At 62.3% G+C, this 111063-nt stretch carries 115 protein-coding genes and 2 pseudogenes (2 of these 117 cut by a window edge); 53 read left to right on the top strand and 64 right to left on the bottom strand.

What is annotated here, in order from left to right; translation table 11 throughout:
* Positions 1–1110, top strand: partial view of a sensor histidine kinase gene (locus H559_RS0104665; RefSeq protein ID WP_028451733.1) — the 3' portion only. 228 nt of this gene lie to the left of the window's left edge; the window shows 1110 of its 1338 coding nt (coding positions 229–1338); its start codon lies beyond the left edge, outside the window; it ends in the stop codon at positions 1108–1110.
* Positions 1111–1207: 97 nt separating this feature from the next.
* Here H559_RS0104665 and pta read toward each other — a convergent pair whose 3' ends face one another.
* Positions 1208–3271: a phosphate acetyltransferase gene (gene pta / locus H559_RS0104660; RefSeq protein WP_028451732.1), complete on the bottom strand. Its 2064-nt coding sequence runs from the start codon at positions 3269–3271 to the stop codon at positions 1208–1210.
* Between the two features lie 300 nt (positions 3272–3571).
* On the opposite strand from pta, the gene H559_RS0104655 reads away from it, so the two are divergent.
* Positions 3572–4387, top strand: a complete 816-nt coding sequence (locus H559_RS0104655; protein ID WP_028451731.1) for a BPSS1780 family membrane protein — start codon at positions 3572–3574, stop codon at positions 4385–4387.
* A 59-nt stretch (positions 4388–4446) separates the two neighbouring features.
* Here H559_RS0104655 and H559_RS22550 read toward each other — a convergent pair whose 3' ends face one another.
* Positions 4447–4731, bottom strand: coding sequence for a hypothetical protein (locus H559_RS22550; protein ID WP_155845291.1), 285 nt, complete (start codon positions 4729–4731; stop codon positions 4447–4449).
* On the opposite strand from H559_RS22550, the gene H559_RS0104650 reads away from it, so the two are divergent.
* The 8 genes from H559_RS0104650 to H559_RS0104615 all read left to right on the top strand — a co-directional run bounded on the left by H559_RS0104650 (position 4712) and on the right by H559_RS0104615 (position 15245).
* Complete coding sequence (locus tag H559_RS0104650; protein ID WP_028451730.1) at positions 4712–5890, top strand: acetylornithine transaminase; 1179 nt, start codon at positions 4712–4714, stop codon at positions 5888–5890. The two genes, H559_RS22550 and H559_RS0104650, sit on opposite strands and share 20 nt — an antisense overlap.
* 16 nt (positions 5891–5906) lie before the next feature.
* Entirely contained in the window at positions 5907–6326 is a 420-nt protein-coding gene (locus tag H559_RS0104645) for a GNAT family acetyltransferase (RefSeq protein WP_028451729.1), read from the top strand.
* Positions 6327–6501: 175 nt separating this feature from the next.
* Positions 6502–9399 (top strand): tetratricopeptide repeat protein, encoded by a 2898-nt coding sequence (locus H559_RS0104640; RefSeq protein ID WP_028451728.1) that lies wholly within the window; start codon positions 6502–6504, stop codon positions 9397–9399.
* Positions 9392–12304, top strand: a complete 2913-nt coding sequence (locus tag H559_RS21445; RefSeq protein WP_051278936.1) for an ATP-binding protein — start codon at positions 9392–9394, stop codon at positions 12302–12304. The genes H559_RS0104640 and H559_RS21445 overlap by 8 nt, the downstream gene beginning before the upstream one ends.
* The gene (locus H559_RS0104630) at positions 12301–13239 is read left to right on the top strand and encodes a diguanylate cyclase domain-containing protein (protein ID WP_028451727.1); all 939 of its coding nucleotides are present in this window, start codon (positions 12301–12303) and stop codon (positions 13237–13239) included. The genes H559_RS21445 and H559_RS0104630 overlap by 4 nt, the downstream gene beginning before the upstream one ends.
* Before the next feature lie 230 nt (positions 13240–13469).
* The gene (locus H559_RS22900) at positions 13470–13802 is read left to right on the top strand and encodes an ArsR/SmtB family transcription factor (RefSeq protein WP_028451726.1); all 333 of its coding nucleotides are present in this window, start codon (positions 13470–13472) and stop codon (positions 13800–13802) included.
* 103 nt (positions 13803–13905) lie between these two features.
* Positions 13906–14991 carry a permease gene (locus H559_RS0104620; RefSeq protein ID WP_081412871.1) on the top strand — a complete coding sequence of 362 codons (1086 nt, stop codon included), beginning with the start codon at positions 13906–13908 and terminating at the stop codon, positions 14989–14991.
* A 14-nt stretch (positions 14992–15005) separates the two neighbouring features.
* The gene (locus H559_RS0104615; protein WP_211230890.1) at positions 15006–15245 is read left to right on the top strand and encodes a thioredoxin family protein; all 240 of its coding nucleotides are present in this window, start codon (positions 15006–15008) and stop codon (positions 15243–15245) included.
* Positions 15246–15317: 72 nt separating this feature from the next.
* Here H559_RS0104615 and H559_RS0104610 read toward each other — a convergent pair whose 3' ends face one another.
* Positions 15318–16634, bottom strand: coding sequence for an enoyl ACP reductase FabMG family protein (locus H559_RS0104610; RefSeq protein ID WP_028451723.1), 1317 nt, complete (start codon positions 16632–16634; stop codon positions 15318–15320).
* 4 nt (positions 16635–16638) lie between these two features.
* Positions 16639–16767, bottom strand: a complete 129-nt coding sequence (locus H559_RS23295; RefSeq protein ID WP_281171350.1) for a hypothetical protein — start codon at positions 16765–16767, stop codon at positions 16639–16641.
* Positions 16768–16932: 165 nt separating this feature from the next.
* On the opposite strand from H559_RS23295, the gene H559_RS0104600 reads away from it, so the two are divergent.
* The gene (locus tag H559_RS0104600) at positions 16933–17436 is read left to right on the top strand and encodes a GNAT family N-acetyltransferase (protein WP_028451722.1); all 504 of its coding nucleotides are present in this window, start codon (positions 16933–16935) and stop codon (positions 17434–17436) included.
* Here the strand turns inward: H559_RS0104600 and H559_RS0104595 are convergent, their stop codons facing one another.
* Complete coding sequence (locus H559_RS0104595; protein ID WP_034639661.1) at positions 17437–18234, bottom strand: AraC family transcriptional regulator; 798 nt, start codon at positions 18232–18234, stop codon at positions 17437–17439. It abuts the gene before it with no gap.
* A gap of 96 nt (positions 18235–18330) precedes the next feature.
* Here H559_RS0104595 and H559_RS0104590 point away from each other — a divergent pair, with 96 nt between their 5' ends.
* The gene (locus H559_RS0104590) at positions 18331–19545 is read left to right on the top strand and encodes an MFS transporter (RefSeq protein WP_034639659.1); all 1215 of its coding nucleotides are present in this window, start codon (positions 18331–18333) and stop codon (positions 19543–19545) included.
* 181 nt (positions 19546–19726) lie between these two features.
* Positions 19727–19816 (top strand): annotated as a pseudogene (locus tag H559_RS22545) (IS5/IS1182 family transposase); the annotation flags it as partial.
* An 8-nt stretch (positions 19817–19824) separates the two neighbouring features.
* Here the strand turns inward: H559_RS22545 and H559_RS0104585 are convergent.
* On the bottom strand, positions 19825–20016 hold the full coding sequence (locus H559_RS0104585) for a hypothetical protein (RefSeq protein ID WP_028451719.1): 192 nt from the start codon (positions 20014–20016) through the stop codon (positions 19825–19827).
* Between the two features lie 347 nt (positions 20017–20363).
* Here H559_RS0104585 and H559_RS21440 point away from each other — a divergent pair, with 347 nt between their 5' ends.
* Genes H559_RS21440 through H559_RS0104570 form a run of 3 tightly spaced genes read left to right on the top strand, consistent with a single transcriptional unit; the run spans position 20364 to position 22772 of the window.
* A complete protein-coding gene (locus H559_RS21440) occupies positions 20364–20975 on the top strand; it encodes a hypothetical protein (RefSeq protein WP_028451718.1) in 612 nt (203 codons plus the stop codon).
* A 14-nt stretch (positions 20976–20989) separates the two neighbouring features.
* Entirely contained in the window at positions 20990–22036 is a 1047-nt protein-coding gene (locus H559_RS21435) for a sensor histidine kinase (RefSeq protein ID WP_162143295.1), read from the top strand.
* Between the two features lies 1 nt (position 22037).
* Positions 22038–22772, top strand: coding sequence for a LytR/AlgR family response regulator transcription factor (locus H559_RS0104570; protein WP_028451717.1), 735 nt, complete (start codon positions 22038–22040; stop codon positions 22770–22772).
* A 274-nt stretch (positions 22773–23046) separates the two neighbouring features.
* Here the strand turns inward: H559_RS0104570 and H559_RS21430 are convergent, their stop codons facing one another.
* Positions 23047–23904 carry an AraC family transcriptional regulator gene (locus tag H559_RS21430; protein ID WP_028451716.1) on the bottom strand — a complete coding sequence of 286 codons (858 nt, stop codon included), beginning with the start codon at positions 23902–23904 and terminating at the stop codon, positions 23047–23049.
* 112 nt (positions 23905–24016) lie between these two features.
* Here H559_RS21430 and H559_RS18965 point away from each other — a divergent pair, with 112 nt between their 5' ends.
* From H559_RS18965 to H559_RS0104530, 7 genes are all read left to right on the top strand, one after another.
* Entirely contained in the window at positions 24017–25024 is a 1008-nt protein-coding gene (locus tag H559_RS18965) for an ABC transporter ATP-binding protein (RefSeq protein ID WP_051278934.1), read from the top strand.
* Positions 25021–25803: an ABC transporter permease gene (locus H559_RS0104555; RefSeq protein WP_028451715.1), complete on the top strand. Its 783-nt coding sequence runs from the start codon at positions 25021–25023 to the stop codon at positions 25801–25803. The genes H559_RS18965 and H559_RS0104555 overlap by 4 nt, the downstream gene beginning before the upstream one ends.
* Positions 25804–25805: 2 nt before the next feature.
* Entirely contained in the window at positions 25806–26240 is a 435-nt protein-coding gene (locus H559_RS0104550; RefSeq protein WP_051278933.1) for a GNAT family N-acetyltransferase, read from the top strand.
* A gap of 62 nt (positions 26241–26302) precedes the next feature.
* Positions 26303–26656 (top strand): hypothetical protein, encoded by a 354-nt coding sequence (locus H559_RS0104545; protein ID WP_028451713.1) that lies wholly within the window; start codon positions 26303–26305, stop codon positions 26654–26656.
* A 2-nt stretch (positions 26657–26658) separates the two neighbouring features.
* Positions 26659–27444, top strand: a complete 786-nt coding sequence (locus H559_RS0104540; RefSeq protein WP_028451712.1) for an ABC-2 family transporter protein — start codon at positions 26659–26661, stop codon at positions 27442–27444.
* Positions 27445–27525: 81 nt separating this feature from the next.
* Entirely contained in the window at positions 27526–28560 is a 1035-nt protein-coding gene (locus tag H559_RS0104535) for a S66 family peptidase (protein WP_028451711.1), read from the top strand.
* 16 nt (positions 28561–28576) lie between these two features.
* Positions 28577–29344 (top strand): class I SAM-dependent methyltransferase, encoded by a 768-nt coding sequence (locus H559_RS0104530; protein ID WP_028451710.1) that lies wholly within the window; start codon positions 28577–28579, stop codon positions 29342–29344.
* Positions 29345–29398: 54 nt separating this feature from the next.
* On the opposite strand, the gene aroG is transcribed toward H559_RS0104530, so the two are convergent.
* The 3 genes from aroG to dksA all read right to left on the bottom strand — a co-directional run bounded on the left by aroG (position 29399) and on the right by dksA (position 31471).
* Entirely contained in the window at positions 29399–30469 is a 1071-nt protein-coding gene (aroG, locus tag H559_RS0104525; RefSeq protein ID WP_028451709.1) for a 3-deoxy-7-phosphoheptulonate synthase AroG, read from the bottom strand.
* Between the two features lie 147 nt (positions 30470–30616).
* Positions 30617–31045, bottom strand: a complete 429-nt coding sequence (locus H559_RS0104520) for a Fur family transcriptional regulator (protein ID WP_028451708.1) — start codon at positions 31043–31045, stop codon at positions 30617–30619.
* Between the two features lie 9 nt (positions 31046–31054).
* Entirely contained in the window at positions 31055–31471 is a 417-nt protein-coding gene (gene dksA / locus H559_RS0104515) for an RNA polymerase-binding protein DksA (protein WP_028451707.1), read from the bottom strand.
* A gap of 241 nt (positions 31472–31712) precedes the next feature.
* On the opposite strand from dksA, the gene tolA reads away from it, so the two are divergent.
* From tolA to H559_RS0104495, 4 genes are all read left to right on the top strand, one after another.
* Positions 31713–32600: a cell envelope integrity protein TolA gene (tolA, locus tag H559_RS18960; protein ID WP_051278932.1), complete on the top strand. Its 888-nt coding sequence runs from the start codon at positions 31713–31715 to the stop codon at positions 32598–32600.
* A gap of 66 nt (positions 32601–32666) precedes the next feature.
* Positions 32667–33122 (top strand): hypothetical protein, encoded by a 456-nt coding sequence (locus H559_RS0104505; RefSeq protein ID WP_028451706.1) that lies wholly within the window; start codon positions 32667–32669, stop codon positions 33120–33122.
* Entirely contained in the window at positions 33119–33655 is a 537-nt protein-coding gene (gene ruvC, locus H559_RS0104500; RefSeq protein WP_028451705.1) for a crossover junction endodeoxyribonuclease RuvC, read from the top strand. The genes H559_RS0104505 and ruvC overlap by 4 nt, the downstream gene beginning before the upstream one ends.
* A 99-nt stretch (positions 33656–33754) precedes the next feature.
* Positions 33755–34528, top strand: coding sequence for a substrate-binding periplasmic protein (locus tag H559_RS0104495; protein WP_028451704.1), 774 nt, complete (start codon positions 33755–33757; stop codon positions 34526–34528).
* A 60-nt stretch (positions 34529–34588) separates the two neighbouring features.
* Here the strand turns inward: H559_RS0104495 and H559_RS0104490 are convergent, their stop codons facing one another.
* The 10 genes from H559_RS0104490 to H559_RS0104450 all read right to left on the bottom strand — a co-directional run bounded on the left by H559_RS0104490 (position 34589) and on the right by H559_RS0104450 (position 41455).
* On the bottom strand, positions 34589–35125 hold the full coding sequence (locus H559_RS0104490; protein ID WP_028451703.1) for an NADPH-dependent FMN reductase: 537 nt from the start codon (positions 35123–35125) through the stop codon (positions 34589–34591).
* Between the two features lie 154 nt (positions 35126–35279).
* Complete coding sequence (locus H559_RS0104485; protein ID WP_028451702.1) at positions 35280–35552, bottom strand: hypothetical protein; 273 nt, start codon at positions 35550–35552, stop codon at positions 35280–35282.
* Between the two features lie 64 nt (positions 35553–35616).
* Positions 35617–36528 (bottom strand): methylenetetrahydrofolate reductase, encoded by a 912-nt coding sequence (locus H559_RS0104480; RefSeq protein WP_028451701.1) that lies wholly within the window; start codon positions 36526–36528, stop codon positions 35617–35619.
* A 2-nt stretch (positions 36529–36530) separates the two neighbouring features.
* Complete coding sequence (locus tag H559_RS0104475) at positions 36531–37145, bottom strand: DMP19 family protein (RefSeq protein WP_028451700.1); 615 nt, start codon at positions 37143–37145, stop codon at positions 36531–36533.
* 4 nt (positions 37146–37149) lie between these two features.
* Complete coding sequence (gene hemL, locus H559_RS0104470) at positions 37150–38427, bottom strand: glutamate-1-semialdehyde 2,1-aminomutase (RefSeq protein WP_028451699.1); 1278 nt, start codon at positions 38425–38427, stop codon at positions 37150–37152.
* Between the two features lie 73 nt (positions 38428–38500).
* Complete coding sequence (locus H559_RS0104465; RefSeq protein ID WP_028451698.1) at positions 38501–38986, bottom strand: CYTH domain-containing protein; 486 nt, start codon at positions 38984–38986, stop codon at positions 38501–38503.
* A gap of 280 nt (positions 38987–39266) precedes the next feature.
* On the bottom strand, positions 39267–39722 hold the full coding sequence (locus tag H559_RS22130) for an SMI1/KNR4 family protein (RefSeq protein WP_081412867.1): 456 nt from the start codon (positions 39720–39722) through the stop codon (positions 39267–39269).
* A gap of 206 nt (positions 39723–39928) precedes the next feature.
* Entirely contained in the window at positions 39929–40351 is a 423-nt protein-coding gene (gene hemJ, locus H559_RS0104460) for a protoporphyrinogen oxidase HemJ (RefSeq protein ID WP_028451697.1), read from the bottom strand.
* 4 nt (positions 40352–40355) lie between these two features.
* Positions 40356–41234, bottom strand: coding sequence for a M48 family metallopeptidase (locus H559_RS18955; RefSeq protein ID WP_051278930.1), 879 nt, complete (start codon positions 41232–41234; stop codon positions 40356–40358).
* Positions 41235–41290: 56 nt separating this feature from the next.
* Positions 41291–41455 (bottom strand): rubredoxin, encoded by a 165-nt coding sequence (locus H559_RS0104450; protein WP_028451696.1) that lies wholly within the window; start codon positions 41453–41455, stop codon positions 41291–41293.
* 59 nt (positions 41456–41514) lie between these two features.
* Here H559_RS0104450 and thiD point away from each other — a divergent pair, with 59 nt between their 5' ends.
* Together thiD and H559_RS0104440 are read left to right on the top strand one after the other, a co-directional pair.
* Positions 41515–42369, top strand: a complete 855-nt coding sequence (gene thiD, locus H559_RS0104445; protein WP_028451695.1) for a bifunctional hydroxymethylpyrimidine kinase/phosphomethylpyrimidine kinase — start codon at positions 41515–41517, stop codon at positions 42367–42369.
* Entirely contained in the window at positions 42369–42830 is a 462-nt protein-coding gene (locus tag H559_RS0104440) for a hypothetical protein (protein ID WP_028451694.1), read from the top strand. The genes thiD and H559_RS0104440 overlap by 1 nt, the downstream gene beginning before the upstream one ends.
* Here the strand turns inward: H559_RS0104440 and H559_RS0104435 are convergent, their stop codons facing one another.
* From H559_RS0104435 to H559_RS0104420, 4 genes are all read right to left on the bottom strand, one after another.
* A complete protein-coding gene (locus tag H559_RS0104435) occupies positions 42831–43031 on the bottom strand; it encodes a hypothetical protein (protein ID WP_028451693.1) in 201 nt (66 codons plus the stop codon).
* A 167-nt stretch (positions 43032–43198) separates the two neighbouring features.
* The gene (locus H559_RS21425) at positions 43199–43879 is read right to left on the bottom strand and encodes a UCP032817 domain-containing protein (RefSeq protein ID WP_051278929.1); all 681 of its coding nucleotides are present in this window, start codon (positions 43877–43879) and stop codon (positions 43199–43201) included.
* Positions 43880–46150, bottom strand: coding sequence for a DNA topoisomerase IV subunit A (parC, locus tag H559_RS0104425; protein WP_034639847.1), 2271 nt, complete (start codon positions 46148–46150; stop codon positions 43880–43882).
* A 225-nt stretch (positions 46151–46375) separates the two neighbouring features.
* On the bottom strand, positions 46376–46912 hold the full coding sequence (locus tag H559_RS0104420) for a nucleoside 2-deoxyribosyltransferase (protein WP_028451691.1): 537 nt from the start codon (positions 46910–46912) through the stop codon (positions 46376–46378).
* A gap of 466 nt (positions 46913–47378) precedes the next feature.
* Between H559_RS0104420 and H559_RS23380 the strand changes: the two are divergent.
* Positions 47379–47798: pseudogene (locus tag H559_RS23380) on the top strand (methyl-accepting chemotaxis protein); the annotation flags it as partial.
* Positions 47799–47900: 102 nt separating this feature from the next.
* On the opposite strand, the gene parE reads toward H559_RS23380, so the two are convergent.
* From parE to H559_RS21420, 3 genes are all read right to left on the bottom strand, one after another.
* Positions 47901–49880 carry a DNA topoisomerase IV subunit B gene (gene parE, locus H559_RS0104410; protein WP_028451690.1) on the bottom strand — a complete coding sequence of 660 codons (1980 nt, stop codon included), beginning with the start codon at positions 49878–49880 and terminating at the stop codon, positions 47901–47903.
* 118 nt (positions 49881–49998) lie between these two features.
* A complete protein-coding gene (locus tag H559_RS0104405; protein ID WP_028451689.1) occupies positions 49999–50712 on the bottom strand; it encodes an SMI1/KNR4 family protein in 714 nt (237 codons plus the stop codon).
* Positions 50709–51680 (bottom strand): DUF6891 domain-containing protein, encoded by a 972-nt coding sequence (locus tag H559_RS21420; RefSeq protein WP_051278927.1) that lies wholly within the window; start codon positions 51678–51680, stop codon positions 50709–50711. The genes H559_RS0104405 and H559_RS21420 overlap by 4 nt, the downstream gene beginning before the upstream one ends.
* Before the next feature lie 250 nt (positions 51681–51930).
* Between H559_RS21420 and H559_RS0104395 the strand changes: the two genes are divergently transcribed.
* The gene (locus H559_RS0104395; protein WP_028451688.1) at positions 51931–52395 is read left to right on the top strand and encodes an HPP family protein; all 465 of its coding nucleotides are present in this window, start codon (positions 51931–51933) and stop codon (positions 52393–52395) included.
* Positions 52392–53588 carry an MFS transporter gene (locus tag H559_RS18935; RefSeq protein WP_034639650.1) on the top strand — a complete coding sequence of 399 codons (1197 nt, stop codon included), beginning with the start codon at positions 52392–52394 and terminating at the stop codon, positions 53586–53588. The genes H559_RS0104395 and H559_RS18935 overlap by 4 nt, the downstream gene beginning before the upstream one ends.
* Here H559_RS18935 and H559_RS0104385 read toward each other — a convergent pair.
* Positions 53585–54448 carry an HDOD domain-containing protein gene (locus H559_RS0104385; RefSeq protein ID WP_028451687.1) on the bottom strand — a complete coding sequence of 288 codons (864 nt, stop codon included), beginning with the start codon at positions 54446–54448 and terminating at the stop codon, positions 53585–53587. The genes H559_RS18935 and H559_RS0104385 overlap by 4 nt on opposite strands.
* 66 nt (positions 54449–54514) lie before the next feature.
* On the opposite strand from H559_RS0104385, the gene H559_RS0104380 reads away from it, so the two are divergent.
* Entirely contained in the window at positions 54515–55495 is a 981-nt protein-coding gene (locus tag H559_RS0104380; protein WP_051278925.1) for a GlxA family transcriptional regulator, read from the top strand.
* 74 nt (positions 55496–55569) lie between these two features.
* Here H559_RS0104380 and H559_RS0104375 read toward each other — a convergent pair whose 3' ends face one another.
* The 5 genes from H559_RS0104375 to tyrS form a co-directional block, all read right to left on the bottom strand.
* Complete coding sequence (locus H559_RS0104375; protein WP_028451685.1) at positions 55570–56067, bottom strand: GNAT family N-acetyltransferase; 498 nt, start codon at positions 56065–56067, stop codon at positions 55570–55572.
* Between the two features lie 84 nt (positions 56068–56151).
* Positions 56152–57081 carry a glycoside hydrolase family 16 protein gene (locus tag H559_RS0104370; protein ID WP_034639648.1) on the bottom strand — a complete coding sequence of 310 codons (930 nt, stop codon included), beginning with the start codon at positions 57079–57081 and terminating at the stop codon, positions 56152–56154.
* A gap of 246 nt (positions 57082–57327) precedes the next feature.
* The gene (locus H559_RS0104365; protein WP_162143292.1) at positions 57328–58080 is read right to left on the bottom strand and encodes a substrate-binding periplasmic protein; all 753 of its coding nucleotides are present in this window, start codon (positions 58078–58080) and stop codon (positions 57328–57330) included.
* 235 nt (positions 58081–58315) lie between these two features.
* Entirely contained in the window at positions 58316–58792 is a 477-nt protein-coding gene (locus H559_RS0104360; protein WP_155845287.1) for a hypothetical protein, read from the bottom strand.
* A 126-nt stretch (positions 58793–58918) separates the two neighbouring features.
* Positions 58919–60193, bottom strand: a complete 1275-nt coding sequence (gene tyrS, locus H559_RS0104355; RefSeq protein ID WP_028451681.1) for a tyrosine--tRNA ligase — start codon at positions 60191–60193, stop codon at positions 58919–58921.
* A gap of 156 nt (positions 60194–60349) precedes the next feature.
* On the opposite strand from tyrS, the gene H559_RS0104350 reads away from it, so the two are divergent.
* The gene (locus H559_RS0104350; RefSeq protein ID WP_028451680.1) at positions 60350–62527 is read left to right on the top strand and encodes an ATP-binding protein; all 2178 of its coding nucleotides are present in this window, start codon (positions 60350–60352) and stop codon (positions 62525–62527) included.
* A gap of 111 nt (positions 62528–62638) precedes the next feature.
* On the opposite strand, the gene H559_RS0104345 is transcribed toward H559_RS0104350, so the two are convergent.
* Positions 62639–64132, bottom strand: coding sequence for a YifB family Mg chelatase-like AAA ATPase (locus H559_RS0104345; protein WP_028451679.1), 1494 nt, complete (start codon positions 64130–64132; stop codon positions 62639–62641).
* 63 nt (positions 64133–64195) lie between these two features.
* On the opposite strand from H559_RS0104345, the gene H559_RS0104340 reads away from it, so the two are divergent.
* The 4 genes from H559_RS0104340 (at position 64196) to H559_RS21415 (ending at position 68317) form a co-directional block, all read left to right on the top strand.
* The gene (locus H559_RS0104340) at positions 64196–65230 is read left to right on the top strand and encodes a sensor histidine kinase (RefSeq protein WP_028451678.1); all 1035 of its coding nucleotides are present in this window, start codon (positions 64196–64198) and stop codon (positions 65228–65230) included.
* A complete protein-coding gene (locus H559_RS0104335) occupies positions 65196–65966 on the top strand; it encodes a LytR/AlgR family response regulator transcription factor (RefSeq protein WP_028451677.1) in 771 nt (256 codons plus the stop codon). The genes H559_RS0104340 and H559_RS0104335 overlap by 35 nt, the downstream gene beginning before the upstream one ends.
* Positions 65953–66366, top strand: a complete 414-nt coding sequence (locus H559_RS0104330) for a DUF2721 domain-containing protein (protein WP_245579330.1) — start codon at positions 65953–65955, stop codon at positions 66364–66366. The genes H559_RS0104335 and H559_RS0104330 overlap by 14 nt, the downstream gene beginning before the upstream one ends.
* 202 nt (positions 66367–66568) lie before the next feature.
* Complete coding sequence (locus H559_RS21415; RefSeq protein WP_051278924.1) at positions 66569–68317, top strand: isomerizing glutamine--fructose-6-phosphate transaminase; 1749 nt, start codon at positions 66569–66571, stop codon at positions 68315–68317.
* Positions 68318–68320: 3 nt separating this feature from the next.
* Here the strand turns inward: H559_RS21415 and H559_RS18925 are convergent, their stop codons facing one another.
* The 9 genes from H559_RS18925 to H559_RS22125 all read right to left on the bottom strand — a co-directional run bounded on the left by H559_RS18925 (position 68321) and on the right by H559_RS22125 (position 74347).
* Entirely contained in the window at positions 68321–68560 is a 240-nt protein-coding gene (locus tag H559_RS18925; RefSeq protein ID WP_034639646.1) for a cupin domain-containing protein, read from the bottom strand.
* Entirely contained in the window at positions 68544–69110 is a 567-nt protein-coding gene (locus H559_RS0104315) for a sigma-70 family RNA polymerase sigma factor (RefSeq protein WP_028451675.1), read from the bottom strand. Before H559_RS0104315 ends, H559_RS18925 begins: the two co-directional genes overlap by 17 nt.
* Complete coding sequence (locus H559_RS18920; RefSeq protein WP_051278923.1) at positions 69079–69573, bottom strand: DoxX family protein; 495 nt, start codon at positions 69571–69573, stop codon at positions 69079–69081. Before H559_RS18920 ends, H559_RS0104315 begins: the two co-directional genes overlap by 32 nt.
* On the bottom strand, positions 69570–70313 hold the full coding sequence (locus H559_RS18915) for an HvfC/BufC N-terminal domain-containing protein (RefSeq protein WP_051278922.1): 744 nt from the start codon (positions 70311–70313) through the stop codon (positions 69570–69572). Before H559_RS18915 ends, H559_RS18920 begins: the two co-directional genes overlap by 4 nt.
* Positions 70310–71152 carry an MNIO family bufferin maturase gene (gene bufB / locus H559_RS18910; RefSeq protein WP_034639643.1) on the bottom strand — a complete coding sequence of 281 codons (843 nt, stop codon included), beginning with the start codon at positions 71150–71152 and terminating at the stop codon, positions 70310–70312. The genes H559_RS18915 and bufB overlap by 4 nt, the downstream gene beginning before the upstream one ends.
* Before the next feature lie 65 nt (positions 71153–71217).
* Positions 71218–71460 carry a BufA1 family periplasmic bufferin-type metallophore gene (locus H559_RS0104295; RefSeq protein WP_028451674.1) on the bottom strand — a complete coding sequence of 81 codons (243 nt, stop codon included), beginning with the start codon at positions 71458–71460 and terminating at the stop codon, positions 71218–71220.
* A gap of 105 nt (positions 71461–71565) precedes the next feature.
* Positions 71566–72036 (bottom strand): nuclear transport factor 2 family protein, encoded by a 471-nt coding sequence (locus H559_RS0104290; protein WP_028451673.1) that lies wholly within the window; start codon positions 72034–72036, stop codon positions 71566–71568.
* Positions 72037–72073: 37 nt separating this feature from the next.
* Entirely contained in the window at positions 72074–72691 is a 618-nt protein-coding gene (locus H559_RS0104285) for a glutathione S-transferase family protein (RefSeq protein WP_028451672.1), read from the bottom strand.
* Positions 72692–72724: 33 nt separating this feature from the next.
* On the bottom strand, positions 72725–74347 hold the full coding sequence (locus H559_RS22125) for a 2Fe-2S iron-sulfur cluster-binding protein (RefSeq protein WP_028451671.1): 1623 nt from the start codon (positions 74345–74347) through the stop codon (positions 72725–72727).
* A 277-nt stretch (positions 74348–74624) separates the two neighbouring features.
* Between H559_RS22125 and H559_RS0104275 the strand changes: the two genes are divergently transcribed.
* Positions 74625–75131: an ArsI/CadI family heavy metal resistance metalloenzyme gene (locus H559_RS0104275; RefSeq protein WP_028451670.1), complete on the top strand. Its 507-nt coding sequence runs from the start codon at positions 74625–74627 to the stop codon at positions 75129–75131.
* A gap of 5 nt (positions 75132–75136) precedes the next feature.
* Positions 75137–75703 carry a sigma-70 family RNA polymerase sigma factor gene (locus H559_RS18905; RefSeq protein WP_051278921.1) on the top strand — a complete coding sequence of 189 codons (567 nt, stop codon included), beginning with the start codon at positions 75137–75139 and terminating at the stop codon, positions 75701–75703.
* Between the two features lie 96 nt (positions 75704–75799).
* On the opposite strand, the gene H559_RS0104265 is transcribed toward H559_RS18905, so the two are convergent.
* The 7 genes from H559_RS0104265 to H559_RS0104235 all read right to left on the bottom strand — a co-directional run bounded on the left by H559_RS0104265 (position 75800) and on the right by H559_RS0104235 (position 79820).
* Positions 75800–76858, bottom strand: coding sequence for a hypothetical protein (locus tag H559_RS0104265; protein WP_028451669.1), 1059 nt, complete (start codon positions 76856–76858; stop codon positions 75800–75802).
* A gap of 120 nt (positions 76859–76978) precedes the next feature.
* Positions 76979–77467, bottom strand: coding sequence for a TlpA family protein disulfide reductase (locus tag H559_RS0104260; protein ID WP_028451668.1), 489 nt, complete (start codon positions 77465–77467; stop codon positions 76979–76981).
* Positions 77464–77928 (bottom strand): DoxX family protein, encoded by a 465-nt coding sequence (locus tag H559_RS18900; RefSeq protein WP_034639639.1) that lies wholly within the window; start codon positions 77926–77928, stop codon positions 77464–77466. The genes H559_RS0104260 and H559_RS18900 overlap by 4 nt, the downstream gene beginning before the upstream one ends.
* Positions 77929–78055: 127 nt before the next feature.
* Positions 78056–78304 carry a BufA1 family periplasmic bufferin-type metallophore gene (locus tag H559_RS0104250; protein WP_028451667.1) on the bottom strand — a complete coding sequence of 83 codons (249 nt, stop codon included), beginning with the start codon at positions 78302–78304 and terminating at the stop codon, positions 78056–78058.
* A gap of 15 nt (positions 78305–78319) precedes the next feature.
* Positions 78320–78598 carry a glutaredoxin 3 gene (gene grxC / locus H559_RS0104245; RefSeq protein WP_028451666.1) on the bottom strand — a complete coding sequence of 93 codons (279 nt, stop codon included), beginning with the start codon at positions 78596–78598 and terminating at the stop codon, positions 78320–78322.
* 90 nt (positions 78599–78688) lie between these two features.
* Positions 78689–79183, bottom strand: a complete 495-nt coding sequence (locus H559_RS0104240; RefSeq protein ID WP_034639637.1) for a YHS domain-containing (seleno)protein — start codon at positions 79181–79183, stop codon at positions 78689–78691.
* Between the two features lie 100 nt (positions 79184–79283).
* Complete coding sequence (locus H559_RS0104235; RefSeq protein WP_028451664.1) at positions 79284–79820, bottom strand: carboxymuconolactone decarboxylase family protein; 537 nt, start codon at positions 79818–79820, stop codon at positions 79284–79286.
* A 127-nt stretch (positions 79821–79947) separates the two neighbouring features.
* On the opposite strand from H559_RS0104235, the gene H559_RS0104230 reads away from it, so the two are divergent.
* Together H559_RS0104230 and H559_RS0104225 are read left to right on the top strand one after the other, a co-directional pair.
* Complete coding sequence (locus H559_RS0104230; RefSeq protein ID WP_028451663.1) at positions 79948–80847, top strand: LysR family transcriptional regulator; 900 nt, start codon at positions 79948–79950, stop codon at positions 80845–80847.
* Positions 80848–81018: 171 nt separating this feature from the next.
* Positions 81019–81549 carry a hypothetical protein gene (locus H559_RS0104225; protein WP_155845286.1) on the top strand — a complete coding sequence of 177 codons (531 nt, stop codon included), beginning with the start codon at positions 81019–81021 and terminating at the stop codon, positions 81547–81549.
* 18 nt (positions 81550–81567) lie between these two features.
* Here H559_RS0104225 and H559_RS0104220 read toward each other — a convergent pair whose 3' ends face one another.
* The 5 genes from H559_RS0104220 to rlmF form a co-directional block, all read right to left on the bottom strand.
* Positions 81568–82437: an alpha/beta hydrolase gene (locus H559_RS0104220; protein ID WP_051278920.1), complete on the bottom strand. Its 870-nt coding sequence runs from the start codon at positions 82435–82437 to the stop codon at positions 81568–81570.
* 105 nt (positions 82438–82542) lie between these two features.
* Positions 82543–82944 carry a hypothetical protein gene (locus tag H559_RS0104215; protein WP_028451660.1) on the bottom strand — a complete coding sequence of 134 codons (402 nt, stop codon included), beginning with the start codon at positions 82942–82944 and terminating at the stop codon, positions 82543–82545.
* Positions 82925–84757: a radical SAM protein gene (locus H559_RS0104210; protein WP_034639631.1), complete on the bottom strand. Its 1833-nt coding sequence runs from the start codon at positions 84755–84757 to the stop codon at positions 82925–82927. Before H559_RS0104210 ends, H559_RS0104215 begins: the two co-directional genes overlap by 20 nt.
* Positions 84754–85209 carry a hypothetical protein gene (locus H559_RS0104205; RefSeq protein ID WP_034639628.1) on the bottom strand — a complete coding sequence of 152 codons (456 nt, stop codon included), beginning with the start codon at positions 85207–85209 and terminating at the stop codon, positions 84754–84756. The genes H559_RS0104210 and H559_RS0104205 overlap by 4 nt, the downstream gene beginning before the upstream one ends.
* 78 nt (positions 85210–85287) lie before the next feature.
* Positions 85288–86265, bottom strand: coding sequence for a 23S rRNA (adenine(1618)-N(6))-methyltransferase RlmF (gene rlmF, locus H559_RS0104200; RefSeq protein WP_028451657.1), 978 nt, complete (start codon positions 86263–86265; stop codon positions 85288–85290).
* Between the two features lie 153 nt (positions 86266–86418).
* On the opposite strand from rlmF, the gene H559_RS0104195 reads away from it, so the two are divergent.
* The 9 genes from H559_RS0104195 (at position 86419) to H559_RS0104155 (ending at position 97494) form a co-directional block, all read left to right on the top strand.
* On the top strand, positions 86419–86832 hold the full coding sequence (locus tag H559_RS0104195; protein WP_028451656.1) for a DUF2170 family protein: 414 nt from the start codon (positions 86419–86421) through the stop codon (positions 86830–86832).
* A gap of 16 nt (positions 86833–86848) precedes the next feature.
* Positions 86849–87604, top strand: a complete 756-nt coding sequence (locus H559_RS18895) for a PspA/IM30 family protein (RefSeq protein WP_051278919.1) — start codon at positions 86849–86851, stop codon at positions 87602–87604.
* Complete coding sequence (locus H559_RS0104185; protein ID WP_028451655.1) at positions 87601–87930, top strand: hypothetical protein; 330 nt, start codon at positions 87601–87603, stop codon at positions 87928–87930. The genes H559_RS18895 and H559_RS0104185 overlap by 4 nt, the downstream gene beginning before the upstream one ends.
* Positions 87927–88196 (top strand): hypothetical protein, encoded by a 270-nt coding sequence (locus H559_RS18890; RefSeq protein ID WP_155845285.1) that lies wholly within the window; start codon positions 87927–87929, stop codon positions 88194–88196. The genes H559_RS0104185 and H559_RS18890 overlap by 4 nt, the downstream gene beginning before the upstream one ends.
* 82 nt (positions 88197–88278) lie before the next feature.
* Positions 88279–88917: a hypothetical protein gene (locus H559_RS0104175; RefSeq protein WP_028451653.1), complete on the top strand. Its 639-nt coding sequence runs from the start codon at positions 88279–88281 to the stop codon at positions 88915–88917.
* A 68-nt stretch (positions 88918–88985) separates the two neighbouring features.
* Entirely contained in the window at positions 88986–91127 is a 2142-nt protein-coding gene (locus tag H559_RS0104170) for a flotillin family protein (RefSeq protein WP_028451652.1), read from the top strand.
* 128 nt (positions 91128–91255) lie between these two features.
* A complete protein-coding gene (locus H559_RS18885) occupies positions 91256–91798 on the top strand; it encodes a TFIIB-type zinc ribbon-containing protein (RefSeq protein WP_051278918.1) in 543 nt (180 codons plus the stop codon).
* A gap of 33 nt (positions 91799–91831) precedes the next feature.
* The gene (locus H559_RS0104160) at positions 91832–92179 is read left to right on the top strand and encodes a hypothetical protein (protein WP_028451651.1); all 348 of its coding nucleotides are present in this window, start codon (positions 91832–91834) and stop codon (positions 92177–92179) included.
* Positions 92180–92238: 59 nt separating this feature from the next.
* A complete protein-coding gene (locus tag H559_RS0104155; protein ID WP_028451650.1) occupies positions 92239–97494 on the top strand; it encodes a DNA repair ATPase in 5256 nt (1751 codons plus the stop codon).
* Positions 97495–97688: 194 nt separating this feature from the next.
* On the opposite strand, the gene H559_RS0104150 is transcribed toward H559_RS0104155, so the two are convergent.
* Together H559_RS0104150 and H559_RS0104145 are read right to left on the bottom strand one after the other, a co-directional pair.
* The gene (locus tag H559_RS0104150) at positions 97689–99716 is read right to left on the bottom strand and encodes a GNAT family N-acetyltransferase (protein ID WP_028451649.1); all 2028 of its coding nucleotides are present in this window, start codon (positions 99714–99716) and stop codon (positions 97689–97691) included.
* 283 nt (positions 99717–99999) lie between these two features.
* A complete protein-coding gene (locus H559_RS0104145; protein WP_028451648.1) occupies positions 100000–101466 on the bottom strand; it encodes an alanine/glycine:cation symporter family protein in 1467 nt (488 codons plus the stop codon).
* Between the two features lie 185 nt (positions 101467–101651).
* Here H559_RS0104145 and H559_RS18880 point away from each other — a divergent pair, with 185 nt between their 5' ends.
* Positions 101652–102404, top strand: a complete 753-nt coding sequence (locus H559_RS18880; RefSeq protein WP_051278917.1) for a 4-hydroxy-tetrahydrodipicolinate reductase — start codon at positions 101652–101654, stop codon at positions 102402–102404.
* Between the two features lie 94 nt (positions 102405–102498).
* On the opposite strand, the gene H559_RS0104135 is transcribed toward H559_RS18880, so the two are convergent.
* Together H559_RS0104135 and H559_RS18875 are read right to left on the bottom strand one after the other, a co-directional pair.
* Positions 102499–103758 (bottom strand): putative Na+/H+ antiporter, encoded by a 1260-nt coding sequence (locus H559_RS0104135; protein ID WP_028451647.1) that lies wholly within the window; start codon positions 103756–103758, stop codon positions 102499–102501.
* Between the two features lie 224 nt (positions 103759–103982).
* Positions 103983–106703: a cation-transporting P-type ATPase gene (locus H559_RS18875; RefSeq protein ID WP_051278916.1), complete on the bottom strand. Its 2721-nt coding sequence runs from the start codon at positions 106701–106703 to the stop codon at positions 103983–103985.
* A gap of 158 nt (positions 106704–106861) precedes the next feature.
* Between H559_RS18875 and H559_RS0104125 the strand changes: the two genes are divergently transcribed.
* The gene (locus H559_RS0104125) at positions 106862–107083 is read left to right on the top strand and encodes a hypothetical protein (RefSeq protein ID WP_028451646.1); all 222 of its coding nucleotides are present in this window, start codon (positions 106862–106864) and stop codon (positions 107081–107083) included.
* Here H559_RS0104125 and H559_RS0104120 read toward each other — a convergent pair whose 3' ends face one another.
* The 5 genes from H559_RS0104120 to H559_RS0104100 all read right to left on the bottom strand — a co-directional run.
* On the bottom strand, positions 107084–107839 hold the full coding sequence (locus H559_RS0104120; protein WP_211230888.1) for an alpha/beta hydrolase: 756 nt from the start codon (positions 107837–107839) through the stop codon (positions 107084–107086).
* Between the two features lie 318 nt (positions 107840–108157).
* The gene (locus H559_RS0104115) at positions 108158–108499 is read right to left on the bottom strand and encodes a 4a-hydroxytetrahydrobiopterin dehydratase (protein WP_028451644.1); all 342 of its coding nucleotides are present in this window, start codon (positions 108497–108499) and stop codon (positions 108158–108160) included.
* Positions 108500–108608: 109 nt separating this feature from the next.
* On the bottom strand, positions 108609–109295 hold the full coding sequence (queC, locus tag H559_RS0104110; RefSeq protein ID WP_028451643.1) for a 7-cyano-7-deazaguanine synthase QueC: 687 nt from the start codon (positions 109293–109295) through the stop codon (positions 108609–108611).
* The gene (locus H559_RS18870; protein WP_162143291.1) at positions 109292–110608 is read right to left on the bottom strand and encodes a chloride channel protein; all 1317 of its coding nucleotides are present in this window, start codon (positions 110606–110608) and stop codon (positions 109292–109294) included. Before H559_RS18870 ends, queC begins: the two co-directional genes overlap by 4 nt.
* Before the next feature lie 103 nt (positions 110609–110711).
* Positions 110712–111063 carry the 3' portion of a helix-turn-helix domain-containing protein gene (locus H559_RS0104100; RefSeq protein ID WP_028451642.1) on the bottom strand. The gene runs 26 nt beyond the window's last position, so 352 of the gene's 378 nt are visible here — the last part of the coding sequence; the start codon falls outside the window, past its right edge; it ends in the stop codon at positions 110712–110714.

Below are 111063 nucleotides of genomic sequence, written 5' to 3'. Positions count from 1 at the left end.
CGCCGCGCCCAGCTGGAGGACGGGCAGAGTGTCTACCTGCTGATGTCGCCGCTGGGCACCAGCCTGGCAGGCAATCTGCCAGCGTGGCCCGCCGGTGTGCCGGTGCGCGACGAAGCCTCGGTCACCTTTACCGACCCGGTACGGGGCGACCACGTCGTCGCCGAAGTCTTCCTGCTCTATGGCGACTACCGCCTGCTGGTCGGCCGCCATGCCATTTATGAAGAGGTCGGGCGCCAGTTGCTCACGCATTATCTGTGGCTGAGCGCATTGTTGTTTGTCACGGCCATCCTGTGCAGCCTGCTGTTCACCCGCCTGATCCGGCGCCGCCTGAATGTGATCGTACTGACAACACGGCGCATCCGGGCCGGCAAGCTGCAGGCGCGGATTCCACAGGACCGTGCCAGCGACGAACTCACCGCGCTGACCGCAGAAATCAACGCCATGCTCGACCAGCAGGAGAAGCTGCTGCAATACGCCCGCCATACATCAATGGCGATTGCCCATGATCTGCGCCACCCGCTGGGCGAATTGCGCAACCAGCTGCAGGAATTCAGCACCCAGGCCAGCGTCAGCGCCGAGGACTGGCTGGCGCTGCTTGGCAAGACCGACCAGCTGCTGGGCATCTTTGCCGCCCTGCTGCGGCTGGGCCGGCTGGAATCCGGCAGCCAGCCGCTGCAGCTCGAAACGCTGGACCTGCTGGAGCTCGCCGACGATGCCGTGTCGCTCTATCAACCGCTCGCTGACGACCGTGGCGGCTCGCTCGTGCTGCGCGGTACTCCGTCGCGGCTGTCCGGAGACCGTGAACTGCTGTTCGTCGCCATCAGCAATCTGCTCGGCAATGCGCTGAACTACGGCGCCAGCCCGATCGCAGTCGAAGTCGGCGACGGCCACCTCACCGTGCGCGACGCCGGTGCCGGCGTTCCCGAAGCACTACTTGCCCGCCTCGGCGAGCCCTTCTTCCGCGTGGACAGCAGCCGCTCCGCCGCCGGCAACGGGCTGGGCCTGGCGCTGGTCAGGGCGATTGCCGAAGCGCATCGCGGCGAGCTGCAGTTTGCCAACGCGGAAGACGGGTTTACCGCTACCCTCGTGCTGCCACTGCAGCAGAACTGAACTCATCAGACCGCCATGAAAAACGGCCGCAAGCGCGGCCGTTTCATAGGTATATGCCTGTAGCCATTTATATCTAAAGGCTACAGAGCAATACCTGCTATTTTGCTGCCGTCATCGCTGCGGCCTGGATGGCAGTCAGCGCAATCGTGAACACGATGTCGTCGACCAGTGCGCCGCGCGACAGGTCATTGACCGGCTTTCTGAGGCCCTGCAGCATCGGGCCGATGCTGATGACGTTGGCGCTGCGCTGTACCGCCTTGTAGGTGGTATTGCCGGTATTCAGATCCGGGAACACGAAAACCGAAGCCTGACCGGCAACGGTGCTGCCCGGCGCCTTCTGCGCGGCCACATCCTTCACCGAAGCGGCATCGTACTGCAGCGGGCCGTCGAGCAGCAGGTCGGGGCGCTTGGCGCGGGCCAGCTCGGTGGCTTCGCGTACCTTTTCCACTTCGGCACCAGCACCGGATTTGCCGGTGGAGTAGCTGATCATCGCCACCCGGGGCTCAACACCGAAGGCCTTCGCACTGTCGGCGCTCTGCAGTGCGATTTCGGCCAGCTCGGTGGCAGACGGGCTCGGGTTGATCGCGCAATCGCCATACACCAGCACCTGGTCGGGCATCAACATGAAGAACACCGACGAGACGATGGACTGGCCCGGTGCGGTCTTGATCAGCTGCAGAGCCGGACGCACGGTATTGGCTGTGGTGTGCACGGCGCCGGAAACGAGGCCGTCGACATCGTCAGTGGCCAGCATCATGGTGCCAAGCACCACATTGTCGGCCAGCTGCTCGCGCGCGGCGCCCGGAGTCAGGCCCTTGCTCTTGCGCAGCTCGACCATGGCATCGACATAGTTTTCACGCACGGCATCCGGGTCCTGGATTTCCAGCCCTTCCGGCAGCACGACGCCCTGGGCGGCGGCCACGGCTTCGATTTCCGCGCGCTTGCCGATCAGCACGCACTGCGCAATGCCCTTTTCCTGGCAAATCACGGCAGCCTTGACGGTACGCGGCTCGTCGCCTTCCGGCAGGACAATGCGCTTCTTCGCGGCACGAGCCTTCTGGATCAGCTGGTAGCGGAAGGCCGGCGGCGACAGGTGCGTGGTGCCCGGCAGGCGCACGCAGGCGGTCATGGCATCGACGCTGAGCTGCTCGGCAACGGTGTCGAGCACCGCATTCATCCGCTCGAAGTCATCGGCCGGTACAGCCGACGGCAGGCGGCTGACGTTCAATGTGGTGTAGAAGCTGTCGGTTTCGACGCGCATTACCGGCAGGCCGGTATCGAAGGCCTTGCGCGTGAGCGAAAACACACGCTTGTCGGCGGTACTGCCGTGGGTCAGCAGCAGACCGGCGAGCTGCACGCCATTGCTGGCGGCCAGCGCAGTGGCAAGCATGATGTCGTCACGGTCACCCGAGCTGATGATCAGCGCACCGGGCTGCAGGCGTTCGATCACTTCGGACACCGAGCGCCCGGCAACCACGGTTTCGCGCACACGGCGGTGCTTGATGTCACCCTTGTTGATGATTTCGGCGTCGAGATGGCGCGCGACGTCGAGCGAACGCGGGGCCATCAGTTCGGACTTGAAGCGCACCACACCCCAAAGCGGAATATCCAGCTCGGCGCGGGCGCGCGCTTCGTCAAAGGCCTCGCAGGCCTTGTTGAAGATCACGCCGGCAATCGCACAGCCTTCCTGGCGCAACTCGCTTGCCGCAACCTTGACCTCGCTGACCGAGCCGGACTGCTCGGAGCTGGCCACCAGAATCATTTCGGCGTGCAGCGCGCAGGCAATGTCGGCGTTCAACCGCGCGGTAAACGGATGGCTGGCGTCGATATGCAGGCCTTCCACCACCAGCACGTCGACCTTTTCGCCACTGGCATCCTGTGCCGCCTGCATGCACAGGCTGACGATGTCTTCGAGCAGTTCGTCATTCTGGCTGGCCGTGACCCGCGCCATCACCGCATCGGTCGTCAGCGCCTGCGGGCTGTCGATCTGGCAAATGCGGCTGGCAAACAGCTGCGAGCGGTCATTGTCGTTGTGATCCTGGGCAACCGGCTTGACGAAGCCGACGCGCAAGCCCTGTCGCTGCAGCGCGCGGACAACGCCGAGCGAAACCGAGGTAAGGCCAACTTCCTGCCGGGTGGGGGTGATCAGTAGAATTTGCATGACGTGGTATCCAGTACAGCCTTGTGAGCCGCCGCGACGATGAGAAGGACAAGAGCAAGCCGCACGCCGGTTGGACGCGGGGCAAATTATGCTACGTAACTATATTACCGCATGGCAGGCAACTTATTGCGCCAGCTCAGATTTCCGGATGTAAAACCCAGCAAACTCAATCGTTTAGCATAAGGCATTGGTATTATTTACACAGCACCGAAACGGTGATCCGAGATTTTTCACGCAAACCCGACCTTCCGTCTTACACTTGCCGGAAACTGACGAACAGCCTTCATCACGGAGCATCCCATGAGCCAGCAAGAGCCATCCTTCAACAATCCCTACGCCGCACCGCAGGCTTCGCTGGAGACCCCGGTCTACAGCGAAAGCAACTTCACCCCCGAGGGCCGCCGTGTCGCAGCCGGCAATGCCACGCAATGGATCAGCAGCGGCTGGGAGATGTTCAAGCAGGCTCCCGGCCCGTGGATTCTGCTGTTCATCGTTTACATGCTGGTGAACATGGCCACGGCCTTTGTTCCCTTTGTCGGCAGCTTCATCCAGTATCTGGCCACGCCGATTCTGGTCGGTGGCATCTATCTGGGCTGCCAGGCGCTCGACGAAGGCGACGAGCTGACCGTGGGCCACCTGTTTGCCGGTTTCAATGACAAGCTGGGCCAGCTCGCAGTGATCGGCGCCATCTATCTGGGCGTAATCATGCTCTTTGGCGTGATCGTCTTCATCGTCGTGCTGCTCGGCATCGGCACGGCCGGTGCAAGCGGCATGTTCAGTGGCAGTGACACCGCACTGCTGGCCGCACTGGGCAGCATGGGTGGCGTGATCATCGTGCTGGTGGTGGTGTTCCTGCCGCTGCTGATCCTGCTGAGCATGGTTCTCTACATCGCACCGGCGCTCGTGGTGCTGCAGAACCAGTCCGGCATCGATGCGATCAAGTCGACCTGGAGCGGCCTGATGAAGAACCTCGGCGGCCTCGCCCTGTATGTGCTGCTGACCATCCTGATTGCCATCGTCGCCCTGATCCCCTGCGGGCTTGGCTTCCTGGTTGCCTTCCCGGTGATGATGGCTGCGATGTACTGGGCCTACCGCGACATCTTCACGCTCGAATAAGCCATTTCCAGCACTACTGAGCGCCGCCTGCGGGCGGCGTTTTTCATAGTGGGTGTCGTTTAAAATGTCGCATCGCAACATTCCGGTTGACGGCCCTTTCCGACTTTGGGCATGATGAAGTCATGAACGCCATCCAGCACATTTCCATCAAAGCGATTTGGGCCCGCCGAGCACCGGCAGGCCGAGGCGCGTTTGTGGAAATGCAGCCGGGGGCACACAGGAAAACGGATTAAACACCCCACTTTTCCTCCCCAGTTTTCTCCAGACGGGCCACGGTAAATCACCGTGGCCCGTTTTTTTTTCAGCCCGCAAAAGGAAAACACCATGTTCAGCCAGACCAGCACTCGCCACCACCTGATGAATACCGCGCACCGCCCGGCACAGATTTTCATCCGTGGCGAAGGTGCCTGGCTGATCGATGCGAACGAACGCCGCTATCTCGACTGGATGCAGGGCTGGGCGGTGAACGCACTGGGGCACGCCCCGGCGGCGGTGGCGGCGGCGCTCGCCGCACAGGCCGCCACGCTGCTCACTCCCAGCCCGGCACTGCACAATGCGCCGGCTCTGCAGCTGGCGGAGCGGCTGTGCCAGCTCAGCGATTTCGACCAGGTGTATTTTGCCAACTCCGGCGCGGAAGCCAATGAAGGCGCGATCAAGCTGGCGCGCAAATGGGGGCGGCTGCATCGCGGCGGCGCACACCAGATCATCACCTTTGGCAAAGCCTTTCACGGCCGCACACTGGCTGCCATGGCCGCCAGTGGCAAGCCGGGCTGGGATGCACTCTTTCCGCCGACGATGCCGGGTTTTGCCAAGGCCGAATTCAACAATCTGGCATCGGTGGAAAAGCTGGTCGGCCAGCACACCGTGGCGATCATGCTCGAGCCGGTGCAGGGTGAAGCGGGCGTGATTCCGGCGACGAGCGAATTCATGCAGGGCCTGCGCGCATTGTGTGACAAGCATGGTCTGCTGCTGATCGTCGATGAGGTGCAGACCGGCTGCGGCCGCACCGGGCCGCTATTTGCCTACCAGCACCATGGTATCCGGCCCGACATCATGACACTGGGCAAGGGGCTGGGCGGCGGCGTGCCGATTTCGGCGCTGCTGGCAACCGACGCGGTGAGCTGTTTCGAGCCGGGCGACCAGGGCGGCACCTTTGGCGGCAACCCGCTGGTGTGCGCAGCCGGGCTGGCAATGATCGACGCACTGACCGCGCCAGGATTCCTCACCCGTGCCTGGCTGCACGGCGAAGCGCTTGCCGATGGCTTGCGCAGCCTGTCACGCGAGTTTGCACTGGGCGAAGTGCGCGGCAGCGGCATGCTGTGGGCGCTGGAGCTCGGCCGCAACAATGCACCGCTGATTGCCAATGCCGCCATGGATGCCGGCCTGCTGGTCAATGCCCCGCACCCGCACTGCCTGCGCTTCATGCCGCCGCTGAACAGCACGGCCGACGAAATCAGCCACGGCCTCGATCTGCTCGGGCAGGCGCTCGCGCACTACGGATAAACGCAAGGAGAGAGACATGGAAATCCGCACCTATACCCACGCCGACCTCACTGCTGTGCTCGCCATCTGGCAAGCCTGCCACCTGCTGCGCCCCTGGAGCTCGCCGGAGTACGACATCGCGATGAAGGTCGCCTTCCAGCCCGACCTGCTGCTGGTGGCCAGCATGAACGACCGGGTGGTCGGCACGGTGATGGCCGGCTATGACGGCCACCGTGGCTGGATCAACTATCTGGGCGTGTTGCCGGACTATCAGCGGCGCGGCATCGCCTCCGCCCTGATGCAGGAAGCCGAGCGCCGGTTGCTGGCGCTGGGGGCACGCAAGATCAATCTGCAGATCCGGCGCGACAATCTGGACGTGCAGGTGTTCTACGCCAGCCAGGGCTACAGCGATGACCAGGTGGTCGGCTGGGGCAAGCGGCTGGCAACGGCCTCCTGAGCGCCCGAAATACATGGCACTGTATATGCCCATAGCCCATTGAATGAAATGGCTATGGGCATATACCCATAGGGATAAATAAGCCACCTGCCACCGGGCCACGCCGCCGCACGCGATTTTCCTGCAAGCCGTAAGCCTTTGCTATACCGAGAAAATCGGGGCGAGGAGACATGCGATGCTCGACATCAGCGCCGCCGGGGTGGACGATCTCCCCGCGGCATGCCAGCTGCTGGAAGACCAGTTCCTGCTGGACATCAATGTGGCACTGGCCAGCAGCCAGCAATTGATGGCCCGCTGCCGCGAACTGCACGCGCCGGAAATGGCCAGGCCCTGGCTGCTGCACGCCAAGATGCTGTGGGGCGTCGGCAATTACCCGCAGGCACTGCTGGCCAGCAATCAGGCGCTGCAGTGCATCCGCAATGAAAACGCGCTGCACCTGCTCGCCGAGCATTACCTCCAGCGCGGCCTGATCCAGATGAGCCTGAAGCGCAACGGTGTCGCCGCCGAGGATTACGCCACGGCCATCGAAGTAGCGCTCAACCGCGGCCAGATCAGCGTCGCCATCGAGGCCTTCATCAGTATCTCGCAGTCCTACGGCATGATGGGAATGAACGAGGACGCCCGCCGCATGCTGGAGCTGGGCCACCGGCTGGCGCTGTCAATCAACGACCACAAGCAGATCGGCAAGAGCGCCATTTTCCTTGCCGGCAACCTGATCCTGCGCGACAACCACCGCGAGGCGCTGCGCATCCTGCGGCAGTCGGAACCCAGCCTGCTGCGCCACGGCGACATGACCTGGCTGGTCGAATGCGGCAACTACATCGGTGTGTGCTACCTGCACCTAGGGGAGCACGAGCTGGCTGGGCTGTATTTTGAAAGCATGTTTGCGCTGGCGCGCGCGATGAACGCCCTGTGGAGCCGCGCCGTCACTTCCATCAACTACGGCCGCTATCTGCTGGAAACCGGCCGCCCGGCGGATGCGCTAGGCATCCTGCTCGACATGCAGGATGGTGCCCGCCAGTTCGACATGGGCTTTCTGCAGCGCGAATCGCTGCAGCTGCTGTGCCGGAGCTGCCGCGAGCTGGGCGACTACGGCCAGGCACTCACCTATCTGCGCCAGTACGAGACCCTGATGCTCACGCTGCTGCAGCACGGCATGGCGCAGACAGCTGGTGGCTCGCCGCTGCACCGGCCACGTCTGGAGCACATCCGCCGCAAGATCACCCAGATGATGGGCGAATTCGAATACATGGCCAATCTCTTCGCTCCCGGTGAAGTCGGCGTGCGCAGCCAGCAGATGCGCATGCGCTGCCTGCGCGCCCCGCCTGGGACGACGCTGCTGCACCTGACGGTCAGGCCCGATGCAGAAAGCCCGGATCTCGCCGAGCAGCGCCTGCACCGCATCCTCTGGCGCGAGCTGGGAAACGACAATCTCTGGCTCTGCCTGCAGGCGCATGCCTATCTGATCTACCCGATGCAGCAGGATGCCACCAGCCTCGCCCGCCTGCAGGAAACACTGGAAACAGCACTGGATTGCTTCCCCTGGCGCTGGCACGCGCTTGAACCGCCGCAGCCGGTGCTGGTCCGAATCAGCCGCGATGCTGCCCTGCAGCTGCTACCGGGGCGGGAGGGGCAAGTGGCGAACAGCAATGGATACGCGCAGCAGCTCGACGCGCTGGAAGCGGAGCTGGAGCGCGGCGAAGAACCGGAGCAAGCCGGGCTCGACACGCTGCTGCGTACCCTGACGGCCCAGCAGCATCCCGAGCTGGGGCGCGCACGCCTCGTGCAGGGCATCGCGCATCTCAATACCCTGCGCAATGCCGAGGGCTGCCATATGCTGCGGCAGGCCTGCCTTACCCTGCAGGAGCAGGGCGACATGGATTATCTGGTCCGCGCCAGAATGCAGCTGGGGGTCGGCCATCTCGCGCGCGGGCAGCTATGCCTGGCGGTCAGATCGACCATCGACGCCATCGAGCTCGCCATCGACCTGGCTGACTACCCGGTAGCGATCGAAAGCTATCTGTATGTCGGGCAGATTTTTCTCGCGCAGGGTGCACACTCGGAAAGCCTGCCGATGTTCCGTACCGGCCTTGAGCTCGCCCGCTGGATCAACCACGGCAAGCTGATCGCCAAGGCCGGCATCCTGCTGGCCGAACAGCTGCTGCGCGAAGGCCAGGCGGACAGCGCACAAGCCATCCTGCGGCAGGTAGAAAGTGCAGTCTGGCAGCATGGCGATCCCACCTGGCAGGTCGAACTGCACTGTTTCCTTGCACGTTGCGGCCAGCAGCTGGGCAGCCCGGCAGAGCAGATACGCCAGTACTACCAGGCCGCATTCACGCTGGCCAGGGACAGGCAGCTGCTGTGGGGGCTGACCAGCGTGGTCCGGTATTACGCCGATCACCTGCTGGCCTGCCACGAAGCCGATGCGGCTCTGGCGCTGCTCGGGGCCGCCGAGCCGGCCTGTTGGCAAAGCGGTCATGACATTGCAGCACAATTTTGCGAGTGCCATTACCGCATCCATTGCCAGCGCGAAGACTGGCCGCAGGCACTGAAATGGCTGCAACGCGAGGAAGCAGCACGGCTGGCCGGGCTCAGCCAACCGGACTCCGGACAGAAAAAAATGGGACCAAAACAGCTGAAAAACACGATCAGCCGGCTGCTGCGCCTGCGCATGCAGCTGGAAAAACACGTGGGCTGGATGGAGCCCGAAGCGCACAGCCGCCAGAAACGCACTCTGGTGGCACGCCTGCAGCACGCGCCTGCCGGACAGTCCGTGCTGGAACTGCACTGCACACCCAGACCGCAGTTGCACATCAGCGACCTGCTGTGCCGGCTGATCGACAACCACTGTTCGCCCAGCGACCTCTGGATCGAGCAGACACCGGGGCGCTATCTCATCCTGCCGTCGCGGCAGGATGCCATGCTAGGCCAGTTCAGCCGTGCGCTGCTGGACAGCCTGCACGCCTATCCCTGGCAGCGTCACGGTGCACCACACTGCCGATTCAGCCTGAAACAGAGAAACGATCCGGACGAGCTGGCCCGCGAGCTGGCACAGGAGATCAGCCATGTCTGACACATCGCATCTGCTCGGGCAGATCGAACGGCTGCGCCACAGTGATGCCCGCGACTACCCTCAGGCACTGCTACTGGCCGAAGCACTGGAGCAGCAGCCCGGCAGCATGAGCCAGAAAGCGCTGGCGCTCTTTCATCAGGGCGAAGCACTCGAAAAAATGGGGCGCTTTCCGGAAGCCGAAGAGCGCCTGAAGCGCGGCATGCAGCTTGCCGAGCGCAGCCGCGATGCCCATGCCCAGCTGCTGATTGCCGATGTGCTGGGCAAGGTCTACTACACGCTGGGCCAGCCCAATCTGGCGCTGCGCTGCTGGGGGCGCGGGCTGGAGCTGGCGCTCGATCAGGAATCGCTGCTTTCCTACATCAACATCTACATCGGCATCGGCGGCATCTACATGCTGTACGGCATGCACGATGAATCGCTGCGCCACCACCTGACAGCGCTCGATTATGCGCAGGAGCTCGATGATGCCTACCTGCAGCTCAAGCTGCACATCTGGCTGGCCAGCGATTACAACCAGCAGGGGCGGCACGCCGAAGCACTGCAGCATCTGGAGCTGGCGCGCGCCAACCTCGGCAAGCTGCCTGCCGGCACCGAGTACACCGAAGTCGGCCTGCATTCCGGCGATGCCTGGCTGGGGCTGGGCGAGCTGGAAAACGCCCTGAATGCCTACCAGGACACCATCGTGCTGGCCGAGCGCTACAGCGCGCGCTGGTGCCTCAGCCCCTGCCTGCTGGGGCTGGCCCGCATCCGCCTGCAGGAAGGCCAGGCGGATGCCGCGCTGAAACTGGCGCAGGATGCGCTGCAGGCCGCGCGGCAGAATGCGGCACTGTTTCACGAGCTGAAGTGCCTGGCGCTGCTGACCACCATCGAGGAAGCGCGCGGCAATCCCCGCCAGGCCCTGCTGCATTACGAAGCCCACACGCAGTTGAACATCCGCATGGCGCAGGAGCGCAATGTGAACCAGCTCGAAGGCAGCACCCTGCGCAAGATCCACCGCATGGAAACACGCATGCGCCTGCTGAAAACCGAACAGGAACGCCAGCGCCTGCAGGAAGACGCCATCCGTCAGCAGGCGGCGCACCTGGCCGAACGTCAGTCCCTGCTGGCGATCAATCAGGCCAAGAGTGATTTCCTTGCCATGATCAGCCATGAAATCCGCACGCCGCTGACCGGCGTGATCGGCATGCTGCGGCTGGCAAAAAAACAGCCCGAACTAACCCCGACAACACGGGGCCAGCTGGAAACCGGGCTGGAAAGCGCCGAACTGCTGCTCGACATCATCAACGACATCCTCGATACCTCGAAAATCGACGCCGGCAAGCTCGCGCTGGAGCACATTCCCTTCGACCTGCACCAGGTCATTTCGCAGGTGAGCAAGCTGATGCAGCCCAAGGCGCAGGCCAAGGGAATCGGCTTCACCGTCGATACGCGCTACCTGCCGCGCGTGCATTACCTCGGCGATCCGGTGCGCCTGCGCCAGATCCTGTTCAACCTGCTGGGCAATGCGATCAAGTTCACCGAGCAGGGCCATGTATCACTCACGGTGTATGCCGACGACACGATGGTGAAGTTCAGCATTGCCGACACCGGCATCGGCATGGACGCGGAAACGCGCTCGCACCTGTTCCGCAAATTCGAGCAGGCCGATACCTCGACCACGCGCCGCTACGGCGGCACCGGCCTCGGGCTGGCGATCAGCCACGGCCTCGTTCAGCTGATGCAGGGCAGCATCGGCGTGACCAGTGCTCCCGGCGAAGGCACCACCTTCCGTGTCGAGCTGCCGCTGCCGGTGACCGAGATGGCCGGCATTCTCGGCGAAGACGGCAACACGGAGAAACCGTTGACCCACCAGCTGCGCGTGCTCTATGCCGAAGACGTTCACACCAACCAGCTGCTCGTGCAAACGCTGCTGGGCGAGATGGGAATGGATATCGTCGTCGTCGACAACGGCCGGCAGGCACTGGAGGCACTGGCACGCGACGATTTCGATCTGGTACTGATGGACTGGCGCATGCCGGTGATGGACGGCATGACCGCCATCCGCCACCTGCGCCAGGGCGGGCTTCCCGGACTGCCGGTGCGCGACCCCGGTATCTTTACCGTCGCACTCACCGCCAATGCCTCGGAGCGCGAGCAGGAAACCGGCGCGCACGCCGGGCTCGACGAATACCTGATCAAGCCGCTCGACCCCGATGCACTGCAGCGCACACTGCAGCACGCCATCGATTACCAGCTGGCACGTGGCAGGACACTGCCACCGCTGATCGCGCGCACCAGCGCACAGAGCAGTACCGGCAAGCAGCCGCCGTGGCTGGCGCAGCTGGGCACATTGGGGATCAATGTCAGCGCTGCCCTGCCGCGGCTGAATTTCAACACCCCGCGCTACAACAACTGGCTGCGGCGTTTCTTCCAGGAACAGGAATCGCTGTTTGCCCAGCTCGAACGTGGCCCCAAGGCCAGCCAGCAATTGCTCGAACGCGTGCACGCCATGCGCGGCGTAGCCGGCACGCTGGGGCTCGATGAGTTGTTCCGTATCAGTACCGGGCTGGAGCAGGCCCTGCGCCGGCAGGATGAAGGCATCAATTACCAGCCGCTGCTCCAGTGTTTCACGCAGTTGCGCGAGCAGATCCTTGCCGTGCTGCCGCCCGAAGCAGAACCCGGCGGCACCGCCGGTCCGCAGCTGAGCCGGATACCCGCCGCGCTGGATGCCGAGCTGCAGGCCCTGCGCCATTCACTGGACAGCAACAGCCTGCGCGCACGTCGGCAGTACGAAGCACTGCTGCAGCAGGCCCCGGAAATCCATGCCCTGCTGCAGCCGGTCGGCCGTGCGCTGGCCAGTCTAGACTACCCCGCCGCCCGCGCGGCGCTGCAGCAGCTGATTGCATCACAGGAGGCCTCGCCATGACTGCCGACTCGCATTACATCCTTGTGGTCGACGACCAGATGAGCAATATCGAACTGCTCGACGAACTGCTGGGCAGCGACTACGAAATCCGCTTTGCACTGGATGCCGAAGGCGCGCTGCAGCGCATCGCCCAGCAATTGCCCGAGCTGATCCTGCTGGACGTGATGATGCCGGGCACCGATGGCTACACGCTCTGCGCACAACTGAAGGCCGATCCGGTCACCCGTGACATTCCGGTCATCTTCCTGACCGCGCTCGCCACCCCGGACGAAGAAACACGCGGCCTCGAAGCAGGCGCGGTCGATTACATCACCAAGCCCTTCACGCCTGCCGTCGTCCGTGCCCGCGTGCGCAACCATGTCGAGCTCAAGCGCAGCAAGGACATCCTGCTGGCCCTGTCGCAAACCGACGTGCTGACCGGACTTGCCAACCGCCGCTTCCTGTTCGACCGCCTCGCCAGCCTGCTGCCCGACCCCGAGCAGCACAGCCGCAGCCTTGGGCTGATCCTCACCGATGTGGACGATTTCAAACGCTACAACGACAGCTTCGGCCATCCGGCCGGCGATCACTGCCTGCAGCGCATCGCCGACGTGATGCGCGCCGCGCTGCGCGGGCAGGGCGATCTGGCCGCACGCTATGGCGGCGAGGAATTCTGCTGCCTGCTGCCCGATGCCTCGCAGGAACAGACGCTGCAGATTGCCGAGCGCATCCGCGCCGACGTTGAAGCCCTGCACATCCCGCACTGCCGCACGGCACGTCATCCGCATGTGACGCTGAGCATCGGCGTCACGCACAAACCGGCCGGCCGCCATCAGCCGATCAGCGAACTGCTGGGGCTGGCCGATCAGGCGCTCTACCAGGCGAAGGCCGCCGGTCGCAACCGCGTCATCTGTGCAAAGGATTCGGAGGAAGATCAGCCGGCGCACGGCGCCTGATTCATACCCCTAAGCCTATTGCCATGCAGCCATTTGAAATAATTGTCTGCATCAATATACCCAAGGAAATTGATGGTCATCTCCTGGCAACAGGAAGGATGCATCTCTGCGCCACTGCCACGAAGCATCCAGCCGGTTTCGCCCGCTTAATGGAACAAGGCAGGCTGCGGGGGTCGACATGGCTGCTCCCATACTGCAAACTTCATCCACAAAACCGCATATATATCTCCATGATCGTCATCGACAAGCTGTTCCAGGCACTGGCCGACCCGCAGCGACGCCGCATTCTGGCCATCCTCTGCCGGCAGGATGAAGTGTGCGTATGCCAGTTCACCGGCGTACTCGGCCTGCCGCAGCCGAAAGTCTCGCGCTATCTGGCACAAATCCGCGCCGCTGGTCTGCTGGATTGGCGCAAGGAAGGCACATGGACGCACTACCGGCTCCATCCTGAATTACCGCGCTGGGCTTGCCGCCTGCTCGACGACCTGCTGCTGGAGCCGGCCACTGCCACACAGCTGCACGATGATCTGGCACGGTTGCCCTGCCGGCGCAACGGCCGCTAATACATGCGATTTTCCGCATGTATATTTGATGGCGGTCAAGGGTATCCAGCATGCCGCAGCGCATGCTGACCGGATACCATTTTTGCACTGGACTGGAGTGATCATGACCGATCACGAATCGCCACCTACCGGCAACTGTTGCACCGGGCAGTCCCATGTTGCCGGCAAACTGGGCATGGACAGGCGAATGTGGAGCGTCAGCGCTGCAGCCTTGCTGCTGTGGGTACTGCTCTATTCGCAGCTGGAGCGCTTTGCCGACTGGCTGAGCTTCGGCGTGCTGTCATTGCAGCCGCGCAGCCATCTGGGCGAGGCCGTGCGCTTTTTCGTGTATGACACTCCGAAAGTCCTGCTGCTGCTCACGCTGGTGGTGTTCATCATGGGGGTGGTGCACACCTTTTTTACCCCCGAGCGCACGCGCGCGCTGCTTGCCGGGCGCAGCAATTTTCTGGCCAATGTACTGGCGGCCAGCCTCGGCATCGTCACTCCCTTCTGCTCCTGCTCGGCCGTTCCGCTTTTCATCGGTTTTCTCACCGCCGGCGTACCGCTGGGCGTGACCTTTTCCTTCCTGATTGCCGCACCGATGATCAACGAAGTCGCACTCGCGCTGCTCTTCGGCCTGTTCGGCTGGCAGGTGGCGCTGGCTTACCTGCTGCTGGGGCTCAGTGTCGCCATCGTCGCCGGCTATGTAATCGGCAAGCTCGGGCTCGAACACTGGGTCGAACCCTGGGTTTACGGTATCGGCGCAGCGCCGGCCGGTGCTTCATCAACACCGGACTGGCCGGAACGCCTGCAGGAGGGCTGGCGCAATGTGCGCGAGATTGTCGGCAAGGTCTGGCCCTATCTGCTTGCCGGCATTGCCATTGGCGCCGGCATCCACGGCTATGTGCCGGAACAGCTGCTCGCCGGCATCATGGGCAAGGAAGCCTGGTGGTCGGTGCCGCTGGCAGTGCTGATCGGCGTTCCCATGTATTCCAATGCGGCCGGCATGATTCCGGTCGTGCAGGCGCTGCTGGGCAAGGGCGCGGCGCTCGGCACGGTGCTGGCTTTCATGATGTCGGTGATCGCGCTGTCGCTGCCGGAAATGATCATCCTGCGCAAAGTGCTCTCGATCCGCCTGATCGCAGTATTTGCCGGCATCGTCGCGCTGGGCATCCTGCTGGTCGGTTTTGTGTTCAACGCCCTGTTCTGACGAGGAGAAATACCATGACCATGAAAGTGACTGTTTACGGCCCCGGCTGCGCACGCTGCACGCAAACCGCAGCCCTCATCAAGGATGTCTGCGACGGCCTCGGCATCGCCTTCACGCTGGAAAAGGTCAGCGACTACGCCGAAATCGCCAAAGCCGGCGTCATGGCTACCCCGGGCGTGGCCATCGATGGCAAGGTGGTTTCCACCGGCAAGATCCCGACCGTGGCAGAAATCCGCAGCTGGCTGCCGGGTTAAGCCTCGGTTGCATGCGGCAGGGAAACAAAAAGGCGGCCCGCAGGCCGCCTTTTTGCTGATGCCGGGCAATGATCAGTTGTGCAGCTGGTTCAGCTGGCGCGCGATCACGTCGTGGTTCAGCCACAGCACCGGGCCGGCCGGGTTGGCGGCTTCGCGGAACATCAGCGGGCCGGTGCCTTCAAGCACCAGTGCGCTCAGCAGGTCGGTCACCAGCGCGGTGCGTTCCTTGTGCAGATTGGTGATGGCTTCCGAGGTGCCAATCATCACCTCGGCCAGCTCCGGCGAATTGTCCATCGGCCAGCGGTCGAAATCACGGAACTCGGTGATCACGCCGTCAGCGTTGTAGGACTCGATCTGGTCAAGCAGATCCTGCAGCGATACGCCGTCCTTCAGCAGGTCGGCACAGGCCTGACGCTGCACATCGGCCCAGGCGCCGCCGTTTTCGTGCTTGAGCGCATTGAGCAGCGGGAACAGCGAGAGCTCGACGCCGACGAAGATGTCGGACGAGTTGGTGCGGATTTCCGGGCAGTTGAAGACAGTCGCCTTGATGCCCTTTTCCCACGCGGCTTTCGCCACGTCTTCCAGGCGCTTCTTGGCATAACCCTGCGTGTAGTTGGTGTAGGTCTGCCACTGGTAACGGCCGTCGATCAGGATTTCGGTGCCGTGGTAACCGTAGGCCGTGTAGCGGGCCTGCCCGCCGGTTGCTTCGACACGGCCGCGGATCGCCGCGCTGGCGTCGATCAGGTACTGGAAGGTGTTCGCGGTGACTTCGTCGAAGTTCATCAGGATCAGCTTGCCCAGATCGCTGTCGAGCAGTGCGCGCGAGGACATGAAGCGCTCGCCACGGCCCTTGTAGATGCGGTTGGCGATTGCGAGGAACACTTTCACCTTCGGAATACCGCCGGCCATGGTGTGCGCGAAGAAGACATTGCTGCCATCGGGCACCAGGCCATCGAGCTCGGCCATGGCGCGGGCAGCGGAATCCTTGAAGCGCTGTACGCCGACCGCGCGGCAGCGTTCGATCTGCGCCCAGTCGAGCTTGTCGTCCTGCCAGCTTTTCAGTGTCAGCGGTGCAAGCAGGTCGGTCGGGGTCGGCTCGCCTTCCGGCGCGTCAAGGTCAAAACCGGCCATCAGCGGCACATTGATGATCTTGCCGCCGAGATTGGCTTCGGCTTCGGCGTGTTCTTCTGCGGTCAGCGGACGCAGTTTCTGGTTTTCATCTCGACGGCCGACAGTCATGCCGACAATCGTCATACCGGCCGCGCGGGCCTCATTCACCAGACCGTTGGCGTAGCCACGGCCGAACAGTTCGCCGAACAGCACGAAGACATCGCCCTTGCGGAAAATGTGGCTTTGCGGAATGTCGCGCAGTGAAGTCGGTGCAGCCATAAAATCAGTAATCCTCAACATCAAATTTGAAAATGCGCCCTTGCCGGGCTGCGCCGGGCAACGCGGTGGCGGCAGAAATGCCGGCGTCCGCGCTGACTGTGACGCCAGAATGGCGCTCAGTGTAGCGCAGCATGAATTATCCGAGTAAGTGCTTTGTACGGGAAAAGCCCGATTATTCAATCATCCAGAGCCCGGCGAGCATGCATGCGAGGCCGCAAACGCCTTTCGGGATGCCCTGCGCAGCCGTTCCGGCCCCTCAGGGGCACACCACAGACTCACGTTCAAGGAAACCGCCCGCATGACCTCAGCCTTGCAGATCCGCCCCGCCCTGCCCGCCGACTGGCCGGCCATCTGGCCCATCCTGCACACGACCTTCGCCAGCGGCGACAGCTATCCCTTTGCGCCCGACAGCAGCGAGGCCGACATCCGCCATGCCTGGCTTACTGTACCGGCCGCCACCTTTGTCGCCTGCGACGAAACGGGCAACGTGGTCGGCACGTATTACATCAAGCCCAACCAGACCGGGCTTGGCAGCCATGTGTGCAACTGCGGCTACGTCGTCGCGCCGGAGGCCGCCGGGCGCGGCATTGCCACCGCGCTGTGCGGGCACTCGCAGCAGACTGCCGTGGCGATGGGCTTCAGGGCCATGCAGTTCAATCTGGTTGTCTCGACCAACACTCGCGCGGTGCGGCTGTGGCAGCATCTGGGCTTCAGTGTGGTCGGCACGCTGCCGGGCGCATTCCGTCATGCCCGCCTCGGCTATGTCGACGCGCTGGTCATGTTCAAAACCCTCACGGCCTGATCAGACCGGCGCGGGTACGGCAAAGAACTCGCTTGGCGCCACGCCAAACTGCCGCCGGAACATCGCGGTGAAGGCACTCGGCGAGGCATAGCCGGCATCGAGCGCCACATCCAGCACGCGATCACCTGCCGCCAGCCGCTGCAGCGCGTACAGCAGGCGCGCCTGCCGCCGCCATTCGCCAAAGCTCATGCCGGTGGCGCGCAGAAAACGCCGCTGCAGCGTGCGCACATCGACGCCTAGCTGTGCGGCCCATTCCTCCCCGCCGCGCGTATCGTCCGGCATGCCCTGCAACTGGCGGCACAGCGGTGTCAGCAGCGCATCATCCGGCCAGGGCAGTGCCAGCGGCAGCGCCTGCAGCACCACGATTTCATCGAGCAGCAGGCGCAACAGCCGCCCTTCGCGCGTGTCGTGCAGCACGGGCGGCTGGAAGGTGACAGCGGCCAGCAGCAATTCGCGCCACAACGGCGTCACCGCCAGCACGGTGCATTCGACCGGCAGGCCGGCAACCGCGTCGGGGCGCACATAGACACTGCGCATGCGCGCGGCGCTGACCACATGAACTTCGTGCCATTCGCCGGCCGGCACATAGATGGCCCGGCTGGGCGGCACCACCCATTGCCCGCGCGGCGTTTCCACGCGCATCACGCCTTCGACCGCGTAGAGCAGTTGCGCCACCGGATGCGTGTGGCGGATGGTGTGGGCTCCCGCCGGGTAATCGATGGATTTGGCAATCATCAGGCTTTCACCCATCAGCTGGGGCGGGCCGATCTCCTCGATCAGCTTTCCGGAATCACTCATGCCGCTTTCTCGCTAGTTGACGCCTTACTCTAGCAGGACAGACATGACAGCGTCACCTAAGATGGGCCTTCCCTCTTTACCGATCCGGAGCCTCCCATGACGAACTCTGCGACCGCTACCCTGCCAGCCAGCGCCGCAACGGGCGACACCCGTTACCGCGTGCTCGGCGCCATCAGCCTCGCGCACTTTCTCAACGACATGATGCAGTCGCTGATCCTGGCGATCTATCCGCTGCTCAAAGGCAACTATCACCTCACTTTTGCCGAAATCGGCCTGCTCACGCTCACTTACCAGTGCTCCGCCTCGCTGCTGCAGCCACTGGTCGGCATGATCACCGATCGCCGCCCGCAACCGCGCGCACTCGTGGTCGGCATGGGGTCGACGCTGCTCGGCCTGCTGTTGCTCTCGCAGGCCACCACCTTCCCGCTGCTGCTGCTGGCCGCTGCGCTGGTCGGCACCGGCTCGTCGATCTTCCACCCCGAATCATCGCGCGTGGCGCGCATGGCATCGGGCGGGCGACATGGCCTCGCGCAGTCGCTCTTCCAGGTCGGCGGCAATGGCGGCACGGCCGTCGGCCCGCTGCTGGCCGCGCTCATCATCCTGCCCTATGGCCAGCACAGCCTGGCGTGGTTTTCGCTCGCGGCACTGGCCGCCATCATCGTGCTGTGGCAGGTCGGCAACTGGTACCGCCAGCATCTGGCCAGCCAGCCGGCACGCCAGCGCAGGGAAACCGCCGCCCCGCTCTCGCCCGGCCGCACCCGCCTGGCGCTGGCGGTGCTGGTCGCACTGGTCGTCACCAAATACACCTACCTCGCCAGCCTGCACAGCTTCTACACCTTCTACCTGATGGAGCATTTCGCGGTGCCGGCGCAGAGCGCACAGTACTACCTGTTCGCCTTCCTGTTCGCCGTTGCCGCCGGCACGCTGCTGGGCGGGCCGCTGGGTGACCGCATCGGCCGCCGCCGCGTGATCTGGTTCTCGATTCTGGGCGTTGCGCCCTTCTCGATCGCGCTGCCGCACATGGGTCTCACCGGCACGCTGGTGCTGAGCATGCTGATCGGCTTCATCCTGTCCTCGGCGTTTTCGGCGATTCTGGTCTACGCGCAGGAGCTGGTGCCGGGCAAGGTCGGCATGATCTCGGGGCTGTTTTTCGGGCTGGCCTTCGGCATCGCCGGGCTGGGCGCCGCACTGATGGGCTGGCTGGCCGACCATTACGGCATTGTCGGCGTGTATGCGCTGTGCGGCTGGATACCGCTGGCCGGCATCGTGGCCGCGTTGCTGCCCGAATTGCGCAAGCAGAGCGCCGCATAAAACCAACCTGATCCTGTCTCTGTTTCAGGAAGTCTGTAGAACAAAGCCGCTGGTTAGCACGTTCAGCCCTGAAAGCCGCTGAGAAGCGCAGGTTTCCCCGCAGGGGGAGGATCAGGTGCGGGACGTGTCTGAGAGCCTTTCAAAGTCTTTTGAATTTATGAGAAGCTCGTCGAATGAGAAAGAGCTATGGAAGAACTGCAAGCGAAAGCTCAATACCAGCTTGCAGTTCGTCCATTTGGCATTCCTGGCATTACTGCTTAGAAGACTTTGAACAGGCTCTTAGGCCGTGAGCGGATGGAAGCCAATCCAGGCTTCCATCATCACGGCTAGTAGCATGCTGACCAGGACCACGGCGCCCCAGCGGGGTTGTAGGTGGTCTACCGCATCAAACTGCTCCCAGTCGCCAGCCTCGGCATGGGCCGCGCGGCGCCACACCAAGAGTACGCAATAGGCATTGGCTGCGATGTCCAATCTTGACTGCGAGCGCCATTCCCGGCCTGCTGCCCCAAAGCAGCGCAAACCCCGTACTTAGCACCAGCATGAATGCGCAAATTTCCGCCCAGCGATCAACCCGCTGATACAAGCGCGCCAGGAGCAGCCTGGCTGTGCCATCGGTCTACGTTGGCCTTGGGTTAATTTGTGATTGCCATGTAACTGCGTCACAAGTCTTTCATCGGCACTTGGCATTGCAGGCCACCGGGCATTCATCGCGAAAGATCCCATGTTCGTCCCGCCTGCGGCGGGATACATCGCATGCTCGTCGCATGGCATCATGCCGCTGGCCATACTGACCCTGCATCCACTCAGGGAGAATACCCATGCAACTGAAAGCCATTTTTGTCGCCGCCACCATGGCGTTTGCCGTCGCTGCCTGGTCCAGCCAGACCGATACGCCGCTACCACCACACTGGCAGCTCGAATCATCCGGCGGCACCAGCTATGCCGGCAAACTGGACATGAAAACCGCGCTGAGCGCGCAAGGCGCCCCCAGCCTGCAATACCTCGATGGCGATATCAGCGAGGGCTGGGGTGATCTGCACCAGACCATTTCCGCGCGCAACTACGCCGGCAAGCGCGTACGCTTCAGCGCCATGCTCAAGACCGAAGACGTACTGGGTTGGGGGGGGCTGTGGCTTCGCGCCGACAACCATCAGGGCAAAACGGTGGTTTTTGACAACATGTACACCCGGGGTTTGAAAAACAGCAACGACTGGCAGCGCTGGGATGTCGTACTCGACATCCCGGCCGATGCCGAAAGCCTGCACTTTGGCCTGCTGCTGGCCGGCAAGGGGCGGATCTGGATGGACCAGCTGGTGTTTGAGGTCGTAGACAGGCACACCCCGCAGACCCTATGCTGCGGAAAACCCTTGGTGCAACACAAACCAGACGGAACCTTGCAAACACTCGCGCCAGACGAGCCGACGCTATGAGCAGCAATCCTTCCATGTCAGCCAGCGCCCAGCCAGCACGGCCGACGATGCTGCGCTGGCTGGGTGGGATGGCCCTGTGCATCAGTCTGTTGCTGGCTGCGCAAGTTTTCCCGCTGTCCTTGCGCACCGGCTGGCAGAGTGCTTTTGTGCTGTGCCTGTCTGGCTATGCCGGCGGCTATCTGACGCTGGCGTTGCAAAACCAGTGGCAGCCAGTGTTCGCGTTACCCGCGGCGCTAGCCTGTCTGCTGCCGGGCATATTGACGGGGAGTGCGGTCGGTTGGCTGAGCTATCGTCACTGGGCATCCAGCGCACCGTTGCGCCTGTTACCTGATGTCGCGGCGCTGGCCTGTCCGCTGTTGCTTGCGCTGGCCTTGTTGCTGCCGCAGCTATGGCAGCAACGCCGCGCCCAGCTGGCGCAACAGGCCCAATGGCAGGCCGACGAGCAGGCGCGTACCGAGCGCCGCCTGCTGGAACAGGAGCTACGCACCTTGCAGGCTCAGATCGAGCCGCATTTCCTCTACAACACGCTGGCCAACGTACAACATCTGATCGCCACCGAACCCACACAGGCCGGGGTACTCACCGCCCATATGATTGCCTATCTGCGTGCAGCGCTGCCCAGCCTTCGAGCCAGCAGCTCCACCGTGGCGCAAGAGCTGGCACTGGCCAGCCACTATCTGGAGATCATGCGTATCCGGCTGGGCAATCGCTTCAGCTTTGCGGTACATGCAAGCACAGCGGCCGCAGCACTGCCCTTTCCACCTGCCGTGCTGATGAGCGTTGTAGAAAACGCCGTGCAACACGGCGTCGAACCTAGGCCCGGCCCGGTGCATATCGCCATTGCCGCAGACGTGGATGGCAAGATGCTGCAGTTGACAGTGCGCGACAACGGCGTGGGCCTGCCAGCTGCGCCGCGGGATGGCAACGGACTGAGCAATCTGCGCGAACGCTTGCACAAGCTGCATGGCACGGCTGCCCGCTTCAGCCTGCAGGCTGACCCACACACCCACGGACGGGGCACCATCGCCTGCATCTCCATCCCGTTGCTGCCCTCGGACTAACATGCCGCGTATCCTGCTTGCCGACGACGAACCCCTGCTACGTGCGCAGCTCAAAACCTGCTTGGAGGTGCTATGGCCCGACGCTCACATCATTGCTGAAGCGGACGACGGATTCAGCGCACTGGAAGCACTGCACGGCATGCAACCCGATATTGCTTTTCTGGATATTCGGATGCCAGGGCTGACTGGTCTGGACGTCGCCCGGCTGGCCGACGATGCGGTGCACATCGTGTTCGTGACCGCCTACGACGAATACGCCGTAGCAGCCTTCGAGGCCGGCGCGGTGGATTACGTGCTCAAACCGGCTGATGCAACGCGGCTGGCACGCACCGTGCTGCGACTGAAAAACCGCAGCGCCATGACGCCAAGCCACATTGCCGCCATAGCCGACGTACTGCAACCACACCGCACGCAGCTGCGCTGGATACAAGCATCGGTCGGTAATACGCTGCATCTGATTCCGGTTGAAGACGTACTCTTCTTTCAAGCCAATGCCAAATACACCCGGGTACTAACGCGAACGCAGGAGGTATGCATCCGCCTGCCGATCAAGACCCTGGCTGAGCTGCTTGACCCCGAACAATTCTGGCAGTTGAACCGCGGCACCATCGTCGCGGCCAGCCAGGTGGCGGCCGTGCAGCGCATTGAGCAGGGCGAACTGATCGTACATCTGCGCGACCACTCGGAAAAACTGCCGGTGAGCCAGCGGTTTCAATCACGCTTTCGACAGATGTGACAGTCATAAAACAGCGGACCTTGCATATTTTTAGCCGAATGACCGCTTCGGCCGATCAGCTGTCACTGAGACCATCACGATGGTCATATCTCATCGGCGGAGTGGTCACGAACGCCAGAATGGGTAGTCACGAGTGACCAGATTCCGCACACACCCCGCGCCGAAGGCTCTGAAAACCTTGCTTCCAGAAGGGAAGACATAGTCAGGAAAAGGGGATATCCCCACAGCCCTTCTTATAAAATGGCTAGGGGCATATACCCAATGATCATTACCCCTACTTCCCCGCCTGCAGGGCACTCGGGCTGACGCCGAAAAACTCGCGGCAGCGCCGCGAAAAGCTGGCGACTTCGGCATAGCCCACCGCCGTTGCCACCTCGCCGACACGCCCCCCCGCCTGCAGCATCGCGCGGGCGGCGTGCATGCGGGCGGCAAACACCAGCTGCCCCGGCGATTGTCCGAGATGCTCGCGGCACAGGCGGTGCAGATGGCTTTGCGTCACCCCCAGCTCTGCCGCAAGGCGTGCCACCGGCCAGGGCTCGTGCGCAGCCTGCACGACCTGCGCCAACACGACCTGCAGTGCCTGCGCCCGCCCCGACGGCGGCCGGTAAGCGCCAAGCGCCCGCTCCAGCTGGCGCTCGACCAGATCCAGCGCGGGCAGCATCAGGGCGTCGCGCTCGCCGGCATTCTGGCGCGCCGCTTCGCGCTGAAATAGCGAGACCGCGTCGTACAGCGCCGGCCCCTCGCCGGATGCATCGACCCAGGGCGAGCCGCGCGGCAGATGGTTCCAGCGCTCGTGGTCGCGCAGCAGAAACCACACATGCGGCATGGCCTCGTCACCGAGCCGGCGAAAGCCCTTTTGCCCGCCCGGCGGCAGCATGCCGAACTGGCCGGGGCCGACCTGCCAGCGGCGCTCGCCCTCGAACAGCTCGGCGCAACCGCCCAGCACGAAAATCAGCACATGAAACGGCGCGTCGATGCGCTCGATTTCGCACAGGCCGGTCGGCGCGGTAACACCGCACATGAAGATGCCGCGCTGCCGCATCGGCGGGCACGAAGCCTTGTGATAGACGTGCGCACCAACCAGGCGGCCGCCGTCTTCAATATCGAAACGCTCGTAATAGATGGTTGCCATTGTCGGAATGCGCGAGAGTTCTGGACAAATATCCCGACAGAATCCGACATTCCGCTGGCGCAGGCAACTGCATTACATTGTCATCTGTCTTTCTGATTTGGTAATTAAAACCATGCTGATCCAGGCCGATGCACTGAACCGTGTCTACCGCAGCCCCTTGCCGGGCCAGAGCTGGGGTGAGCGCTTTGCGCGCCTCGTACGGCCAAAGTGGAGCGAAACGCATTCGGTGCGTGATGTGAGCTTCGGCATTGCGCGCGGCGAATGCGTGGCGCTGGTCGGGCCGAACGGCGCGGGCAAGTCGACCACCATCAAGATGCTCACCGGCATTCTTGCACCCAGCTCAGGCAGGGTATCGGTCGCAGGCTTCGATCCGCAAAGGGATAGGCGCGCATACGTCAAGCACATTGGCGTGGTCTTCGGCCAGCGCAGCCAGCTGTGGTGGGATTTGCCGGTGCAGGACTCGTTCCGCATCCTGCAGGCGCTGTTTGCGGTTCCGGAAGCCACCTACCAGCAGCAATTGAGCCTGTTCCGCCGCGAGGGCGGGCTGGATGAATTCTGGCTGCGCCCGGTGCGCACGCTGAGCCTCGGCCAGCGCATGCTGTGCGAGATTGCCGCCAGCTTTCTGCACGCGCCGGAAGTGGTGTTTCTGGATGAACCGACCATTGGCCTCGATCTGGAAATGAAGGCGCGCATGCGCGGGCTGATTCGCCAGATCAACCGCGATGCCGGAACGACGGTGCTGATCACCTCGCACGACGTTGGCGACATTGAAAAACTCAGCCAGCGCCTCTTGCTGATCGACCACGGCCAGCTCAAGTTCGACGGCAGCCTCGCGCACTTTCGCCAGAGCGCCGGTGACGGCCACTGGTGGGCGGCAAAACTGGGGGGCGACCGCGACGCCGCACAGGCACTGCTGGCCGCTCATCCCGCAGGTCTGGCGGTGCGCCACAACGGCGACTGGCTGGAAGTGGCGCGTGACGAGCGCCTGCCGCTACCCGAGCTGCTGCAGCTGCTCGCGCCGTTTGCCATTCACGACATCAAGCCGGTCGAGCAAAGCCTGGAAGAGCTGCTGCACGGCTTCTATCTGGCCGGCAAGGTCGGCGCGCGGGAGGCCGCATGAGCACGCTGCGCGCCTGCTATCAGTTGGCGCTGGCCAATGGCCGCGTCACCGCCACCGACCGCAAGGGCCGGCTGATCATCTGCGTCGGCTATCTGCTGGGCATGTGGCTGCTGTACTGGCTGTGGCGCGGGCTGTATCTGAACGACCCGAGCCGCGCCGGGCTGGATTTCGCCACCGCACTCACGCACGTCGCCACCGCGCAGACGCTGTTTGCCATCATCACCACGCCGGCTGACTGGCGGCTGGCGCGCGAGATTCGTTCTGGCGAAGTCGCCAGCCAGCTCACCCAGCCGATGAATCTGGCGCTGCGCCACGGTGCGATGGCACTGGGGGCGGTGGCGGCCAAGGCGCTGTACATGCTGCCGGCGTTTGCGCTGTTTTTGTGGTGGGCAGGGCTGAATCTGGCGCCGTCCAGCTGGCCGGTGGCGCTGGCGTCGCTGGTCTGCAGCTTTGTGCTGCTGTTCTGCCTCGCCTTTATCGTCGGCCTGGCCGGATTTCTCGCGACCGACCTGTGGGGCATCATCGCCAGCAAGGACGCGGTGGTGCAGTTTCTTGGCGGCGCGCTGATCCCGCTGGCCTTCTTCCCGCCTGCCGCGCAGACGCTGCTGCACGTGCTGCCCTTCGCGCATTTCTTCAACACACCGGTCGCCTACCTCACCGGCCAGCTGCACGGGCCGGAATCACTGCTGATTCAGGCGTGCTGGGCGCTGGCCTTCATGCTGTTTGCCCATCTGGCCAGCCTGCAGGTGCAGCGCAAGCTGGTGGTATTCGGAGCCTGATGATGAACGATATCGAATTCTCCTTTGACTTGGCGCGCGTCGACTGGGAGCGTGTCACCGCCTGGCTGGCCGGCAGCTACTGGTCGCCGGGCATCACGCGCCACCATGTCGAACAGGGCGCGCAGGCCTCGACCGTCGTCATCGCCGCGTTTCTCGGCGGCGAGCAGGTCTGCTACGCGCGCGTGCTGAGCGACACGGTGCGTTTTGCCTATCTGGCTGACGTGTATGTCGCCGAAGCGCAGCGTGGGCAGGGGCTTGCACGGCGCATGATTGCCGCGCTGCTGGCGCACCCGCGCATCGCCGGCGTGGCGCACTGCTACCTGCTCACCGGCACGCCGGCGGTCTACCACTCGCTGGGCTTTGCCACCTATCCCGCACCCGACCGCTTTATGGTGCGCAGCAACCCCGATGCACTCGACTTCACCAAGAAGCCTTGAGGTATTGCCTCACAGGTCAACACTGAAAAAGGCTAGCGCCTTATACACTCAGGAGTAATGTAATGAGCCACAATCCCTTCCTCGGCACCTGGCAGCTGCGCAGCGGCGAATTCGGCGAGCACGGCCAGCCGGTCACCCCGTACGACATGAGCCGCCTGCAATCGCGCAAGGTGATCTCGCAGCAGGGCTTCAGTTTTCTCACGCTGCAGGACGGCAAGTTCTACTCCGCCGCCAGCGGCAGCTACCGCTTCGATGACGCCGACTACGTCGAAACCCCGGCCATGACCACCTGGCCAGTACCGGAAGGCCAGCAATACACCTTCCGCTACGAATTCATCGACGGCCTCTGGCACAACAAGCGTTCTGAGAACGGCGTGCAGGTCGAGCATGAGATCTGGGAAAAGGTGGCGGACTGAGCATGACCCCCTTTCTCACCGCCTGGTGGCGCATGACTGTTGCCGATTGCAAGGTCAAGCTGGAAAACCGCGCCGATTTCGGCCTGATCATCGCCGGCATGTTTTTCACCTCAGTAGCCAGCGGGGCGACGCTCTACCTGATGCTGGGGCAAGGCGGCAGCATTGCCGGCTATTCACGCTACGAGCTGCTGTTCATGCAGGGCTTCATGTTCCTCGCCTACGTGTTCGAAAGCAGCTGCTGCAATGCGATGTACATGCTGGAAACCTGGCTGAAGAACGGCAACTTCATCCGCTACTACCTGCGGCCGGTGCACCCGCTGCAGATGCTGGTGCTGGAGCGCTTCCACCCGCAGGGGCTGGTGGTGGCGGCGACCGGGCTGGCGTTCTGCGGCTTTGCGCTGGCCAATCTGCCGGGCGTGTTTGGTCCGGCCTTTGTGCTGCAGATGGTGCTGCTATTGCCACTGGCGGCCATCGTCTTGAACGCGATCAACCAGATGGCGATTGCCAGCTGTTTCTTTCTCGGCGAGTACTTCCCGGTGTTTCACACCGTGGGCAAGCTCACCGACATGTCGCGCTACCCCTTCGAACTATTCCCGCGCATCGCGCGCGGCGCCTTCATGCTGCTGCCGCTGGCCGGCATCGTCTGGTGGCCGTGTCAGGTGCTGCTGAAAGGCCAGCCACTGCTGCCGGTACTGGGGGCGATGACGCTGATCGCCGGTGGCAGCGTGCTGCTCTTGATGTGGCTGTGGCGGGCGGGAATGCGGCGCTATGCGGGGGCGGGGGGCTGATCGATAGCGTGGGTATAGTTGTATAGCCTTTACTGATAAATGGATACAGCAATATAGGACACCATGTATACATCAGCGATATTGCGTAAACCTCGCACACTGCGCCGGGGGGATACGCTGGCCGTACTCTCGCCATCCAAGGGCCTGCCGGCGCTGTTTCCGCAGGTCTACGAAGCGGGCCTCGCCACCTTGCGCGAGCTGGGTTTCCAGATTCGCGAATATCCGAGCGCGCGCATGGCGTTTGACGAGGTGTACGCGCACCCCGAGCTGCGCGCAGCCGACATCAATGCTGCCTTTGCCGATCCGGACATCGCCGGCATTGTCAGCAGCATCGGTGGCGACGATTCGGCGCGCATCCTGCGCCACCTCGATCTGCCGCTGATTGCCCGCAACCCCAAGTTTTTCATCGGCTATTCCGATTTCACGTCGGTCAGCGTGGCACTGCATCTGCAGGGGCTGGTGACCTTCAACGGGCCGTCGGTGATGGCCGGCTTCGCACAATACCGCCATTTTCCGCCGGCGTATCAGGCCTATCTGCGCGACACGCTGCTCGCCCCCTCGCCACGGCATGTGCTGCCGCAATTCCCGGACTACGCCAACGGCTACGGCGACTGGAGCGATCCGCAGCACTGTTGCGACCTCGCCGGGTGGCGAAGCGACGCCGGCCCGCGCTTTCTGCAGGGCAGCGGCACGCATCATGGCCGACTGTTCGGTGGCTGCATGGAAGTGCTGGAAATGCTCAAGGGCACCGCCTGGTGGCCGCAGGCGGACTTCTGGCAAGGCCGGATCCTGTTCCTGGAAACCTCGCAGGAAAAGCCTTCGCTGGATTACGTGAAATACTGGCTGCGCAATTACGGCGTGATGGGCGTTTTCGGGCAGCTGGCCGGGCTGATCGTCGGCCGTGCACGCGATTACAGCGGCGAGGAAAAAGCACAGCTCGATCAGGTCATCGTGCAGGTGGTACGCGGCGAATTTGGCTGTAGCAATCTGCCCATCGTCAGCAACGCCGGCTTTGGCCATACCGACCCGCAACTGGTGCTGCCGCTGGGAATCGAGTTCGCCATCGACTGCGAGCAGCGGCAGCTGATCCAGTGTGAGTCCGCCTTCATCCTCTGAACCGCCAAGGAACACCATGAATCGCATCGATTTCGGCAAAACTGCCAATGACTACCGCCAGCACCGCGCCGGGTTTCCAGCCGAGGCGTTTGCGCGCCTGCGCGACTGGGGCATCGGTCAAGCTGGTCAGCGCCTGCTTGACCTGGGAACGGGAACCGGTACGCTGGCGCGCGGCTTTGCGCTGCAGGGCGCGCAGGTGAGTGGCATCGACCCGGCAGCGGCCATGCTGCAGCAGGCACGCGAACTCGATGTGGCGGCTAGCATCACGGTCGATTACGTCGAGGGCCGGGCCGAGGTGCTGCCGTGGCCGGACGAGTCATTTGACGTGGTCAGCGCCGGCCAGTGCTGGCACTGGTTCGACGGGCTGGCCGCCGCGCGCGAAGTCTTTCGCGTGCTCAAGCCCGGCGGGCAGATGCTGATCGCGCATTTCGACTGGCTGCCGCTGCCCGGCAATGTCGTCGCCGCCACCGAGGCGCTGATCCTCCAGCACAATCCGCACTGGCGCGGCGCCAACGGCTGCGGCATCCACCCGGCCGGCTTCGCGCAGCTGGCACAAGCAGGATTCACGGAACTGGAATCGTGTTCCTTCGATCTGGCCGTGCCCTACACGCATGTGGGCTGGCGCGGCCGCATTCGCGCGAGTGCCGGCGTCGCAGCCAGCCTGCCACCAGAACAGGTAGCGACATTTGACGCTGAACTGGCAACGCTACTGGCCAGCGACTTCCCGCAGGAACCGCTGGCCATCCCGCATCGCGTTTTCCTGTTGCGCGCTCGCAAGCCCTGAGGAAAAAAAGAAACCCCGCCTGAGCGGGGTTTCTGGTGGCAAGCGCTGGCCGGATCAGGCTGCAACCTTGGCCTGTGCACGGCGGTGGGCAACGGCATCGGCCAGCTCGTTGAGCAGCTTTTCGGTGTCATCCCAGCCGATGCAGGCGTCGGTGATCGACTGGCCATAACAAAGCTCCTTGCCGGCGCCGTCGTCCTGACGACCTTCGACCAGATGGCTTTCGACCATCACGCCGAAGATGGCGTCATTGCCATCGCGCAGTTGGGCGGAAATGTCGCTGCAGACTTCCATCTGGCGGCGGAAATCCTTGCGGCTGTTGGCGTGGCTGAAGTCGACCATGATTTTCTGCGGCAGGCCGGCGGCGGCCAGGTCGGCTGCAGCGGCACGCACGTGGTTGGCGTCGTAGTTCGGCTCCTTGCCACCACGAAGGATGATGTGGCAATCCTTGTTGCCGCCGGTGGCAACAATGGCAGAGTGGCCGTACTTGGTCACCGACAGGAAATGGTGCGGCTGGCCGGCGGACTTGATCGCATCGATGGCGATCTTCAGGTTGCCGTCGGTGCCGTTCTTGAAACCGACCGGGCAGGACAGGCCGGAGGACAGTTCGCGGTGTACCTGGGATTCGGTCGTACGCGCGCCGATGGCGCCCCAGCTCATCAGATCGGCCACATACTGCGGCGTGATCATGTCGAGGAATTCGCCAGCGGTGGGCATGCCGATGCTGTTCAGGTCGACCAGCAGCTTGCGCGCGATGCGCAGGCCGTCGTTGATTGCGAAGCTGCCGTTCAGGTACGGGTCGTTGATCAGGCCCTTCCAGCCAACCGTGGTACGCGGCTTTTCGAAATACACGCGCATCACGATTTCGAGGCGGTCTTTCAGCTTTTCACGCAGCGGCAACAAGCGCTCGCCGTATTCCAGCGCGGATTTGACATCGTGGATCGAACAGGGGCCGATGATGACCAGCAGGCGGTCGTCATCACCGGCCAGAATGTTGTGAATGGCGTTGCGGGCGTTGAATACGGTAGTGGAGCCCAGCTCGCTGACCGGAAACTTCTCGATCACGGCCACGGGCGGGAGAAGCTCCTTGATTTCGCGGATGCGTACGTCGTCGGTCTGGTAGTGCATGGCTCGTCTCTCTGGCAGCGGCGGACTTGTACGGGTAAGCGCCAATCGCGCAAGACCGTCAAGCCTGTTCTTCAAAGCAGCCAGATTAGCGTCTTCGGGGGGGCGCGTCCAGTTTCCGCCTTCAATCAGGCGGATAGTGCTGGCCAATCAGGCCGGCCGGCAATCGGCACACAGGCCCTTGATGGTGATCTCGATGTGTTCGGCACGGAAACCGGCCGGCAGGGTAACCGGCAGCTCGGTACTGACCTGGTCAAGGCAGAAAAAGCGCCCGCAGGCCGAACAGTGGAAATGCGCGTGGCGATGCGGTGTGGCAGGAGCGGCGGCAAAGCGCCAGACACGGTCATCGCCAGCCAGCTTGTGCGCCAGCTGGTGATCGGTCAGCCAGTCGAGCACGCGGTAGACCGTGACACGGTCAACGCCGTCGCCGAGCATGCCCAGTACATCCTGGTGCGACAGGGGGTGCGTGCTGTCCAGCAGGATGGCCAGCACGTTGACACGCATGGCCGTAGTACGGCCGGCAACAGCGGCGACGAGGCGGCGCGCCTCGTCCTGCCATTCCGGCGCGGGAGGGAGCATCGGAATGCCTTAGTCGGCGAACTGCTTTTTCAGGCGTTCGCGGCGTTCCTGTGCTTCCAGCGACAGCGAAGCCGTCGGGCGTGCCAGCAGGCGTGCCAGCCCAATGGGCTCGCCGGTGTCTTCACAGAAGCCGTATTCACCGGCGTCGATCTTGCGCACGGTGGAATCGATCTTCTGCAGCAGCTTGCGCTCGCGGTCACGCGTGCGCAGCTCCAGCGCGTATTCTTCTTCAAGCGTCGCGCGGTCTGCCGGATCGGGTGTGGCTTCCTGTTCCTGCAGGTGCTGGCTGGTCTGCGTGGCATTGGCCAGCAGCTCGGCTTTCATCTCCAGCAGACGTTCGCGGAAGAACGCCAGATGGTCGGCGTTCATGTAGTCGTCTTCAGGGCCGTTCCAGGAGAGGATGTCTTGTTCCGTCAGTTTGGCCATAGTCGTTCTCGCGCGTGAAAACTTTGAATCGGTGCGGCGGCATTGCTTACAGCAAATGCCATGCAGTAAATGGGCAGGGAGCTTAATCAAGTCGCCACCCGATTGCAATACGCGCGGCAGTGCGTTTTTGCAATTGTCGGAGTTATACCACGTCGCTGCGGCTGCCGGTCGGCCGGCATTGGCCGCATTGCCAGCTGTGCTACACTCGGCTGTTAATTTATAGCGGAAAAACAGTCTGGGTATGGATCGCTCGCAACGTTTCATGGTTATCGCGCTGCTACTGACGGTGGTAGTGCATGCGATCCCGGTTGCTGCCATCGAACTGGTACGCAAGTACGGCGGCGCGAGCAAGCCCCGCCCCAAAGCCACCGAATCGCTGGAAGTCGTGCTCGTCAACCAGAAGACGCTGACCGCGCCCGCCAAGGCCGAAGTGTTTGCGCAGGCCAATCTGGATGGCGGCGGCAACACCGACGCCAAACAACGCGCCCGCTCGCCACTGCCCTCCAAGGCTGCTCCGCCCTCGACCGAGCTGGAACAGAAACACCAGGAACAAAAACAGCTCGAGCAGAAAGCCGCCGAGCTGATGCGGCAGATCAAATCCGAAACCCGCGCCCCTGCGCAGGATAGCAAGAACCAGGAAGCCAAGCCCGAAGGCCGTGGCGTCGATCAGGAAAGCCTGCGCGAACAGGCCCGCGACCTGGCCGGCGTTGCCGCGCAGATCGAAAAGGACTACAACGCCTACCAGCTCAAACCGCGCAAGGCCTATGTCGGCACACGGGCGCAGCAAACCAGCGTGGCGATGTATGTGGACACCTGGCGGCAAAAAATCGAGCGCGTGGGTACCATCGCCTACCCGACCGACTCGCGTGGCAACAAGCTCTTTGGTACCCTGCGCGTGACCGTCGAAATTTCGACCGATGGCTCGATTGCCTCGGCCACCATCGACAAATCCTCGGGCAATGCCGAGCTGGATGCGCAGGCCCTGCGGATTCTCAAGCTGGCCTCGCCCTTCTCGCCGCTGCCCGGCGACATCAAGGATTCCGCCAACCAGCCCGCGCAATTCCTCGTCATTACTCGCACCTGGAATTTTGCCAAGGGCGGCAGCTTCGGCACCGTCGGCACCAACTGATCCATGTGCGCCGTCAGCAGCTGCAAAGGGGCATTCGCTACGGCTAGCAGACCGGCCGCAGTCCGCATGATGTCCAGCCCTTTCGCCAGCATCGCCATCTTGCTGGGCTTGCTGCTTTCTCCGGCTTGCATGGCTGCGGAGCCGCCTCTTCCTTACAGGGCCTTTGTCGGAAGAAGCACGCAGCAGTTGAGTGTTGCCAGTTACCTCAAACGCTTCGATCGGCAGATGAACGCAGCTGCCGAGCGTTATCTGGCAAGGCAGGAAAACGCCAGAGCGGGCAAAACAGCCGACATCCGCATGCTCGTCGAAATCGGCCGCGATGGCCGTTTGCTGGCCGTTGCGCCGGCAGAAGGCCAGCAGCAGCCGGAGCTGGCGGAAATGATCCAGACCATAGTCCGGCAGGCGGAACCCTTCCCGCCCCTGCCCCCCGACCTCATGTCGGCGCGCGATCCGCGCAGGCCGGCCGATAGTCTCGTTATCGTCCGGACATGGACTTTCACGGCCGGGGATGCTGTTCGATGAGTGCGGTCACTCGCATCCTGGGCATCGACCCCGGCTCGCGCATCACCGGTTTCGGCGTGATCGACATTGCCGGCACCCAGCAAAGCTATGTCGCCTCCGGCTGTATCCGCACCCAGGGCGGCAGCCTGCCCGAACGCATCAGGATCCTGCTCGACGGTATCCGCCAGGTGGTCGAAACCTACCGCCCCGACATTGCCGCTGTCGAAATCGTCTTCGTCAACGTCAACCCGCAATCCACGCTGATGCTGGGGCAGGCACGCGGCGCGGTGATTGCCGGCCTGGTTGCAGCCGGGCTGCCGGTTGCGGAATACACGGCCCTGCAGGTCAAACAGGCCGTCGTCGGCAATGGTCATGCCGACAAGGACCAGGTTTCCCACATGGTGCAGCGCCTGCTGCGCCTGACCGGCCGCCCACAGGCCGATGCTGCCGACGCACTGGGAGTCGCCATCACGCATGCCCAGCATAGCGGCGGTGCCGCGAAACAGCTGGCAGCCTACCGGCAGCTGAGCATGAAACGCGGCCGCATGGCCTGATCCGGCAATCCGGCACCACTCGACGGCACACGAGGCGGTAACTGGCAGCAGGCGTGCCGCCAACAAGCTAATCTGCAGCGATTGCCGGAGATACTCCTAATGCTCATGCGCCTGATCGCCTGCCTTGCCGCCCTGCTGCTATTGCCCTCCCTGCTGGCCGCACCGCTGACGCTGCGTACCTACGGCCGGGATTCGCCGCCGTTTTACGCACTGAATCCGCCGGACAGGCAGCCCACCGGGGCCTGCCCGGAACTCTTTGCTGCACTGAGCGAGGCCAATCCGCAGCTGCAGTTCTCCGGATTGGAAACGCCGATGTCGCTGAGCCTGATCGAAAAAGGCCTCCAGCAGCACAGCATCGATGTTGTCTGCAGCCTCGGCAGAACGCCTGCGCGTGAAAAATTGGCCGATTTCCTGCAGCTCATCTGGCAATCACACCACAAGGTAATGGTCCGCAAGGACGATGCGGTGAGTGTTGCCAGCCTGAGCGAGCTTGCCAGCCTGTCGCAATCCGCCCCGGTCATCGCACGACACAGCAGCGTGTATGCCGATCGTCTGAAACAGGCCGGCGTGCGCGTGGACGACAGCAGCAGCGATCCCGGAACACTGGTGCGCAAACTGCTCGCCGGACGTGGGCGCTTTTATTACGCCGACGAACATCAGCTCGCACTGGTCCTGCGCGAACCGGAGCTGCAGGGCAAACTGCGGATAGAGCCGGCGCCGCTGTATGCCGAAAAACTCTATCTGGCCGTCAGCAAAAATACCGGTCCTGCCGAGCGGCAGGCGCTGCAAGCCGCATTCGAAAGCGTGCGTGCCTCCGGCCGCCTGCAGGCCATCCTGCAGAAATACCAGCTCAGCAGTCCGCAGGAAAAATAAACGTATAGGCCTGCAGCCATTCATTTAAAAGGGCTTCAGGCCTATACACACCGCAGTAATTTAGCCTGCAGCGTCAGCCAGCACCTGCAGCTGCTGGCGGATCAGCTCCTGCAGCTTTTCATCGACCAGATCGCCGGCCTCATTGAAGCTGGCGGTAAACGCATTGGCGAACACTTCGGGCTTGTTCAGCGGGCGCAGGTCAAGAAACACGCAAGTCTGGCGAAGATGATACTGCGCCCGCGAGGTGCCCATGCCACCACCCGCCCCCATGATCGCTGCTGGCTTGCCGGCCAGCGGGCTTTCTGCCTCGCGCGATGCCCAGTCCAGCGCATTCTTCAGCGCCGGCGCCATCGAATAGTTGTATTCCGGGCAGGCGATCACCAGCGCATCGGCACTGCGCAACTGCTCGACCAGCCGCTGCACCGCTGCCGGCTTCTCGGCGATGTCGCCGTTGTAAAACGGCAGATCGCCCACTTCGGCGACCTCGAAGCTCACGCCTTCGGGAACATGGCTGCCGGCATAGCGCAGCAGACCGGCATTGCGGGAGGCCTTGCGCAAACTGCCGCACAGGCCGACGAATTTCAGGGGCTTGCTCATGGATGCACCTCCGTTGAGGCCACCTACACTGGTGGCGGGTGCACCCATTATGGTCGAGGGACAAGCCGCCTGCCTTGCAATGAAGTGAACGACTTCTGCGGAAATTCTGCACAAACCGCTGGCAGGCAACCCGGCCAGAAATGCCCAAAAACAGTCAATCTTGCGGGCTGATGCCCTTCTCGGGGCAAGAAACAACGTTTACCCAGCGGCCAGTCTGGGCGTCCGCTTCAGTTGCGGCAAAATCAATCCCGATATTCAGCTCCGATCCATCCACAAATGCCTGATCAAGCCGGTTGGCGGCATCCAGCAAGAAGGCGGCCATAGATCGCAGTTCTGCCGAAGTCGCGTGAAAATCAACATCGGTTAAATCAATGGGCTGCAAGCCTTCTTCCTGAAAGAAATCACTCGACCAGCCAACAATACGCATCTCATGCCTCCGGCTTGTTTGCTCAACTTCCTGCGTCAGTTATTCCAAAGAACAGCCCCAGACCTTAGCGCCCCAGCATCGCCTGCACATCGCGCACCAGTTGTAGCGAAGCCTCGATCTCGTCCTTGCGGATTGCCACGCTTTCCACATTGCAGCCTATGGGTATCTGCTTGGAGGCGGCGTATTCAATCAGCTCGGCAAAGATACTGCGGCAGGCATTGAGCGAATCGCCAAGAATGTCGACCGAGTGGCTGAGGTCGTTTTCCAGCCATTTCGGGATGCTGATGCCCAGCCATTTCATGAATTGCAGCGTCTTCACCGAACCACACGGCGTGATGGTGAAGATGATCGGCACCATGTCGATGCCATGCTCGCGGCAGTGGTAGTAGTAATCCGAGAGGAAGGTTTTGGCCGCCTCGACGTTGTACACGCACTGGGTGATGAAATAGCTGCAGCCCTGCGCCATCTTGGCGACGACGCGAAGGTGCTCGTCCTGCTTCACCAGATGCCGCTCGGGGATGGCGACACCGCCCAGCAAGAGACCCGGGCTGTGCTGCTGGCGCAGCGCGTAGGCGTCGTTCATCGTCAGCGTCACGCGTTGCTGGCGCGAGGCGGCGCCGACAAACACCGCCAGCCCCTGCTGCTGTGCCTGCAGATAAGCGGTGAAACTCTCGGGCGAGTATTTGGCCGTACAGCGATAGGTAATCTTTGGCAGATCAAGACTGGCGAGGTGTTCCGCCGCATACATTACCGGGTCGAGCGTTTCGATGAACGGAAACGGGCGTGCTTCGCTGGTGCGGTCGGCTTCGTCCTGGATGTCGTAGAGCACCAGCCCGTCAACGCCAAGGCTGCGGATGCGCTCGACCTGCGTTGCGGCGATCTCGGCGATTTTTTCCGGCGTGTTCTGCGCCTTCGGCGGGGTGATGCCGTACAGCACGATGCCGTTGGTGCGTTGGCGGATCAGGTCTTGCAGCATGGTCAATTTGCTTCCGGCATCCGGAAAAAGCGTTCCGGGTGTTGGTCAATATAATGGCTAAGCGGCCCCCACAGGCCTGCCCGATAACCTGCGGGCAGTGACGCAAAAGGGCGACGCATCAGCGCGAAATAGTCGTCGGTGTAGGCGTCCCAGTGCTCGAACTGGCGGCGCGCCTGTGCCAGCGCTGCCGCATCGGCATAGGCGGGATGCTGCTCGCGGCGTTCCCAGAGCGCCTCCAGCAGCGCCAGGCGCTCGTCCTGATTCCTGGGCACCGGGCGCGGCAGACAGGCACACACCGCTTCGCACAGCTCGGCGAATTCATGCAGCCCGAAGGCACGGAAACCGACCAGAGCCTCTTCGGCGAGCGCACCGTAGCTGTTCTCGAAAAACTGGTCAAAGCCGCCATTGCAGACCTGTGCATCCAGCGTCACCAGCGCACCGAGCCAGCGCAATTCAGCGGGCAAGCGCTGGTACTGCGAATCGGCGGCGTCGGGTGCATCCCAGCAACCTGCCTGCATGCCAGGTTCCAGTGCCCGGAACACGTAAGCGTCGATCTCGCCTTGCCATAGCGCCAGCGGGCCGGGCCAATCAGCCAGATAGCAGTCTGCCTGCGCCATGCTCTTACAGCGCCAACAGAACCCGTTTCGCCGCCGCAATGGTCGCGGCGATATCGGCATCGCTATGCGCGGCAGACACAAAGCCCGCCTCGAAGGCCGACGGCGCCAGGTACACGCCTTCGCCGAGCATGGCGTGGAAGAAGGTGTTGAAGCGCGCACGGTCGCTGGCCATCACATCGGCGTAGGATTGCGGCGCAGTGGCGCTCATGTACACACCGAACATGCCGCCGACGCTGTGCGCGGTAAACGCCGTGTTCAGCTCCTTGCCGACCGCGTTGAAGCCGGCCGCCAGTTGCGCGGTGCGCGCCGTCAGTGCGTCGAAAAAGCCCGGCTGGCGGATCAGGTTCAGCGTGGTGAGGCCTGCGGCAACCGCCAGCGGGTTGCCCGACAGCGTGCCGGCCTGATACACCGGCCCCAGCGGGGCGAGCTTGGCCATGATGTCGGCCCGGCCGCCGAAGGCCGCCAGCGGCATGCCGCCACCCACCACCTTGCCCAGACAAGTCAGGTCGGGGGTAATGCCGTGCAGGCCTTGTGCACAGCCGAGGCCAACGCGGAAGCCCGTCATCACTTCGTCGTAGATCAGCACTGCGCCGTGGTCTTGCGTGAGTTTGCGCATCGCGGAGACAAACTCGGGGGATGCCGGAACGAGGTTCATATTGCCGGCCACTGGCTCGACGATCAGCGCGGCAATCTGGCTGCCCTGCTCGGCAAACAGCGCTTCCAGCGCGGCGACGTCGTTGTACGGCAGCACGAGGGTATCGGCCGCCACGGCGGCCGGCACACCGGCGGAGGACGGATTGCCGAAGGTCAAGAGACCGGAGCCGGCTTTCACCAGCAGGCTGTCGGCATGGCCGTGGTAGCAGCCTTCGAACTTCACCAGCTTGTCGCGGCCGGTGTAGCCGCGCGCCAGGCGGATCGCGCTCATGGTTGCCTCGGTGCCGCTGGACACCAGCCGCACCTGTTCAATCGACGGCAGCAGCTCGCACAAGAGGTCAGCCAGATCGATTTCGGCGGCAGTCGGCGCGCCGAAGCTCATGCCGTTGCGCGCGGCCTTTTCCACCGCTGAAATCACCTGCGGGTGGCAATGGCCAAGAATCAGCGGCCCCCAGGAGCCGACGTAATCGATGTAGCGCTGGCCGTCCGCATCCCACACGTAAGCCCCTTCGCCCTTGGCGAAAAAGCGCGGCGTGCCGCCCACCGAGCCGAAGGCCCGCACCGGCGAATTCACCCCGCCGGGAATATGGCGCTGCGCGGCAGCAAACAGTTCTTCGTTACGTGACATGATGCTTTCCTTGTTCCGGATCTTTTGCATATAGCCTGCATGGTATTGCCATGCGGGCTATTTTATAAATGGGCTACAGGCAGATACCCCGTTGCCACTGCGTATAGGGTTTCAGTGTGAGCTGGCTGTTGTAATAGCGCTTGTCGCCGGTGACCTCTGCCCCAAGCCAGCCCGGCTGCGGCACCGGGGCATCGACGCTGGGCAGCTCGATTTCGGCGACGATCAGCCCGGCATTCTCACCGTGGAATTCGTCGATTTCCCAGACCAGACCATTGCCCGCGTCGACCAGATGGCGGGTTTTGTCGAGCACGCTGGGGCACAGCGCCAGCATCGCTTCGGCATCAGAAAGTGGCACCGGATATTCGAATTCGGCGCGGCTCATGCCATCGAAGCTGGCGCCCTTGATGGTCAGAAAACCGCCAGCGCCCTTGATGCGCACACGAACGGTGCGGCCCGGCTCGGTGCTCAGATAACCCTGCGCAATGCGCGTGGACAGGGTGACGTCTACCCGCCAGGCGTCGCTGGCCAGCAGGTATTTGCGTTCGATTTCGGTTGCCATGCTGTGTTTCCGCCGCGCCAATAGGATACGGCGCACAAAGGCGGTATTTTACCCGTGTGCGCCGCGCTGTGCGGGGATTTGCTGGCAGAATCCGGTCACGGAGGCTTACCTCAAAACCTACATGGACAATCCATCAAAGCAGGAGGAATGACCGCACCCGACCCACTGCTGACACTGAACCATTACGCTGAGCTTCAGCACCTCAGTCAAAGCGGATGTTTTAAGATTTCTGATCGATTTTATCTCAAGCTAAGGTGTCTGTATTTGGCAGCACACCTTGCTAATCATCCACAACTAATGAATTTACAAATTCTTCAAAACTACTGCAAATTACATGAAGTGCATTTTTTTCATGATCCCAAAAATACACTTTGTTCATGTTTTCAACTTTAAATCCTAACAGGAAATAGTTTCCTCCTGGATCTGAGGCAAAAGGAATCGCTCGGTCAGTAACTTCTTCTTTGAAATAAGCAAATGAGCTTTCGATTGACTCGATAGAGTCATTGAATACAGGCAAAAAAAATGCAACAACAACAGGGCCGATAGGGCTATTTAAAAACAAGCATTCATCAAACGACCCCCCGTTGTGCAACGAAATGAAATATTTGAATCCACTAGGCAATAAATTACCCATGCAGAATTTTTCAAAATCTAATAACTTATTTACCTCGTCTGGACTCAAAGGATCAAACTTTTCAAACCCAATTGATCGAGTTAAATTTTTAATTTCTTTCATAGCTCATGCTTAGTAATCCAGTAACCACTAGTTGAAAGTGTCGGTTTAGACCGAGCAGCTGGAGCTTGCGACACAATGATTGGCATCTGCAATAAAGATCATTCCAGTCGTTCAGTTCAGCCAACACATCACAACTCACCGTCTGCTCTTGGCCGAAAGCCGCCAATATAAATGACTCAGTCCCAAATCTGTACTGTATTGGCCTGTCAGAACGGCTTCACCACCACCAGAATCGTCACCGCAATCAGTATCAGCACTGGCACTTCGTTGAAGAAGCGGTACCAGACATGGCTGCGGGTGTTTTTGTCGGCGGCAAAGTCGCGATAAATCTTCCAGCACCAGCCGTGATAGCCGGCCAGCAGCAGCACCAGCGTGAGCTTCACGTGCATCCAGCGCCAGCCTTCGCCGGCGAAGAAGCCATACAGCCCCCACATCCAGATGCCGGTCGCCAGCGCCAGAATGCCGATGGGCGTCATGAAGCGATAGAGCTTCCTCTCCATCAGCTTCAGGCGGGCGATCTCAGAAGGTTCAGTCGCCATCGCATGATTGACGAAGAGCCGCGGCAGGTAGAACAGGCCGGCAAACCAGCTGACGACCATGACGATGTGAAACGCTTTTACCCAGAGCATTTATTTACTTGGCCTTGGTTTTGTTCTTGGTGCTGGTCGTTTTCTGCACCGGCTTGGTTTTCTGCTCGGCCAGCGCCGCCTGGTAGAGCGGCTGTACCTTGGCAATCTGCGCGGTCAGGTCGGCAATGCGTGTATCGGCCGACGGGTGGGTCGACATGAATTCCGGCGTGCCGCCGCCGCCCTTGGCCTGCATCTTGCGCCAGACGTTTACTGCAGCCTGCGGGTTGTAACCGGCGCGTGCGGCCAGCTCGACGCCCATGCGGTCGGCTTCGGCCTCGTGCTCGCGGCTGTTCGGCAAGGTCCACAGGTATTTGGTGCCCTCCTGCGCCAGACCGATGGTGTTGTCGTATTTGCCGCCAGTCAGAATCGAAACACCACTGAAGAGCAGATTCTGCGTGGCGGCATCCGATGCACGTTCACGGGCATGTTCACGCAATGCATGCGCCATTTCGTGACCCATGATGGCGGCGATTTCATCGTCGGTGAGCTGCAGCTGCTCGATAATGCCGCTGTAGAACATGATCTTGCCGCCAGGCATGCACCAGGCATTCAGTTCGTTCTTGGTCAGCACATTGACTTCCCATTTCCAGCCGGCCAGATCATCGCGGAACACCTTGGTCTGCGGGATCAGGCGGTTGGCAATCGCACGCACCCGGCTGGTCTGTGCTGCGTCGCGGTTGAGCAGACCACGCGCCTGCGCATCGCGCACGAGCTGCTGATAGCTCTGGTTGGCCTGCGCTTCCAGTTCGGCGCTGCTGACCAGCATGCTCATGTTCTGGCTGCGGTCGGCACCGACAGCGCCGCCTCTGGTTGTGCTGACGCTCTGGCAGGCGGAAAGTGCGGTGCCACACAGCAGCACCAATACGATTTTCTTCAATTGCATCTGGGTTCAAATCCGTTTTGTTGGCGTAGAAGCTGACAGCGATTTTAAGTCTTCGCTCAAATTTCCACCATCTCGAAATCATCCTTGCGCGCCCCGCAATCCGGACAGGTCCAGTTCGGCGGTACATCGTCCCAGCGGGTGCCCGGCACAATGCCGTCTTCGGGCCGGCCGGCCTCTTCGTCATAAATGAAGCCACAAATCAGGCACATATATTTCTTCATGCGAATCCCTCCGCAATGTGGGTTACCATGCAGAATATTACTCCATCCAGAAGCGAGTCATGACCCCTACGCCCCCCGTTGTGCTGGTATTCACAGCGAATGATCCGTCCGGTGGCGCCGGTGTGGTGGCCGATGTGCTGACGCTGTCCTCACTCGGTTGCCACGTACTGCCCATCATCACTGCCATCACCGTTCAGGACACCAACGGCGTGCAGGAGTTTCACGCGATTGATGCCGAGCAGCTGGAAGAACAGGCCCGTTTCATTCTGGAAGACATCCGCATCGATGCCATCAAGGTCGGCATGGTCGGCAGCGTGGAAAACCTGACGGTCATTGCCGAAATCGCTTCCGATTACCCGGATGTGCCGCTGGTGCTGGATGCCCAGCTGATGGTGCAGGATCAGGACGACATGGATTCGGAAGAAATGGCTGCCGCCATGCGTGACCTGCTGATTCCGCACGCCACCGTGTGCACGCCCGATGTGCGTTCGGCCCGCATGCTGGCCAGCGATGACCCGGACGAGCAGACCGATCTGCCGCTGGACGTAGCCGCACAGCGCCTGCTGAGCCTCGGCTGCGAGTACGTGCTGATTACCGGCTCGCAGGATACATCAAGCAAGACCGGCAACAGCCTCTACAGCCGCAATGGCCGTGTCCGCAATGACGCCTGGAATCGCCTCCCCGGGCGGTTTCATGGTGCCGGCACCACGCTGTCTGCCGCACTGGTCGGCGCGCTGGCCAATGGTGCCGACGTCACAACCGCCGTACAGGAAGCGCAGGAATACACGCAGCAGACGCTGATTCACGCCTACCGGCCCGGCATGGGCCTGCTTGTGCCGGACCGCCTGTTCTGGGCGCGCCCGAATGAAGAAGCCGCACCGGCAGAAGAACCCCAGCCCCCCACCGTACAGTAATGTTTCACGTGAAACAGCAGGCCATTGTGCTCAATGGCCTGCCTACCCCGTTTCTTGCCAATCTGCTCGCTGAACTGCACAGTGCATTACCCGGCTTGCTGCGCTTTGATGTGGCGCTGCTGGCCAGCGCCCGCCACCAGGATGCAGGCGGCTTGCAGCAGGCCATGCACTTCTGCCTGCCCGCGCTGCTGCAGGCAGGGCAAACGCTACTGGTCGCCCATGCGTGGTCCGATACCCCTGCCAAGCGTGAACTGCTGACCGAGCTGGCCGGCTACGAAATCTGCCTACTCGGTGTGCACCAGCAGGAAGATAGTGCCGGGCTGCACGAGGGATTCGAGTACGACGGGGCGTGGGATACCGCGTCCTGCAATGATCCGGCCTTGCTCGCCAGGCGCATTCTGGATTTTCTGCCGGAAGCCGGCTCTGCTGGCGGCAGGCTCAGCCTGCAGGGCTTGCTGTAATCAGCTTCGGGACGGGCCATGTTCCTGCGGATCATGCTGCTGCATGACGGCCAGCACGGCGTTGCGTGCGGTTTCGATGATGTCGAGCGAGGCGGAGCTGACCAGCTCCTCTTCGCCCTGCGGGCCAACGGCATACAGGCCGTAGCGCAGCTGCTCGGGCCGTAGTGTGGTGGCCCAGACCGGATGGATGGCGTAGCGCATGATCGTTCTCCTGCGAACCATGTCAGATACTTCGACCATCTATCAGCAAAGATTGAGCCAGAACGACAGACGGTAAGCCTGCAGATTGCATTTACTGGAAAGTCATGGGTATACGCACAAAACCAATACACTCAAATGGCCACAAGGCGATAGCTATAATGGTATAGCTAATCGCAGCCACCACCGCCGCTACTTCCGCAGTCGCTGCTGCCATCACCGCCGCCGCTGGCATGGCAATCATTGCCGCCAGACAGCGCATAAACTCCACTCTCCCCCTGCAGACAGGGGGCGCCCGTCTGCGAGGCCGTCAGCAAAGAGGCAAGTTGCTCAAGGGTCATCGCCGCAGACAGGCCCAGCTTCGTGTCCAGGGCAAACAGCAGGGGAATGTGGGTGGTGCTGCGGGAATCCAGCCCTTCATCGAGACAGGCAAACACCCAGCCTGCTTGCCACGCAGCCCTGGCTTCGGCAACGCTTGCGGTACCGGCTTGCGGTCGATGCTTCAGGTAGCGACCGAATGCCTTGCGGCAGAAGGCCCGATACTCGCGCGGGCACTGCGTAAAACATTGCCAGAGCTGATCAACCGCGCGAGATGGTTGCGGCAGTTCACGCCCGCTGAGGGTACGCAGACGGAAATACTGTCGCAGTGCGGCACAGATTTGTGACTGCTGTTTATTGCTGTAGTGAGACTGCTTGCGCAGTTGTTCCAGCACTTCCTGCGGGAATGCGTAACTGCTGATGTAGCGTGAGCGCTGCTCCCTGCGCCAGGCGCGCAAATGGAGCAGCAGGATCAGGGCAAACGGTGCAATGACCAGCAGCCCTGACAACACAAAGATTGGCTCAAGCGTCACTCAAAATCCGGGGAACTTGAACCCTGCATTGATCGGCTTGCCCTTGCGTGCGCGCTTGCCAATGTAGGGGGCCATCTCGTTGGCATCCAGCACCCACTCGACCGGCTTGCCGCCGCGCCCGGTACCATTGAGCTTCAGCGTTTCACCATCGCTGATGGTGATGGCGGCAAGGCTGTCCTTGTCGTCCAGCGCCATCGTGATCACGCCACGCCCGCCACCAGCCAGTTGCTTGAATTCGCCATAGCTGAACAGGTGCAACTTGCCGGCTGAGGACAGGCAGGCGACGACTGACGTTTCACGTGGAACAAAGCTGCTGACCTTGAGCAGCGTTTCACCCGTCTCCAGCGTGATGAAGCTCTTGCCTGCCTTCTGCCGGCTGAGCAGGTTTTCGAACTGGCAGGCAAAACCGTAGCCGGCGCTATTGGCAATCACCAGCCAGTCCTGCGCCGCAGCGGTCAGCATCTGGGTAATGCGGGTTTTCGCAACCAGCTCGACCAGTGTCGTGACCGGCACGCCATCGCCGCGCCCGCCCGGAATGACGGAAGCTGCGACCGTGTAAACACGCCCGTCGCTGCCGAACAGCGCCAGGTTATCGACCGTACGGCATTCCAGCGCAGCCAGCAAGGCATCGCCATCCTTGAATGCCAGGTTCTGCAGATCGAGTCCATGCCCCTGCCTTGAGCGCAGCCAGCCCTTCTCGGAAAGAATGATCGTTACCGGCTCATCAACCACGGCAACCTCGACCGACGCCTTTTCAGCTTCCTCGATCAGCGTGCGGCGCGGGTCGGCAAATTTCTTGCGGTCCGCTTCGATTTCCTTGATAACCTGACGCTGCATGCTTTGCGGATTGGACAGCAGCTCTTCCAGCTCGTCCTTTTCATTCTTGAGCGCGGCCAGTTCCTGCTCGATCTTGATGCCTTCCAGCCGTGCCAGCTGGCGCAGGCGGATTTCGAGAATGTCCTCGGCCTGCCGCTCGGACAGCCGGAATGCGGCCATCAGCGCCGGCTTCGGCTCATCGGACTCGCGGATGATGCGGATGACTTCATCAATATTCAGGAAGACGATCATCCGCCCTTCCAGAATATGGATGCGGTCGTTAACCTGGCCAAGGCGATGTTCGCACCGGCGGGTCACGGTGACAAAGCGGAAGTCGATCCACTCTTCCAGCACCTGCTTGAGGTTCTTCTGACCCGGCCGGCCATCGCGGCCAATGGTCACGAGATTCAGCGACAGGCTCGTTTCCAGGCTGGTGTGCGCCAGCAGCAGATTCATCAGCTCGTCCGGATTCTGGCGGGACGACTTCGGCTCCAGAACCAGGCGCACGGCGCAATCCTTGCCGGATTCATCGCGCACGCGATCGAGCACCGACAGGATCAGCTGCTTGGTCTGCGTCTGTTCCTGTGTGAGCGTCTTCTTGCCTTTCTTGACCTTGGGATTGGTCAGCTCTTCGATTTCTTCCAGTACTTTCTGCGTCGAAGTACCCTGCGGCAGTTCGGTTACCACCATCTGCCACTGGCCACGCGCCAGGTCTTCCTTCTCCCAGCGTGCGCGAATCTTCAGGCTACCACGGCCGGATTCATACGCGGCGAGCAAATCGCGCGCCGGGGAAATGATCTGCCCGCCACCGGGCAGATCGGGGCCGCGCACAAAGCCCATCAGTTCCGCCACATTGAGCTGCGGCTTGCGGATCAGCGCTACCGCCGCTTCTGCGACTTCGCCAAGATTGTGCGAGGGAATTTCGGTCGCCATACCCACCGCAATGCCCGATGCGCCATTGAGCAGCAGCATGGGCAGGCGCGCCGGCAGCAGCTCCGGCTCTTCAAATGCACCGTCATAATTCGGGATGAAATCGGTCGTGCCCTTGTCCAGTTCACCCAGCAGCAATTCGGCAATCGGCGTCAATCGCGCTTCCGTATAGCGGTAGGCGGCGGCACCATCACCATCGCGCGAGCCGAAGTTGCCGTGGCCGTCGATCAATGGATAGCGCAGCGTGAAATCCTGTGCGATGCGCACGAGTGCGTCATAGGCCGACTGATCGCCATGCGGGTGATATTTACCCAGCACATCACCGACAATGCGTGCCGACTTGATCGGCTTGGCGGTGGCCGTCAGCCCAAGCTCGTGCATCGTGTAGAGAATGCGCCGCTGGACGGGCTTCTGGCCATCTTCAACCTGCGGCAAGGCGCGGCTCTTCACCACGCTCATGGCGTATTCGAGGTAGCTTTTCTCCGCATACAGGGCCAGCTGCACCGATTCGCCATCATCGGCCATCAGCTGCGAAGTCTGGGCAGAGACAAAGCGTCCATTGCCACCTGCGGCAGGTGTTGCATCTTCGGCGGGCGCGCCGGTATCGGGAGTATCTGGGCTATCAAGCAGATCGGACATGGTTTCCTGCACTATCTAGAGGTTGCTGGCATTGTAGCGGCGCAAGCGCCCGGCAGGGAGTCGGGGCGGTGATTTTCATCCTGCCCAAACCAGCGTGTTTCACGTGGAACATCAGCGAAAGAGTACCCTGGCCATTTCGGCCAGCGCATCCTCTACCTCGCCGCCGTAGCTGATGCCGGCAGCCGCTTCCCACAACATCAGATTATGCGGCGCGTCGAAATCTTCGATGAAGAGGCCATCCGCATCTCGCGGCGGTTCACCATTTGCACCGGGAACCCGGTCTTTCATCCGGGTATCAGGCGTGCAATCCGGCAACCATAACCAGACCGGCTTGCCCAGCGCATGGGCAAAACCAACCTCGAAAGCCGTACCGGAATCGGGTTCGGTGCAGCTGCGAAAGGCACGCAGATCGGCGAAAACGGCATCGGCACGGCGGATCAGAGCGTAATTGGCCTGCGCGATCCAGTGCCGCATGGCCACTGGCGCCAAGCCATCAGGCACATATTGGTCAAGTGGATACAGGCCGCACAGATCCAAGGCCTGGCAGGCCTGGGTCATGCGCTGCCCCCAGGCATGCGGATCGGGGAAAAACACGCCGGGGCCGGCCAGATAAATGCTGCGTTGCACGGGAGTCAGTGTAGTGGTCATTTCTGCGTATTCGCATCAGGAAATGGTTATACTCATTGCCAATAATATGCACCGCATTCCTTGGGGGAACATCATGCTGTTTGGCAACAAGCAAAAAATACTCGATCTGGAAGCGCAGCTGCGCGCACTGGAAGACGACAAGAAACGCCTGCAACAACAGAACCAGCAGTTGCAACAACAGCAGCAGCAGCTGGAAAGCCAGCTCAGCCAGCAGCGCAGCGAAGCCCAATACTACCAGTCCAGCCACGCGGCCCTGATGAATTTCAGCAGCAATTTCAGCGAGGCCCAGGACAGCCTGTCCGGCCTGATCGACAAGCTGAAGGAAGAAAAGCGCTGCGCCCTCGCTGTTACCCGTGTCTCGACCGACAACAGCAAGACCATTGCCGACATTGCCTCCAGCCTGCAGGGGCTATCCAGCACCGCAGCCCAGTCCGTCTCGCAGGTCGACCGGCTCGACCAGCAATCGGAGCAGATCAGCGGCATCGTCCAGCTGATCAAGGAAATCGCCGACCAGACCAATCTGCTGGCGCTCAACGCCGCCATCGAAGCCGCGCGCGCCGGCGAACAAGGCCGCGGTTTTGCCGTGGTGGCCGATGAAGTCCGCAAGCTGGCCGAACGCACCAGCTCGGCCACCAAGGACATCACCAATCTGGTCGGTGCCATCCGGACAGAAACGCAGGCCGTGAAAGCCGACATGGAACAGCTGGCACAGCAGACGGCCGAGTACAGCGAGAAAGGCAACACTGCGGCCAGCGACATGGAGCTGCTGATCGAAGTGTCACGCGAAATGGAAGAGCTGATCACCAGCAACGCCAGCCGCAGTGAAAGCGATCTGAATCATTTCCAGCATCTGTCGCAACAGCTGCAAAGCATGCAGCAGCGTTGATTTCTTCGGCACATGCCAACAAAAAAGCCTGCGCAAAGCAGGCTTTTTTGTTGGGTATACGCTCACAGCCAAATAAAATGAAAGGCTACAGCCATATACCCATTACAGATCAGCTTCAACCTCGTTGCCCCGCGCTTCCAGCCAGGCTCGGCGGCTGCTGGCCTCCCCCTTCCCCATCAGCATGTGCATCAGATCGCGGGTATTTTCCGACACATCATCCGGCACCCCCACGCGCAGCACGCGGCGGGTATCCGGGTTCATGGTGGTATCGAACAATTGCTCGGCGTTCATTTCCCCCAGGCCCTTGAAGCGCGAAATGCTCCACGCGCCTTCGCGCACCTTCTCGGCACGCAGCTTGTCGAGAATCGCTGTGAGCTCGCCCTCGTCCAGCGCATAGAACTTGCGCGGCGGCTTGTTCTTGCCGCTGCCGGCGATGTCGACGCGATACAGCGGCGGCTGCGCCACGTACACATGGCCAGCGGCAATCAGGCCCGGGAAGTGACGGTAGAACAGCGTCAGCAACAGCACCTGGATGTGCGAGCCATCCACGTCCGCATCGGACATGATGATGATCTTGCCGTAGCGCAGCCCGCTCAAGTCGGCCGTATCACCCGGCCGGTGCGGGTCAACGCCGATGGCCACCGCAATGTCGTGCACCTCGTTGTTGGCAAAGATCTGGTCCTTGTCGACTTCCCAGGTGTTCAGCACCTTGCCGCGCAGCGGCAGAATCGCCTGGAAATCCTTGTCTCTACCCAGTTTCGCCGAACCGCCCGCCGAGTCGCCCTCGACGAGAAACAGCTCGCAGCGTGCACTCTCCTCGCTTGCGCAATCGGTGAGCTTGCCAGGCAGCACGGCAACGCCGCCGGATTTCTTCTTCTCGACCTTCTGCGCGGACTTCTGCCGCGCCTGCGCCGCCTTGATCGCCAGCTCGGCCAGCTTCTTGCCGAGCTCAACGTGCTCGTTCAGCCACAGCTCGAAGGGCGACTTCACCATCTGCGAACACAGCTTCAGGCCATCGCGGCTGGTGAGCTTGTCCTTGGTCTGGCCCTGGAATTGCGGATCAAGCACCTTGGCCGACAACACAAAAGTACAGCGGCTGAACAAATCTTCCGGCAGCAGCTTCACACCCTTGGGCAAGAGGCTGTGGAATTCGATAAAGGTCTTCACCGCCTGGAACACGCCGTCGCGCAAGCCCGATTCGTGCGTGCCGCCGGCCGGTGTCGGAATCAGGTTCACATACGATTCGCGGCTCACCGGGCCGTCCTCGGTCCAGGTCAGCGCCCAGGCGCAACCTTCGCCTGGCGAGAACGTGTCATCCTCGCCCTCGATGTATTTCTGTCCCTGGAAAATCGGGATCAGCATGGTATAGCCCGCAACCTGCTCGTTCAGGTAGCCGGTCAGGCCATCGGGGTAGCACCAGCTTTTCTGCTGGAATTCACCGCTGGCGAGTTCCACATTCAGGTTGACCACCAGCCCTGGCAAGAGCACCGCCTTGGACTTCAGCAGGTGTTCCAGCTCGGACTGCGGGATATTCGGCGAATCGAAATACTGCGCATCGGGCGCAACAAACACCGTCGTGCCGGTTTCCTTCTTCGCCACCTTGCCGGTGACCAGCAGCGGCTCGACCACTTCACCGCCAGAGAAAACGAGACGATTGATTTCGCCGTCGCGCTTCACTTCGACTTCCAGCCGCGTTGCCAGCGCGTTGGTCACCGACACACCTACGCCGTGCAGACCACCGGAAAACGCGTAGGCACCGCCGGATTTCTTGTCGAACTTGCCGCCGGCGTGCAGTTGCGTGAACACCACCTGCACGGTGGGAACGCCCTCTTCCGGGTGAATGCCGACGGGAATGCCGCGGCCGTTGTCCGAAACACGCATGGTCTGGTTGCGGTACAGCGTGACATCGATCTGGGTGGCATAGCCTCCCAGCGCTTCATCGGCAGCGTTGTCGATCACTTCCTGGCAAATGTGCAGCGGGTTGTCCGTGCGCGTATACATGCCGGGCCGGTGCCGCACCGGGTCCAGCCCCTTGAGCACCTTGACCGAAGATTCGTCGTACTGGTTTTTATTGGCAGCCATGGGTTTCACGTGAAACAGCAGATGCGGCGAAGTCTAGCAGATCGTTTGCTTCACGCGCACACCATCAACAGCACCCGGAGCATTCATCGCCTTGCTTGCTGCATGGCATGGCCTAGCCTCATCGTCTGGAAAAATGCAGTTGCCGGATTGCTGAAAATGCCTTGCGGGCCGCACGGTGGTCTTGCCGCTCACCGGCGTGGGCGAGCTGCTCCAGCGGTGCGCAGGCTGGCAGATAGCCATGCTGGCCAAGCAGATTTGCAGCACGCTCACGCAGCCACATGTCGTCACTGGCAAGAACGGCGGTCAGGCTCTGCGGCGAACAGGCGGAAAGCAGTGTCAGCCTGATTTCGTCGTCCGTCTGCCCGGTAAAGAGCACGTCAGCAGCCTGCATGATTCCGGCAGGCAGAGGAAACTCGGGCTGGCAGAACGTGTAGCGCCCTGCGTCGGCAGAACCGGCAAGATCACTCAGGCTGTGCAGAAAACCGGACAATGACGAATGCGTTACCGTCGAATCATCATCATGCTGCAAGAGCAGAACACAACCACGCAGGGGCGACGCCAGGCACAGGCAGTAAGGATCGCTGCCGGTGACATCAGCCAGTGGCCACAATCCGAGTAGCTGGCTCACCGGCAAATCAGCCAGCATCCTTGCGTAGTCCCTGGCTTGCGCGAAGGGCAACAGGCTGCGGTATTCCGGCAAGGGTACGCCATCGGATTCGGCATACAGGGCACGCAGGCTTTCCGGCAGAAAAGTGCCACGAAATTCTGCATCGCCCGGCTGCAATTCACGCCCCTGCTGCCGGTATGCATGCAATGCAGCTGGCAGAATCATTCGGCAATCTCGTCATTTTCCCAGCTCACAAACTGGAAGCCGGGAAATGCAGCGGGGACAAACAAGGCCGGCAATTGCAGAAACAGCTCGGTCATTTCGGCCGCGCTGCCTGCCCGGCCATAGGACCCCTGCTCGGCAACGACAGGCACCTCTACCCAGTAGTGGCTTTCCTGCTGTTCATAAATCATTTGCAGCGTATTCCCTTCCTCATCGAGCAGGCCGACAAAATCGCCGTCGCTGCGAATTTGGCCAAACAGTTCGTTGACGATTTCCGCTGCCGTTTTGAATACGCCATCTTCCTGTTCGGCCGCAATATCCGGTCCATAGAAGCAGTAAAAAACGCGAAAGCGTCGCTGTGGATTCGCGAAGCGGTGTTCTGCAACTGGCTGGAACGCCGATGGCGGCAACGCGGTACGGCGTTGCCAGGCAAACGCTGGCAAGGCAATCCGGGTATCCGCCACGCCATCCCACTCGGGCGCAAGGCCTGCCTGCTGCAGGGCGGCAACGATGTCCCGTGCGACGGCCACGGCCTGACCGGCATCATCGCTGCGCGCACCAAAGGCCAGCATCAGGCCATCCCCGGCAATGGCCCGTTCAACATCCTGGCCGTGATAGAAACAGAAACCACGGAAGACCTCATCGCCAGCCTCCATCATTTCTGCCGCATCACTATGACCATCGGACATCGTGTAGCCGGCATTGTGAAGACAGCAGATCCCCGCCAGCCGCAGTGACTGGAAAGCCTGTTCGAGCCGTTCGCAGTCAGTGGTTGCTGGCCAGCCGGCTTCCTGCTCGTGTTTGGCGGCCAGCGCAGTATCAATCAGCGCGCCCAGCTCGGCACCATCGACTTGTTCACCCTCTTCATCCAGCATCTCCTGCATGCTGCTGTACAGCTCCGCCTTGCGATAAAAGCCGGACCATACCCAGTTTTTCAGGGTGTCACGGGCATACTGGCTGAGTGAGGACATAGCGGACCTTCCATGGGAATGAGTGCAACAGGCCGCTGCAGCGTAGCGGCATCACCCAGGCAAGGCAAGCAAGCAAGAACACAGGCAAAGGAATCACTCGTCAATCATTCGAAAGCCAGCAGCAACGCAGTTCCGTCCGCCGCATCCTCTGGCTTCGCTCATGACCTGGCAGTATCTGATGCATGATTGTCATTCCTGCCATGCAGGCATCCTGCATGCTGCAAGCATTACTGCTGCGGAGTATCCGATCATGAAGCTGTTTCCCGCCCTGCGCGCAGGTATGGGTGCCGCACTGGCACTGGCCTTGCTGGCACTGCTGTCGAGCAGCTCCCTGCCCTTGCTGATGGCACCATTTGGCGCGAGTTGCGCAATCCTGTTTGCCCTGCCGGCTTCGCCGCTGGCACGTGCCCGCAATGTCATCGGTGGCCATCTCCTCACGGCGGCAGCCGGCTTGCTCGTGCTGGCCCTGCTGGGTAGCGGGCCGCTTGCGCTGGCACTTGCAGGCGGGCTTGGTATCGCGCTGATGGTGCTGACTGATACGCTGCACCCGCCAGCGGGCGCCAACCCGCTGCTGGTGATACTGGCCCCCGCCGCCATGCCCTGGTCATTCCTGCTGACACCGGTGCTCAGTGGCGCGGTGCTGCTGGTCGTGGCCGCGCGGCTGTATCATCACGGTCTGGCCGCATTACCGGCAACAACAAGGGGCCCGACATGATGCTGCCTGCTTCAGTGCGGATTCTGGCGCTTTGCCAAGCGCTGTATACCATTGCCATTTCGATCCAGCTCACGCTCACGGGGCTGGCCGGGCTGCAGCTCGCCAGCAACAAGGCCTGGGCGACACTGCCCTTTTCGCTGATCATCCTCACCGCAGCCATTACCACGCTGTTTGCCGCACACTGGCTGCAGCGCATCGGTCGCCGCAGCGGCTTCCTGACTGGCGCGCTGCTGGGTGCAGCCGGCGGCCTGCTGGCCTTTCTGGCGATGCAGCAGCGCAGTTTCGGCTTGCTCTGTGTGGCGGCCCTGTTCAGTGGCGGCTTTCAGGCCTTTGCCCAGTACTACCGGCTGGCCGCCGCCGACAGCGTGGCAGCTGCCTGCAAGGGGCGGGCGATTGCAACGGTGCTCACGGGCGGCGTACTTGCGGCATTGCTCGGGCCATGGCTGGCCAAAAGTACGCAGGGCTGGCTGCCGGGCGTGCTGTTCGGTGGCGCCTATCTGACCGCCAGTGCAATGGGTATAGCCACTGCTGCCTTGATTTATTTTGGCTACAGACCAACACCCTGTGCCGTATCAGAAAATGCAGCAGCAGAAACACCGCGCCCGCTGCGCCGCATCATCCGGAGCCCGGTGTTTGTGGCGGCACTGGCCAACAATGTGGTCGCCTACGCGATCATGGTCTGCGTGATGACGGCGACGCCGCTGGCGATGCTGGGCTGCGGCTTCGGCATTGCGGATGGAGCCGGCGTCATCCAGTGGCACATGCTCGGCATGTTCGCGCCGGCGCTGGTTGCCGGCAAGCTGGTGCAGCGCTTCGGTGCCGGCACACTCGCCCTCACCGGCATGGGCCTGCTGCTGGCTGCCAGCCTTATTGCCGGCCACTCGCTGACGCTGCCGGCCTTCTATCTGGCCCTGCTGCTGCTTGGCGTAGGCTGGAACTTCATGTTTGTTGCCGGATCAACGCTGCTGGCGCTCAGTTACCGCGACAGCGAGCGCGGCAAAACACAGGCGTGCAGCGAATTCACGACCAGCATTCTGGCGGCAAGCGCATCGCTGGCCGCAGCGCCGCTGCTGCAGCAGTTCGGCTGGGCAAGGCTCAATGCCCTCGTACCCTGGCTGCTGCTGCTGCCCCTGCTCGCGACCCTGTATGAGCGCCTGAAAAGCCGTGGTAGGAGTGATGGGCCTGCATGCTAAGCCGTGGCAAGTATCTCGGCACAGGCCACAGTGAATTCCGCCTCCAGTGCCTGGAATTTTGGCAGCGCCAGCTCGGGAGGTGCAGCATGGGGCATGTCCTGCAGACGGAATTCTTCCAGCCCGCCGGCAAACAGGTTGGCAAGATAGATCACATCGGACAGCGTGCGCGGGTTTTCCAGCGGCGGGCGAGGCAGATCATGCTCGCGTACGCCCTCGACCAGCGCCTCGGGAACTCCCAGGCTATCGAGCAGAATGGCATTCACGCTCTCATGCCACTGGATCACCAGATACTTCACCGACTGCGGGCGTTCCTGCAACTCCGGATACAGCCACACGCGGTCCAGCAAGTAAAAGACGCCCAGATCATGGATCAGCCCGGCCAGAAAGGCCTGCTCGGGGTCAACGCGTGTCAGGCGGGCGGCAATGACACGGGCAATGGCGGCCGTGCGCAGGCTGTGCTGCCAGAGGTAGCCTGCGAGTTCTTCAAACTGGCTGAGGTGTTTCATCTGGGCCAGCTGCTCGACGGTGCAGGCCGTAATCAGCCTGCGGGTGGCGGACATACCCAGCCGGGCAATGGCTTCATCCACCCGGTACAGACAGACATTCTGCGGATTGTTCTGCGGAAGATTCGCTTCGCGCAAAAGCTTAAGCACCACGAGCGGATCCTGCACGACACACGCGGCCACCTGCTGCGGCCTGGCAGCAGGATCACGCAGCACACTGCCAATTCGCACCGTCGCATCAAAACTCACCGGAAAACAGACGTCGTCCTCCAGTTCCCGGGCGATATCCTGCAACATCGCCAGACGATCCTCGCGCAATGCTTCCACCGGTTTGTCCGGACTTCTTACAGCAGCCATGACGGCCCCCTTTCATGCTGACTTCATGGCAGCATAGCCCAGCTTCATGCACGTTTTGAGACCGAGATGACGAATGACTTTCCAACGGTTCATGCAGACTCTGGCACGGCGAGGAATATCGTTTTCCTGCTGTATGACGACGTCAACGTACTCGACGTTGCCGGCCCGCTCGAAGTGTTCTCGCAACCGAACCGCAACGGTTTCACGGCGGAGCGGATACCGTATGCGCTGCATCTGGCTTCGCTGGCCGGCGGCATGGTGCGTACCTCGACCGGTGCAGTCTTTGCAACGGTGGCACTGGATAGGCTCGCCACCACGCCCATCGATACACTGATCATCCCCGGTGGCTTGCCCGAGGAAGCCAGCGTCGCCGCCGTGTTGCCCGCGCTTGCCGTACGCGCCCGCCGCGTCTGCAGCATCTGCACCGGTGCATTGATCCTGGCGGCAGCCGGGCTGCTGCAGGGCCGCCGCGCAACGACCCACTGGCAATACACGGCGCAATTGCAGCAGCGCGACGCCAGCATCCTTGTTGATGCCGATGCCCTCTTCGTGCGCGATGGCATGGTCTGGACTGCCGCCGGCATTTCAGCCGGCATCGATCTGGCGCTCGCGCTCGTCGAGGACGACTTCGGCCACGCTGTGGCGATGCGCATCGCGCGGCAGATGGTGGTGTTTCTCAAGCGCCCCGGCGGACAATCACAATTCATCCAGCCACTGGCAATCCAGAGCCGCGACGCGCGCTTTGCCGGCCTGCACGCGTGGCTGCGCGCCAATCTGCACCGCCCGCTTGATGTCGGCACGCTGGCCGAGCAGATGGCCATGAGCCCGCGCAGCTTCGCCCGTCACTACCTCGCCGCGACCGGGCAAACCCCGGCACGCGCCATCACGGCACTGCGCCTTGAGGCGGCCAGCAGCCAGCTGCTGACGGGCGGCAGCCTGAAACAGATCGCGCAGCAATGCGGCTTTGGCGACGAGCAGGCGTTGCGCCGTGCCTTCCTGCGCGAATATGGCGTCACGCCGCAGGATTACCGGCAGCGCTTTGGCTAGCGCTGCCGGCACCAAACAATAATGGGTATTGCCTCACAGCCATTTCAAATCAATAGCTACCGAAGCATACCCTGCTATCGCAGCACCTTGCGCAGAAACAGCATGCCCTCAAGCCCCGGGCCGTAAACATCGGGAACCAGCCCTGTCGGCATGTAGCCATTCCGGCCATAGCAGGCGATCACGTCATAATCGGCCGGATAGGTGTGCAGGTAAACGCAATACACCTGCTGTTGCCGCAATTCGGCCTCAAGGTGCTGCAGCAACTTTGTGCCGATACCCTGACGCCGGTGCCCGGCAGCAACGGCAAACTGCCGGATTTCGGCACAGGGATAATCTTCCAGAATGCCAGGCGGGCGCGGCTCGACCCAGGCGGCAATGACGCCAAGGGGAGTACCATCCTCGGCAGTGGCGCCAAAGAAACGGGTGTCGCAGTAGAGGTGCTGGTCAATGCGGTCAGTCAGCCAGCCGCGATGCGTAGGATCGGCATGGTTGTAGCTGTCAAATTCGGCATGGCCTAGCAGCGGCATGAAAGGGATGATGGCGGTGATATTTTCGAGGGGCTTGATCGGCATGACGGCACTCCGGAACACCCCGCCAGTCTGCCAGCCATTCCCCTGTCATGCTTGCCCGCGCTTGCGCTTTACCTGCAGCGCAGCCTACATATTGCACGGCGAGGCCAGCGGCGGCGTGGCCGCCGGTACCGTATCGGCAAATGCCTTGCCGGCCTTTCGGAGCGCGGCGACCTCGGCCAGCACTGCATCATGATCAAGAATGCGCCCCTGCGCATGCCAGGCCCAGTCAATGTCCTGCTGCCACACGCGCAGCGCATTGCCAGGCCGGATGCCTTCGCGGGTGAACCAGAGGTTGAAGTTCAGCGACATCGGCACGCGCGGATAGACCTTGCCGTCGTGCGTGGCCAAGTGCTCGCGGTCGAGGTAGTAATTGATCTTGCCATCAGCCACCTGGATCAGCAGCACATGCCAGCCGGCCAGCGATCCGGGGCGACGCGCGAACTGGTTGTAGGCCTTCCACGGATCGAGCCGCACGGTTTCCCACGACGTATTGAAATGCGTAGCCCCGTGCGTACCCCAGCCGCCGTTGGGCAGGTATTCATGATCCAGCTCGCTGTAGTTCGGGTCGAGATCCTTCTCCAGCGGGCTGATCGTGTAAAAGGTCTGCACGACCTCATCGCCATTCGGCCCGCTGACCGGCGCATCGGTAAAGCGCACGCGCGCGGCATAGGTGCCGGCCAGGTATTTGCGCGCGTGGCACAGCTGCGACTGGCGCGTGCCGGCCGCCGTGCCGTCGGTCTGCGACGTCATGCGCAGCACGCGATTGCCGAGCACATCCGCGTCGTCGTGCAGGCTGAACGAGGCCTCGCCCCAGGCGGCGTTTTCCACGCCGGGCCAGCCGCGCGCAGTGCGCATGATCCAGCCGTGCGGCGCCAGTTCAGCAATGCCGGCGTAGCTGAAATCGTCGAACAGTACACCACCAGCCGGCCCGGTTTTCACCTGCGGCGGCGCATCCCCCTGGCAGGCGGAGAGCAGCAAGGTGCCCAGCAGGGCCGGCAACAAACGAATCGACATGATCAGCTCCTTCACACACACCGCAGCCGGCGGCGGGATGGCGCAGCACGAATGTCTACACCAGCGCTGCATTCAGCATGGCCGCAAGCCGGCATGGGCACTTGTCCGTTCTTGCTGTTTTGCCAAGCGGGATGCAGCCGCCCAATACGTGGACATGTATTGCCATACAGCCAATTTAATTAAATGGCCATATGGCAATACCCTCGTACAATCAAGTAAGTGAGTTCCAGAACGCCCAAGCGGGAATCAGGGGGCCGTGGCCAGCTGCTGTTCCAGCTGCCGCTGCATGAGAGCATACTGGCCATTGGCGCGCAGCGTTGCCAAGCCCTTGTCGAGCAGCTCGGCATAACGGCGCGAGGCCGGATTCTGCGGTGCAAAGCCGACATAGAACTGCGCCACATTCACCTGGCCAACCTCGTGCAGCTGCCCGAGAAAATCGGGATTGCCAAACAGCAGCCGTCGCGCCGGATGCACATTGATGACCGCGAAATCGACGCGCCCGGCCAGCAGCTTGCGCAACTGCTGCTCGTCGCTGCCTGCATAATCTTTCACCAGCCCGGGCTGGTTCATCAGGCTGGACGGATAGGTGTAATCCCGCGTCAGCGCCACGCGCCGGCCGGCCAGATCGTCAACCGTCAGCTGGCGCTTGTAGGGCTTACGGGCAAAAATCGCCAGCGGCTCGTCAAGCAATGGCGTGGCATGCCAGACAAAATCCTTCACGTTGTAGCCGGTTTTCTCGATATTGAAGCACGCCAGCGCCGTATTGGCCTGCACCTCGCGCAGGCAGCGCGTGAACGGCACCACGCGAAACTGCACGGTAACGCCCTGGCTGGCAAAGGCCGCGCGCACCACATCGACGGCAAAGCCCTGCGGCTTGCCAGCAGCCCGGTCGAGACTGGAAAACGGCGCCCAGTCGTCCTCGGCATTGATGGTGATGGTTTCCGCCGCAGCCAAGCCGCACAGCAGCGCAAAAACCGGCGTCAGCAAGGCGCGCCGCATGATGATCTCCCTCAGGCTGAACCCAATCATTTATACCAGCCAGCGCGGCCAGCCTGTAAGGAAAAATGGCGGAACGGTGGATAACCGGCGCACGGTTACCACACTGCAGCGGCACTACCGATGTTTCACATGAAACATCCACCGCTGCCGGCCGGCGCAGCGGCAACCAGCCGGCGTTTTTGCAATAGGGAGGACAATCTTACGGAAAAGAAAGCCATATTGGTGCAATGGTCGGCTACCGGCCTGGATGTTGTCGCAAGTGACAATGCTTGTCGGCAATGAAGCGATAATCCGCTTCAGCAGCCCGGTAATGGTAAGCATCGGTCTGTAGCGAAATCTGGCCAAACAGCGCCGCACTGCGCCAGTGCTGGCGGCACGTTTTCAGATCATAGGCCGTCAGCCACTGCGTACTGCCGGAATAACTGACCACAAACAGATAACGCGCATCAGCCAGCGCCAACGGGCCGTGAAACAGCTCGCTATCCAGCGTGCATTGACCGGCACGAATCGGTCCCAGCCAGGCCGGTTTGGCAACATCACCATCTCCGCCTTCCTGATGCAATTCACCGACGACCGTTTGGAAACCGGCAGCATGATCGGGAATCGGCTGCAGCTTGCAGTGCGCTAGGCCAGGGGGCGACACACCAAACAACACCGCGAATAGTAGCCAGACCAGCGGCTGGGCGAGATGGTTATGGATCGGATTCAGCATGAAGGCATGATGCACCATCGCCCAAACCCGTGGCAAACCAGCGCGCCCATTCTCCGGTAGCGTTTCATGTAAAACAGCAACGCCACCGCAAGGGTGGCGCTGTTGTTTTTCAGATGGCGGAAAGACTTACTGCCACACCACCAGCGCGTAGTTCTTCTTGCCGCGCTTGAGCATCGTGTAGCGGCCGAACAGGCGCTCGGTGTCCGCAAACACGTGTTCCAGGCTGTCGACCTTGGCACCGTTCACCGTTACCGCACCGCTCTGGATAAAGGTGCGCGCCTCGCTCTTGGATTTGGCGAGACCCGCTGCAGCCAGCGCATCGATCAGGCCGGCGACGTCGCGGCCCAGTTGCACGCTCGGCATGCCGTCCTGTGCAAGCTGTTCGAAGTCGTTTTCAGTGAGGGCGGCGAGCGATTCGCTGAACAGGTGCTTGGAAATGCGCTGTGCCGCTTCCACTGCCGCTTCGCCATGCACGGTGCGGGTGACATTCTCAGCCAGGATGCGCTGCGCTTCCGGCTTGGTGCCGCTGGCCTTGTCGGCCGCTTCAATCGCGTCGATTTCCGCAGCGGACAGGAAGGAGAAGTACTTCAGGAACTTGTACACGTCGGCATCCGCCGTGTTCAGCCAGAACTGGTAGAAGGCGTAGGGCGAGGTCTTTTTCGCATCCAGCCAGATGGTGCCGGTCTCAGTTTTACCGAATTTGGTGCCGTCGGATTTGGTCACCAGCGGCAGGGTCAGCCCGAACACGTGGGTCTGGTTCAGGCGGCGGGTGAGGTCGGTGCCGGCGGTGATGTTGCCCCACTGGTCGGAGCCACCGATCTGCAACACGCAGTTGTGGCGGCGGTTCAGTTCAGTGAAGTCGTAACCCTGCAGCAGGCTGTAGGAGAATTCGGTGTAGCTGATGCCCTGGTCTTCGCGGGCGATGCGCTGCTGCACGGCCTCTTTCTTGATCATGGCGTTGACCGAGAAGTACTTGCCGATGTCGCGCAGGAATTCCAGCGCGCCCATGCCGCCGAACCAGTCGTAGTTGTTGGCCATGATGGCCGCATTGCTGCCTTCAAAGCTCAGGAAGGGCGATACCTGGTCGCGGATCTTGCCCACCCAGCCTTCGATCACGTCAGGCGTGTTCAATTTCCGTTCCGTCGCCTTGAAGCTCGGGTCGCCAATCATGCCGGTGGCGCCGCCCACCAGCGCAATCGGCTTGTGGCCGGCCTGCTGGAAGCGCTTGAGCACCAGAATCGGTACCAGCGAACCGATGTGCAGGCTGTCAGCGGTCGGGTCAAAGCCGCAATACAGCGTCACACTCTCTTTCGCCAGCAGTTCGTCAAGGGCGGCGAGATCGGTGGTCTGGGCGATCAGGCCGCGATCGCTCAGGTCCTGAATCAGGGTGGACTGGTGCATGGTTGGCTCCCGGAAAATCGGCAATCAAAACCGCTGATTCTACCGCAAAGGGGGCGAGCCCTGCTGTGTGCATTTTGTCAGGCAGGCGGCGCATTGTTTTTGTCGAGCCGGGTTTTCCGGCTTAGAGTGGGGATATCCGTTCGCCCAGCCAAGGTCATGGATCACCAGACCCGTACCAGCGCACTCAAGCGCCCCTATTTCCTGCTGCTGCTGACCATGCTTGCGCTGCTGGTCGGGGCGGTGGTCGCGCTGAACGTACAGCTGCGGCAGAAGGTCTATGGCGAGCAACTCGACACGCTGCGCATCGCCGCTCGCCAGCAGGAAATGCTGCTTGAGCAGAAGGTCGGCAATGCCCGCCACCATGTCATTACCCTGCAGAACGGCATGCAGCGCATCCTGGCTACGCCGGAGTTGGCCGATACCAGCCTGCTAGCCCGCCTGCCAGGTTCCCTGCCTCCCGATACGCCATTCGACCAGCTGGGCTCGCCACTGGCGCAAAGCCTGGGAACGCTGTATGTCCACAGCGGTTTCTGGCCGCACAACCGGCCCGCCGAGGCGGCAAGCCTGCCGGCACGGGAACGCCTGCTGCTGGCCGCCACGCTGCAGCTAGGCCAATTGGCCGGCAGCGCGCACGCCGCCCATCCCGAACTGCAATGGAGTTACTACTACGATGCGGCACAGCGCTACAGCCTGCTCTACCCGGGCCTGAGCCGCAAGGAAGTGCTGGATGCGACCGCCAGCAAGGATATCGATGAAGCGCTGGGCATCATTTACGATGCCGGCGGAACCCTTCCCGTCCAGCTCGCCGGGCCGCAACGCAATCCGCAGCGCCAGCTGCAGTGGACCACGCCGTACATGGACAGCGGCGGCAAGGGCATGATGGTGTCGCTGCTCGCCCCCGTGTATCAAGGCAGCGATTATGCCGGTGCGGTCGGCGCCGACATCACGCTGTCCATGCTCGACCGAGCCTTGCAGGACAACCGCCTGCCGTTGCTGCAGACCATGATCATCGACCAGAAGGGACAGCTACTCGGCGATTCGCTGGGCAGCCTCAAGGGGCTAAGCCAGCCGCTGCAGGCCGCGCAGCTCCTGCCGCAATGGCCGCAACTGCAGCGACAGCAACCCGGCGGGCAATTCGTCAGCCTGGGCGAGCGCTACTGGCTGGTGCTGCCGATTGCCGGCACGCCCTGGCAGCTGTACTGCCACATTGGTCACGCCGAGCTGGATCGCGTCGCCAGCGACCTGCTCGACAACTACCTGCTGTTTTCCCTGCTGGGCATGCTTCTTCTGATGCTGCTGGTATGGTTGCTGCACCGCTTCTACACCCGCCCGGCGCTGGGCCTGGCCGATTTCGTGTTTGCCGTCGATGCCAACCCGCTGCAGTCCGCGCCCGACGTGCCGGCCTTCTGGACACCATGGTTCGAGCGGGTCGCCCGCATTGCCAGCGAACGCAGCAGCTACCTCGGCGCCCTGCAGGAACACGCCGAACAGCTGGAAGAAAAAGTCGTCGAACGCACGCGCTCACTGCAGCAGGTGAACGAAGAACTGGCCAGCGCGCTGGCCGAGCTGGGAGAGACGCAGGAACGCATGGTGGAAGGTCGCAAGATGGCCGCACTGGGCCGGCTCACGTCCGGCATGGCGCACGAACTGAACACGCCACTGGGCGTGGCACTCACCGCCATCAGCAGCCTGCTGGACGACCAGAACAAGCTCAGCCAGGCACTGGCGGGCAACAACATCAGCAAATCCGAAGTGCTGCGCCAGCTGGAACAGAGCCAGGAAACCAATTCGCTCATCCTGCGTAATATCCAGCGCGCCATCGGCCTGATCCAGAACCTGCGCCAGATCGGCCAGGCCGAGGATAGCGAACTGCCACAAACCATCCATTTCGATACCCTGCTGACTGAACTCGCCGGGCAATACCGCTCGCGTTTGCAGGAGGCCGGCCACACGCTGGCATTCAGCTGCCCGCCCGGCATCACCGTGATGAGCTACCGCAATGTGCTGTGGCAGGTGCTGGAGCGGCTGATCGACAATGCACTCGTCCACGGCCTGCGCGAACGGCAGGCCGGGCATATCACCCTCACCGTTACCACCACGGAACACGGGATTGTGCTGGAATTTGCCGACAACGGGCGCGGCCTGGACGAAGCGGAACTCTCCAGGCTGTTCGACCCCTTCTACACCTCGCAATTCGGCCAGCATCACGGGCTGGGCACCTTCATGGTCTACAGCAGCGTCACCGGCCTGCTGCAGGGGCGCATCAGTGCCAGCAGCAGGCCGGGCGCCGGGCTGCGTTACCGCATCGAACTGCCGGCCAGCCTGACGCTCTGAACACAGCCAATACATCATGGCATATATGCTGGTGGCCATTTTGATTTAATGGCTGCAGCCATATACCCCTTATTATCAGCAACATACCCGACACGCTGCAGCCGGCATCCGTCAATCCAGCGAACGCCGGTAGCGCACGGCTTCGGCAATGTGCATCTTGCCGATTGCCGCTTCGCCAGCCAGGTCGGCAATCGTCCGAGCCACGCGCAGGATGCGGTGGTAAGCACGCGCCGACAATTGCAGCTTCTGCATCGCCTGCTGCAGCAGCTGGCGGGCATCTTCGCCCAGCGCGCAATGCAGTTCGGTGGCGGCGACGTCGAGCGCCGCATTGCTGGATTGCTGGCGTTGCCGCTGCACCACGTGCGCACCGGCCACCCGCCCGGCCACCAGCTGCGATGCCTCGCCGCGCTCGGCGGCGGCCAGTGCATCTTCCGGCAGCGCAGGCACCTCGATCACCATGTCGATGCGGTCCAGCAAGGGGCCGGAGATGCGGCTGCGATAGCGTGCAATCTGGTCAACGGTACAGCGACAGGCTTTTTTCGGGTGCCCCTGATAACCGCAGGGACAGGGGTTCATGGTGGCGATGAGCTGGAATCGCGCCGGGAATTCGGCCTGCCTGCCGGCTCGCGAGATATGGATGCGGCCGTTTTCCAGCGGCTCGCGCAGCACTTCCAGCACCTTGCGGTCAAATTCCGGCAGCTCGTCGAGAAACAGCACGCCATGATGTGCCAGCGAAATCTCCCCCGGCTGCGGCACACTGCCGCCGCCGACCAGCGCGACGCTGCTGGCGGTATGGTGCGGCGAGCGAAAGGGGCGCACACCGAACTGCTCGCTGCGCAGCCCGCCCGAGCCCAGCGATTGCAGCGCCGCGCTTTCCAGTGCTTCATCGAGTGCCAGCCGTGGCAGCAGGCCGGGCAGGCGTTGCGCCAGCATCGATTTGCCGGTGCCCGGCGGGCCGATCAGCAGCAGCGAATGACCACCGGCGGCGGCAATTTCCAGCGCCCGCTTCGCCGCCTGTTGCCCCTTGACGTCCTGCAGATCAGGGTAGGCAGGTATTGCCTCAGAGCACTCTGAAACAAAGGGCTGCAACACCGATACCCCAGAAAGGTGCCGACAGACTTCCAGCAGATGGCCAGCGGCAAACACGGTGGCCTGTGGCACCAGCGCCGCTTCCGGCGCACTGGCGGCAGAAATGAACAATGCATGCCCGTTCTGCCTGGCCGCCACCGCCAGCGCCAGTGCGCCACGCACCGGGCGCAATTCGCCGGTCAGCGCCAGCTCGCCGGCAAATTCGTAATCCTTGAGGCTATCAGCAGGAATCTGCCCGCTGGCGGCCAGAATGCCGATGGCAATCGGCAGGTCGAAATGTCCGGCCGCTTTCGGCAGCTCGGCCGGCGCCAGATTGATGGTGATGCGCCGCGCCGGAAACTCGAAACCGGCCACCGTGAGTGCCGCGCGCACGCGGTCGCGCGCCTCGCGCACTTCGGCTTCCGGCAGGCCTACAATGGTGCACGCCGGCAGACCGTTGGCGAGATGCACTTCCACGCTGACTGCCTGGGCATGCCAGCCATCCAGCCCCCGGGCCTGTACCACCGCAAGCGACATCGAGCACTCCTGATCCTGCTATTGTTGTAATCAATGTAAGTCATAAGCGATTGAAGGGTAAGCATGAATGACGACATCCCGGCGCAACTGCCGGATTTCCGCAATATGGGCGTGATCCTGCGCGCGATGGTGCTGGTACACCTCGGTGCCATGTTCAGCGTGCTGGGCACCATCAACAGCTGGCAGGACTGGAATGCCGAGCTGGCCAATACCGTGCTTTGGATCGAGCCCATCCTGCTGCCGGCGCTCGGCCTGCTGGCCGTGCTGCAGAAACGGTTGCAGCGCCTGAGCTATCGCGCTGGCGTGATAGTGGTGGTGCTGATCGTGATGCTGCTGGTGTTCTTCGTCTACCGCTTCATGCGCGAAACACTGGGTATCGCCCCGCCCACGCTGTTTTTGCGGCAGGAAATCCTGGCGCTGGGCGTGACGATTGCGCTGCTGAGCTATTACCGGCTCTGGATGCGCGCGCTGTCTCCACGCCTGTCCGAAGCAAGGCTGGCAGCGCTGCAGGCGCGCATCCGCCCGCACTTTTTTTTCAACAGCCTCAATGCCGTGCTGTCGCTGATCCGCAGCGAGCCGAAAAAGGCCGAGCTACTGCTGATGAACCTCTCCGACCTGTTTCGAGTTGCCATGGGCAAGCACGACAGGATGTCGACACTGGAGCGCGAAGTGGAGCTCGCGCGCGGCTATCTGGACATCGAAAAGGTGCGCCTCGGTGATCGCCTGCAGGTGGAATGGCACATCGACAAGATGCCGGGCAAGGCGAAAATTCCGGCACTCATCCTGCAGCCACTTTTGGAAAACGCCGTCTATCATGGAATCGAGCCCAGAGTGGAAACCGGGGTGGTGCAGATCAACGTTTTCCGTGTGCGCAACGATGTGCACATCGACATCCGCAATCCGCACTTCACCGGCGGCCCGGTGCATCGTGGCAACGGCATGGCACTGGAAAACGTGCGCGAGCGCCTGCTGCTGTATTTCGATGCCGAGGCCAGCCTGAGCACAAAAGCCAATAGCGACTATTATCAAGTACATATCGTTTTGCCTTACCAGGAGTTGCCGGATGAGCAATCCGCTGCGCATCTTTCTCGTCGATGACGAGCTGCCGGCACTGAATCGCCTGCAAGACATTCTGGCCGATTGCCAGAATGACGTTCCGCATGTGGTGATCGGTACCGCCACCAACGGCATGACCACCCTTGTCCAGCTCGCCGAGCACCCGGCCGATCTGGTGATTCTCGATATCCAGATGCCGCAGATGAGCGGAATCGAGGTTGCCCGCAAGCTGCTGGACATGCAGCACCCGCCCTCTGTCATCTTTGCCACCGCCTTCGAGGATTACGGCGTAGCCGCCTTCGACGTGCGCGCGGTCGATTACCTGCTCAAGCCCATTCGCCATGATCGGCTCGTGACCGCGCTGCACCGGGTTCTTGACCTGCAGCAACCCCATCCCGAGGGAGTCAGGCAGGATACGGATGCACAGGGGCGCACGCATTTCACCGTCAGCGAACGGGGCCGCGTGCACCTGGTACCGGTGGCTGACGCCTGCTACCTCAAGGCGGAACAGAAATACATCACGCTGCGCACCCGCGAGCGCGAATTCCTGCTGGAAGATTCACTCACCCGGCTGGAAGACGAATTCGCCGGCCGCTTCGTGCGCATCCACCGCAACTGTCTGGTGGCACGCGAGGCCGTGGTCGGTTTCGAGCGCGTCCCCAATGGCAGCGAAACGCACTGGGTGGTATTACTGAAGGACTTGCCGGAGCGACTCGCCGTAAGCCGCCGGCAGCAACACATCATCAAGGAATTCCGCGAACACAATGCCGATGGATAACTTCTCGATCACCACGCCTTCCCTGCTTTTCCCTGCCATTTCGCTGCTGATGCTGGCCTACACCAACCGCTTTCTGGCGTTATCCAGCATCATCCGCCAACTCTACGAGAATCACCGCAGCGCGCCGCACGACAAGATCCGCAAGCAGCTGGTGAACCTGCGTCAGCGCGTCTGGCTGATTCGCTACATGCAGGCTTTCGGCGTTTCCAGTCTGCTGATGTGCCTGGTATCGATGATCGTCACCGCCATGAACCACCTCATCACGGCCGAATGGCTCTTTGTCGCCAGCCTGATCCTGATGATCATCTCGCTGATCCTCTGCCTGATCGAGGTCATGGTCTCGGACAAGGCACTCAATGTGCTTCTCTCCGATATCGAGCTCGACCATACCGACGACTGACCCCTCCGCCACGCATGCGCTTTCGGGAAAGCGGAAAATTCTTGGTCTAAGATGACTGGCAGAGGGTTTGCAAAACCCCGCAGCCTATCGATCAAACACCCGCTTCCCGGCACACGTCACCGCGCGATACCGCCACAGGCCTCTCCTGCGGGCAGCAGTCGCTTGGTGAATGGTCCGGGTCAGCCCAGCCGGAACGCTCATCATGGCCGAAATCATCGCCTACATTGCCCCGCAAAACGTGCTGCCCGCCTTTGCGGAAAGCCTGCAGGCGCTGCACAGCAGCGCCACCCACCTGGCACTGGTCGCCAGTGAACAGGCTTCACTGCAGGTACAGCACCACATGCTGGACATGCCCGCCGCGAAGCCGGTTTTCGCAAACGCCAGCCGCTGGCTGATCGGCAATCTGTCCGGGACGGGCCAGAACGAGCCCTTCATCCATGGCAACACGCTGGTCGTCAGCACACTTGGCGCATGCAGCAATCACGCCGACCTTGCACAGAAAGCCTGCCTGCCGGTCGGCTGCTCGCTGGCCAGCCTGATCGGCACACTGCTGCACGCCCAGCTGCACCGCGGCGCCACAATGAGCGGAGCCATCCAGCAGATTGTTCCGCTGCTGCAGGGCTCGCTGGCCTTTGTCTGCCACCACCGCAACCAGCCACAGTATTCCTTTGCCTGCAGTCTGGGCGAACCGCTGCATGTCGGGCTCGAAAGCGGCTTGCGCCAGCTCTGCTGCAGCAGCGCCCGCCTGATCCGCGAACGCAGCACGCAATACCACACGCTCAAGCGCGGCGAAATCGTGCGCTTCGGCCTCGACGCACCGGTCCTGTTCCTCGCCGATGGCGAAACCCGGTCACTGAGCATGGTGGCCAGCAAGAGCAGCGGACAGGCACACCACATGCTGGAGGAAATCCTTGACCAGTCCGGTACGCTCGCCACCCAGCAAGCGGAATACCTGGCCGACCGAGCCATTCCGCTCGCACTGAAAGCAAGGCTTTCCGACATCCGCAGCGTCACGCTGGTTGCCAGCGGCTCCAGCTATCATGCCGCGCTTGTCGCCAGCTACTGGTTCGAATCACTGGCCGGCATCCGCGCATACGCCGAGCAGGCCAGCGAATACCGCGACCGCGACATCCGCCCGGACAGCAAGGAGCTGCTGATCGCCATTTCGCAATCGGGCGAAACAGCCGATACACTCGTTGCCGTCCAGCATGCTACTACTACTGGCAGTGCGCACACCGTGGCACTGACCAATTCGCCGGGCAGTTCGCTCACCAAACTCTGCGACCACACGCTGCAGACACACAGCGGGGAAGAACTCTCGGTAACCTCGACCAAATCGTTCACTGCCCAATTACTGCTGCTGTTCCAGCTGGCCATTACGCTGGCACGCGTACAGAAAAAAGCCGGCGCAGAACAGCTCGCCGCCGCTGAAGCCGAATTGCAGGCACTGCCGGCCGCCGTCGAGGAAACGCTACAGCACAACAAGGAATTCCGCCGCTGGGCCAGCCTGCTGCACAACAAGCCCAATCTTTTCGTGCTGGGCAGAAATACCCTGTATCCGGTAGCACTGGAAGGCGCCTTCAAGCTGCAGGAGGTCGCCTACCAGCATGCCGATGGCTATGCGGCGGGCGAGCTGAAGCACGGCCCAGTCACGCTGATCAGTGAAGACCTGCCCATCATTGTCTGCCTGCCATGGAATGAACGCGCGGAAAAAACGCTGCTGGGGCTGCAGGAAGTGCGTGCTGGCAAGGGCGAGCTGTTCATCCTCTCCGACGGCCTACTGGCCAGCAGCGACAAACTGCACGTGATCCGCATGCCCAATCCGCTGCAGTTGCTCAATCCGGTGATTTACGCGATTGCGCTGCAGCTCATCGCCTACCACTGCGCCGTACTGCGCGGCAACAATATCGACGCCCCGCGCAACCTCGCCAAAACCCAGGCGATTGCCTGACCGTCAGCGCCGCTGCAGCACACTGCCGATGCGTTCGCGCGCATCGGCAGGCAGTTCCGCATCCACCCCCTCATCCTCGGCAGATTGCGCAAGCAGGCTGCTCATCTGCTCCAGCTGCGCCTTGTGCCGGCGGCAATGGCTGCACATCAGCAGATGCACCGCAATCTGAACGCGCCGATAGGAACTGAGTGGCACTTCCGCCGCCAGCGTCAGATCGCGTGTAACCTCACGACAGCCCGCCATCCCGGCCTCCTTCGCTCAGACATACCCGCAAGGTCTGCCGCGCACGAAACAGCAGCTGGTAAAGATTCGCGCTGCTGATGCCCAGCGAGCTGCAAACCGATTCAGAAGGCTCGTCGTTCAGCTCGCGCAGCCAGAACAGCTGCGCCATCCGCCGCGGCAATCTGGCAATACAGGCATCAATCAGCGCCCGCAGCTGCTTGTTGTCCAGCTCGCGCGACGGGTCGCGCCAGTCCACCGGCGCATTCGCCCAGTGTCCATCCTCGGCAAACAGATCATCCTCGCCCACGCTATGCGCCAGCTCGGCATCTAGCGGTGCCTGCTGCCAGTGCTGCTGCTCGCGCAGCACGTCGATGATCTTGAATTTCAGGATGCCGGTGAGCCAGGTGCGAACGCTGGACTGGCCGGCGAAACGGTCGGCGCCTTCCAGCGCGGCCAGCAGCGTGTTCTGCACGGCTTCTTCTGCCAGATGCGGATCACGCAGGCGGCGCAGCGCGAAGGCGTACAGCATGTCGCCGTGCTCATCCAGCCACTGCAGTGCGGGTTTGCTCATTCTGTTCCTTGTGGTTTGTGCGGGCACGGCAGCGTAGCAGGCCTTCCAGCGACCAGCTGCCGACCCCGTGCACTACAAGATAGCCCAGCAACACGCCCCACAGGTAGTGATCTTTCAGCTCCAGCAGCTCCAGCGCCGGATACGACACCACGGCCACTGCATTCACGATAAACAGCCCGGCCGCAGCAAAACGCCCCGGCCAACCCAGCACCAGCAGCACCGGCAGCACGATTTCCCCCGCCGTACCCATCACGGCGGCGACTTCGGGCGGCAGCAGTGGCACATGATATTCCTCGGTAAACAGCAGCAAGGTCGTCTCCCAGTCGCGCAGCTTGGTCAGCCCCGAGAGGAAAAACACCTTGGCGACATAAAGCCGCGCCAGCAAGGCGGCCAGTGGCTGCAGCAGCACCATGCCGCGCTCAAACTGGCGGTAAGCCGCCACCACCCAGTTCATCAGCTTCATGACTGTTCTCCGTTTTGTTCAGCAATTCCGGTCACCGCGCCGCTGGCAAACAGCCAGCCCAGCCACTCGCCCACCGGCGCGCTGTCATCCACGGCCAGCGCGGCCTCCAGTGCGGCCAGCACCGGCGCGCCTTGCTGCAGCGCCAGATACATGGCAAAGCGTGCCGGCGGAATCTGCTGCCAGTCGGCGCGCAGCACCAGCAGTGCCTGCCCGCCAGCATTGATGTCTGCCGCCGCGCCGCCCTGATGCATCGCCAGCAGATCGGCAAGCGGCCAGTGGTCTGATTGCACCAGTTGCAGCGCCGGATGCAGCGTGAGCTTCAGCGATTCCAGCGCCTCAGGGGCGAAACCGGCCAGCGCGGCAGGCGGTACGGCTTCGGCATCGTCAGCCAGAAAAGCCAGCCAGCACGCCCAGTCCAGCCGCGCCACGTCGGCCAGATAGGGCAAGTCACTTGCCGGGGCAAAGCCGGCGATGAAGTCGGGAAAATCGGCGCCCAGCGCGTGCAGATTGGCGGACGTGGCCGGCGTGGCATCGACGTAAAAACGCGCCATCGCCGCAAAGAAAACCTCGCCCACCAGCGCCTCTACCGTGGCAAAGGTATTGCCCAACGCCGCCACGCGATTGATGCGGCAGTTGGCGCGGTAGTGGCGCATGCGTTCCGCGTGCAGCAGGCCAGCGGGCGCGGCGCTCTCGTCATCCAGCAGTGCAGCAAAGGCTGTGATGGCTGTGGTGTAGCTCATGCCGTTACCTCCAGGGTATTGCTCTCAAGCCTTTCCACATGAAGGGCCAGCTGCAGATACTCCCGATACAACTCGGCAAACTCGCCCAGATTGCTGTCGCGCTCCAGCAGCACCGGCCGTGGCCCCCATTGGCACAGCGCCGCATCCAGCAGCGCCAGCACCTCGGCCGAGACGGCCGCGCCGTGAGTATCCACCGCCGTGCCGTCGAACCATTCGAAGCCGGCAACGTGGATTTCCGCCACGGCCGCCGCCGGCAGCGCGGCGATCTCGGCCAGCGGGTCAACGCCCAGATTGAGCGCGTTGACATGAAAATTGTTCAGATCGACCAGCAGGCCGCAGCCGGTACGCCGGTGCAGCTCGGCCATCAGCTCGCCCTCGCCGATCACCTCGCCGGCAAAACCGACATAGGCCGAGACGTTCTCGATCAGCAGCGGGCGCTGCAGCACGTCCTGCACCTGCGCAATGCGGCCGGCCAGATGCGCAATCACGCCATCGACGCGCGGCACCGGCAACAGGTCGTTGTAATAGCGGCCGGCGTGCTGGTTCCACGCCAGATGCTCGGATACTGCCGCCGGCTCGACGCGCTGCACCAGATCGCGCAATTGCGCCAGATGCCGCGCATCCAGCTCGCCCACCCGGCCCAGCCCCAAACCCACGCCATGCAGGCTGAGCGGGTAATCGCGGCGGATGGCCAGCAGGCTCGCCAGCGGCGCGCCACCGCCGAAATAGTTTTCGCTGTGGACTTCCCACCACGCCACATCCGGGCGGCTGGCCAGCACGGCCTCGACATGCGGCGCGCGCAGCCCAAGGCCCGCATACAATGGCAAAGTTGCCAACATAAATACCCCCCCATTGGATAGGCCTGTAGCCATTCAGATCAAATGGCTGCAGACCCATACCCCGATCACATCGCCTTGAGGGTGCCTTTCATTTCGACACAGGTGCCGGCCGGAACGTACTTCCATTCCTTGGGATCCATATCCTTGCTGGCCTGGCCGGCGCAGGCATGGCCATTGGCCTTGCAATCGTTCTGGCCGGCCTTGGCCACGCCGAAACATTTTTCCTTCTCGGCAGCGGCAGCGGTGGTGCTCACACCGGCAGCCAGTACGGAAGCCAGGGCAACGGTCAGCAGGGCGGTCTTGTTCATGGTTTTCTCCAGTTTGTTAAGTGGTGTCGAGGATGAGTCCTCTGAAGCTTGGTCGCACGCAGGCCCGGCTTCTGACACCGTACTGAGAAAAATAATGACGAAACGCTACAGACCCAGCTCGCTCAGCCCCGGATGCTCGTCGGGACGACGGCCCTGCGGCCAATGAAACAGTCGTTCGTCCGCACTGATCGGCACGTCGTTGATGCTGGCAAAGCGCCGCGCCATCAGCCCCTGCGCATCGAATTCCCAGTTTTCATTGCCGTAGGAACGAAACCACTGCCCGCTGGCATCGTGCCACTCGTAGGCAAAACGCACTGCGATGCGGTTGCCGTCGCAGGCCCATAACTCCTTGATCAGGCGGTATTCCTGTTCGCGCTGCCATTTGCGGCTGAGAAACTCGACAATCTCGGCACGACCGAGCGGGAATTCGTGACGGTTGCGCCAGACGCTGTCCTCGGTATACGCCAGCGCAACGCGCTGCGGATCGCGCGAGTTCCAGCCGTCTTCGGCCATGCGCACCTTTTGCGCGGCGGTTTCCGGGGTGAATGGCGGAAAGGGGGGACGTGGGGTGTTCATGCACTGCTCCTGATTGACGATGGAATGCTCAGCGAATTCAAACGGGCTGCGGCTCAATCCCCGGCATGCCCACATAACCATCCAGCGCCTCGATGCGCGCCAGCCAGCGGCATACGGCCGGGTAATCCGTGAGCGCCACCAGCCCCTCGGGGCTGAGTGCGATGTAGGGATAGAGCGCGATGTCGGCAATGCTGATCGCCGTGCCTGCCAGCCAGTCCGCGCGGCTCAGCCGGGTTTCCAGCACCGCCAGCAGCTGCGCGGTGATGACCTCGGCATCGGCCTGCGGCACCGGGCGGCCCCATTTGTGCAGCAGGCGCAGCGCATTGGGCCCGCGCGTGACCTCATTGGCGGTGGTCGCCAGCCAGGCCACCACCTCGGCCAGCGCCGCCGGTTCGTCAGGCAGCCAGTGGCTATTCGTCCCGCCGTAGCGGCGCGCCAGATAGACCAGAATCGCCTGGCTGTCGCGAATCACCACGTCGCCATCGACCAGCACCGGCACCTGGCCCAGCGGGTTCAGCGCGAGAAATTCCGCCGACTTGTGCTCCTTCGCCGCGCCGTTCACCGCGATGCTGTCATAGGACAGGCCCAGCAGTGACAGCAGCAGGCGCACCTTGTGGCAATTGCCCGATAGTGCAAATTCATACAGTTTGATCATCGTTGTTCTCCCGGCCCGGCGGGCCATTGCCGTTTACAGATCCAGCTCCAGCCGCGGTGAGCGGGCGCGCGACACACAGATGCACATCAGCCCGGCGCGTTCGCGCTCGTTGCGGTTCAGCGCGTTGTCGCGATGCTCGACCTCGCCGGCCAGCACCTTCACCGCGCAGGTGCCGCAATTGCCCACCCCGCAATCGGACAGGGTATCGACACCGGCCGCCTGCACCGCCGCCAGCACACTCTGGTCAGCGGCGACGGGAATGATGCGCTGCGAACGGCGCAGCACCACTTCGAATGCCGTGTTTTCGCCACCGGCCGGTGCGGCAAAGCGCTCGGAATGAATCCGCCCGGCTTCGATGCCAATGTGATCGGCAGTATCGCGTACCGCGTCAATCAAGCCATCGGGTCCGCACACATACACACCCGGGGTATCCTGCCTGGCGGCCAGCAGCTCGGCCAGATCCAGCCTTTGCCCTTCTTCGCTGAAATAGCAGTGCAGCTGCTCGCCAAGCTCGCGGCGCAGGCGGTCGCCGTAGGCCATTTCGCGGCGGTTGCGTGCGGCGTAATGCAATTCAAAGTTCTGGCCACGCGCCTTCAGCGTCTGCGCCATCGCCTTCAGCGGCGTGATGCCGATGCCGCCGGCGATCAGCAGCACCGGCGCCCTGCCCGCCCCACGGTCTGCTTCACTGCCAGCCTCACGATCTGCCAGGGCGAAATCGTTCTGCGGCAGTGCGCAGTTCAATATCATCCCCAACCGATAGTGCTCGTGCACAAAGCGCGAGCCGCCCTCGCCGTCGTCATGGCGCAGCACGGCAATTTCATAGATGTCGCGCCGCGCCGGGTTGGACGCAATCGAATAATGGCGCAGCGCCGGCTGGCCATCGGCCAGCCGCACCGGCACTTTCAGATGCGCGCCGGCGCTGACCGCCGGCAGATCCAGCCCGTCGGGGTGGCGCAATTCAATGGCGCGCACGCGCGGCGTCAGCTGGCGGACGCCACTGATTACCAGCGCCAGTTCACCCTCGCCCAGCGCGTCCGGCGTGGCAGACATGGCCGCCGGCGCGGCGGAACGCGCGCGCAAGTCGGCCAGCTCGGCCTGCAGCGGAGCCATCAGCTGCTCGATGTCGGCGTCGGAGTAGCGCGGCGTAATGTGCTGCGGGCAGTTCCAGTCCCAGGCCTCGACGGTGATCACCATCGCCCGGTCGATGCGCGCGCGGTAAGCCGGGCTTTCCAGCGCAGCAATCAGTGCCGGATCATCGATCTCGTGCACGATGCGCACCCGCCCCCAGAGTTTCAGCCGGCGGCGGTTGGGGTAATCCATCAGGATGATGGAAATCTTGTCATTGGCATTCAGATTGCCGACCGACAGGTACTGCACATTGCCGCGAAAATCGGCAAAGCCCAGCGTGTGCTCGTCCAGCACCTTCAAAAACCCGGCCGGCCCGCCGCGATGCTGCACATAGGGCCAGCCATTTTCATTCACCGTCGCCATGTAAAAGCTGTCTCGCGCGGCGATGAATTCAGCCTCGCGCGGCGTGATTTCACTGCGGCTGTCTTCAGCCAGCTCGAAGCCCTGATTGCTCTCGCGGCTGTGGTATCGCGACTGCGCAGCCTTGACGCTGTCGGTAAAGGTAATGGCGGCAAAGGCGCGCGGCATGGCATGACTCCTGCAAATCCGGTGCCGCAACAGGCAGCACCAGCGATCAACTGCCGCCAGTGTGCGCCCTTCAGCGAACAAACAGAATCGCCATGCTGGTCAATTGATTGTTGCGCGCTTCGAAACAATCACGTCGGCCTTAGCCACACAGTGTGCGACTAACGGGGAAAGTCGGTAGTGGGCAAGCAAAAAACTTGCGACCTTTTTGCTCCCCCATCGTCTTTACAGATGCAATGCCGCTACCGGCATGCCATTCTCGACTTAACAGGGGTACACCATGAAGCGCTTTCACGTTCACATCGCTGTCACCGATCTGGCCCGCAGCATCGATTTCTACAGCAAACTGTTTGGCGAATCGCCGGTCAAAGTGCAGCCAGATTACGCCAAGTGGATGCTCGACGATCCGCGTGTCAATTTCGCCATCTCGGCACGCGGCCATGCCGCGGGCGTCAATCACTTCGGCATGCAATCCGATACGGCCGCCGAGCTGGCTGAATTGCAGGGGTTTGCGGATGCGGCATCCAGCAATAACGCCTTGCAGCAGGGCGAGACCACTTGTTGCTACGCCCGCAGCGAGAAACACTGGGTCCTCGATCCGCAAGGGCTAGCATGGGAACATTTTCTGACCCTGTCCGACACCCCGACCTTTGGCTCTGAAAGCGCCCAGCGGGATGGCTCCTGCTGCAGCGCGCTGAACGACCCAAGCTGCGCGGCAGTGCCGTCGGCATGCTGTGCTCCATTATCTAGCGCCAACACCGCGCAAACCTGCTGCCAACAGGAATAACAAATATGCAATGCCCCGATTCAGACCTGGACCTTGCTTCCATCCGCTTGCGTCAGAGCCTGCGCAGTTATTTACGCAGGCGCCTTCCCGATGAGGCCTCGGCCGAAGATCTGCTGCAGGATCTGCTGGTCAAGGCGCTGGTGGCGCAGCAATCGGGGCAGAAAATCGGCAATCTGCTTGGCTGGTTGTATGCCGCCGCGCGCACAACGGTAAGCGACTACTATCGTGCGCGCGGTACTCCGATGCAGGAGCTCGACGACGAGCTGGCACAACCCGATGTGGAGGACATCAGCCTGCATGCAGAGCTGTCGCAATGCCTGCTGGCCTTTGTCGGCCAGCTGCCGCCACTTTATCGCGACACGTTGCTGGCCACCGACATTCGCGGAGCAACGATGCGCAGCCTCGCCGAGCAAGAGCAGGTGTCAGTCTCGGCGATCAAGAGTCGCGCCAGCCGCGCACGCACCCTGCTCAAGGCAAAGCTGCTGGCTTGCTGCCGTGTGGAAATGTCTGCCGGGCTGGTGAGCGACTACATCCCTCTAACACCAGGCTGCGGTAGCGGCCCATGCCACTAGGCTGGGTGCAATTTTTCCCAGTTCCCATAGGTATATCGCCAGAGCCCTTTGATTGAAAGCCCAAAGAGCACATACCTATTGCCATTAGCGAAGTTGCTATGCAGTCTTATCCCGCAAAGCCTCGGCGTGATAGCCCCGCGGCATGTGCCCCAGCAAGCCAGTATGTGCGTCGATCAGCCGGCGATTCTTGCGCCCCAGTTCGCCCTCGCCCAGCACCGGCGCACGACTGGCATCGACCTCGTAGTTTCTGGCGCGAAACACGCGCTCGAAGCGGGCATCGGCCATGTCGCGCGCATAGGGGCGGGTTTGCAGCGACAGCGCGGCAATGGCCTGCACCGCGTTGTTGCGGCTGAAGCGCGCAAAGCCCTGAAATCTAAAATGTTCGTCCACATGCCGGTCGCTGTGCGCGACCAGTGCATCCATCAGCGCATACGGCAGCTCGTGCAGGCGCCCTTCTGGTAGCAGCAGGGTCAGTGCCAGCCCGTCGTATTCGGCAAAGTCCCCTTCCTGCTTGCGTGCCAGTGGCGGCTCGCCCAGGCGCAAATCGATCAGCCATTGGCTATTGGCACGCAACTCGGCCTGCACCAGTTCAATCGGGCGCTGGGCAAAACGCAGGGCGGCGAGCTGGCCGCGCAGTTCAACGAGCGGATCGCTTACGGCAGCTGGCTGTACGTGCAGACGCTCGCGCTGGCGCGCCAGCAGCGGCAGATCGTGGTGATGGCTGAACACAGCGCTGGTCTTGCCGTCGGCCGCGCACAGCGTCAGCAACTCCCGAACTTCGTGCTCGCGCGCCTTCTTGATCGCCAGAAACAGTGTCTGGATGATTTCGGAAGTCGGCGTGTCGGCGTCGATCCGCCACTTGCGGCCATACACCAGCTTGCGCGCGCGCTGCGCGTTGCTGCGGTCGTAGTTTTCGCGGCCGATCAGTCCGGCCTGCACATACATGCCGCCGTGATCTTCGCCGGCAAACACCAGCGTCTGAGCATCGAAATCGACTTGCCCGGCCAGCAGGCTGATGCTGGCCAGCGTGTGCCGGTAGCGCAGGTAGTGTTGTGGAATGCACTGCTCGCCATTGTCCAGCTCGACGACGGGCGCGTGTGGCATGCTGGTTTCGCCGGGGCTGTGGAAACGGGCAGGAAGGACATGGATGCTCATGGCTGCTAATCGGTGAATGGAATACGGGCATTCTGCCAACCACCGAAAAAAGGAAGAATACCCGCCAAATGCAATTTATTATTCCGATCATCGCAATTAAATGGCAGCCGCACTGGCGCGCTAGCCATGGCGCAGATAGGTCCAGATTTCGTCCCAGCCCTCGTTTTTGATCACACCCTCGCGCCGCAGCAGGATCTCGCCCTCCTTGCCGATCACCAGCACGCTGGAATCATGGCGCATTTCGCCAAAGCCATCCCGGTGGGCCGGATCCAGCCGCCACAGCAAGGGAAATTGCTCGGCGGCTGGCGTGGTGGCCGCCACCAGACGTGCATAGTCGCGAAACACTGCAGGCTCCTTGTCCAGCCCCACACCGATCACTGCAAACTGGCTGTTGCGATTGGCCTTGTAGAACTCGCGCAGCAGCTTGAAGTTGTACACGCAGCTGGCGCAGCCGGCGCGAAAGAACACCAGCAGCACGGTCTGGTGGCGGTATTGCTGCAGCTCGATGCGCCGACCATCAAGCACATCGCGCCCGGCAAGTGCCGGGCCGGCCCAGGCTGGTGCCTGCAGCAAACCGGCCAGCATCAGGATGATCAGGGCGCGTATCATGCCTGCGCCCTCTTGACGGACAAGCGCAGCAGCCAGCCATCCAGCCGCGCCCGCGAGTGCGGCAAGGCCAGCACCAGCAAGAGCAGCAGCGCCCATTCCAGATGATCCTGCAGCGCGGCGGGGCTGTCCTGCAGCGCGTGGTAATACGCCAGCACGGCGACACAGTTCAGTGCGAGCAAGCCCAGCGTTGACCAGCGCGTCAGCACCCCCAAGAGCAGCAGCACCGGCAGCACCAGCTCGCCGGCGGTGCCCAGCAGCGCGGCCCAGTCAGGCGACAGCAATGGCACGCGATACTCGTCACTGAACAGCGCGAGCGTGATCTCCCAATCGGCAATCTTGGTCAGCCCGGACAGGAAGAACACGCGGGCCAGATACAGGCGCGCCAGCAGATCGGCCAGCGGCAAGAGATAGCCAGCAAAACCGGCACGCGCCAGACGCGGGTAGTGATTCAGAAAAAACATGACAGGCTCCGGAAGAAGATGCCGAACAAGAGCCGGCATTCAGCTAAAAAAAGCCCCCGCAGGGCTGAACGTGCAGGGGCAAATCAACTTAACGAGGAGGAGAAAAAGAACAACTAAGCTGAAGCGCTTAACGCGGGGTCAGCGACCCCTTGAGCTGAAGGCAGCTGCCCTTGGCAACCAGCTTCCACTCCTTGCCATCAAAATCGGTTTTGGCCATGCCCGCACAGGAATGCCCGATGGCCGCGCAGTCATTGCTGCCCGCCTTGGCCACGCCGTAGCATTTTTCCTTGCTGGCATCGGCCGCCAGTGCGGGGTTGGCGGTCAGTGCCAGCACGGCTGTCATGGCGCTGGCCAGAATCAGTTGCTTGCCATCCATCTTTGGCTCCTTGGTTCAGGGTGTGGTTTGCGCCGGAGCGGCGCTAGCCAGCCACTGCGACAGTTCGCCGGACAAATCCAGCGCCAGCAGATCGGAAAATCCGCCCACATGCCGTTCGCCGATGAAAATCTGCGGCACCGAGCGGCGACCGCTGCGTTCGACCATGTTGGCAAACTCGGCCTGATCGCTGTCGACCAGTATCTTGCTGACGCTGAGTCCCTTGCGGGCCAGCAGGTTCTCGGCCTGCACGCAGTAGGGGCAGGTACGGGTGCTATAGAGGGTAATCGTCGGCATGGTGGTTTCCTTTTGCGCTCAGCCTGGGTATATCAGCACAGTCATTTATTCAATTAGGCTGTACAGATATACCCATGCCTGAAATTTGAATTACAGATCCTTCGGTGCCTTGTCCTTGATCTGCGGCCATTCCATATTGGCCTTCTTCAGGTTGCCCGGAACGTCTTCCAGCCACTTCTTCTGCACTTCCTTGTTCACGTTCAGATACAGCTTGCCGTCGACGATCTTCCAGGCTTGCGGATCGCCATCGAGCTTCTTGTCCAGCGCCACGCCCATGGCGCAGAAGCCACCAAATTGCGGGGCAAACCGGTCCGGATTGGCGGTGAACTGATCACGGTGCGCCTTGCTGGCGAAGTGATAGGTCACGCCATTGTGCGAGGCCTTGTAGGCGGAATTGCCCAGTACCGGAGCCTTGTCGGTGAAATAGGCGACCGGGTCATAGCCCTGCAGGCCCACGCCCTGTGCGTCGACATTGACCGCAGCGGTCGAGTTTTCGTCGTAGGCCAGTGCGGTGCCCGGCACGACGGCCAGCGCAGCGAAACCGGAAATGAGGGCAGCAAGAATGGAAGTGCGTACGTTCAGCATGATGAAATTCCTTGGCAATGTGTTAATGAAGCAAGAAAAACAGGGTACTGCGGTGCAAGCTGCCCGGCGCCTTCGCGCCGGACGCATGGGTTGCCGGGTATTAGGCCAGAGCCACCTTGGGGAAATCGATTTCCACGCGGCTGGCCTTGCCCAGAATGTTGGTCAGCAGGTTCATGCCGACGTGAGTGATGATTTCGACGATGTCGGCGTCGCTGAAGCCGGCATTGCGCGCCTCGATCAGCTCGGCGGTGGTGATCTCGCCCTTGTGTTCGGCCAGCGAACGCGCCAGCTTCACGGCGATGGCGGCCTTGGCGTCCTGGCTGGTGCCGGCGCGGTTGGCGGCAATTTCGTCACCGTTCAGGCCCGCGCCCTTGCCGATGGCGGTGTGCGCCGACAGGCAGTATTCGCAGGAATTCTGCTGCGCCAGCGCCAGGGCGATGCGCTCGCGGGTTTGCACGTCCAGGCTGCCTTCCTTGGCAATGCCGTGCAGGCCGAGGAAGGCGCGCAGTGCCGCCGGCGAATTGGCGAAAATCTTCAGGAAGTTCGGCACGATGCCCAGCTGGGCGTGAATGGCGTCGAATAGTGCCTGTTGTTCGGCGGTAGCGGTGTCAGCGGTAACGAGAGAGATACGGCTCATGATGTGGTCCTTGGTGGTTGGGTGGTTTCGCTCGGTGTTGAGCGAATGAGTGCATTCTGGACAAATCCACTTGAAAGAAGAATCCACATCAAACACAATAAATCATTACCCAAAACGGAATAATGCAATGGACCGCTTTCACCAGATGACCGTCTATGTAGCCGTGGCCGAAACCGAGAGCTTTGCCGCCGCCGCGCGCAAGCTGGCGCTGTCGCCGCCCGCCGTCACCCGCGCCGTGGCCGCGCTGGAGGAAGATCTGGGTGTAAAGCTGCTCAACCGCACCACGCGCTATGTGCGCGTCACCGATGCCGGCCAGCGCTATCTGGATGATGCGCGGCGCATCCTCGCCGAGCTGCAGGAAGCCGACGAAGCCGCCGCCGGCATCAATGCCGAGCCGCGCGGCCATCTGGCCATCACCGCGCCGGTGCTGTTTGGCCAGTTGTTCGTCATGCCGCAGGTGGTGCGCTTTCTGCAGCGCTATCCGGATGTCGATGTGTCGGCGCTGTTTCTCGATCGGGTGGTGAACATGCTGGAAGAAGGCATCGACGTCGGCATCCGCATCGGCAATCTGCAGGACAGCAGCATGCGCGCGATCCGTGTCGGCCAGGTGCGCCGCGTGCTGTGCGCCTCACCCGATTATCTGGCGCAGCACGGCATCCCGGCGACGCCGGATGATCTGCACCGCCACCAGATCGTCGCCGCCAGCGGCGTAACACCCTCGGTGGAATGGAAATTCGGCGAGGGCGACAACAGCAAGACCATCCGCATCAAGCCGCGCCTGACCGTGACCAGTAACGACGGCGCCATTGCCGCGGTGCGCAACGGCGCCGGCATCACGCGCCTGCTGTCGTATCAGGTGGCGGCCCACCTGCAAAGCGGCGAATTGAAAACCGTGCTCGGCGAATTCGAGACCGCGCCAATCCCGATCCACATCGTCCACCGCGAAGGCCGCCACGGCTCGGCCAAGGTGCGCTCCTTTGTCGATTTCATGGCGCAGGCGCTGCGCGAAAACGGCGCGCTGAACTGATCGCGCCGTTTTCGCCCTGCCCGTGAAAGGAACTGGCTATTGCACCGGCGCCTTGATGCGTTCGGTCGCAGCAGCGAACCAGCACGCAATCGGGCACAAGCCACGGTTTTTTCAACTACGATGATCAGGCTGAAAGCGGCAAACAACGATCAACCGAAGCAGGAGAACACAATGAACAAATCCGTTCAAATTGCGCAGCACTCTGCCGCCGCCCTTCTGTTTGCGGGTGTTCTGCTTGCCACGCCGGCGCTGGCTGCCAATAAAGCACCTGAAACCATAAGCTACAGCAGCGGCAAAACCATCGTCAAAACGGGCCCGCAGGGCGATCAGGTCACCCTGCTGGATGCGCAAGGCCAGCTTGCCGGTGAATCCGTCTGTGATGCCGGCAGTTTCGCGGCCTATCAGAGCCTCTTTACCGTGCTCCGTGATGCGGCACGCCAAGGCAAGCAGGATGCACTGACCGCGACGATTGCCTACCCCTTGCGCGTGAACGGCGGTAAGGTCCGTAGCATGCGCGACGATGCTGCGCTGCGCAAGAATTTTGCGCAGGTTTTCACGGGGCCGGTCATCGCAGCCATCGGCAAGGCCGAGCCCGCTGCCGTCTTCTGCCGCAATGGCCAGGCCATGTTTGGCGACGGTGTGGTGTGGGCAGAACTGCGCGGGAAACAGGCCAGGGTGGTGGTCATCAACACGGGCCTGTAATCAGGCAGCCATAGAGACTTATCTGGCCGGCGCAGCAGCCAGCGCTGCCGCATAGAAATCCAGCACGGCAGTCTGGTAGCGGTTTCCGTGCCGCAGGGAAAAGGCATCAATATGTCTGCCGCCTTCCACCGTGATCATGGTTTTCGGCTCCTGCGCCAGAGCAAACAGGGTTGTGCTGTGCCCGTAGGGAATGATCTGGTCCTGCGTACCATGAATCAGCAGCAGCGGAATCGGCGCCAGCTTGCCGATGTAGCGATCGGCGCTGTAGCTGTCATCCACCAGCGCACCGGAGCCGGCAACCTTGTCGTTGGCAATCGCCGAATACGAACTGAAGGTTGCTTCGATCACCATCGCCCTGATACCGGCCCGATTGCCCGCGCCAACGGCGGCAATCGCATTGGTGCCGCCCAGGCTCTGGCCCAGCACCAGCAGACGCTCCGGATCGACATCCTTGCGCGTGCGCACGTAATCCAGCGCTGCATTGGCATCATCGAAGACCCCTTTGGGCTCCGGACTGCCCTGCGAAAGGCCGTAGCCGCGGTAATCAAAGACGAACACGTTGTAGCCCTGCGCGGGCAGCCAGCCGACAAACCGCCAGTGCGCCGTCATGTTCTGTGCATTACCGTGAAAATGGACCACGGTGCCCTTGGCGGCGCGCGAGTCTGCCACACCCACGGCCGGAATGAACCAGCCACTCAGGGATGTGCCGTCGCGGCTGACAAAGCTGACCCGCTCGAACGGCAGCCCCGCCTCCGCCGGCGTGCTGTAGCTAACGCGGTCAGGATGATAGAACGGACTGGATACACATGCGGTCAGCAACAGGCAGAACAACAGAAGGACAAAGCACCGAGCGTGGCGGATGCCGTGGATATGATGGTCAATTCGCATGCCTGCTCCCGAGCAAACCGCCGGAACACCCGGCAATCCACAACCATATACATCACCACCCATGCAATCAAAACCCTTGTATGTTAATCGCTATGGGTTTATACCCTAGCCGTTGTTGTTATTATTGTTATTGTTGTTGCTGTTCTTCTCCTTCTGGCGCGCTGCGGCCGCACTGCTGATCCCCAGCCCCGCCGCCCCCAGCATCACCAGCTGGCCATTGTTGGCGAACGCAGCACCATCGAGCCGCGAAATCTGCCTGCCGTCGGTCCAGATCACCAGCGTCCTGGTGGCTTCAGATACCGGGAAATACTTTTTCTGTACGCCAGCGTGATAACAGCTCAGCTGCTGCGCGTGATACACCACATAGTCCTTTTTCGGCTGGCCCTGCTGCAGATAATCAACCAGCCGCGCTTCGATTGCGGTGCGCGCCGGTCCGTCGGGCAGACCGCAGGCATTGAGGAATTGCTCCAGCGTAAAGGCAGTTTTTTCAAGCGTCGCGGTTGCCATCGTCGGCCTCCGGCAGGTAGTAAAACTCGAAATTCGGAAAGGGCAAATTGAGCGCCTGGATGTGATAAAAGGCGTTATTTTTCTGCTTCTGGTAGTGATAATCGCGCAAATAGCCGGTTGTGACGAAACAATTGTTCAGCACGCCACGGACAAACAGCGACGCATGCAGCGCCAGCAAGGGCGCCAGATCGACGCTGCGCCAACCCTCACCCAAGGCGGAAGGCACAGTGATCAGCCGGCGGAACAGCTGGTAGCTGAACAGATGCTCCTGCTTCGTGCGCTGCTCGTCGCCGTAGACCACCGACGTATCGCGCAGCAGCTGCAGGTAGAGCGTGTTGCGCACCGGCTCGTCGCAGGCCGCGTCCCACACCGCCTCGTTGATGTGCAGGCGCAGCGTGTCGCCAGCCGCAAGCGTGTAACAGGTGGACACGCTTTTCAGCAGCTGCGACGCCAGCGGCACGATGTCATCGTCAATCTGCAGTGCGAACATCTGCGGCGAAAACAGCGCATTCAATCGATCATCAGCGGCGATCAGCTGCGATAGTGCGTTCTTGTCGTCGTGCAGATCGCGCGGCAGCAGCACCTCGTTCACCGGAGCAGCCGGCAGCGGTGCCGTAATCGCACTGGCCGGATGGTTGGTCGCTTGATACCAGCGCGCGTAGTCCTGTTGTTCGGCCGGCGTTTCAAGCGCGTACAGCGCCGGTGCGGCGGCGTACATGGTCTGCTGCAGCGTGCAGGTGTAGGACTTGCCGCTGCGGTTATGGAATTTCACCACCGCGCAGCCGGTATTGCAGCGCGACAAATGGCCGCAGCCCCGGCAATCGGCGGCAAAGCCCTGTTCCTCGTGGATCGCGCGGATTTTCGCCGCGCCGTTGGCCAGCACATCCGCCACCGGGTCGCTCAGCAAATTCCCGTAACGAAACTCCGGTAGCCCCTGGCCCCGCACGCAGGAATACACTTCGCCATCACCCTGCAGCAGGTAAAACTTCTCGCCGCAGTTGACCGCATTGGTGCAGTAGCTGGGGGTGAATTCGTCAAACCAGTGGCGGCGCAGGCCTTCTTCCAGCTCGGTGCCGCTGAATTCGCGCTGCAGCAGCTCGAACAGCGCCACTTGCTCGGCTTCGCTGGCCGGCGTGAGAATCTGCTCGCCCTGATGCGCGCGGTTCAGCTGTGAGGGAAAGGCGAACATCAGATTGAGCTGGTTCATATCGAAGCCCAGCTCGCGGTGGATATGCCAGATGTCGGCAACCAGCTCGTCCGGCCGCTCAAGGTGTTCGCGGCTCAGCGTTGCCGAGATTTTCTTCGCGTGCGGATACTTCGCCAGCAGGCGCAGATTGGCGTGCGTGCGCGCCAGCCAGTCTGCGCCACCACGCGTCACGCGATACTGGCCGTGCAGCGCCAGCGGCAGGTCGATGCTGGCGCTCACCGACACCTTGTGGCGGTCGAACAAGTCGTAGAGCTGGTGGAAATTGTAGAGATTGGTCTTGATGTGCGGCGCCGACTTGCGGTGGCCATTGGCCTGCAGCACGTCGAAGTGCTTGAGGTAATGCGCGCGGATCGTCGTGAACAGGCCATCGAGCACCGCCGGCGGCATCGTCGTCGCCTCGCCGCCGTGCAGCGACACATTGAAGGCCAGCACATTCGCATCAACAAGCCGCTGCAGCGCAGTCTGCAGGGTGTTCACCGCGCGCGCGGCATCGCTTTTCAGGCTGGCAGTGGTCGTCTGCTCACCCAGATAGCAGTAGCGGCAGCCCAGATTGCAGTTCAGCGTGGGCACAAAGAGCAGATGGATCAGGCGCGGGCTGGCGTTCATTCTTCAGCCACCCCGCGAATTTCGGCCGCTGGCGCGGCGGCACGGATGTGTTCGAGCAGCCGCCCGCTCACCCGCGCGAACTTGGTGGCCTGATGCCAAGCAATCTTGTCGGGCTTGCGCGCATTGCTCGTAAAACGCTCGGCCTCCAGCACGAACACCTTGCCATCCAGATGCGTCAGCAGCAGGCGGCGCCGCTCGCACACGACGAGGCTGACATTGGCAAAATAGACCAGATCGTCACCAGCCAGCAGGTATCGGTCTGAAACCAATATCTTATGACGCTTGCGGGCATATACCACTATGGCTATACCGACCAGAAGTAACCCTGCCGGGCCGTAGCCAAGCCACCAGCCAGCAATCACGACAGCGGCCGCAAGCAGCCAGCCGTGCCAGCCCCAGTCAGGAATGGCATTCTGGATCGGGCTTTTGTATTTCCACTCGGCAATGGCCATGGTCATTTCCCTGCGCGCTTTGCAATACTTTGCGCAGAAAGCATGACAAGGTCAATCGCAGGCCGGCCCGGTTTCCGTTCAGCCCCAGTGTTTCGCCGCCCACTCTTGCCGCGCGGCTTCGTCATGGAAGGTCCACGCCAGAATGCGGCTGCTTTTCTGGCCCTGCGCCATATCGACCACGCGCACGTCGACGGCCGGCGTGGCACGCAAAGCCTGTTTGAGGCCCGGCAGGTTTTCGCTGCGCGCAACCAGCGTGGTAAACCACAGGCACTGGCGCGCGAACTGGCGGCTCTCGGCAATCATGCGGCGGATGAAGGCGGCCTCGCCACCGGGGCACCACAACTCGCGCGCCTGGCCGGCGAAGTTGAGCACCGGCTTGGTCGTGGCCGCCTTGCCCAGATTGCGCCCGGCCTTGGCCAGATTGTTCCACTTTCGCGCACTGCCGGCCGCGGCCTCCTCGGAAGAGCGGTGAAACGGCGGATTGCACAATGTGAAATCGAAACGCTCGCCGCGCTGGATGATGTGGCGGAAGATCGCCTGCGAGTCACGCTGCAGGCGGCAATCCAGCCCGCCAGCCAGCACTGGGTTGTCGGCAAAGATCTTCGCGGCATTGTCCAGCGCCGGGGTATCAATGTCGGCACCGGCAAACTGCCAGCCAAACAGCGCACGCCCCAGCATCGGGTAGATGGCATTGGCGCCAACACCGACATCCAGCCCGCGCACCTTGTCCCCTTGCGGCAGCGTACCGGCAAAGTCGCCGGCCAGCAGATCGGCCAGATGGCAGAGGTAGTCGGCCCGCCCCGGGATCGGCGGACACAGATAGCCCGGCGGAATATCCCAGCGGGTGATGCCGTAGTGCAGCGCCAGCAATGCCTTATTAAGCAGCTTCACCGCCACCGGGTTGGCGAAATCAATGGTCGGCTCGCCCAGCGGATTGCGTTTCACATGGCGCGCCAGCTCGGGCACGGCAGCTGTGAGCGCAGCAAAATCATAGCGCCCCTGATGCGGGTTGCGCGGGTGCAGCAGGGATTTGCGTTCAGGGGGCTGGGCAGGCATGGCGATTGAGCTGGAAGACAGAAACAGGCCCTGATTGTAACTGGAGATGCAGCGGAAATTCGCAACGGCAACAAGCAGCGCTGCTCGTCATAAAATGTCTTGACATTATATGTCGACAATTCTACTGTGAAGCATCAACAGCAAGGAGGTGTCATGGAAACTGCTTTGCATCAACGCATTCAGCTTGCCGGCCAGCAGCTGGCCGCCGTTCTGGGGGCGGTGGAAACCGAACGGATTGCCGGTGAGGTCGAGGTATTCCGCCTCACGGTAGCCGGCCGGGAAGAATTGCCGATTTTCATTACCCAGGCCGACAGCCAGCTTTTATGTATCTGCTATGTCTGGACCGAGCGCGATGTGCAGCCAGCCCGGCGCCTGGAGCTGCTGGAAGCCATGCTTGACCTGAATGTGGCGATTCCACTGTCGTCCTTTGGCCGCATCGGCGACAAATACCTGCTCTACGGTGCGCTGGCCTGCGATGCCGGCACCGACGATCTGGTACAGGACCTGCTGGCGCTGAGTGACAACGCCATCGATGCGCTCGAAGCCATGGCCGAGTACCTGAATTAAGCGAAAGGAGAACATCATGTCCGTATTCAGCAAGATTCTGACCGCCCTGCGCGGCAGCGCCCGTGAAATCGGTGAAAGCGTGGTCGACAACAACGCCACCCGCATTTACGAACAGGAAATCCACGAGTCCAAGGCCGCCATTGCCAAGGCCAAACAGGATCTCACTCTGGTGATGGCACAGGAAAAAGCCGCCCAGCGCGAAATCGAGCGCCTCGACAAGGAAGTCGCGCGCTATGAAGAGCACGCGCTTGCGGCGCTCGACAAGACCGAGGAAAAGCTCGCCGAAGATGTTGCCGCCCACATTGCCGAGCTGGAAACCGAGCGCGCCGCACAAATCAAGGCGCAGGCCGAATTTGCCGGTCACATCGTCAATCTGAAGGGCCTGATCCGCACGGCCGAAACGCGCATCCGCGAGCACGAACGCGAGCTGGCTGTCGCGAAAACGACCGAGAGCGTGTATCGCGCGACCGCGTCGATTTCCACCAGCATGGGCAGCAGTGCTTCCAAACTGGGCAATGCCCGCGAATCGCTTGACCGCATCAAGCAGCGCCACACCCAGATGGCCGACCGCATGGCTGCCGCCGAAGAACTCGATGCCGAGTTCGGCAACAAGGCGCTGGAGAAACGGCTGGCCGACGCCGGCATTGGCGATACCGGTGCCCGCAAGGACGAAGTCCTGGCCCGGCTGAAAGCGCGTCGTGCCGGTAATGCGGAAGCCGCGACGGATGAGGCGCAAGCGGCCCCTGCTGACAAAGCGGCAGGCGAGCAATGAGTGCCAAGCAACTGCCGGAGCGCTGGAAGGCATCCGCGCCGGCGATCCGCGCCGTCCAGGTCGCGTTTGATGTCGAGGATGAGGTTCTGCAGGCCGTTCGTCGTGCGGCCTTCGAGGAAAACCTCAGCAACTCGGACCAGATCCGCAAGGTGCTGGGCTTGCCCGTATCGGGCCGGCCCAAGCGCCCGCGGCTGACCGTCACACTGTCGGACGACGACTATCGCATCCTCGCCGGGCGCTACGGACTTGATGAAAGCCAGCGGCTGGATATCAAGGAACGTGTGCAACAGGCTCTGATTGAGTTTGCACGTAAGGGAAGCGTATGATGTTTGCAATTTTTCTTGGCTTGCCGCTGCTCTTGCTGGCCATGGCGCTGTTTTACATGCTGGTGATTTATTCACCGGGCGCACAGCGTGACTGGGGGCGATTACCGGCGAAGGAAGACTATGTCGCGCGGCATGGCTCGACCTGCTGCCGGCAATGCGGAGCCGCGCAAACGCTGGATGTCGGCCTGCTGCGATACACCGACTTCCGGCGCAAGATCCTGTGTGCCGCCTGCAAAACGTCACTATGGCGCGAAGAAGAACAATGAAGCGGTGAGCCTCGTCTCACGCTGAACAGGCAGCAAGCGGCAAGCCCCTGCGGCCGGCGCCGCCCCTCACGTGGAAACCATCATGGACCGCCTGATTGAAACGATAAGCACCTTTCCCACCGCCATCTGGACGGTACTGCTGGGTGTCGCACTGCTGTACTGGCTGGCCTCGCTGCTTGGGCTGGTCGACGATGCATTGCATTTTCACCACCACGGCCACGCCGAGCTGCACGCTGACGGTCATGAAATGGGTGACATTGCCGCCAAGCTGATGGCGATGGGTCTGGGAGGTGTGCCGTTCTCGCTGGTGGTGACGCTGATTGCGCTCTATGGCTGGCTGGCCTCCGCGCTGGTGCACCAGTTCCTGCTTTGGCTGCCGCTGCTGCTGCATTACCTGCTGGGCGCGGTGCTGCTGCTAGTGAGTTTCGCCCTTGCGCTGCCGGCCACCGCCATCACCCTACGCCCCTTGCGCGGCCTCTTTGTCACGCACAACGCCATCAACAAGGCGGTGCTGGTCGGCAGTGTCTGCAAGGTCAGCACGCAAAGCGTCGACGAGAAATTCGGTCGCGCCGAGGTGGCCAGCGGCGGTGCGCCCTTCAATATCCGCATCAGTGCGGCCAGCCCCAATGCGCTCGCCAGGGGCAGCCGTGCCCTGATTACCGATTACGACGCCGCCAGCGACACCTTCACCGTCACCGAGTTTGATGACGGGGTATATTGATACAGCCGTTTTAATTGTTGACCTTTGGACCAATACCCATGAACGAATTACTTGATACCGGAGCAGCCATGACCCCCATTCTGCTGGCGATCGGCATTTTTGCCTTCGTCCTGTTTTGCGGCTTTCTCATGTTCATCAAGTTCTACCACAAGGTGGAACAGGGCAAGGCGATGATCGTGAACACGCTGCGCAGCGAGCCCGAAGTCACCTTCACCGGGCGCATGGTCTATCCGGTCATCCACAAGATGGAGCTGATGGACATCTCGCTGAAGACCATCGTCATCAAGCGCGCCGGCAACGCCGGGCTGATCTGCCGCGACAATATCCGCGCCGACATCGAAGTCACCTTCTTTGTACACGTGAACAAGGCCGCCGAAGATGTGCTGCGCGTCGCGCAGACCGTGGGCTGCGAGCGCGCATCCAGCCAGGAAACGCTGGAAGAGCTGTTTGCCGCCAAGTTTGCCGAAGCACTGAAAACCGTCGGCAAGGCGATGGATTTCGAAGACCTCTATCAGGCACGCGACAAGTTCCGCGATGAAATCATCCGCCAGATCGGCGACAACCTGTCGGGCTATGTGCTGGAAGACGCGGCGATCGACTACCTCGAACAGACGCCGATGGATCGCCTCGACCCGAACAACATTCTGGACGCGCAGGGTATCCGCAAGATCACCGAGCTGACCGCCATCCAGCACGTCACCACCAACGAGCTGCAGCGCAACGAGCAGATGCAGATCAAGAAAAAGGACGTGGAAACAACAGAAACCATTCTGGAACTGCAACGCCAGCAGGCCGAAGCCGAAGCGCGCCAGCAGCGCGAAATCGCCTCGGTACAGGCACGCGAGAAGGCCGAATCCGACCGCGTGACCGCCGAGGAGCACGCCAAGGCAGAGCTGGCACGCATCCAGGCCGACCAGCAGATCGCCGTACAGACCGAGAACATGCAGCGCGAGAAGGAAGTCGCCGAAAACAACCGCAAGCGCGCCGTGGCCATCGAGGAAGAAAAGGTCACCCGCGCCCGCTCGCTGGAAATCGTCGACCGCGAACGTGAAGTGGCGCTGCAGGAAATCAACAAGGAACGCGCCATCGAAGTCGAGAAAAAGGCGATTGCCGATGTGATCCGCGAGCGCATCGTGGTCGAGCGCACGGTCGCCGAGCAGGAAGAAGCCATCAAGGAACTGCGCATGGTGGCCGAGGCCGATCGCACCCGCAAGGCCGTGGTGATCGGCGCCGAAGCCCAGGCCGAAGAACAGCTGGTGCTGCAGGTGAAGGCGGCGGAAGCCGACGAGCGCCGCGCCAAGTTCAAGGCCAACGAAGAAATGACGCTGGCCGACGCCAAGCTCAAGGTCGCCGAGAAGGATGCCGAAGCCAAGAAACGCGAAGCCGAAGGCGTGGAAGCGCTCGGTGCTGCGCCAGGGCTGGCCGCTGCCAAGGTCATGCTGGTGCAGGCCGACGCGAAGGAAAAGGATGGTCTGGCGCAAGCCCGCATCAAGATCGCCGACGCCGACGCGGTGGCCAAGCAGGGCGCGGCCGAAGCCGAAGCGCTGCGCCTGAAAATGGAAGCCGAAGCCACCGGCCGCGAGAAACTGGGTCTGGCCGATGTGCAGGTGAAAGCAGCCGACGCCGATGCGGTCGCCAAGCAGGGCGAAGCGACAGCCTTTGCCGTGACCAAGCGCGGTGAAGCCGAAGCCGCGGTAATCGAGGCACGTCTGGCGGCCGAATCGAAGGGTCTGGCCGAGAAGTTCGGCGCGATGCAGAGCATGAGCGACGCGGTGCGCGCGCACGAAGAGTTCCGCCTGCGTCTGGACTACGCGCACATCGAAACGATGAAGGCCATCGAAGCCAACACCGGCATCGCCCGCGAACAAGCCATGGTGCTCAGCGAAGCGCTGTCCAAGGCGCGCATCGACATCGTCGGCGGCGAAGGCGATTACTTCGGCAAATTCGTCAACTCGCTGGCCATCGGCAAGGCCATCGACGGCACGATTGCCAAGAGCGACACGCTGCAGCTGGCACTGAAGGATCATCTGGCCGGCGAGCGCGACCTGATCACCGACGCCAAGGGCTTGCTGGGCAGTCTGGGCAATTCGGCCGATGAGCTGCAGAACCTCTCGGTGGCAAGCCTCCTGCACAAGGTGGGCACCGACGGCAACCCGGCCACGCAGCAGGCACTGGCGCAGCTGTTGCAGTCATTCAAGCCCGCGCAGTAAACCGGAGGGCGATGTGCGGCAGGCGGCAAGGCCACTACCGTACAGTGCGAGCCATAATTTCACGGGTATATGCCAGCAACCATTCATTGAAAATGGTTCTGGCTATATACACAGCAAGGTATTTAATAATGAAATCACCCGTAAATCAGCAGGATCTGCAGAAACAGGACATCGCTCCCGGCCTTGCCGCGCTGGTCAGCCCGGCGGACGGCGGCATCTGGCTTGATCTGGCCACTTATCAGCGCTGGCTGCAGCGTCGCGTTGAAAACGAGGACGAAGCCTTGCCGGACACCGGCAGCGAGCCACTGGCGGAAACCTCGCCGCAAGCGCTGTTTTGCCCGCAATGCGGTGCGCTGCTGCAGAAATACCGTCTGTCCAGCGAACACTCGGCACGGCTGGACCGCTGTACGCCGTGCCATTCAGTCTGGATCGATGCTGCCGAGTGGGCTGCGCTCGTGCGTACCGGCTCCACCCACTCGCTGCTGCAGGTGCTCAGCGATGCCGGCCAGCGCAGCATCCGTGAGGCAGAAACCCGCCAGCGCCAGCACGCCCGCTACCGCGAACGCTTCGGTGCAGATGATTTCGCGCGCCTGCAGGCCACGCGCGATTGGCTGAATGCACATCCGCAGCGTGCGGAGTTGCTGGCGTATCTGCAGAAACCGGCAGATTGAGTGCTTGCCCCGGAACCGGAAACAGGAACAGTCATGGAAAGCTTCTTTCTTGATTATCTGATGCCTTTTGCCTTGCTTGGTACATTGGCTGGTTTTCTGCTCTATCTCTATCTGTGCAACCACATTCATGGCAACTTGCAGGACTCCCACCCGCAGTGGCTGAACGAGTATCTCGGTGCCATGGACAGCAATATCGGAGTCGAATTTCGTGCCCTGCATGTGGTCCCGCCCTTGTTGCGAAGCCGGCAGGTCGCCGAGATTCCCAGCTTGCGTCTGCAGAGACTCTGCCGCTTTACGCGCTACCTGGGCTGGTTCTGGATGGCTTGTCTTGTCACTTTGTTCCTGCCGCTGTTTATCAAGGTGCTGCTGGTGAAAATCTGATCACCACCTGCTGCTGCATCCATTCAAATCCACCTCAATAACGATTCCGGGCATTCGCCATGACCACCGTAGACCAGGACCTCGCCGCCAGTGGCGGTTACGATTTGCTGCGCCAGCGCCTGGCGACCCAGGGCGAGGCGCTGGCGGCGCAAACCGGGCAGCTCAACGAGGCGCGCCTTGCTGCCTTTGGCCGTGCCGATCTGCGCCTCTTGGGCCGTACCCGCGCCCGCACCGAAAACAACTGTGTGGCGCGCGATCTGGTGCGCGTGGGCGACTTGTTGCTGTTCGGTTACAACGTCTACATCGGCCTGCGCAAGGAAACGCGCATTGACGATGTATTCAGCCTGTATCGCCTGACTGGCGAAGGCGAGCAGATCGAGCTGGAAACGGTGGCAACTGCTGGCAGCTTTCTGGACGACCCGCGCTTCACCGCCGATTTCCGCGAACTCTATGCGTATTACAAGAACGCCAGCCTCTTGCAGCTGCGCGTTACCGCCGAAAAACTGCTGGTCGCCTTCCGGATTGGCGAGCGGCTGACCGATGTGAGGGTATTCCGCTGGCAGCTCGACAAATCAGGGGCTGTGGCGCAATACATCGATAATCGCGGCGAGCGTGACATCGTTCTCCCCCCATCCCACGATTTCGAATGGACGCCGACGACGCGCGCTGATCACGTCAACGGCAAGCACCCGCACGTCAATGTGCTCGATACGCTGTTCGTCGAAACCATCGGTGGCGACCTGACGGTCAAGGTTGAAAACAATACCGACGTCGGCCGTGGGATCTACAGCGAGCCGGTCACCGATGCGCACCAGTCGCTCAACGATGCCGAAATCAGCTACGCGCGGCTCGGTTCACTGATCCTGCTGAAAATCCTGCCCTACCGCGAAACCGACTACCGCTATCTGGTGTTCAATGCCCGCACCCAGCAGGTGGTGCGCATCGACCAGATCGGGCAATCCTGCGTGCAGTTGCCGGAAGATCACGGCATCGTGTTTCCGGGCGGCTGCTATCTGCAAAGCGGCGAATACAAGACGTTTGCCGAGGACGTGAGCGGTTTCAAGTTCAAGCGCATGATCCGCTCACCCAATGGCGAGGACGTGCTGTATGTGTTCTACGCGCCCGAAGCGGGCCGGCTGGCACTGCTGGGTTACAACCTGATCGAGAAAACCCTGTCGTCGCCGCTGTTTTCCAATGGCTACGCGCGCTTTGACGATGGCCGCGTGCTGCTGTTTACTGCGGAGGGCGAAGAAGCCAGCCGCACCCATCCGATGCAGCTGTGGGCCACACCCTTCTGCAGCGAGGAGCACGCCGCCAGTGCGCCGCCGCCGGGCTTTTTCGGCCGCATCGGCAATGCCGAGCTGGTGCGTGGCATTGCCGAGCTGTACGGCATTGCCCGCAGCACGCGCGAACAAAGCCCCAGCCGGCTGGTATACGAAGAATTGCTGCGCGCCATTGCGCGCATTCTCGACGGCTATTTCTGGCTGGACAGCGTAGAGGCCGGCCATCTTGATCGCGCGCTGAAAGCCATTGCCGAAACGGCCAGGCTGACGCTGGACGAATTCGACAAGGTGCAGAGCATCCGCAAGGCGGCCGCGCAGGCACTGGCGCAGGCCGAAGCCGGCAACAAGCAGCTGCTGACCGACATCGCCGCGACCATCTGGCGTTTGCCACAGCAGTTTGTCGATGTGCTGGCGCGCCTGCGCCGCCAGCGCGGCGAGCTGCTGGGCCTGCGCGAGCAGCGCTACATCGATCTGGTACGCGTGCAGCAACTCGACGACGCGCTGGCCGCAGAACAAACACGCATCGCCGACGAGACGATCCGCTTTCTGGCCGATGAAAAGGCCTTTGCGCCGTATCACCAGGAGTTGGAGCGCATCGCCGGCGAATTGCCGGTGGTCGCCAGCGTGGCGCTGCTGGAGCCGCAACTGCAGGCGCTGGACGCCACCGCCGCCGGGCTCGACCTGCTGACCGAACTCCTGTCGGGGCTGGAAAGTGGCGATCCGACGGTACGCACACGCATTCTCGATGCGGTCAGCGAGGTGTATGCGCGGCTAAACCAGGTACGCGCCGCCGCCCGCAGCCGCCGCGACACGCTGGCGGTGGCCGAATCCAGCGCCGAATTCGGCGCGCAGTTCAAGCTCTTCGCACAAAGCGTCGCCAATGCACTCGATCTGGCCGCCAGCCCTGAGCAGTGCGACGACGCGCAAACGGCCTTGCTGACGCAGCTCGAAGACCTGGAAACCCGCTTTGGCGGCCAGGAAACCTTCCTCGCCGACATTCTCGCCAAGCGCGAAGCGGTGATGGAAGCCTTCGCCGCCCGCCGGCAGATTCTGCTGGAAGCCCGTCAGGCACGCGCACAATCGCTGGCCGCCGCCGCGCAGCGCATTCTGGCCAGCATCGAAAAGCGCATCAGCCGCTTTGCCACTGCAGAGGAACTGCACAGCTATTTCGCCGCTGACCCGATGGTGGTCAAGCTGCGCGGCCTGCTCGAACAACTGCGCGAACTGGGCGACGGCGTACAGGCCGATACGCTGGAAGCCCGTGCCAAAACACTGCGCGACAACGCCGTGCGCATCCAGCGCGACAAGGGGGAGCTGTTTTCGGCCGAGGGTATTCGGCTCGGCAAGCACACCTTCACGGTCGCCACGCAGGCCGTTGACCTCACGCTGGTCAACCGCGATGGCGAGCTGTGCCTGCACGTGACCGGCACCGAGTTCTACGACCCGGTGCGCGATGCGGCACTGGATGCGCTCAAGCCCTTCTGGGCGCAGGCGCTGGTGTCGGAAAACGACGACGTGTACCGCGCCGAATACCTGGCATGGCATATGCTCAAAGCCCTTCATGCCGGAGAGCTGCAGGGCGATACCCTGTTTGCCGCCTTGAACAGTGATGCCGGGCTGCTGCCGCTGGTGCGCGATTACGCCGCGCCGCGCTATCAGGAAGGCTATCAGAAGGGCGTGCATGATCATGACGCCAGTCTGATCCTCGCCGCGTTGCTGCCGATGGATCGCGATGCCGGCCTGCTGCGCTTCGGTCCCTTGCCGCGCGCACTGGCCGTGCTGTGCTGGCAGTTCGGCGTGTGGGAAAACGACAAGGCGGTGTGGCGCGTGCGCGCCGACAATGCGCGGCGCATCGCGCAGGAATTCGGCCACAACGCCGCGCTTGATGCCTTGCGCGACAGCCTGCGTGCACTCTGCTCGGCCTTTGCGGAGCGCGAAGGCCTGCCGTTGGCGGGCGCGCTGCTCTCCGCCAGCGCCAATTACCTGCTGGCTGAACTCACCAGCGGCCAGCCCGACTGGGTGGCCAGCGGCGATGCGCTTGATCTGGTCGCGCAACTGCGTCAGCAAGTCGAACGTCGTGGCGCCAGCAGCGCGCTGCAGGAAGGTCTGCAAGCCGGCACGCTGGCGCAGCGCTGGCAGCTGGCACTGCACTGGTGCGAGGCCATTGCCGCCAGCCTGAACCTGCCGCAAAACTACGCACCGGAAGCCGCCGCGATCCTGCTGGTCGAGCTGCCGCGTCGCCGCATCAATGTGGCGCTGACCATCACGCTCTCCGGTCTGCTGGGGCAACACGCGCGCGTGCAGGACGGGCAGCTGGCGCTGGATCTCAACGAATTCCGCCATCGCCTCGCCAGTTATGAGCACGAGGTGGTGCCGCAGTTTGCCGAGCTGCAGAAACTGCGGCAGGCATGCGTCGACAAGCACCGTAAAGCCTTGCGTCTGGAGCAATACCAGGCCAAACCGCTGTCCGGCTTCGTGCGCAACCAGCTGATCGACCAGGTGTATCTGCAGCTGATCGGCGACAACCTCGCCAAGCAGATCGGCACCGCCGGCGAATCCCGCCGTGGCGATCTGATGGGCCTGTTGCTGCTGATTTCGCCGCCGGGCTACGGCAAGACCACGCTGATGGAATACGTCGCCAACCGGCTCGGGCTGGTGTTCGTGCGCATCAACTGCCCGGCACTGGGCCACGACGTCACCACGCTCGACCCGGCGCAGGCCGGCAACAGCGCCGCGCGCCAGGAGCTGGAAAAGCTCAACTTCGGCCTGGCGATGAGCAATAACGTGATGCTGTACCTGGACGATATCCAGCACACCAATTCCGAATTCCTGCAACGCTTCATCGCACTGTGCGACGGCACACGCCGCATCGAAGGGTTGTGGCGCGGTGAAGCGCGCAGCTACGACCTGCGCGGCAAGCGCTTCTGCATGGTGATGGCCGGCAACCCGTACACCGAAACCGGCGAAGCCTTCCGCATTCCGGACATGCTGGCCAACCGCGCCGACATCTACAACCTCGGCGATGTGCTCTCGGGCCGCGAGGCGCTGTTTGCGCTGTCCTACATCGAAAACAGCCTCACCGCCAACCCGGTGCTGGCGCCGCTCTCCAACCGCGACCCGGCCGACATCGCGCTGTTCCTGCGCATGGCTGCCGGCGACAGCGTGCCGCTCACCGACTTCAAGCACGGCTACGGCGCGGCCGAAGCCGGTGAAATCGTCAGCGTGCTGCAAAAGCTGTTCGTGGTACGCGAGCTGCTGATGAAGGTGAATGCCGCCTACATTGCGTCTGCCGCGCAGGCTGACGCCTACCGCGTCGAGCCGCCGTTCAAGCTGCAGGGTAGTTACCGCAATATGGCCAAGCTGGCCGCGCGCGTGTCGGCCATCATGAACGAGGCCGAACTCATCAATCTGGTGCGTGACCACTATCTGGGCGAGGCGCAGACACTGACACACGGCGCCGAGGAAAACCTGCTCAAGCTCGCCGAACTGCAGGGCGCACTCACACCGCAGGAGGCCGAGCGCTGGGCGCAGATCAAGCGCGATTTCCTGCACCACAAGCGCATGGGCGGCGCCGACGCCGACGGCGCGACCAAGATCGCGCAACAGGTGTCACACCTGGCCGAAATGCTGAGTGCCATTGACACCCGGCTCGCCGACGAGCGCGGCAGCCTGCGCATCGCCGACGCGCTGGCCGGCATTGGTGCCCAGCTCGACAAGACGCAGCCCGGTTTGGTGATCGCGCGCGAATGCCGTGACGGCCTCACACGCATCGATGACGCACTGCGCGCCATCCGCCCCGAGGTGAACATCGAGCCGCAACCGGAAATGGTGAAAGTGCTGCAGGGGCTGGCGCATGCCTATGAACATGCGCTGATCCCGGTCATCAGCGCCATGCAGCACAAGATCCGGCTCGACCACGACATCTGGGACCGCGTGCAGCTGATTTCCGAGCAGATCAAGCAGCTGGATACCGACTTGCGCCGCGCCGGCAAGCCAGCCAAGGACAAGGGGGGCACCGCACCGGCTGCCTGATGGCTGGAAGGCGCATGCGGTAAACCGTGGGGTAGCCCCGCATCACGCCGGGTATATATCCATAGCCCTTTATATAAATGCTTTACGGCCATATACCCAAACATCCATTTGCCATGGATACCATTGGGGCAAGTGGAAGATCGCAGCGCACAGGGCCAGCCTGGGGCCAGTCCCTGCGCACTAGTTCAAGCCGCTCAGGCAGCTGGCAGGCTGGCCTGTCTGGCTTCCCACGCTGCGCGCAGCTCGGAATACGGCACGCCGTCGATCACGAGGCCGTCAAGCTGGCCGCCTTCGATGCGTGCGCCACGCAGGTCGCAATCCGCGATCCGCGCGCTGCCCAGATCACAGCGCTCGATGCTGACCGGCTCGGGATCGCCATTCCAGCCACGCGCGAGATCGTGCAGGTAGGCACCACCCCACGAAGCATGGCACAGCTCCACCCTGGCCAGCCGCGCATCGCCGATGCGCAGGCCCGTGGCATTCACATTATGCAGACGGGCATCGACCAGGCTGCAATTGTCGAACACCACATCCGGCAGCCCGCAGCCGAAAAACACCGCCTGCAGCAACGCGCTGTCATACCAGGCCGGCGCGGTTTCCACGACGCCATTGCGCCAGCCCGGCCGGTCTTCTGCTTCCTGCAGGCGACGCTGGAAGTAGCGGAAGCCATCCTCGCAGGCTGTTTCGGCATAACCGCAGCGCTGGTAAAAACGGGCGTTATCCTCGCTGGCGGCGCTGGTGGCCAGGTCCCAGCAGCGCACATCGGGAAACTCGGCTTCCACCAGTCGCAGCGCCTGCTGGCCAATGCCCTGCCGGCCCAATGCCGGGTCAATGTAGAACGACGCCACATGCGCGACACCCGCAAACGGCCCTTCCACCGCGATGCCGCCAGCCAGCACACCGCCGCTTTCGATGCAGAAATACTGCGTGGCCTTGAGCAGGTAACAGATCATCTGCGGGCTGCCATAGCCCGCTGCACTTTCGGCAGTACTGTCCAGCGGATTCCATGGCCCCCAGCGCCGGAAATGGTCGGCAAAGGCGGCATCATGCAGCGCGGCGAGTACCGGTGCATCGGCCGGTGTGGCCTTGCGGAGGCTGACGCCGTGGCTGCGCACCAGCCCGGGCCGCGGCAGCACGAAGAAATCGAATTCGCCGTCATCGGGCAGGGTCGTGCTGCCGCGCGGCAGAAAACCGGCGCGGGTAATCACGCCGCGTGACGGCGCATGCCACTCCTTTACGATGGCGACAATGGCCGGAAGATCAGGGCAACAGGTATATAACTCGGAACAAGCAGCAGAAACGGCCTCAGAGGCATACCCTTTGCCGCGATGATCGCGTGACAGTGCATAGGCGACTTCGGGAAACGGTGAATCCAGCCCTTCCTTTTCCCACAGGCCAACCCAGCCGATCAGCTCGCCGGAATCAGGCAGGCAGACCGCGTAGAGCCACTCCGGCTTTTGCGGATCAAATTTGGGGTAGTTTTCCTGCCACCAGTGCAGATAGCCCTGCAGCTGCTCGGTGCTCATCGCCCAGTCAGGCAGGATGTCGGTGATTTCGGGCTGGCGGGTCAGCGCGAAAAGCGCGTCAAAGTCGTCAGAAGTAAAGCGACGCAGCGTCAGCCGCGCAGTTGTCAGATTGGCAAGCATGGTTAAACCTTGATGTGTGGAATTCGTCGGGATGGCTGATGAGCCGGTGTGCCGCGGCGCGGGCAGGATGTACCAGTCATATTTGCCGCTGCTGTCACCCGCAGCCGGCGGCTGCGAAATGAAACCGCTGCGCACGGCCAGCCGCAGCGAGGCGTGATTGCCGGGCTCCAGCAGCGCAGCCACACCGGGCAAAGACGGGCTGCACCCGAACAGTTCAGCACAGCACGCGGCCACCGCCTCGGCGGCAAGGCCCTGGCCGCGATGGCACGGATCAAGCGCATACACCAGTTCGGGATAAGGGCTGGCAAAGACATTCGGCCAGAAACCAATCCAGCCGATCAGTTCACCGCTGCCATCGAGGCAGATGGCATACAGCCAGCAGGGGCGCTCCGGGTCGAACTGCCGGTAACGTTGCTGCCAGTCAGCCAGATAAGCGTGCAGCTGTGCTTCGCTCATCACCCAGTTGGGCAGAAAGGCCGCAATGTCGGGCTGGCTGCCGAGGGCATGAAAATCACCGTGGTCGGCGGGGGTAAATGTGCGCAGCGTCAGCCGCGCGGTCGAGAGTAAAGAACGCATCGCATGATCCGAATCAGAAAGACAAACCGGCCCGTCCGCTGCGCCTGCTGGTGCGCGGGGAGAAAACGGGCAATATGCCTCCGGCGCACGGCAGCGGCTGCCATGCGGCAATGGAGGGCAAAAACGGGTTCGATCAGTTCGGCACGGGAAACTCGCTGCTTGATGGGTGAAAACGGGAACGGCAGAAACGGCAACGCCGGAAAACTGCCGGCATGATGCCAGCGCTTTCCGGCGCGTGTTTAACAGAAATTGCGCTTATATCGCTTTGCTGTAGCAGTGCCTGCTATTTACGCGGGTCACCCTCGTCGACCAGATTGTCGCTGCGCGTCACCCAGTAATCGGCATTCTCGATACCGAGCGGGCGCGGATCGAATTCCGGCTCGATGCCTTTGGCCTGTTGCGCTTCGTAATCATCCAGCGCCTTCAGTGCCGGTTTCTGCAGCATCAGGATGGCGATGATGTTCAGCCAAGCCATCAGGCCCACGCCGATATCGCCCAGGCCCCAGGCCAGATCGGACGTGCGCACCGCGCCATAGACCACGGTGGCCAGCAGCATGATTTTCAGCAGAAACTGCGCGGTGCCGCTACCGGCATGCTTTTGCAGCAGATAGGTGACGTTGGTTTCGGCGATGTAGTAGTAAGCCAGAATGGTGGTGAAGGCAAAGAACAGCAGCGCTACTCCGACAAACATCGAGCCAAAACCCGGAAACAGGCTTTCCACCGCCGACTGCGTGAAACCCGTGCCGGCCTCGATGCCAGGCAGTCCGTTGGCAAGAAAACCGCCGGCCGGATTCACGACGTTATATTTGCCGGTAATCAGGATCATGAAGGCGGTAGCCGAGCACACGAACAGCGTGTCCACATACACGGCAAACGCCTGCACGATGCCCTGCTTGGCCGGGTGGCTGACTTCGGCGGCGGCGGCCGCGTGCGGGCCGGTACCCTGGCCGGCTTCGTTCGAATACACACCACGCTTCACGCCCCACTGGATGGCCAGACCCAGCATCGCGCCAAACCCGGCTTCAGCGCCGACTGCCGAGCTGACAATCAGGCGCAGAATTTCCGGCAACTGACCGATATTGAGCGCGATCACCACGGCGGCCATCAGGATGTAGCCCAGTGCCATGAAGGGAACGACGATTTCGGCAAAACGTGCAATGCGCTTCACGCCGCCAAAAATGATCAGCCCCAGTACGATCACGATACCCAGTGCCGTTGTGGCCGGTGTGATGCCGAAGGCGTTATTGAGGCCACTGGCAATCCCGTTGGCCTGCATGCCCGGCAGCAGCAGGCCGCAGCCGAGGATGGTCGCCAACGCAAAGGTAATCGCATACCAGCGCATGCCGAGGCCCTTTTCGATGAAATAGGCGGGGCCGCCACGATACTGGCCATCGACATTGGTCTTGTAGATCTGGCCGAGGCAGCACTCGACATACGAGGTGCTGGCACCGAGGAACGCCACCATCCACATCCAGAACACCGCACCGGGGCCGCCAAAGGCGATGGCGGTCGCCACACCGGCGATATTGCCGATGCCCACACGACCGGACAGCGTCATCGTCAGTGCCTGAAAGGACGAAACACCCTCGTCGGACGCCTTGCCGTCAAACATCAGCCGCACCATTTCGCGCAGATGGCGCACCTGCATGAAGCGGGTACGAATCGAGAAATACACGCCAACGCCCAGGCACAGATAAACCAGTGCCGGACTCCAGACGTAGCTGTTGATCAGATTTACCAGATCCTGCATGCCCTGACTCCCTGAAGTGTTATGGTCTGTTTCAGGGGATTCTGTACTGCCCGGCAGCGTGTTCCTATAGGGGAAGTCCGCAAGTCATAAGCATTCATCATGGATTATTGCTTGACTTGATCCGTGTTTTCCCTGATTGTAACCATCCTCGCAATAATTATTGCGGATCGTAACAGGAGAAAATTGTGCTACGCATCGGACTTATCGGCTTTGGCAAAGCCGGCAGGGCCGTGGCAGAGGTACTTCAGGAACACGCAGACATTCACCTGGCCTGGATTGCCCGCCGCTCGCCCCCCCGCTCTGGCGACCCCTTCCCCGACCTGCAGCAAAGCTGCACCTCCAGCGACGATTACGCGCAACTGTTCGACAGCAAACCGGTTGACGCCCTGATCGATTTTTCCAGCCCCGACAGCATCGAAGCCTATGGCCCGCCAGCGGCGGCCAGAAGCATCGCCATTGTTTCGGCCAATTCGGCTCATACCCCGGAACAGCTCGCGCTGGCGCAGACACTGGGCCGGCAGACCCGCGTGCTGTGCAGCCCCAACATTACCTTGGGCATCAATTTCCTGCTGATTGCCGCCAAGAGCCTCAAGAAAATCGCCCCCTGGGTCGACATCGCGATTGTCGAAGAACACTTCCGCAGCAAGCACGAAGTCTCCGGCACGGCCAAACGGCTGGCCACGGCGCTGGACATTGAGGAATCCAGCATCACTTCGCTGCGCCTGGGCGGTGTGGTAGGCCACCATGAAGTGGTGTTCGGCTTTCCGCACCAGACAGTGCGGCTGGTGCACGATTCCATCAGCCGCCATGCCTTCGGCACCGGTGCCGTGTTTGCATTGCAGCGCCTGCTGGAACAGCCAGCGGGCTTTTACCAGCTGGAACAACTGATGCTGCAGCATGTACTGACGCAGCTTGCCGAAGACACAATTCCTGCCTGAAACGGGCACGGGTTGTGACAGACCCATCCTTGCATGAGAAAGAGCCGGCTTACAAGCCGGCTCTTCACTGCTCAGGCTAGCAAGCGCAAGCCAACTACAGCAGGCGGAACGCCAGCGCGGCCACGCAGGTCGGCGCCAGCGCCGCCAGCGCCAGATAGCCGGCATTCACCGTGCCGCCGTCGAAATGCCCGCGCAGGATGGTCAGGCCGGCCGGGTTGGGCGCATTCGCAATCACGGTCAGGCCACCACCCGTTACCGCACCGGCCACCAGCGCATACTGGAATTCGGGGCTGAGGCCCTGCACCAGTGAGCCGAGGTAAGTCAGCGCCGCGTTATCGGTAAAGGCAGTCAGCGCCGTCGCACCGAAGAACACCGCATCGCTGCTCATGCTCATCAGCACCGGCTGCAGCCACCATTGCTGCAGGCCGCCCAGCACCACCAGCCCGGCCAGGAAGAAGGCGACCAGAAGCCCTTCGCGCAGGATCAGGCGATCCTGATGGCGGGCATACGCATGCGTGATACCGAGGAAAAACAGGAACAGGCCCATGAAGATCGGCGGATAGTGGGCAAATACCACCACGCCGGCGAGGAACATCAGGTGGGTGGCGATCAGCGCCAGTGGTACCGGAGCGGCAGCACCGGAGTCTTCTTCCTGCTGCAGCTCGGCCAGCTCCTTCCAGAACAGCGCGGCCAGCAGCAGCGCATTGGTGAGTACCGCCAGCGCGGCCTTCCAGCCGAATTGCGTGAGCATGAAATGGATGTCCCAGCCCCAGGCCCCGGCCACCATCAGCACCGGCGGAGCGGCAAAGGGTGTCAGCGTGCCACCGATCGAGATGTTCACGAACAGCACGCCCAGCATGGCGTATTTCAGCCTGGCCGAAATGCCGCGCGAGAAAAAGCGCTCGGACAGCATCAGCGCCGCCAGTGTCATCGCCGCCGGCTCGGTGATGAAGGAGCCCAAGAGCGGCACGACAATCATGATGACGAGGAAATACGCCAGGCTGCCCGGCAGCGGCAGCAGCTTCACCAGCAGATCGACCAGCTTGGCCGATACCTGCAGGATGGGGCGGGTAGCCGCAATCACCATCACCGCGAACACGAACAGCGGCTCGGTAAAGTTGCGGCTGTTGATGTATTCCTTGGCGGGCGCGGAGCCCTCGATGGCAAAGAACGACACCATCAGCACCATTGCCCAGAAGCCGAACACCACTTCGACTTCGGCCAGCAGATGCCAGATGCCGGCATGGCGCGAGCCACTGTGGGCCAGCCGGTCGAAATACTTGGTGGAAAAGGTATGCAGGATCGCCACGGCAAACAGCGCCGCTGCAATCATCTGGATGGTCGAAGGATTCAAGCTGGTACTCCAGGGTGAATGAAACGAATGAAGCCGAGCTTACCAGCAACCATCCAGCCTGTGACCGGAAATGCTACCCGGCGCGCAGAGCCAGACAAGCAGCATAGTGCATGCCAAACATCACTGAAGCCGAAATAACACAGTGTATATGGCTGCAGCCCTATATGAATAAGGGCTGCAGCCATATACATGCAAACAATTCTATCGACAGCAGCCGACCGGCTTTACAGCCGGTAGACCCGGAAAAATCGCCAGAGTGCTTTTTCGGCTTCCACCGCCAGAAACAGCAGCATGGCCAGCAGCAGAATCATTCCCCAGGATGCCCAGCCCAGTGCCTCGGTCAGGAACAGTCGCTGCATGGCCGGCAGATAGGTGAACAGCAACTGGAACAACGCCAGAATGCTGCAGACCCACAGCACCGCCGGGTTGCCCAGCAAGGCTGCGGCATTGAATCCGGAACGGGTGAAGTGGCGCACATTGAACAGGTAAACCAGTTCGCCCACCACCAGCATATTGACTGCAGCAGTACGTGCACTTTCGAGACTGCTGCCTTGCGCCAGCTCCCAGTTGAACACGCTGAAGGTGGTTGCCACCATCAGCAGGCTGACAAACAGAATCCGCAAACCCATCGCACCGGTGATCAGCGGCTGGTGCGGCGGTCGAGGCGGGCAGGACATGATGCCGTGCTCGGCAGGTTCAAAAGCCAGCGCCAGCGCGAGGGTGACGGCGGTAATCATGTTGACCCACAGAATCTGCCCGGCCGTGACCGGCAGCGACAGGCCGGAAAACACCGCCAGCAGGATGACGCCCGCCTCGCCGGCATTGGTCGGCAGAATGAACAGCAGCGATTTCTTGATATTGTCGAATACGACGCGGCCTTCGCGCACGGCACCGGCAATGGTGGCGAAATTGTCGTCGGTGAGCACCAGATCGGATGCCTCGCGCGCGGCATCAGTCCCCTTGTTGCCCATGGCCACCCCAATATCGGCAGCCTTGAGCGCCGGCGCATCGTTGACGCCATCGCCTGTCATCGCCACCAGCTCGCCCTGTGCCTGCAGTGCCGCCACCAGGCGCAGCTTGTGCTCGGGGCTCGCGCGGGCAAACACATCGCAATCGTGCGCACTCTGGCGCAAGGCCGCATCATCCATGCGCGCGATCTGTTCGCCGGCAAGCGCCAGCCCGGGAGCCAGCCCAAGCTGGTCACCGATGGCTCTGGCGGTCACGGCATGGTCGCCGGTGATCATCTTCACGCGGATACCGGCACGCCGGCACTCGGCCACCGCAGCAATGGCTTCCGGACGGGGCGGATCGATCATGCCAACGAGGCCCAGCAGGGTGAAATTCTGGCCGATGCCATCCAGCGTCAGCACCCCGTTGCTAGCCGGCAGGCAGCATTGCGCCAGCGCGAGGACACGCTCGCCCGCTGCAGCGGCCTGCTCCATGCGCTGCAGCCAGGCGGCGCGAACAAGCGGTAACCCGTCGGCCTGTTCGCAGCACCGTTCGAACACCTGCTCAGGAGCGCCCTTGAGCAGCAGCAGGAACTGGCCAGCATGCTCGTCGTGGTGCAGCGTGGCCATGAAGCGGCGCTCGGATTCAAACGGAATGGCATCAAGACGCAAATGGCGCGGTAGCACCAGTTCCGGATCCAGCCCGGCCTTGCGCGCCAGCGTCAGCAGGGCGCCTTCGGTCGGGTCACCGAGCAATTGCCAGCCCAGCTCACCGCGATGCACGAGCTGGGCGTCATTGCACAGCAATGCACAACGGGCCAGCGCCATGATCCCGGCATCCTCGCCAGCATCCAGCGTCTGACCATCCCGGTGAAAGCCGCCCTCGGGCACATAGCCGGCACCGCTGATGGTCACATCACCATCGGCCAGGATCAGCCGCACGGCGGTCATTTCATTGCGGGTGAGCGTGCCGGTCTTGTCCGAACAGATCACCGTCACCGAGCCCAGCGTTTCCACGGCCGGCAGGCGGCGGATGATGGCGCGGTTGCGTGCCATGATGCGTGTACCGATGGCCAGCACAATGGTCACGATGGCCGGCAGGCCTTCGGGGATCGCGGCGACACCCAACCCCACCACGGCCAGGAAAATATCCAGCACCGGCATCGCCATCACCCAGTGTCCGTAGACAAATGTGAGCACAGAAACACCAAGAATGAAGGCCGTGATCTGCCGGGCAAACTGATCCAGCCGCCGGGTCAGCGGCGTGGCCAGCACCTGCACCTCGCTGACCAGTGTGCCGATGCGGCCGATTTCGGTATGGCAGCCCGTAGCCACGACCACGCCCAGCCCCTGCCCGTACGCCGTCAGCGTGCCCGAATAGGCAAGGCAGGTACGATCAGCCAGCCCGGCATTGGCAGGCACAGGCTGGAGCTGTTTTTCCACCGGCAGCGATTCACCGGTCAGCGCCGCTTCGACGAGGCGCAGATTCTTCGCACGGACGAGCCGCAGATCGGCCGGAACACGATCACCCGATTCGATCAGCACCAGGTCGCCGGGAACCAGATCGGCCGCATCGATTTCGTGCCGCTCGCCCTCGCGCAGAACGGTGGCGTACTGCGGCAGCATAGTACGCACCGCGTCGAGCGCCCGCTCGGCCTTGCCTTCCTGAATGAAGCCGATGACGGCATTGATGAGCACCACACCGAAAATCACCCCGGCATCGACATAATCCCGCAGCGCCGTCGTGATCGCACCCGCGCCCAGCAGCACATAGATCAGCGGGTTGTGAAACTGCAGCAGGAAACGCTGCCAGGCGGGATTGCGCGCGATTTCCGGCAAGCTGTTTGGCCCGTGACTTGCGCGCCGGTGCACGGCTTCCTGCCGGCTTAAACCACGGTGGACATCGCAGGCCAGTTCCGCCAGTACCGCCTCCGTAGACAGGGAATGCCAGTCCGGTCTGTCCTGATCATCACCATGACTTGCCTCTTTGCTCGTCATCGGATTCTCCGCAAAACAGAAAGAGCCCGCAGCAGGCAGGCCATTCCAGTTTAGCCGCAGAGACGGCCCGACACCGGATTCTGGCCATCCATCGCCCGGTTTTGAGTTTGTCATGCCCCGAGCGGACACTGGCGTCGTCATTCGGAGAGGAGACCGCCATGCACCTCATCAACGACATCATGACCCGGCGCATTGCTTTTCTGGAACTGCACGGCCACCTGCCGCAAATCATCTACCTGGGCGAAAGGGAATGCCAGCAGCTATGCACTACGTTTGGTGATCTGCCATCCCGACTCACAGGCTCACTACCGGACTGCAATATCGCGGGGATGAAAATCATCCAGGTCCAGCTGCCGTCCTATTTCGAATTTGGCAGCTAGCTACTGGCCCGGCCCTTTGATGGAGGGCAGGCTGCGCGCCAGCCATTGCTCGAAAAACGCCAGCTGCCCGGGCGTATTGAAATAATGCGGGGCCTGATCCAGCACGGTCAGCGCTGCGGCAAAGCGCTGGCAGAAATCGTCAATGCATTCACGCTCGCACAGTTCGTCCGCGCTGCCATACAGGATGGCCGTAGCAGAAGGCCAGGCAAGGACCGGGTTGTCCTTGACATGGCGGTAGTAGTCCCAGAACAGCGTTTCGCCAATGGGCAGAGGAATGCTCTGCTCCTGCTGCAGGCGCTCCACGCTGACTCCGAACCAGCCCATCATGTTGTCGATGAGGCGCGCCATATCGACCACCGGCGAGAGGAACAGGCAGCGCTCGAATTTCGCTTTGCTGAACGCCAGCAGGCTGAAATACGCACCCATGCTGCAGGCAAACAGCGAAACGTGTGCTGAGCGCTCTTGCGCATGGTGCAGGATCGCCTGCAGTTCCGGCACGGCTTGCCGAACATGGCAGACCGCCTCCTTCCCCTTGCGCTCGCCATGTGCCGGCAGGTCGAAACTCAGCACCTGTTCGCCGCGTGCCACCGCAGCGCGGGCAAGCCGCACGATGACGTCATCTTCCTTGCTGGAATGATTGCCATGCACGGCCAGGATCAGGCGGGATGAAGGTTCGCCCCACAGTATGGCCGGAATGCCGGCAATGCTGAGCGGCGTGGTTTTCAGCAGGGGCTGTGCATCCCGTTCGATTGTCATTCTGATCATCCGCATGGAAAGTGATTCGATTGGCCACCGAAAGCGCGAAGTCCTGCCGCACCGATTATCGCAATGGCGCCACAGGTTTGAAGGGCCGGTGCCCAGTGTACGCGCGGCCAGAAGACCGATTTTGGGGCGCATCAAGCCTGCTGCACGCGCCGAGGGCAGACTGGCACAGCCGGCAGCGTGGGCTGCCGGCAAACCATTCGTCTTCAGGGCGGGGTGAAATTCCCCACCGGCGGTAAGGCTGCCACGGCAGCCGAGCCCGCGAGCGCCCGCATCTATGCGGGCTCAGCACAAGCCTCGGCTGGCACTGGACTAGCCGCGATACAGCGCGTCCGTCTTTGCCGCCAGCTCGAAATCCATGCGGTGCAGGCCGCGAATCTTGTGGGTCCACCAGCTCACCGTCAGCCGGCCCCATTCCAGCAGCAGCGCCGGATGGTGGCCGTGCTCTTCGGCCAGCCGCGCGACACGGTCCAGCATCGCCCAGGCCTGGGCAAAATCGCTGAACACGTACACGCGCTGCAGTTGCAGCACGCCGTCGACACTGAGCGGCGTCCAGTCCGGAATCGCGCGGATCAGTTCAGCCAGCTCGGCATCGCTGACCTGCGGTGCGCCGGCACGGCAGGCTTCACATTTTGCGGCAAGATCATCGGCCATGACGCACTCTCCTGCAGAAGTAAATGAGTAGATACAATCTAATGTATTGCCATGCAGCCATTTGAATTAAATGGCTGCGTGCATATACCTTGCATATTTCCGTTTATTTTTAGCCGGCCTGGCGGTAGCGCGTCGGGTCGGTCACGCCGGCCTGGGCGAAACCGGCGGCGCGCAGGCGGCAGGCATCGCACTTGCCGCAGGCTTCACCGGCATCATTCGCCTGATAGCAGGTGACGGTCAGGCCGTAATCGACGCCGAGCGCCACGCCGGCCTGGATGATCTCGGCCTTGGTGAGCCGGATCAGCGGGGTGTGGATGGTGATCGACGCACCTTCGACGCCGACCTTCGTCGCCAGCCGCGCCATGGTCTGGAAGGCGGCAATGTATTCGGAACGGCAATCGGGGTAGCCGGAATAATCCACGGCGTTCACGCCGATGTAGATATCGCTGCCACCCAGCACCTCGGCCCAGGCCAGCGCGTAGGACAGCAGAATGGTGTTGCGCGCCGGCACATAGGTCACCGGAATGGTGTCTTCCTGCACGCCATCTTCGGGGACGGCAATGTTCGCGTCTGTCAGCGCCGAGCCACCAAAGGCGGCCAGGTCGATTTTCACCACGCGGTGCTCGACCGCGCCCAGCGCCGCAGCCACGCGCTGCGCGGCAGCCAGCTCGGCATTGTGGCGCTGGCCGTAATCGAAGGACAGCGCGTACGGCGCAAAGCCATCGCGGCGGGCCATCGCCAGGCAGGTGGCAGAATCAAGGCCGCCGGACAGCAGCACTACAGCGGGACGGGTCATGGATTTTTCTCCAGCGCCGGATGCGGGTGCAAGGCAAGCAGGGCCCGCTCGGCGAGTTCGTGATACAGATTGGTGCGGAAAAAACGCGCCACGGTCGAGGCGACCAGGGCCGTTGCCAGGATTGAAATTACCATGGCATGGCCATCGGTCATTTCGATCAGGATGATCGAGCTGGTCAGCGGTGCGCGTGTCACCGCCGCCAGCATGGCCGCCATGCCGATGGCCATCAGTTTTACCGTGAGCGATGCGGCAAACAGGGGGGCAAACCAGCTGCCCACCCCGGCGCCCAGCGCCAGCGAAGGCGCAAAAATACCGCCCGGCAGGCCGGTCAGGAAAGTGGCGATCATCCCGATCATCTTCAGCGGCATGAAATACCAGGGCAGCGCCTGCGCGCTGTTGATCGCCGCACTAGTGATTTCGGCACCGCTGCCGTGTATCGGTGCAATCAGTCCGCACACGGCAATCAAGAGACCGCAAGCGGCGACAAAGTAATAGGGAAAACGGCGCTGCACGGCACGCACGCGCTGTGGCAGCCAGCGCTCGGTATGAACGCACAGCCAGGCAAACGCGCCGCCGGCCAGCCCGCAGGCGACACCGATCAGCAGCACCGGCAGCAGAATGGAATAGTCGAAACCGGGCACCCTGATGCGCCCGAAATACACATAATCCCCCTGCAGTGCGAGGGAAACCACACCGGCCAGAATCACCGCGCCCAGCAGCTTGCCCGAGGTTTTTTCCTCGACCGAGCGGGCCAGCTCTTCGAAGGCAAACACGATACCGGCCAGCGGTGTATTGAAGGCGGCGGCAATGCCGGCGGCGCCCCCGGCCAGAATCAGCTGGCGACGCAGTTGCGCATCGTCGATGGGTGCAAGGCGGCGCAGGCTGTACATGATGCTGGCGCCGATCTGCACCGTGGGGCCTTCGCGCCCCAGCACAAAGCCGCTGGCCAGGCCGCCGACAATCCCCAGAAACTTGGCCACTGCAATCCGCGGCGAGAGCAGGCGATTGGCCAGGGTCGGCTCATCGGCCAGTGCAAGGCAGGCCTTGGCCTGCGGAATGCCGCTGCCCTCGGCGCCACGGCCGATGCGCAGCATCAGCCAGCGCACCAGCACGCCACCCAGCGGAACAATCAGCAGCGGCGCCCACCAGCAACGCTGCTGCAGTGCCAGAAAACCGCCCGAGGCCCATTCGGCAGCTTTGGCCAGCAACACGGCCACCAGCCCGACCAGGCCGGCACCCAGCCACAGCAGCAGGGTACTGCGGCCACGTTCGGGAATGTCCTGCAGGGGTTCCAGCCAGCGACGCAGCGGCACGGCATTGATCCTTGGGCGATAACAAGCCTCAATTTTAACCAGTGCCAGCCCTGCCTGCCGGATCATTTGCCGCTGGCGCGCGCGGTAATTTGCCGGATTGGCCTCAGGCGGTACGCCACTGGCTGGTATTCACGCCGAAGCAGCGGCGGAATGCGCGGTTGAAACCGCCCTGGCTCTGGTAACCATTCGACAGCGCGATTTCCAGCACCGGGCGCTGCGGCTCCTCGCGCAGCTGCCGGGCTGCACGCTCCAGCCGCCGTCGCTGCACATACAAGCTGGGGCTCTGGCCAAAAACCCGGGTAAACAGGCGCTGGAAATGGAACATCGAAAAATGGGCACGCTCCGCCAGGCTGGCGAGTTCGAGCTCTTCATCCAGATTGGCATCGATATAGGCCAGCACTGCGGCAAGCCGGCGCTGGTGGTGTTCGGGCATGGCGGCAGCAGTCAGTTCGGCG

Origin of the sequence: Chitinilyticum aquatile DSM 21506 (genome assembly GCF_000430805.1) — a bacterium.
Taxonomy (GTDB): Bacteria; Pseudomonadota; Gammaproteobacteria; order Burkholderiales; family Chitinibacteraceae; genus Chitinilyticum; species Chitinilyticum aquatile.
The sequence above is the reverse complement of the archived record's forward strand: the minus strand, read 5'-3'. Positions and strand labels throughout refer to the sequence as shown.

Coding starts and splice junctions, on each gene's coding strand:
- H559_RS0104545 (WP_028451713.1), top strand. CDS start 26,303: ATGAGCCACAATCCCTTCCTCGGCACCTGGCAGCTGCGCAGCGGCGAA.
- H559_RS21440 (WP_028451718.1), top strand. CDS start 20,364: ATGCAACTGAAAGCCATTTTTGTCGCCGCCACCATGGCGTTTGCCGTC.
- H559_RS23295 (WP_281171350.1), bottom strand. CDS start 16,767: ATGCTGCGCTACACTGAGCGCCATTCTGGCGTCACAGTCAGCGCGGAC.
- dksA (WP_028451707.1), bottom strand. CDS start 31,471: ATGGCCAAACTGACGGAACAAGACATCCTCTCCTGGAACGGCCCTGAA.
- H559_RS0104630 (WP_028451727.1), top strand. CDS start 12,301: ATGACTGCCGACTCGCATTACATCCTTGTGGTCGACGACCAGATGAGC.
- tolA (WP_051278932.1), top strand. CDS start 31,713: ATGGATCGCTCGCAACGTTTCATGGTTATCGCGCTGCTACTGACGGTG.
- H559_RS0104465 (WP_028451698.1), bottom strand. CDS start 38,986: ATGGCAACCGAAATCGAACGCAAATACCTGCTGGCCAGCGACGCCTGG.
- H559_RS0104340 (WP_028451678.1), top strand. CDS start 64,196: ATGAATGACGACATCCCGGCGCAACTGCCGGATTTCCGCAATATGGGC.
- H559_RS0104125 (WP_028451646.1), top strand. CDS start 106,862: ATGCACCTCATCAACGACATCATGACCCGGCGCATTGCTTTTCTGGAA.
- H559_RS0104335 (WP_028451677.1), top strand. CDS start 65,196: ATGAGCAATCCGCTGCGCATCTTTCTCGTCGATGACGAGCTGCCGGCA.
- H559_RS0104220 (WP_051278920.1), bottom strand. CDS start 82,437: ATGCGAATTGACCATCATATCCACGGCATCCGCCACGCTCGGTGCTTT.
- H559_RS0104595 (WP_034639661.1), bottom strand. CDS start 18,234: ATGAGTGATTCCGGAAAGCTGATCGAGGAGATCGGCCCGCCCCAGCTG.
- parC (WP_034639847.1), bottom strand. CDS start 46,150: ATGGCCGATGATGGCGAATCGGTGCAGCTGGCCCTGTATGCGGAGAAA.
- H559_RS0104260 (WP_028451668.1), bottom strand. CDS start 77,467: ATGATACGCGCCCTGATCATCCTGATGCTGGCCGGTTTGCTGCAGGCA.
- H559_RS18895 (WP_051278919.1), top strand. CDS start 86,849: ATGTCCGTATTCAGCAAGATTCTGACCGCCCTGCGCGGCAGCGCCCGT.
- H559_RS0104530 (WP_028451710.1), top strand. CDS start 28,577: ATGAATCGCATCGATTTCGGCAAAACTGCCAATGACTACCGCCAGCAC.
- H559_RS0104275 (WP_028451670.1), top strand. CDS start 74,625: ATGAAGCGCTTTCACGTTCACATCGCTGTCACCGATCTGGCCCGCAGC.
- H559_RS0104495 (WP_028451704.1), top strand. CDS start 33,755: ATGCTCATGCGCCTGATCGCCTGCCTTGCCGCCCTGCTGCTATTGCCC.
- H559_RS0104395 (WP_028451688.1), top strand. CDS start 51,931: ATGAAGCTGTTTCCCGCCCTGCGCGCAGGTATGGGTGCCGCACTGGCA.
- H559_RS0104570 (WP_028451717.1), top strand. CDS start 22,038: ATGCCGCGTATCCTGCTTGCCGACGACGAACCCCTGCTACGTGCGCAG.
- H559_RS0104365 (WP_162143292.1), bottom strand. CDS start 58,080: ATGCGGCGCGCCTTGCTGACGCCGGTTTTTGCGCTGCTGTGCGGCTTG.
- H559_RS0104655 (WP_028451731.1), top strand. CDS start 3,572: ATGAGCCAGCAAGAGCCATCCTTCAACAATCCCTACGCCGCACCGCAG.
- H559_RS0104640 (WP_028451728.1), top strand. CDS start 6,502: ATGCTCGACATCAGCGCCGCCGGGGTGGACGATCTCCCCGCGGCATGC.
- H559_RS0104505 (WP_028451706.1), top strand. CDS start 32,667: ATGATGTCCAGCCCTTTCGCCAGCATCGCCATCTTGCTGGGCTTGCTG.
- bufB (WP_034639643.1), bottom strand. CDS start 71,152: ATGTTGGCAACTTTGCCATTGTATGCGGGCCTTGGGCTGCGCGCGCCG.
- H559_RS18935 (WP_034639650.1), top strand. CDS start 52,392: ATGATGCTGCCTGCTTCAGTGCGGATTCTGGCGCTTTGCCAAGCGCTG.
- H559_RS0104555 (WP_028451715.1), top strand. CDS start 25,021: ATGAGCACGCTGCGCGCCTGCTATCAGTTGGCGCTGGCCAATGGCCGC.
- H559_RS0104450 (WP_028451696.1), bottom strand. CDS start 41,455: ATGAAGAAATATATGTGCCTGATTTGTGGCTTCATTTATGACGAAGAG.
- H559_RS0104485 (WP_028451702.1), bottom strand. CDS start 35,552: ATGCGTATTGTTGGCTGGTCGAGTGATTTCTTTCAGGAAGAAGGCTTG.
- H559_RS0104480 (WP_028451701.1), bottom strand. CDS start 36,528: ATGCTGCAAGACCTGATCCGCCAACGCACCAACGGCATCGTGCTGTAC.
- H559_RS0104330 (WP_245579330.1), top strand. CDS start 65,953: ATGCCGATGGATAACTTCTCGATCACCACGCCTTCCCTGCTTTTCCCT.
- H559_RS0104435 (WP_028451693.1), bottom strand. CDS start 43,031: ATGCGCTACGCCATCCATCCGGTCTGGGCCACCACACTACGGCCCGAG.
- H559_RS0104375 (WP_028451685.1), bottom strand. CDS start 56,067: ATGCCGATCAAGCCCCTCGAAAATATCACCGCCATCATCCCTTTCATG.
- H559_RS21430 (WP_028451716.1), bottom strand. CDS start 23,904: ATGGCAACCATCTATTACGAGCGTTTCGATATTGAAGACGGCGGCCGC.
- thiD (WP_028451695.1), top strand. CDS start 41,515: ATGACCCCTACGCCCCCCGTTGTGCTGGTATTCACAGCGAATGATCCG.
- H559_RS0104385 (WP_028451687.1), bottom strand. CDS start 54,448: ATGGCTGCTGTAAGAAGTCCGGACAAACCGGTGGAAGCATTGCGCGAG.
- H559_RS18920 (WP_051278923.1), bottom strand. CDS start 69,573: ATGAAGCTGATGAACTGGGTGGTGGCGGCTTACCGCCAGTTTGAGCGC.
- pta (WP_028451732.1), bottom strand. CDS start 3,271: ATGCAAATTCTACTGATCACCCCCACCCGGCAGGAAGTTGGCCTTACC.
- H559_RS0104650 (WP_028451730.1), top strand. CDS start 4,712: ATGTTCAGCCAGACCAGCACTCGCCACCACCTGATGAATACCGCGCAC.
- H559_RS0104610 (WP_028451723.1), bottom strand. CDS start 16,634: ATGGCTGCACCGACTTCACTGCGCGACATTCCGCAAAGCCACATTTTC.
- H559_RS0104240 (WP_034639637.1), bottom strand. CDS start 79,183: ATGCTGAACGTACGCACTTCCATTCTTGCTGCCCTCATTTCCGGTTTC.
- H559_RS0104615 (WP_211230890.1), top strand. CDS start 15,006: ATGACCATGAAAGTGACTGTTTACGGCCCCGGCTGCGCACGCTGCACG.
- H559_RS22900 (WP_028451726.1), top strand. CDS start 13,470: ATGATCGTCATCGACAAGCTGTTCCAGGCACTGGCCGACCCGCAGCGA.
- H559_RS18965 (WP_051278934.1), top strand. CDS start 24,017: ATGCTGATCCAGGCCGATGCACTGAACCGTGTCTACCGCAGCCCCTTG.
- H559_RS0104290 (WP_028451673.1), bottom strand. CDS start 72,036: ATGAACACCCCACGTCCCCCCTTTCCGCCATTCACCCCGGAAACCGCC.
- H559_RS18885 (WP_051278918.1), top strand. CDS start 91,256: ATGAAATCACCCGTAAATCAGCAGGATCTGCAGAAACAGGACATCGCT.
- H559_RS0104150 (WP_028451649.1), bottom strand. CDS start 99,716: ATGCGTTCTTTACTCTCGACCGCGCGGCTGACGCTGCGCACATTTACC.
- H559_RS0104225 (WP_155845286.1), top strand. CDS start 81,019: ATGAACAAATCCGTTCAAATTGCGCAGCACTCTGCCGCCGCCCTTCTG.
- H559_RS0104350 (WP_028451680.1), top strand. CDS start 60,350: ATGGATCACCAGACCCGTACCAGCGCACTCAAGCGCCCCTATTTCCTG.
- H559_RS0104590 (WP_034639659.1), top strand. CDS start 18,331: ATGACGAACTCTGCGACCGCTACCCTGCCAGCCAGCGCCGCAACGGGC.
- H559_RS0104175 (WP_028451653.1), top strand. CDS start 88,279: ATGGACCGCCTGATTGAAACGATAAGCACCTTTCCCACCGCCATCTGG.
- H559_RS18900 (WP_034639639.1), bottom strand. CDS start 77,928: ATGTTTTTTCTGAATCACTACCCGCGTCTGGCGCGTGCCGGTTTTGCT.
- H559_RS18875 (WP_051278916.1), bottom strand. CDS start 106,703: ATGACGAGCAAAGAGGCAAGTCATGGTGATGATCAGGACAGACCGGAC.
- H559_RS0104215 (WP_028451660.1), bottom strand. CDS start 82,944: ATGGCAACCGCGACGCTTGAAAAAACTGCCTTTACGCTGGAGCAATTC.
- H559_RS0104440 (WP_028451694.1), top strand. CDS start 42,369: ATGTTTCACGTGAAACAGCAGGCCATTGTGCTCAATGGCCTGCCTACC.
- H559_RS0104265 (WP_028451669.1), bottom strand. CDS start 76,858: ATGAGCATCCATGTCCTTCCTGCCCGTTTCCACAGCCCCGGCGAAACC.
- H559_RS0104285 (WP_028451672.1), bottom strand. CDS start 72,691: ATGATCAAACTGTATGAATTTGCACTATCGGGCAATTGCCACAAGGTG.
- H559_RS0104620 (WP_081412871.1), top strand. CDS start 13,906: ATGACCGATCACGAATCGCCACCTACCGGCAACTGTTGCACCGGGCAG.
- H559_RS18905 (WP_051278921.1), top strand. CDS start 75,137: ATGCAATGCCCCGATTCAGACCTGGACCTTGCTTCCATCCGCTTGCGT.
- H559_RS0104600 (WP_028451722.1), top strand. CDS start 16,933: ATGACCTCAGCCTTGCAGATCCGCCCCGCCCTGCCCGCCGACTGGCCG.
- H559_RS0104405 (WP_028451689.1), bottom strand. CDS start 50,712: ATGATTCTGCCAGCTGCATTGCATGCATACCGGCAGCAGGGGCGTGAA.
- grxC (WP_028451666.1), bottom strand. CDS start 78,598: ATGCCGACGATTACCCTCTATAGCACCCGTACCTGCCCCTACTGCGTG.
- H559_RS21420 (WP_051278927.1), bottom strand. CDS start 51,680: ATGTCCTCACTCAGCCAGTATGCCCGTGACACCCTGAAAAACTGGGTA.
- queC (WP_028451643.1), bottom strand. CDS start 109,295: ATGACCCGTCCCGCTGTAGTGCTGCTGTCCGGCGGCCTTGATTCTGCC.
- H559_RS0104645 (WP_028451729.1), top strand. CDS start 5,907: ATGGAAATCCGCACCTATACCCACGCCGACCTCACTGCTGTGCTCGCC.
- H559_RS21445 (WP_051278936.1), top strand. CDS start 9,392: ATGTCTGACACATCGCATCTGCTCGGGCAGATCGAACGGCTGCGCCAC.
- H559_RS22130 (WP_081412867.1), bottom strand. CDS start 39,722: ATGAAAGAAATTAAAAATTTAACTCGATCAATTGGGTTTGAAAAGTTT.
- hemL (WP_028451699.1), bottom strand. CDS start 38,427: ATGTCACGTAACGAAGAACTGTTTGCTGCCGCGCAGCGCCATATTCCC.
- H559_RS0104295 (WP_028451674.1), bottom strand. CDS start 71,460: ATGAACAAGACCGCCCTGCTGACCGTTGCCCTGGCTTCCGTACTGGCT.
- parE (WP_028451690.1), bottom strand. CDS start 49,880: ATGGCTGCCAATAAAAACCAGTACGACGAATCTTCGGTCAAGGTGCTC.
- H559_RS0104345 (WP_028451679.1), bottom strand. CDS start 64,132: ATGTCGCTTGCGGTGGTACAGGCCCGGGGGCTGGATGGCTGGCATGCC.
- H559_RS18890 (WP_155845285.1), top strand. CDS start 87,927: ATGATGTTTGCAATTTTTCTTGGCTTGCCGCTGCTCTTGCTGGCCATG.
- H559_RS21415 (WP_051278924.1), top strand. CDS start 66,569: ATGGCCGAAATCATCGCCTACATTGCCCCGCAAAACGTGCTGCCCGCC.
- H559_RS18925 (WP_034639646.1), bottom strand. CDS start 68,560: ATGGCGGGCTGTCGTGAGGTTACACGCGATCTGACGCTGGCGGCGGAA.
- tyrS (WP_028451681.1), bottom strand. CDS start 60,193: ATGCACCAGTCCACCCTGATTCAGGACCTGAGCGATCGCGGCCTGATC.
- H559_RS0104155 (WP_028451650.1), top strand. CDS start 92,239: ATGACCACCGTAGACCAGGACCTCGCCGCCAGTGGCGGTTACGATTTG.
- aroG (WP_028451709.1), bottom strand. CDS start 30,469: ATGCACTACCAGACCGACGACGTACGCATCCGCGAAATCAAGGAGCTT.
- H559_RS0104195 (WP_028451656.1), top strand. CDS start 86,419: ATGGAAACTGCTTTGCATCAACGCATTCAGCTTGCCGGCCAGCAGCTG.
- H559_RS0104120 (WP_211230888.1), bottom strand. CDS start 107,839: ATGACAATCGAACGGGATGCACAGCCCCTGCTGAAAACCACGCCGCTC.
- H559_RS0104115 (WP_028451644.1), bottom strand. CDS start 108,499: ATGGCCGATGATCTTGCCGCAAAATGTGAAGCCTGCCGTGCCGGCGCA.
- H559_RS22125 (WP_028451671.1), bottom strand. CDS start 74,347: ATGCCGCGCGCCTTTGCCGCCATTACCTTTACCGACAGCGTCAAGGCT.
- H559_RS0104185 (WP_028451655.1), top strand. CDS start 87,601: ATGAGTGCCAAGCAACTGCCGGAGCGCTGGAAGGCATCCGCGCCGGCG.
- rlmF (WP_028451657.1), bottom strand. CDS start 86,265: ATGCCTGCCCAGCCCCCTGAACGCAAATCCCTGCTGCACCCGCGCAAC.
- H559_RS0104315 (WP_028451675.1), bottom strand. CDS start 69,110: ATGAGCAAACCCGCACTGCAGTGGCTGGATGAGCACGGCGACATGCTG.
- H559_RS0104420 (WP_028451691.1), bottom strand. CDS start 46,912: ATGACCACTACACTGACTCCCGTGCAACGCAGCATTTATCTGGCCGGC.
- H559_RS0104170 (WP_028451652.1), top strand. CDS start 88,986: ATGACCCCCATTCTGCTGGCGATCGGCATTTTTGCCTTCGTCCTGTTT.
- H559_RS0104520 (WP_028451708.1), bottom strand. CDS start 31,045: ATGCTCCCTCCCGCGCCGGAATGGCAGGACGAGGCGCGCCGCCTCGTC.
- H559_RS0104235 (WP_028451664.1), bottom strand. CDS start 79,820: ATGAGCCGTATCTCTCTCGTTACCGCTGACACCGCTACCGCCGAACAA.
- H559_RS0104370 (WP_034639648.1), bottom strand. CDS start 57,081: ATGTCGATTCGTTTGTTGCCGGCCCTGCTGGGCACCTTGCTGCTCTCC.
- H559_RS0104145 (WP_028451648.1), bottom strand. CDS start 101,466: ATGCAGGATCTGGTAAATCTGATCAACAGCTACGTCTGGAGTCCGGCA.
- H559_RS21435 (WP_162143295.1), top strand. CDS start 20,990: ATGTCAGCCAGCGCCCAGCCAGCACGGCCGACGATGCTGCGCTGGCTG.
- H559_RS0104540 (WP_028451712.1), top strand. CDS start 26,659: ATGACCCCCTTTCTCACCGCCTGGTGGCGCATGACTGTTGCCGATTGC.
- H559_RS18955 (WP_051278930.1), bottom strand. CDS start 41,234: ATGCAATTGAAGAAAATCGTATTGGTGCTGCTGTGTGGCACCGCACTT.
- H559_RS0104160 (WP_028451651.1), top strand. CDS start 91,832: ATGGAAAGCTTCTTTCTTGATTATCTGATGCCTTTTGCCTTGCTTGGT.
- H559_RS0104490 (WP_028451703.1), bottom strand. CDS start 35,125: ATGAGCAAGCCCCTGAAATTCGTCGGCCTGTGCGGCAGTTTGCGCAAG.
- H559_RS0104360 (WP_155845287.1), bottom strand. CDS start 58,792: ATGCTGAATCCGATCCATAACCATCTCGCCCAGCCGCTGGTCTGGCTA.
- H559_RS0104230 (WP_028451663.1), top strand. CDS start 79,948: ATGGACCGCTTTCACCAGATGACCGTCTATGTAGCCGTGGCCGAAACC.
- H559_RS18915 (WP_051278922.1), bottom strand. CDS start 70,313: ATGAGCTACACCACAGCCATCACAGCCTTTGCTGCACTGCTGGATGAC.
- H559_RS0104475 (WP_028451700.1), bottom strand. CDS start 37,145: ATGGCGCAGGCAGACTGCTATCTGGCTGATTGGCCCGGCCCGCTGGCG.
- H559_RS0104205 (WP_034639628.1), bottom strand. CDS start 85,209: ATGGCCATTGCCGAGTGGAAATACAAAAGCCCGATCCAGAATGCCATT.
- hemJ (WP_028451697.1), bottom strand. CDS start 40,351: ATGCTCTGGGTAAAAGCGTTTCACATCGTCATGGTCGTCAGCTGGTTT.
- ruvC (WP_028451705.1), top strand. CDS start 33,119: ATGAGTGCGGTCACTCGCATCCTGGGCATCGACCCCGGCTCGCGCATC.
- H559_RS0104250 (WP_028451667.1), bottom strand. CDS start 78,304: ATGGATGGCAAGCAACTGATTCTGGCCAGCGCCATGACAGCCGTGCTG.
- H559_RS0104380 (WP_051278925.1), top strand. CDS start 54,515: ATGACGAATGACTTTCCAACGGTTCATGCAGACTCTGGCACGGCGAGG.
- H559_RS0104550 (WP_051278933.1), top strand. CDS start 25,806: ATGAACGATATCGAATTCTCCTTTGACTTGGCGCGCGTCGACTGGGAG.
- H559_RS0104210 (WP_034639631.1), bottom strand. CDS start 84,757: ATGAACGCCAGCCCGCGCCTGATCCATCTGCTCTTTGTGCCCACGCTG.